The 115,343-nt window shown below is 40.5% G+C and carries 112 protein-coding genes (2 of these 112 running past the window's edge); 6 read left to right on the top strand and 106 right to left on the bottom strand.

Annotated features, from left to right (window positions below; genetic code table 11):
• From DET59_RS03050 to DET59_RS03060, 3 genes are all read left to right on the top strand, one after another.
• Positions 1-248 carry the final stretch of an FkbM family methyltransferase gene (locus DET59_RS03050; RefSeq protein ID WP_113968141.1) on the top strand. It extends 592 nt beyond the left edge of the window, so only the last 248 of its 840 coding nucleotides appear in the window; the start codon falls outside the window, past its left edge; the stop codon is at positions 246-248.
• Entirely contained in the window at positions 238-1,182 is a 945-nt protein-coding gene (locus DET59_RS03055) for a glycosyltransferase family protein (RefSeq protein WP_113968142.1), read from the top strand. Before DET59_RS03050 ends, DET59_RS03055 begins: the two co-directional genes overlap by 11 nt.
• A 186-nt stretch (positions 1,183-1,368) precedes the next feature.
• Positions 1,369-2,649 (top strand): DUF6395 domain-containing protein, encoded by a 1,281-nt coding sequence (locus tag DET59_RS03060; protein WP_113968143.1) that lies wholly within the window; start codon positions 1,369-1,371, stop codon positions 2,647-2,649.
• 138 nt (positions 2,650-2,787) lie between these two features.
• Here DET59_RS03060 and DET59_RS03065 read toward each other — a convergent pair whose 3' ends face one another.
• Positions 2,788-3,465 (bottom strand): acyltransferase, encoded by a 678-nt coding sequence (locus tag DET59_RS03065; protein ID WP_113968144.1) that lies wholly within the window; start codon positions 3,463-3,465, stop codon positions 2,788-2,790.
• A gap of 149 nt (positions 3,466-3,614) precedes the next feature.
• On the opposite strand from DET59_RS03065, the gene DET59_RS03070 reads away from it, so the two are divergent.
• Both DET59_RS03070 and DET59_RS03075 read left to right on the top strand, forming a co-directional pair.
• Entirely contained in the window at positions 3,615-4,565 is a 951-nt protein-coding gene (locus DET59_RS03070; RefSeq protein WP_113968145.1) for a Gfo/Idh/MocA family protein, read from the top strand.
• A 38-nt stretch (positions 4,566-4,603) separates the two neighbouring features.
• Complete coding sequence (locus DET59_RS03075) at positions 4,604-5,296, top strand: galactosyltransferase-related protein (protein WP_181778040.1); 693 nt, start codon at positions 4,604-4,606, stop codon at positions 5,294-5,296.
• A 117-nt stretch (positions 5,297-5,413) separates the two neighbouring features.
• Here the strand turns inward: DET59_RS03075 and DET59_RS03080 are convergent, their stop codons facing one another.
• The 3 genes from DET59_RS03080 to DET59_RS03090 all read right to left on the bottom strand — a co-directional run bounded on the left by DET59_RS03080 (position 5,414) and on the right by DET59_RS03090 (position 8,426).
• Positions 5,414-5,899, bottom strand: a complete 486-nt coding sequence (locus tag DET59_RS03080; RefSeq protein WP_181778041.1) for a M67 family metallopeptidase — start codon at positions 5,897-5,899, stop codon at positions 5,414-5,416.
• Positions 5,900-5,971: 72 nt separating this feature from the next.
• Positions 5,972-7,147, bottom strand: a complete 1,176-nt coding sequence (locus DET59_RS03085; RefSeq protein ID WP_113968148.1) for a hypothetical protein — start codon at positions 7,145-7,147, stop codon at positions 5,972-5,974.
• A gap of 94 nt (positions 7,148-7,241) precedes the next feature.
• Positions 7,242-8,426, bottom strand: coding sequence for a BMQ_0737 family morphogenetic spore coat protein (locus DET59_RS03090; RefSeq protein ID WP_113968149.1), 1,185 nt, complete (start codon positions 8,424-8,426; stop codon positions 7,242-7,244).
• A 513-nt stretch (positions 8,427-8,939) separates the two neighbouring features.
• Here DET59_RS03090 and DET59_RS03095 point away from each other — a divergent pair.
• A complete protein-coding gene (locus DET59_RS03095; protein WP_113968150.1) occupies positions 8,940-10,106 on the top strand; it encodes a coiled-coil domain-containing protein in 1,167 nt (388 codons plus the stop codon).
• A gap of 18 nt (positions 10,107-10,124) precedes the next feature.
• On the opposite strand, the gene DET59_RS03100 is transcribed toward DET59_RS03095, so the two are convergent.
• The 102 genes from DET59_RS03100 to trmD all read right to left on the bottom strand — a co-directional run.
• Positions 10,125-10,991, bottom strand: a complete 867-nt coding sequence (locus tag DET59_RS03100; protein WP_113968151.1) for a 2-oxoacid:ferredoxin oxidoreductase subunit beta — start codon at positions 10,989-10,991, stop codon at positions 10,125-10,127.
• A 3-nt stretch (positions 10,992-10,994) separates the two neighbouring features.
• Entirely contained in the window at positions 10,995-12,737 is a 1,743-nt protein-coding gene (locus DET59_RS03105; RefSeq protein ID WP_113968152.1) for a 2-oxoacid:acceptor oxidoreductase subunit alpha, read from the bottom strand.
• Between the two features lie 238 nt (positions 12,738-12,975).
• Positions 12,976-13,899, bottom strand: a complete 924-nt coding sequence (locus tag DET59_RS03110; protein WP_113968153.1) for a dipeptidase — start codon at positions 13,897-13,899, stop codon at positions 12,976-12,978.
• Between the two features lie 107 nt (positions 13,900-14,006).
• Positions 14,007-14,267, bottom strand: coding sequence for a stage V sporulation protein SpoVS (spoVS, locus tag DET59_RS03115; protein WP_034760060.1), 261 nt, complete (start codon positions 14,265-14,267; stop codon positions 14,007-14,009).
• Positions 14,268-14,404: 137 nt separating this feature from the next.
• A complete protein-coding gene (locus DET59_RS03120) occupies positions 14,405-15,208 on the bottom strand; it encodes a TIGR00282 family metallophosphoesterase (RefSeq protein ID WP_113968154.1) in 804 nt (267 codons plus the stop codon).
• Between the two features lie 140 nt (positions 15,209-15,348).
• Positions 15,349-16,908: a ribonuclease Y gene (rny, locus tag DET59_RS03125; protein WP_113968155.1), complete on the bottom strand. Its 1,560-nt coding sequence runs from the start codon at positions 16,906-16,908 to the stop codon at positions 15,349-15,351.
• Positions 16,909-17,356: 448 nt separating this feature from the next.
• Entirely contained in the window at positions 17,357-18,394 is a 1,038-nt protein-coding gene (recA, locus tag DET59_RS03130) for a recombinase RecA (RefSeq protein ID WP_113968156.1), read from the bottom strand.
• 212 nt (positions 18,395-18,606) lie between these two features.
• Complete coding sequence (locus tag DET59_RS03135) at positions 18,607-19,845, bottom strand: competence/damage-inducible protein A (RefSeq protein ID WP_113968157.1); 1,239 nt, start codon at positions 19,843-19,845, stop codon at positions 18,607-18,609.
• Between the two features lie 71 nt (positions 19,846-19,916).
• Complete coding sequence (pgsA, locus tag DET59_RS03140) at positions 19,917-20,495, bottom strand: CDP-diacylglycerol--glycerol-3-phosphate 3-phosphatidyltransferase (RefSeq protein WP_113968158.1); 579 nt, start codon at positions 20,493-20,495, stop codon at positions 19,917-19,919.
• A gap of 82 nt (positions 20,496-20,577) precedes the next feature.
• Positions 20,578-21,480: a helix-turn-helix domain-containing protein gene (locus tag DET59_RS03145; protein ID WP_258549558.1), complete on the bottom strand. Its 903-nt coding sequence runs from the start codon at positions 21,478-21,480 to the stop codon at positions 20,578-20,580.
• Positions 21,481-21,496: 16 nt separating this feature from the next.
• Positions 21,497-22,288: a DUF3388 domain-containing protein gene (locus DET59_RS03150; RefSeq protein WP_113968160.1), complete on the bottom strand. Its 792-nt coding sequence runs from the start codon at positions 22,286-22,288 to the stop codon at positions 21,497-21,499.
• Positions 22,289-22,528: 240 nt separating this feature from the next.
• A complete protein-coding gene (locus tag DET59_RS03155) occupies positions 22,529-22,786 on the bottom strand; it encodes a DUF3243 domain-containing protein (RefSeq protein ID WP_113968161.1) in 258 nt (85 codons plus the stop codon).
• A gap of 89 nt (positions 22,787-22,875) precedes the next feature.
• Entirely contained in the window at positions 22,876-23,592 is a 717-nt protein-coding gene (gene ymfI, locus DET59_RS03160) for an elongation factor P 5-aminopentanone reductase (RefSeq protein ID WP_258549559.1), read from the bottom strand.
• 61 nt (positions 23,593-23,653) lie between these two features.
• Complete coding sequence (yfmH, locus tag DET59_RS03165) at positions 23,654-24,943, bottom strand: EF-P 5-aminopentanol modification-associated protein YfmH (RefSeq protein WP_113968163.1); 1,290 nt, start codon at positions 24,941-24,943, stop codon at positions 23,654-23,656.
• 2 nt (positions 24,944-24,945) lie between these two features.
• Positions 24,946-26,220, bottom strand: coding sequence for an EF-P 5-aminopentanol modification-associated protein YfmF (yfmF, locus tag DET59_RS03170; protein WP_113968164.1), 1,275 nt, complete (start codon positions 26,218-26,220; stop codon positions 24,946-24,948).
• A gap of 277 nt (positions 26,221-26,497) precedes the next feature.
• Positions 26,498-27,457, bottom strand: coding sequence for an ABC transporter permease (locus DET59_RS03175; protein ID WP_113968165.1), 960 nt, complete (start codon positions 27,455-27,457; stop codon positions 26,498-26,500).
• Positions 27,458-28,507: an ABC transporter permease gene (locus DET59_RS03180; RefSeq protein WP_113968166.1), complete on the bottom strand. Its 1,050-nt coding sequence runs from the start codon at positions 28,505-28,507 to the stop codon at positions 27,458-27,460.
• Positions 28,500-30,035 (bottom strand): ABC transporter ATP-binding protein, encoded by a 1,536-nt coding sequence (locus DET59_RS03185; RefSeq protein WP_113968167.1) that lies wholly within the window; start codon positions 30,033-30,035, stop codon positions 28,500-28,502. The genes DET59_RS03180 and DET59_RS03185 overlap by 8 nt, the downstream gene beginning before the upstream one ends.
• A 215-nt stretch (positions 30,036-30,250) precedes the next feature.
• Positions 30,251-31,348 (bottom strand): BMP family lipoprotein, encoded by a 1,098-nt coding sequence (locus tag DET59_RS03190; protein ID WP_113968168.1) that lies wholly within the window; start codon positions 31,346-31,348, stop codon positions 30,251-30,253.
• A 50-nt stretch (positions 31,349-31,398) separates the two neighbouring features.
• Entirely contained in the window at positions 31,399-32,124 is a 726-nt protein-coding gene (locus tag DET59_RS03195) for a GntR family transcriptional regulator (protein ID WP_113968169.1), read from the bottom strand.
• A gap of 424 nt (positions 32,125-32,548) precedes the next feature.
• Complete coding sequence (locus tag DET59_RS03200) at positions 32,549-34,912, bottom strand: DNA translocase FtsK (protein ID WP_113968170.1); 2,364 nt, start codon at positions 34,910-34,912, stop codon at positions 32,549-32,551.
• A 190-nt stretch (positions 34,913-35,102) separates the two neighbouring features.
• The gene (locus tag DET59_RS03205; protein WP_113968171.1) at positions 35,103-35,309 is read right to left on the bottom strand and encodes a YlzJ-like family protein; all 207 of its coding nucleotides are present in this window, start codon (positions 35,307-35,309) and stop codon (positions 35,103-35,105) included.
• Positions 35,306-36,040, bottom strand: coding sequence for a ClpP family protease (locus DET59_RS03210; RefSeq protein WP_113968458.1), 735 nt, complete (start codon positions 36,038-36,040; stop codon positions 35,306-35,308). Before DET59_RS03210 ends, DET59_RS03205 begins: the two co-directional genes overlap by 4 nt.
• 145 nt (positions 36,041-36,185) lie before the next feature.
• Positions 36,186-37,853: a ribonuclease J gene (locus DET59_RS03215; protein ID WP_113968172.1), complete on the bottom strand. Its 1,668-nt coding sequence runs from the start codon at positions 37,851-37,853 to the stop codon at positions 36,186-36,188.
• A gap of 549 nt (positions 37,854-38,402) precedes the next feature.
• A complete protein-coding gene (dapA, locus tag DET59_RS03225; protein WP_258549569.1) occupies positions 38,403-39,275 on the bottom strand; it encodes a 4-hydroxy-tetrahydrodipicolinate synthase in 873 nt (290 codons plus the stop codon).
• Positions 39,276-39,297: 22 nt separating this feature from the next.
• On the bottom strand, positions 39,298-40,536 hold the full coding sequence (gene dapG / locus DET59_RS03230; protein WP_113968174.1) for an aspartate kinase: 1,239 nt from the start codon (positions 40,534-40,536) through the stop codon (positions 39,298-39,300).
• Between the two features lie 88 nt (positions 40,537-40,624).
• Entirely contained in the window at positions 40,625-41,662 is a 1,038-nt protein-coding gene (gene asd / locus DET59_RS03235) for an aspartate-semialdehyde dehydrogenase (protein ID WP_113968460.1), read from the bottom strand.
• Positions 41,663-41,876: 214 nt separating this feature from the next.
• Positions 41,877-42,470, bottom strand: coding sequence for a dipicolinate synthase subunit B (locus DET59_RS03240; RefSeq protein WP_113968175.1), 594 nt, complete (start codon positions 42,468-42,470; stop codon positions 41,877-41,879).
• The gene (gene dpaA, locus DET59_RS03245; RefSeq protein WP_113968176.1) at positions 42,467-43,369 is read right to left on the bottom strand and encodes a dipicolinic acid synthetase subunit A; all 903 of its coding nucleotides are present in this window, start codon (positions 43,367-43,369) and stop codon (positions 42,467-42,469) included. The genes DET59_RS03240 and dpaA overlap by 4 nt, the downstream gene beginning before the upstream one ends.
• A 315-nt stretch (positions 43,370-43,684) precedes the next feature.
• A complete protein-coding gene (locus tag DET59_RS03250) occupies positions 43,685-43,918 on the bottom strand; it encodes a YlmC/YmxH family sporulation protein (protein ID WP_113968177.1) in 234 nt (77 codons plus the stop codon).
• 426 nt (positions 43,919-44,344) lie between these two features.
• Complete coding sequence (locus DET59_RS03255) at positions 44,345-45,586, bottom strand: M16 family metallopeptidase (RefSeq protein ID WP_113968178.1); 1,242 nt, start codon at positions 45,584-45,586, stop codon at positions 44,345-44,347.
• Between the two features lie 28 nt (positions 45,587-45,614).
• Positions 45,615-46,619, bottom strand: a complete 1,005-nt coding sequence (locus DET59_RS03260) for a polysaccharide deacetylase family protein (RefSeq protein ID WP_113968179.1) — start codon at positions 46,617-46,619, stop codon at positions 45,615-45,617.
• 162 nt (positions 46,620-46,781) lie between these two features.
• Positions 46,782-48,905, bottom strand: coding sequence for a polyribonucleotide nucleotidyltransferase (gene pnp / locus DET59_RS03265; protein WP_113968180.1), 2,124 nt, complete (start codon positions 48,903-48,905; stop codon positions 46,782-46,784).
• A gap of 353 nt (positions 48,906-49,258) precedes the next feature.
• Entirely contained in the window at positions 49,259-49,528 is a 270-nt protein-coding gene (gene rpsO, locus DET59_RS03270) for a 30S ribosomal protein S15 (RefSeq protein ID WP_034760125.1), read from the bottom strand.
• 135 nt (positions 49,529-49,663) lie between these two features.
• Complete coding sequence (ribF, locus tag DET59_RS03275; protein WP_113968181.1) at positions 49,664-50,608, bottom strand: bifunctional riboflavin kinase/FAD synthetase; 945 nt, start codon at positions 50,606-50,608, stop codon at positions 49,664-49,666.
• Between the two features lie 19 nt (positions 50,609-50,627).
• Entirely contained in the window at positions 50,628-51,536 is a 909-nt protein-coding gene (gene truB, locus DET59_RS03280) for a tRNA pseudouridine(55) synthase TruB (RefSeq protein WP_113968182.1), read from the bottom strand.
• Positions 51,537-51,636: 100 nt separating this feature from the next.
• Positions 51,637-52,005, bottom strand: coding sequence for a 30S ribosome-binding factor RbfA (gene rbfA / locus DET59_RS03285; protein WP_113968183.1), 369 nt, complete (start codon positions 52,003-52,005; stop codon positions 51,637-51,639).
• Between the two features lie 55 nt (positions 52,006-52,060).
• Positions 52,061-52,339 carry a DUF503 domain-containing protein gene (locus tag DET59_RS03290; protein ID WP_113968184.1) on the bottom strand — a complete coding sequence of 93 codons (279 nt, stop codon included), beginning with the start codon at positions 52,337-52,339 and terminating at the stop codon, positions 52,061-52,063.
• On the bottom strand, positions 52,336-54,507 hold the full coding sequence (gene infB, locus DET59_RS03295; RefSeq protein ID WP_113968185.1) for a translation initiation factor IF-2: 2,172 nt from the start codon (positions 54,505-54,507) through the stop codon (positions 52,336-52,338). The genes DET59_RS03290 and infB overlap by 4 nt, the downstream gene beginning before the upstream one ends.
• 4 nt (positions 54,508-54,511) lie before the next feature.
• Positions 54,512-54,829, bottom strand: a complete 318-nt coding sequence (locus DET59_RS03300; RefSeq protein ID WP_113968186.1) for a YlxQ family RNA-binding protein — start codon at positions 54,827-54,829, stop codon at positions 54,512-54,514.
• A 10-nt stretch (positions 54,830-54,839) separates the two neighbouring features.
• Positions 54,840-55,109 (bottom strand): RNase P modulator RnpM, encoded by a 270-nt coding sequence (rnpM, locus tag DET59_RS03305; RefSeq protein ID WP_113968187.1) that lies wholly within the window; start codon positions 55,107-55,109, stop codon positions 54,840-54,842.
• A gap of 12 nt (positions 55,110-55,121) precedes the next feature.
• Complete coding sequence (nusA, locus tag DET59_RS03310) at positions 55,122-56,255, bottom strand: transcription termination factor NusA (protein ID WP_113968188.1); 1,134 nt, start codon at positions 56,253-56,255, stop codon at positions 55,122-55,124.
• Between the two features lie 35 nt (positions 56,256-56,290).
• Positions 56,291-56,761 (bottom strand): ribosome maturation factor RimP, encoded by a 471-nt coding sequence (gene rimP / locus DET59_RS03315; protein WP_113968189.1) that lies wholly within the window; start codon positions 56,759-56,761, stop codon positions 56,291-56,293.
• A gap of 186 nt (positions 56,762-56,947) precedes the next feature.
• Entirely contained in the window at positions 56,948-61,267 is a 4,320-nt protein-coding gene (locus DET59_RS03320) for a PolC-type DNA polymerase III (protein ID WP_113968190.1), read from the bottom strand.
• Between the two features lie 93 nt (positions 61,268-61,360).
• On the bottom strand, positions 61,361-63,070 hold the full coding sequence (locus tag DET59_RS03325) for a proline--tRNA ligase (RefSeq protein WP_113968191.1): 1,710 nt from the start codon (positions 63,068-63,070) through the stop codon (positions 61,361-61,363).
• 147 nt (positions 63,071-63,217) lie between these two features.
• Entirely contained in the window at positions 63,218-64,474 is a 1,257-nt protein-coding gene (rseP, locus tag DET59_RS03330; protein WP_113968192.1) for an RIP metalloprotease RseP, read from the bottom strand.
• A 117-nt stretch (positions 64,475-64,591) separates the two neighbouring features.
• On the bottom strand, positions 64,592-65,731 hold the full coding sequence (gene dxr / locus DET59_RS03335; protein ID WP_113968461.1) for a 1-deoxy-D-xylulose-5-phosphate reductoisomerase: 1,140 nt from the start codon (positions 65,729-65,731) through the stop codon (positions 64,592-64,594).
• A 34-nt stretch (positions 65,732-65,765) separates the two neighbouring features.
• Complete coding sequence (locus DET59_RS03340; protein WP_113968193.1) at positions 65,766-66,551, bottom strand: phosphatidate cytidylyltransferase; 786 nt, start codon at positions 66,549-66,551, stop codon at positions 65,766-65,768.
• Positions 66,551-67,342: an isoprenyl transferase gene (locus DET59_RS03345; protein ID WP_113968194.1), complete on the bottom strand. Its 792-nt coding sequence runs from the start codon at positions 67,340-67,342 to the stop codon at positions 66,551-66,553. Before DET59_RS03345 ends, DET59_RS03340 begins: the two co-directional genes overlap by 1 nt.
• 274 nt (positions 67,343-67,616) lie before the next feature.
• A complete protein-coding gene (frr, locus tag DET59_RS03350) occupies positions 67,617-68,174 on the bottom strand; it encodes a ribosome recycling factor (protein WP_113968195.1) in 558 nt (185 codons plus the stop codon).
• Positions 68,174-68,899, bottom strand: coding sequence for a UMP kinase (gene pyrH, locus DET59_RS03355; RefSeq protein WP_113968196.1), 726 nt, complete (start codon positions 68,897-68,899; stop codon positions 68,174-68,176). Before pyrH ends, frr begins: the two co-directional genes overlap by 1 nt.
• 82 nt (positions 68,900-68,981) lie before the next feature.
• On the bottom strand, positions 68,982-69,863 hold the full coding sequence (tsf, locus tag DET59_RS03360; RefSeq protein ID WP_113968197.1) for a translation elongation factor Ts: 882 nt from the start codon (positions 69,861-69,863) through the stop codon (positions 68,982-68,984).
• Positions 69,864-70,014: 151 nt separating this feature from the next.
• A complete protein-coding gene (rpsB, locus tag DET59_RS03365; protein WP_034760179.1) occupies positions 70,015-70,722 on the bottom strand; it encodes a 30S ribosomal protein S2 in 708 nt (235 codons plus the stop codon).
• A 158-nt stretch (positions 70,723-70,880) separates the two neighbouring features.
• Positions 70,881-71,405: a hypothetical protein gene (locus tag DET59_RS03370; RefSeq protein WP_113968198.1), complete on the bottom strand. Its 525-nt coding sequence runs from the start codon at positions 71,403-71,405 to the stop codon at positions 70,881-70,883.
• 139 nt (positions 71,406-71,544) lie between these two features.
• Positions 71,545-72,303 (bottom strand): FliA/WhiG family RNA polymerase sigma factor, encoded by a 759-nt coding sequence (locus tag DET59_RS03375; RefSeq protein ID WP_113968199.1) that lies wholly within the window; start codon positions 72,301-72,303, stop codon positions 71,545-71,547.
• 115 nt (positions 72,304-72,418) lie between these two features.
• On the bottom strand, positions 72,419-72,916 hold the full coding sequence (locus DET59_RS03380; protein ID WP_113968200.1) for a chemotaxis protein CheD: 498 nt from the start codon (positions 72,914-72,916) through the stop codon (positions 72,419-72,421).
• Entirely contained in the window at positions 72,913-73,548 is a 636-nt protein-coding gene (locus tag DET59_RS03385) for a chemotaxis protein CheC (RefSeq protein WP_113968201.1), read from the bottom strand. The genes DET59_RS03380 and DET59_RS03385 overlap by 4 nt, the downstream gene beginning before the upstream one ends.
• Positions 73,549-73,563: 15 nt before the next feature.
• Positions 73,564-74,010 carry a chemotaxis protein CheW gene (locus tag DET59_RS03390; RefSeq protein ID WP_113968202.1) on the bottom strand — a complete coding sequence of 149 codons (447 nt, stop codon included), beginning with the start codon at positions 74,008-74,010 and terminating at the stop codon, positions 73,564-73,566.
• 12 nt (positions 74,011-74,022) lie between these two features.
• On the bottom strand, positions 74,023-76,047 hold the full coding sequence (locus DET59_RS03395) for a chemotaxis protein CheA (RefSeq protein WP_113968203.1): 2,025 nt from the start codon (positions 76,045-76,047) through the stop codon (positions 74,023-74,025).
• Between the two features lie 15 nt (positions 76,048-76,062).
• Positions 76,063-77,145, bottom strand: coding sequence for a protein-glutamate methylesterase/protein-glutamine glutaminase (locus DET59_RS03400; protein ID WP_113968204.1), 1,083 nt, complete (start codon positions 77,143-77,145; stop codon positions 76,063-76,065).
• A gap of 9 nt (positions 77,146-77,154) precedes the next feature.
• Complete coding sequence (locus DET59_RS03405; protein WP_113968205.1) at positions 77,155-78,015, bottom strand: MinD/ParA family protein; 861 nt, start codon at positions 78,013-78,015, stop codon at positions 77,155-77,157.
• The gene (flhF, locus tag DET59_RS03410) at positions 77,996-79,153 is read right to left on the bottom strand and encodes a flagellar biosynthesis GTPase FlhF (protein ID WP_113968206.1); all 1,158 of its coding nucleotides are present in this window, start codon (positions 79,151-79,153) and stop codon (positions 77,996-77,998) included. The genes DET59_RS03405 and flhF overlap by 20 nt, the downstream gene beginning before the upstream one ends.
• Complete coding sequence (gene flhA / locus DET59_RS03415; RefSeq protein WP_113968207.1) at positions 79,150-81,186, bottom strand: flagellar biosynthesis protein FlhA; 2,037 nt, start codon at positions 81,184-81,186, stop codon at positions 79,150-79,152. Before flhA ends, flhF begins: the two co-directional genes overlap by 4 nt.
• Positions 81,187-81,204: 18 nt before the next feature.
• Complete coding sequence (gene flhB, locus DET59_RS03420) at positions 81,205-82,287, bottom strand: flagellar biosynthesis protein FlhB (protein WP_113968208.1); 1,083 nt, start codon at positions 82,285-82,287, stop codon at positions 81,205-81,207.
• A 1-nt stretch (position 82,288) separates the two neighbouring features.
• Entirely contained in the window at positions 82,289-83,065 is a 777-nt protein-coding gene (gene fliR, locus DET59_RS03425) for a flagellar biosynthetic protein FliR (RefSeq protein WP_113968209.1), read from the bottom strand.
• A gap of 4 nt (positions 83,066-83,069) precedes the next feature.
• Complete coding sequence (fliQ, locus tag DET59_RS03430; RefSeq protein WP_113968210.1) at positions 83,070-83,339, bottom strand: flagellar biosynthesis protein FliQ; 270 nt, start codon at positions 83,337-83,339, stop codon at positions 83,070-83,072.
• A gap of 14 nt (positions 83,340-83,353) precedes the next feature.
• Entirely contained in the window at positions 83,354-84,019 is a 666-nt protein-coding gene (fliP, locus tag DET59_RS03435; protein ID WP_113968211.1) for a flagellar type III secretion system pore protein FliP, read from the bottom strand.
• Positions 84,012-84,644, bottom strand: coding sequence for a flagellar biosynthetic protein FliO (locus tag DET59_RS03440; protein ID WP_113968212.1), 633 nt, complete (start codon positions 84,642-84,644; stop codon positions 84,012-84,014). The genes fliP and DET59_RS03440 overlap by 8 nt, the downstream gene beginning before the upstream one ends.
• A 24-nt stretch (positions 84,645-84,668) precedes the next feature.
• Positions 84,669-85,031 carry a response regulator gene (locus tag DET59_RS03445; protein ID WP_113968213.1) on the bottom strand — a complete coding sequence of 121 codons (363 nt, stop codon included), beginning with the start codon at positions 85,029-85,031 and terminating at the stop codon, positions 84,669-84,671.
• Positions 85,032-85,058: 27 nt separating this feature from the next.
• Positions 85,059-86,228 carry a flagellar motor switch phosphatase FliY gene (gene fliY / locus DET59_RS03450; RefSeq protein WP_113968214.1) on the bottom strand — a complete coding sequence of 390 codons (1,170 nt, stop codon included), beginning with the start codon at positions 86,226-86,228 and terminating at the stop codon, positions 85,059-85,061.
• Positions 86,218-87,216, bottom strand: coding sequence for a flagellar motor switch protein FliM (gene fliM, locus DET59_RS03455; protein ID WP_113968215.1), 999 nt, complete (start codon positions 87,214-87,216; stop codon positions 86,218-86,220). Before fliM ends, fliY begins: the two co-directional genes overlap by 11 nt.
• Before the next feature lie 32 nt (positions 87,217-87,248).
• Positions 87,249-87,674: a flagellar basal body-associated protein FliL gene (gene fliL, locus DET59_RS03460; protein WP_113968216.1), complete on the bottom strand. Its 426-nt coding sequence runs from the start codon at positions 87,672-87,674 to the stop codon at positions 87,249-87,251.
• On the bottom strand, positions 87,671-87,886 hold the full coding sequence (locus tag DET59_RS03465) for a flagellar FlbD family protein (protein ID WP_113968462.1): 216 nt from the start codon (positions 87,884-87,886) through the stop codon (positions 87,671-87,673). The genes fliL and DET59_RS03465 overlap by 4 nt, the downstream gene beginning before the upstream one ends.
• Positions 87,887-87,970: 84 nt before the next feature.
• The gene (flgG, locus tag DET59_RS03470) at positions 87,971-88,828 is read right to left on the bottom strand and encodes a flagellar basal body rod protein FlgG (RefSeq protein ID WP_113968463.1); all 858 of its coding nucleotides are present in this window, start codon (positions 88,826-88,828) and stop codon (positions 87,971-87,973) included.
• Between the two features lie 68 nt (positions 88,829-88,896).
• A complete protein-coding gene (locus DET59_RS03475) occupies positions 88,897-89,280 on the bottom strand; it encodes a TIGR02530 family flagellar biosynthesis protein (RefSeq protein WP_113968217.1) in 384 nt (127 codons plus the stop codon).
• Between the two features lie 11 nt (positions 89,281-89,291).
• The gene (flgD, locus tag DET59_RS03480; protein WP_113968218.1) at positions 89,292-89,924 is read right to left on the bottom strand and encodes a flagellar hook assembly protein FlgD; all 633 of its coding nucleotides are present in this window, start codon (positions 89,922-89,924) and stop codon (positions 89,292-89,294) included.
• Positions 89,925-89,932: 8 nt separating this feature from the next.
• Positions 89,933-91,177 carry a flagellar hook-length control protein FliK gene (locus tag DET59_RS03485; protein WP_113968219.1) on the bottom strand — a complete coding sequence of 415 codons (1,245 nt, stop codon included), beginning with the start codon at positions 91,175-91,177 and terminating at the stop codon, positions 89,933-89,935.
• 26 nt (positions 91,178-91,203) lie between these two features.
• Positions 91,204-91,797 (bottom strand): MotE family protein, encoded by a 594-nt coding sequence (locus tag DET59_RS03490; RefSeq protein ID WP_113968220.1) that lies wholly within the window; start codon positions 91,795-91,797, stop codon positions 91,204-91,206.
• Between the two features lie 4 nt (positions 91,798-91,801).
• Positions 91,802-92,248, bottom strand: a complete 447-nt coding sequence (gene fliJ / locus DET59_RS03495; protein WP_113968221.1) for a flagellar export protein FliJ — start codon at positions 92,246-92,248, stop codon at positions 91,802-91,804.
• Positions 92,249-92,253: 5 nt separating this feature from the next.
• Positions 92,254-93,573, bottom strand: a complete 1,320-nt coding sequence (gene fliI / locus DET59_RS03500; RefSeq protein ID WP_113968222.1) for a flagellar protein export ATPase FliI — start codon at positions 93,571-93,573, stop codon at positions 92,254-92,256.
• Positions 93,570-94,346, bottom strand: coding sequence for a flagellar assembly protein FliH (gene fliH, locus DET59_RS03505; protein ID WP_181778043.1), 777 nt, complete (start codon positions 94,344-94,346; stop codon positions 93,570-93,572). The genes fliI and fliH overlap by 4 nt, the downstream gene beginning before the upstream one ends.
• Complete coding sequence (fliG, locus tag DET59_RS03510) at positions 94,339-95,352, bottom strand: flagellar motor switch protein FliG (RefSeq protein WP_113968224.1); 1,014 nt, start codon at positions 95,350-95,352, stop codon at positions 94,339-94,341. Before fliG ends, fliH begins: the two co-directional genes overlap by 8 nt.
• A gap of 11 nt (positions 95,353-95,363) precedes the next feature.
• Entirely contained in the window at positions 95,364-96,962 is a 1,599-nt protein-coding gene (fliF, locus tag DET59_RS03515) for a flagellar basal-body MS-ring/collar protein FliF (protein ID WP_113968225.1), read from the bottom strand.
• A 33-nt stretch (positions 96,963-96,995) separates the two neighbouring features.
• Positions 96,996-97,301 (bottom strand): flagellar hook-basal body complex protein FliE, encoded by a 306-nt coding sequence (fliE, locus tag DET59_RS03520; RefSeq protein ID WP_113968226.1) that lies wholly within the window; start codon positions 97,299-97,301, stop codon positions 96,996-96,998.
• Between the two features lie 17 nt (positions 97,302-97,318).
• Positions 97,319-97,780: a flagellar basal body rod protein FlgC gene (gene flgC / locus DET59_RS03525; protein ID WP_113968227.1), complete on the bottom strand. Its 462-nt coding sequence runs from the start codon at positions 97,778-97,780 to the stop codon at positions 97,319-97,321.
• Positions 97,781-97,782: 2 nt separating this feature from the next.
• The gene (flgB, locus tag DET59_RS03530) at positions 97,783-98,172 is read right to left on the bottom strand and encodes a flagellar basal body rod protein FlgB (RefSeq protein ID WP_113968228.1); all 390 of its coding nucleotides are present in this window, start codon (positions 98,170-98,172) and stop codon (positions 97,783-97,785) included.
• Positions 98,173-98,849: 677 nt separating this feature from the next.
• The gene (gene codY / locus DET59_RS03535) at positions 98,850-99,629 is read right to left on the bottom strand and encodes a GTP-sensing pleiotropic transcriptional regulator CodY (protein WP_113968229.1); all 780 of its coding nucleotides are present in this window, start codon (positions 99,627-99,629) and stop codon (positions 98,850-98,852) included.
• A gap of 100 nt (positions 99,630-99,729) precedes the next feature.
• Complete coding sequence (hslU, locus tag DET59_RS03540) at positions 99,730-101,142, bottom strand: HslU--HslV peptidase ATPase subunit (protein ID WP_113968464.1); 1,413 nt, start codon at positions 101,140-101,142, stop codon at positions 99,730-99,732.
• A gap of 69 nt (positions 101,143-101,211) precedes the next feature.
• Positions 101,212-101,754 (bottom strand): ATP-dependent protease subunit HslV, encoded by a 543-nt coding sequence (gene hslV, locus DET59_RS03545; protein ID WP_113968230.1) that lies wholly within the window; start codon positions 101,752-101,754, stop codon positions 101,212-101,214.
• A 20-nt stretch (positions 101,755-101,774) separates the two neighbouring features.
• The gene (gene xerC / locus DET59_RS03550; protein WP_113968231.1) at positions 101,775-102,674 is read right to left on the bottom strand and encodes a tyrosine recombinase XerC; all 900 of its coding nucleotides are present in this window, start codon (positions 102,672-102,674) and stop codon (positions 101,775-101,777) included.
• Positions 102,675-102,735: 61 nt separating this feature from the next.
• Positions 102,736-104,034 (bottom strand): FADH(2)-oxidizing methylenetetrahydrofolate--tRNA-(uracil(54)-C(5))-methyltransferase TrmFO, encoded by a 1,299-nt coding sequence (trmFO, locus tag DET59_RS03555; protein ID WP_113968232.1) that lies wholly within the window; start codon positions 104,032-104,034, stop codon positions 102,736-102,738.
• Between the two features lie 243 nt (positions 104,035-104,277).
• Positions 104,278-106,353 (bottom strand): type I DNA topoisomerase, encoded by a 2,076-nt coding sequence (topA, locus tag DET59_RS03560; RefSeq protein WP_113968233.1) that lies wholly within the window; start codon positions 106,351-106,353, stop codon positions 104,278-104,280.
• A gap of 300 nt (positions 106,354-106,653) precedes the next feature.
• Entirely contained in the window at positions 106,654-107,529 is an 876-nt protein-coding gene (gene dprA / locus DET59_RS03565; protein ID WP_113968234.1) for a DNA-processing protein DprA, read from the bottom strand.
• A gap of 80 nt (positions 107,530-107,609) precedes the next feature.
• On the bottom strand, positions 107,610-108,512 hold the full coding sequence (gene sucD, locus DET59_RS03570) for a succinate--CoA ligase subunit alpha (RefSeq protein ID WP_044337414.1): 903 nt from the start codon (positions 108,510-108,512) through the stop codon (positions 107,610-107,612).
• Between the two features lie 16 nt (positions 108,513-108,528).
• A complete protein-coding gene (gene sucC / locus DET59_RS03575; protein ID WP_113968235.1) occupies positions 108,529-109,689 on the bottom strand; it encodes an ADP-forming succinate--CoA ligase subunit beta in 1,161 nt (386 codons plus the stop codon).
• 260 nt (positions 109,690-109,949) lie between these two features.
• The gene (locus tag DET59_RS03580; protein ID WP_113968236.1) at positions 109,950-110,231 is read right to left on the bottom strand and encodes an EscU/YscU/HrcU family type III secretion system export apparatus switch protein; all 282 of its coding nucleotides are present in this window, start codon (positions 110,229-110,231) and stop codon (positions 109,950-109,952) included.
• Complete coding sequence (locus DET59_RS03585) at positions 110,228-112,048, bottom strand: hypothetical protein (protein ID WP_113968237.1); 1,821 nt, start codon at positions 112,046-112,048, stop codon at positions 110,228-110,230. The genes DET59_RS03580 and DET59_RS03585 overlap by 4 nt, the downstream gene beginning before the upstream one ends.
• A 61-nt stretch (positions 112,049-112,109) precedes the next feature.
• Positions 112,110-112,865 (bottom strand): ribonuclease HII, encoded by a 756-nt coding sequence (locus DET59_RS03590; RefSeq protein WP_113968465.1) that lies wholly within the window; start codon positions 112,863-112,865, stop codon positions 112,110-112,112.
• 100 nt (positions 112,866-112,965) lie between these two features.
• Positions 112,966-113,832, bottom strand: a complete 867-nt coding sequence (ylqF, locus tag DET59_RS03595; RefSeq protein WP_113968238.1) for a ribosome biogenesis GTPase YlqF — start codon at positions 113,830-113,832, stop codon at positions 112,966-112,968.
• A gap of 28 nt (positions 113,833-113,860) precedes the next feature.
• Positions 113,861-114,400: a signal peptidase I gene (gene lepB / locus DET59_RS03600; protein ID WP_113968239.1), complete on the bottom strand. Its 540-nt coding sequence runs from the start codon at positions 114,398-114,400 to the stop codon at positions 113,861-113,863.
• A gap of 188 nt (positions 114,401-114,588) precedes the next feature.
• On the bottom strand, positions 114,589-114,933 hold the full coding sequence (rplS, locus tag DET59_RS03605) for a 50S ribosomal protein L19 (RefSeq protein WP_032088854.1): 345 nt from the start codon (positions 114,931-114,933) through the stop codon (positions 114,589-114,591).
• 136 nt (positions 114,934-115,069) lie between these two features.
• On the bottom strand, positions 115,070-115,343 hold the 3' portion of the coding sequence (gene trmD / locus DET59_RS03610; protein ID WP_181778051.1) for a tRNA (guanosine(37)-N1)-methyltransferase TrmD. The gene runs 461 nt beyond the window's last position; the window shows 274 of its 735 coding nt (coding positions 462-735); its start codon lies beyond the right edge, outside the window; the stop codon is at positions 115,070-115,072.

Raw genomic sequence — 115,343 nt, forward strand, 5'->3', positions numbered from 1 at the left:
ATTTCCTCAAAAAAGTCAATGTTAACGTGGAAGAATTCATTAACTATCTAAATGAGAACTTTAACATCTTCATTCCAGGTGAAGAAAACACTCTGATAAATATCCCTCAGCTAAACATTCATCTCCTAAGTGCCTACTACTCAATAGATACTAAATGCAATGACTTAATATTATTCCCTCTAAATTATCATCCTGATAATTTGAATTACTCTATTATTACTAAAGAGGTGTTAGCTGATGAAACCTAAGGTTTTAATATTAATTAGACCATTCTGGAAAAAATACGCTAAGCATAAGGCGAAGTTTGATATGATTAAAGCATTTGAAGAATTTGCTGATCTATCCTATTGGTATGAAGATGGGGATATTAGAGATATATTAGAAAAAATAATAGTCAAACCTGATTTTATTTTTCATTATGATGTCGGATATAATTATGCACTAGCACCGAATATCACTGGATTGCATTCCATTGACATACCTAAAGGTTGCTTTATTATTGATTCTCATTATAATCCTGCTTTCAGGAAAAACTATGTTCTTACTAATAAATTTGATGCTGTTTATTCTGTATCCAAAGAAAATTTTCTCAATTCCTATCCAGAACTTCAGCATAAATTCATATGGTTACCCTGGTCAGTAAACACAAAAATCTATAGAGATTGGAAACAAAACAAAGAATACGACTATCTTTTAATGGGACTAATCAACACTCCAACACATGGCCGGTACAAATTTAGAGAAGCAGTGTTAAATAAGTTTAATAATCTTCCTAATTTTACCCACATTGCACACCCGGGTCACTTAGTATCCTGGGATAAGGAACCGATTGTCGATATTAAATATGCCAAAGAAATCAACAAAGCTAAAATCTTTTTCACTTGTGGAAGTAATCTCAAATATCCCATTTTGAAGTTCTTTGAGGTACCTGCATGTAAAACTTTACTGATCGCTGAACCCAATAACGACATTCTTGAGTTAGGCTTCAAGGATGGTGAGAATTTTATCGCCTGCAATTTTACAAACTTTGAAGAAAAAGCGAAATATTATCTCAATAACAATCGATCAAGAGAAGAAATTATAAATAATGGATACCATTTCATTCAAAGAAATCACTCTAATCAAATACGGGCACACCAGTTTGTTAACTCCGTAAAAGACATTATCCTCAAAAAAACATAATATGGAAAATAAGTGGGATTCATAGCTTTATAAATCCAAAGAAATTTATAGCATATTGAATACAACTTCAAACACTATATCACCTTAATTATCCAACCCAAAACTATAATATCCCATTTATTTCTTTATTTCTTCAAGGGTTAGATATCATTAGTTTTATGAATTTTATAAAAAAGGATGAATGGAATGAAAATATATTACAAAAGCAAAAACGGGTTATTAACTCTCTCCTATTTTATTGACCCCTCGGATAAAACCAACTTTACTATTTTTAGAAACAGTTATAAAACATCGGGTGAAGTACACTTAAATAATAAACAATGTAATATTCACTTGCCAAACAACTGGAATATCGATTCAGTTCATCCAGATATGTTAGCTCTTGCTGCTATTTCTATTGTGTACCCCTTTTGTGGTCGTGTAATCTCTGTACCAATAGGGGTTAGTGTACATTTCCATAGGACTTTCTATAGACTCACTAATAAAAAAATTGTTCCTGTAAATTATAATCTTAAACCCAGAAAAGCTCCACTTAATGCTGTACCAGCCCTTTCATATAGTGGGGGAATAGATTCAACTTCTGCATTATTACTCCTCCCACCTTCAACTCACTTGTTCTATATAGATAGAATCCCTCCTAATACACTTAAACAGAGAAAAACGATGCTTAATCAAGAAGCTGCATATTTTGCTTGTGATTCTTTAAAAAAACTTGGATTTAATATTCATCGAATAAAGACAGATTTACAGTATGTGAGGAATCCTGTTGGCTTTAATACCATTTTGGCCGACGCAGCTCCTAGTTTACTTTTAGCTGATTACTATAGCTTCAATAGTTTAGCAAATGGTCATACGATCGAAGAGGGATACAGGGTTGGTTATGAGGGGTATACAGACTGGAAGCAAAATCCATTCATAGCCATCTGGTCAGAAATATTAGATAGCGTAGATATGCCCTTTACACTTCCATTAATAGGGTTAAGTGAAGTATCTACAACAAAGATGGTTATGAACTCCCGCTATAGAAATATTGCGCAAGCATGCAGCAGAGGCGGCGTTGGAAAGCCCTGTATGAACTGTTATAAGTGTTTCAGGAAAGATCTATTGGAAAAAACGATTAATAACGTACCTCTATCAGAACCTTATCTAAATAATCTGTTTAAAATCAATGATGCAAACAATATAATAAAACATCCTTATCCACACTTTGGAAACGTCCTTGCTTACATTACCTCCAAATATAATGGCAACCACCTTGAAATGAATAAATTAAAGGAAAAAGTTAGAGGGGATTCCATCAATACATCCTGGATGGAAAAATTTCACCCAGAAGCTTTAGATAATATCGCACCACCATATCGCCAATATATTAAAACGCAAATTGATAAATATGTAACTACAATGAAAGAGAATGAAATTAATACAATGAAAACTTTTTATAGTGTAGATACTATAAAAAAATTATAACAATATTTGAAAAGTTTCTTAACATAATCATTTATACAAGTAAAAAAGCCCTCATAAACTTTAAGAGTTTATGAGGGGCTTTCTTTTATTCAACTAATATTCACATGGGTTATCGTCACTGATTAGTAAGTGTATGAATTAAGTTTTCTTTAAAAATCTTGCGGGGTTTCCTAAAACAGTACTATTATTTTGTACATCTTTTGTTACTACAGAACCTGCACCAACTACCGAATCGTTATCAATAATAACGCCAGGAAGTAAAGTGGCATTATTTCCGATGGAAGCACCTTTCTTAATAACAGGACCTTTCAATTCATAAGGAGTTTTCCCCATGTATTTATCGTTGGACATAGAAACACAAGGACCAATAAAAACGTGATCTTCTATAATGGTATCACCTGTCACATACGCAAGCGTTTGAATAGTACATGCCTTACCAATCGTACTATTCAATTCAATGATAGCACCCCTACCAACTACAGTATCCTGATCAATTATTACGTTCTCCCTTATACTTGCATGATCTCCAATGAATACATGTTGACCAATAGTGGTACCTGAATAAATGCTGACCAGGTTACCTATTTTCACATTCTCTGAAATTAGTAATGTAGTAGAACTCTCGTTACCTCGCATTCTATTATTTCCCTGAGGTTTTATACCAATCACGCAATTATTTCCTATTTTTGAATTTTTCATGATATGCGTGCCTTTTAAGATCACGCTGTTATGACCGATCTCGACCCCTTCTTCTATCAAAACATCCTCTTCTACAACTACATTTCTCCCTAGTGTGACACCATTGAGATTCTTCACGTAGATCCCCCCTGCAAACGCTATTTATAATATAGTGTATGTACAAACCTCTATAAAAGTTTGGACTAATGTAAACATTTAAATGTTTGTCCAAGCAATTTCATTTATTTTGCATAGTATATTAAAAATAGGTATAAGAGGTGTTCAATTTGAAGATTGGAGTTATTGGTGTTGGTAAAATGGGAGAGAAGCACATTAATGCTTTATTGGAACTGAAGGATCAAGTGACACTACAAGGAATATTTGATAACGATATAAATAAGAGTCAAGTCATTTCAGAGAAATATAAAATTAAAAGTTTCCCTACAATGATCGATCTTGTGAGAAGTGTGGATGCAATAAGTCTTTGTGTGCCAACTAAATATCACTACGAACTTGCGAATCTATGTTTAGATGAACATGTTCATCTATTAATCGAAAAACCCATCACTGCTAATAGTTCTGATGCAGAAAAGATTGTTGAAAAAGCTCAGTCTAAAAACTTGATTGTACAAGTGGGGCACATAGAATTATACAACCCTACCTTTAGGTTATTAATGGAGCTATTAAAGCACGAGGATATTTACTCGATCAATTTTAATAGGTTAAATCCAGCTGCTGTCCGTATGGATTTCCCTGAAGTTGTCAGTGACTTAATGATTCATGATGTATACCTATTAGAAGAGATCACTAAAGGTGATACAATTAAAGAAATATATTCCATTAGATCCCCGAAGAATACTCCCCATGGGAATGATCATGTAACGTCCATTCTTACTCTTCAGTCCGGATTGATTTGTACATTAACAGCCAGCTATTTATCAAAATATAAAAAAAGACAAATCGAAATTATCACCAACCATTCATACTTTGATGTAGATTTGATTAACCATACGATTAAGACGATTCAGGTCTCCTCTCACTATCCTGAAATAGAAGATATTGTAAGTCAGAATAAAGTTTCTACAATCAATATCTCTGCTCCTGAGTATGATCCATTACAAATGCAGCTATTGGATTTCATTCAAAATGTAAAAATCCAAAAGCAGCCTAAGGTGACAGCTGAAGATGGAATGATTTCCCTTTCCATTATAGAAAGGATACTTGCATACTTGAATTAGTCCTATTATCTTTTCCTAACGAAAGGATGTGCTTAAAGATGATTACTTTTTCGATCATCATTCCATTTCAATCAAAGGATCCCTACAGAATAAAAGCCTTACAAGTAGTTATGAATTACTACAAAACATTGTTTCCTAACACAGATATCATAATTGCTTCCAATGGGAGTGATCATTACTCCAAATCGTCAGCAATAAATAAAGCTGTAAAAAAAACTAATACTGAATATATTGCCATAATAGATGCAGATATACTTTGCCCCAAAAATACTATGCTCTCAGGCTTGAAGCTTCTTGAATCTTTTCCCCTTATACTTCCATATAATAATGTGTGTGATTTGTACCGCCACATGTCTGAAGTGCTTTATGACAAACCGAATTATTCTCTGAGTACTTCCATGTTACATGGTAAAAACCGGCACAATAAAAAGTCGGTTCCTGTGGGTGGAATAAATTTAATCAAAAAAACATGCTTTATTAAGATTAAAGGTTTTGATGAACGTTTTATAGGCTGGGGTGGTGAGGACGATGCATTTGTTGCAGCTTGTGATACAATTTGTGGTCCTCATAAAAGATTAACCGGTGACATCTATCATTTATGGCACCCTCCAAAAAAAGCTAAAACAAACCCATTTTATTCAAATAACCATAGAATTGTTAGTGAATATTTTTTGGCATATTATAAAAAAGAAGAAATGATGAAAATCCTTTCAAAAAGGAAGGGTATTTAACGTTTTTACACTCGAAGAAGGAGACTGCCCTTCCTTCTTATTCTTTTTGTCAGTACAACATTTTTCAATATCAAAAGGGATCTGCTATATGGCAGATCCCTTTTATATTGAAATTTGTCACCCGATAATTTCGATATCGAATTCCCTTACATTACCATTAAATATTTTATAACACCTGATATCTGCTTCTCCCCTTCCTAGCGCAATGATGAAATAATAAATATGTTGGCTAGGGGCATACTTTATATCATCGTTCGAAGGTACTGCCTTACCAAAAGGATGAGAATGATAAACTCCAACTAATTCTTCATTATTTTTTTTCAGTTCACTCAATATTCTATCTTGATCCCCGATATCGATGGCAAATGTATAAGGTGACGGGTTTGTGTTTTTGGTCGGCCATACATTTTTACACACCTTAGTATGACCAGAAATGAATCCGCATGCCTCATTAGGAAGTTCTTTTTTACATTCCGCTATGAGTAATTGGTTTAATTTCTTTGAAATATAAACTTTATCTTTATGCGTTACACCCGCATCCCTTATATTTGAACTTTGTTCGTTTCGCTTCCATTTTCTTTTTTTGTTCTTTTCTAATCCCAATGGGTACGCTCTTTTGCTGCTTGTAAATCTTATTTAGATCCTTGGATTGCATCTTTTTCCCCCCTTTCAAATTCACCGAATGTATTTGTTCGGATTAAACATTGTTCGTTTCGCTTCAGGAGCCATCGGTATATTTCCGTACTCTTCAAATTGAGGATTCCCCTGGGGTGCCTGTTTACTTTGCTTTTTCATTTTATTATAGAGATCATTTTTCTTATTTGACTGAGATTTTAGATCCTGACGAAGTTTAGTCAATTCTTTCTCCAATTCCATTTCCCGCTGGCTTTTTCCCTTCTGATTACCTGAATCTTTTTCATTCATTAAAGTCATCTGTCTTTCAAGATCTTTTTCTCTTTGTTTAAATTCTTCAATTTGATTCCTTAATGCATGAAGTTCTTCCTCGTAATGCTCCTCAATTTTCTTTAGCTCTTCATGCAAGGCACTCATTTTCTGCAAGTAATTCTGAGTTGTTTCTTCTCTTTCATTGCTTTTATTCAATGTTTCCTTCACTTCATTGAATTTTCCAGAATATGATTCTAACTGTTCTTCAATCAAATTAAGCTTCTTAATTATTTCAGGATGATTATTTTCTTCTTTACCCCATAAAAATTTCCACATTTTAACATACCACCTTTTATTCTTTTCCTCCATGTATTGCTTCTGTTGCTTTCTTATCCATGCTAATTGCGTTATGAATGCATTCGCATATACCTCAACCTCAAAGGACCTTTTGCTCTCTGATAGGAAGTACTCATTGGCTTCCACCAACAAGGATATTGCCTCATTTTTAACACTTTCCAGCTGTGATTTCTTATGACTGACAGTGCTTTCATAAATAACCCTTATTTCCGGAATGGCTGTAGGAAGTAAAAGGTCATTATCTTCCCGGCTAACATTCTGATTCTCTGGTTCATTGGTTGCTTCATTGATTAATTCAGTTTCATCTGGAAATGGTCCTCTCTTTAATTCATGTTGCAGTTGAAGATAAATCTCATGTTTCAGTTCTATATCTTGTAGTAAGTAGTCAATTTGTTCTGTCAACATCTGAATGGTATGGTGATTCTCCGCGATTTCTAATTGATACACCTTATGTTTTGATCTTTCCCTGGACAATTCCTCTGACACATTTTTTATGCGCCTTGAATAATGATTATAGAGAGACTCAAGTTCTTCAGATATCAAATGAATATCATTCATGACTTCCGGGTGGCCTGTGCCATCTTTAGATTTATCCTCCTCCACTGTCATCACATTCACCTCCATTGATTTCTTTGTATTATCTTATGTATGGTTTGTTTACATGTTAAAAAAAGGGAGAGAGATCCCTCTCTCCCTCATTTAATTAGTCATCCAATCCGCCAAGCAGGTCAGCAAATGTGTCACACTCACCGAATTCTACCAATGCTTCAACTACTCCACTATCAAAGATTACAACATTAGCTGTATTTCTTAAGATTAAGCGGAAGCCTTCTGAAATTGGACCCAATAAACCTGTAAAGATCTGTAATTCGTAGAATAATTGTTCAGGTGCACCATCAAAGTAGCGAATACCTTCTCCTACAGCTGTCAATGCTTCCTCTCCACATGTTACGCTATCAATGGAAGATGGATCGAAAGTGAAGCTGAAGTCTGGTTGGAATCCAGTTCCAGTTGGAGCAGGTGTAGGACCTACTTCAGTATCAGTGAAGGAGTAAGACCATGTACTATCTGCAAGTGAACATTCTTGACAAATCTCTGCTCTAAGTGTTGATAGACCTGTTACAACGTCTGCGGTTGCACCGGAACCGAATGTTGCAAGTGTATCTTCATTTCTAGCAAGTGCAGTCGCCTGGCATTCACAGTTATCAACCGGGAATAATCCTGGGCATTGACGAGGGAATTCCAGTAAGCTCAAGTCACATTGAAGTCTTTCTTCAGGTACTGGAATATTGTTTGGACGTGGGAAACAGAATTTAGCCAATACTTCAAGTTTAACCGGATACTCTACTTGAACATCTTTACATAGTACGACTTTCAATGGAATCATTGGTCCAAATGGATCTGGTCCCATTAATACTCCACCAGAGGTCGCAATTACTTGAGTCGCTCTGATATTTAAGTTGTCATTCGTAATTCCTGTCGGTACGCAAAGCATAATTTCGTCGGTGAATTGAGTGCGGATAGTGAAAGAACATTCTGCTACCCCATCAATTAAGATCGTTACGTCTACAGGTACTGTCCAGACGATAAGAACTTTTCCAGGGTTACCATTCTCAATGATAGACCCTGATACACTGACGTCAGCCGGGTCTACTGGAGCCGTTTGCACCTCTACTCTCTGACCTGCCGCTAATGCTGCACTGACAGCTGCACGACAAGCTTCATCAGGAATAAAGTTCTTATTCTCATACTTGTTCGCAAAGAACACCCAGTCATACACTTTGTCTACTCGAATACATTCTGGTGCTAAGTCGTTTGTATCCAATGGGATACTGGTTGGCGTTGGCGTTGGAGTCTGGGAACCCCTAATTTGTTTACGCTTCTTCAAAAAAATCCTTCCTTTCTTTTAATGAATATTATATTTCTATCACACTATATCCTATGGACGAGAAAGAATTTGGTATAGAGAAAATACCTATTTTTTCAAAAAAAAATAATAGGCATACTAATAGTTTTTCTAAACTATGAAAAAATAGGCTGATTATATAGACATTTGACAGTGCTCCAACTTTGAACCCGGCATATCATATACCATAAGGAAAGGGGGAATGTATAACCTTTAACCACTCGCTCCATCTTTGATGTAAAATGATGAAAACGATAATAATAATGACCTTCATATATAGTTCTTCAAAAGCAAGCTTCTGATTGGTTACGCTTACTCTTTTAAATGAATATTACGAACGTAAACGCTTATCTTATCATTGCAATGATATTTATTATAAATATAAAAGCCATGTAAACACTGGGAAGTTTTCATGGCTTATTTTTATGGACAAATAGCGTTCACATAGTTGAAAACATATACATAATAAAAACGAAAAGAAAGGAGCCATCCTGGATGAAACAGCTTTCTTCTATACAATTGCAGCAGCAAATCATTCATTATAAATCCGAACTGGAAAAATACAAACAAAAATGTTCATTATTAGAAAGAACTTCTCTTGTCCAACGATACAAAACCTTAAAAAAGGAAAAGCAACTTTTAGAAGACACACTGGAAGAGTATCGAATGCAAATAAAAAAAACAGAAGCGGAAAAAGAGCAAATATCCTCAAAATACCAGACCTTCCTTAAGGCACAGGAAAAGGAAATGACAAAGCTTCGCTACACCATCAATCAGCTAAAGGATCAACTCCATAAAACAAACCAAATCCACTTAACGGAAAAAAACAAACAAACGGAACACCAAAATGAAACAAAGGATGCTTTCGAAAAAGAAGTCATGTCTTTACAAGTGACAAATTGCTATCTTACAAAAGAAATAGAACTTCTATTGATAAATAAACAAGAAATTGAAAAACAATTATATAGAAAAGAAAGTGAATTATTGGAACTGGGAGTGTTAGGAGAGGAATTACAAAGGGAGTGGAGTGCACATAAACAACAGTTACTCATACTGAATAGCTGTGAGGAACATAAAAACCACAATCTCCTAAATCAGAACGACTCCTTGAAAACTCAACTTTACTTAAGAGAAACAGAACTAATGGAGCTGGGAGAGCGGTTGGAGAAATTGAAAATCGAGTGGGCAGCAACGAAACAACATTTGCTCATACTGAATAGCTTTGAGGAACATGAAAACCACAATCTCATGGATGAGATCGCAGCCTTGAAAGCTCAACTTTACTTACGAGAAAAAGAATTGTATGAAGTTCAACAAACTTTTTCAGAATCTACATTCCATTACGAGGACTTACTTACCATTAAAGCGAATCAGCTTGAACAGGCATCCAAAATGCAAATCGAAAAATCAGCACATATCCAAAAGATAGAAACATCACTAAAAAAACAGCTGGACGAAAAAGAGTCCTATACCAATACCCTTCATGCACTTAGGAAGAACATTAAACTTATGAAAGAAGACGTGTTCAGTTTCCACGAGGAAGAATCAGCTGCAATTAAAAATAAAATGAAAAGCTATGAAAACACTATTCAGCACCTGCAATTCACAAATGCTCAATTAATTGAAGAAATCAATAAATTAAAAAACCGGACACCCAAGTGAGGTGCCCGGTTTATTCTATTACATGAATTCTTTGACTAACTCATCAAATTTATCTTCATCTAACCTTAAATCATGTGTGCTCAATGGCTCTTCAGAATACCCGGTCACCAGTTCCTGGTAGGAAGGCTGTTCTTTGTTTTGATAAATCAATCCAGTCACCAATCCATCCTTCTCCATAAGCATATTCATTGCTTGTTCACGATTTGATGGATCATAGCCTTCAACATCCGAGAGCTTTGTCAGGTTTTCTTTGAACCAGTCGTACGTATTGATCTTGTTATAGGTCACGCAAGGACTAAACACGTTGATCAATGAGAAGCCTTTGTGATTTAGCCCTGCTTCGATTATGGCCGTCAGCTCTTTCAAGTCAGAAGAGAAACTTTGGGCAACGAATGTTGCACCTGCTGTCAGTGCCATTTCCATCGGTGCCAGTGCCGGCTCAATGCTTCCTTGAGGTGTAGACTTTGTCTTAAAACCAGATGACGAGCGCGGAGAGGTTTGTCCTTTGGTCAGCCCATAGATCTGGTTATCCATAACGATGTATGTGACATCTACATTACGACGGATCGCATGGATGGTATGGCCAAGGCCGATGGCAAACCCATCTCCATCCCCACCAGAAGCGATAACGGTTAATTCCTTATTCGCCATCTTCAATCCTTGAGCGATCGGAAGGGAACGTCCGTGAATGCCATGAAAACCGTACGAGTTAATGTAACCTGATATACGTCCGGAGCAACCGATTCCGGATACGACAGCCAATTGTTCAGGATCGAGCCCTACATTTGCCGATGCCCGTTGAATCGCAGCTTGTACAGAGAAGTCTCCACACCCAGGACACCAGTTGGGTTTAACATTATTTCTAAAATCTTTAAAGGTAGCCATGGATCAGATCAACTCCTTACATCTTGAATGAATTTCATTTGGTAAGTAGGGTGTGCCATCATACTTTGTCATCTTCGTGATTTTATTTCCATACCCTACGTTCATTTTGATTATATTGGCTAATTGTCCAGTAGCATTATGTTCAATCACAACCACTTTCTTAGCTGATTGCATCAGTGGCTCGAGCTCATTTGCCGGAAACGGATGGATTAAGCGGATATGAGCATGATTCACTTTCAACCCATCCGCTTCAAGTCGTTCCATTGCTTCTTCAATTACTCCACGTGTCGAGTTGAAACCCACTAATAATAAATCGGCAGCTTCATGTGGTGCATGAGTGTGGATTGGATTGTTAAAGCGTATGTTTTCCACCTTGCGCATACGTTTATCCATCTGTGCCTGTCTGTTTACCGGAGATTCAGACGGCTTCCCTGTTTCATCATGTTCGACTCCTGTCACATGATGAATGCCGTTTTTCATTCCAGGGATGACACGTGGTGATACACCATCTTCAGTCACTTCAAAACGTTTAAAGTATTTCTTTGCCTCTAATTCATTTAACTCTGATTCATTGCCAACAAGCTTCCCTCTACGAATTTCCACTTTGCTGTAATCAAGTGGTTCTACCGTTTGCTTCCCTAATGAAAGCTGTAGATCAGAAAGAATGATGACTGGACATTGATACTCTTCAGCCAAGTTAAACGCCTCTACTGTATCATAGAATGCTTCCTGTACAGTACTTGGAGCCAGGACGATCTTAGGAATCTCTCCGTGGGTACCGTAAATCATGGCCATTAAATCGGACTGCTCCTGTTTCGTCGGAAGTCCAGTGGACGGTCCTCCACGTTGAGTATCCACCACTACTAAAGGCTGCTCTGTCATACCGGATAAGCCGATTGCTTCCATCATGAGTGAAAGACCAGGACCAGCCGATGCAGTGAATGAACGGATACCCCCGTAGTTCGCCCCGATTGCCATCGTTGCGGCTGCAATCTCATCCTCTGTCTGGATAACCGTTCCTCCCACCATCGGAAGCTTCTTAATAAGGTATTCCATGATTTCAGAAGCTGGAGTGATTGGATAAGCTGCCATCAGGCGAACCCCACCTGCCAGGGCACCGAGAGCTATCGCATCGTTCCCGATCATGAACATGCGCTTATTACCATCGGCTTCCTTCAGTTGTAATGAACCGACCTTGCTTCCAAGCTCATCTTTCATCGTTTGATATCCTTGCTTGATGGCTTCCATGTTTTTCTCTACTACCGTCTCACCTTTACGGCCGAAGATTTCTTCCACTACTTCCTTGAAAACGTTTGGATCCAGGTTGAGAACGGCACAGGTCGCTCCTACCGCTACCATGTTCTTCATTAACGACGTCCCAAGTTCCGTAGCCAACTGAGTGAAAGGAATGATATAGAGAGAAGCATCCGTATCTTCAGGCTTTTCTGGCTTGAACTTCGCATCAGCTATGATCACACCATTGCTATGTAATTCTTTATAATTCACATCAATCGTTTCCTGATCAAATGCAACTAAAATATCTAAGTCATCAGCAATCGCACGCACTTGTGTTGTGCTTACCCGAATCTTGTTATTTGTATGTCCTCCCTTAATACGAGAGGAGAAATGGCGGTAACCATATAAGAAATACCCAAGGCGATTGAGGGCCATAGAAAAGATTTCACCCGTACTCTCTATCCCTTCACCTTGCTGGCCACCAACTTTCCATGAAAGTTGTTCCTTCATTTATTACACCCCTTCAATCAATTTTTGCAACATCTATTAGAGAAGCATATTCTCATTTTTCGTTCAAACAATCTTTTACTACAAAGGATTGTTGCAACTTTTTTCTTTGTATTCACTCTATCAGTTTATCACTTTTCTATTTAAATCACTACTGTATTAAAGAGATTATGAATATGAACACTTTATTCCTGGTACAAAAAAACCATTAAAGGTATTTCTTTAATGTCTGGTTCAGTAATCAATCTGGTAATCTTCCAACAAAATTTTCGAACAAGAATTTTTTCACCTGTTTCTCGCTATAATATCGTTGAAGTGTGTTGATTAAGTTATTATATTGATCGAATGATGATAACCCCTGTACCGTTTCTGATATTCCGTCGAAATCCGATCCAAATCCAATGTGATCCTCTCCACCCAAACTGCAAACATGTTCGATGTGCCTGATGACATCTGAAATCGCCGCTGTACCTTTTTTGTTTAGAAATGGCGGTACAAACGTGATCCCCATGACACTGTCCTTTTTGATTAACGCTTCAATTTGTCCGTTTTTCAAATTTCGGGGATTGGGGCAAATGGAATAAGCATTCGAGTGAGAAGCGATGGGATATTCAGCAATTTCGATTGTATCCCAAAATGCTTTCTCACTTAAATGGGAAACATCTGTCCACATCCTGTTCTCGTTTAAGAATGAAACGACCTCATGGCCAAAATTGGTTAACCCTCCACCCCTCGGCTCCAGTGCTCCATCTGCTGCAGCATTGGCCCAATTCCACGTTAAACCTGCAGAACGGACCCCAAGCCGATAAAGAATTTCAAGCTTGGTAAGATCCTCTTCTATCGCTTCAATGCCCTCAAGTGTAAGCATTGTCCCGATTTCATCATGAGCTAATTTTTCTATATCTCTTTTCGAGGTGACAAATTTAAGCTTAGGATTGGGTTTCAGGATTTGATTATGAAATAAGTTCACCATTTCCAGGGCAGCTTGAAATCGTTGACCCGGCTTCAAATTGGAGGGGATATATATAGCAAATAATTGTATCTTACTTCTGCTATCCACCAGCTGTGGATAGGTAATATGTAAAGTATGCTTAGATTGAAATGCTTTCTTCTCCGGTTCTAAGTATAACTTCATCAATACATCACAGTGTGCATCAAATAACATGTCTCTTCATCCTTTCAAGTGCCTGACTTACCTTATAATAATACTATGGAAAAATAGAAAGGCTGTCCACTAAAGAATCCCCTCTTTAATGAACAGCCTATGGTATATTATCTTGGTTCCACTATTAACTTTATCGCCGTACGCTCTTCCCCATCGATCAGAATATCTGTAAATGCCGGGATACATATCAAATCTAAACCACTGGGAGCCACAAAGCCTCTGGCAATCGCAACTGCTTTAACGGCTTGATTTAAAGCCCCTGCACCAATCGCTTGTATCTCAGCTCCTCCTCTTTCACGAAGAACACCGGCGAGTGCACCAGCTACAGAATTAGGATTAGATTTTGCTGAAACTTTTAATATTTCCATTCCTTTTCCTCCTTGTCATTTCCCCCATACCGTATGTCCGTGGTAAAGAACAAACTTGGTATAAATGATTCCACTGATACTATATTCAGGAAATGGACAAATCATTCCGGTCTCACTGAAAAAAGGAACGAAAACATTTAATATTCTGCCATAAATGGATGATCTTCGTTAATTAAAATACGATCGATTTTTTTGGCTTTACCCGTCTTTTGATCAACATCTATTAAACAGGCACTCAAAATTTTACGTCCTGTCTTTGGAACTTCAAAACGAACGGGCAAACTGGTCTGAAATCTCTTCAGAACAGACTCCTTACTCATTCCCAGTACCTCATCATATGGGCCTGTCATACCGACATCACACATAAATGCTGTACCATTGGGCAGGATGCGGTTATCAGCTGTTTGTACATGTGTATGGGTGCCGATTACAGCAGATACCCGGCCATCCAATAACCAGCCAATCGCCTGCTTTTCACTAGTTGCTTCTGCATGAAAGTCAACGAAGATAATGGACGTTCTCTTCTTTGCTTCGTCTACAAGTTCATCCAGTGCCTTGAACGGGTCATCAAGGGGCGGCATAAACGTTCTCCCTTGTGCATTGATAACAGCAACCTCTTTTCCATACACTTCAGCATACACCAGACCGCTTCCAGGGGTTCCTTCCGGGAAATTCGCCGGTCTTACCATTTGTTTCGATGAGTCGATAAAATTGAAAATGTCTCTATTGTCCCAAGTATGATTACCGAGAGTTACCATATTGGCACCATCTTGCAAAAATTGTTTGTAAATCTTCTCCGTGATCCCTCTGCCTGAAGCAGCATTTTCCCCGTTCACGATGGTGAAATCCGGTGAATGCTTCTTTTTTAACTTCGGCAGGTATTCTGTGATCATTTCCCTGCCCATTGAACCGACAACGTCTCCAACAAATAAAATTTTCATGAAAATTCCCTTCTCTATATGTATTCAGTCTTGTAGTTATTGTATCACAAATAACCTGTCGTCTATTCATCCGTCCCGGGAGCATATAAACGATAAAAAAAGCTGACTCGAAAAGGGATATCCCTTTTCAAGTCAACCTCTTATTTCGCGTATTCGACAGCCCTTGTTTCACGGATGACCGTTACTTTAATATGACCTGGATAATCGAGCTCATCTTCGATCCGTTTACGGATATCCCTCGCTAATCGGTGAGATTCCAAATCGTCAATGGCTTCTGGTCTAACCATAATACGAACTTCACGTCCTGCCTGGATCGCGAAAGATTTCTCAACGCCTTCATATGACTCTGAGATTTCTTCCAGCTTCTCTAATCGGCGGATATAGTTCTCAAGCGTCTCACTTCTTGCGCCAGGTCTCGCAGCAGATAAAGCATCAGCTGCAGCAACCAGTACGGCAATGATGGACGTAGGCTCTGTATCTCCGTGGTGAGAGGCAATACTGTTAATGACAACAGGGTGTTCCTTGTACTTCGTTGCCAGTTCAACACCAATTTCTACGTGGCTTCCTTCTACTTCATGGTCGATCGCTTTTCCGATATCATGAAGTAATCCAGCACGTTTAGCGAGTCGTTCATCCTCACCAAGCTCTGCTGCTAGTAACCCGGATAGATACGCCACTTCCATTGAGTGTTTTAAAACGTTTTGACCGTAACTTGTACGATACTTTAAACGTCCCAAGATTTTAATTAAATCCGGGTGAAGACCGTGAACGCCAACTTCAAAGGTTGTCTGTTCACCAATTTCACGGATGTATTCATCCACTTCACGTCGAGATTTATCGACCATCTCTTCAATTCGCGCAGGGTGGATACGTCCATCCTGAACTAACTTCTCTAATGCAATTCGAGCCGTTTCTCTACGAATCGGATCAAAACCAGAAAGAATAACTGCTTCAGGAGTATCATCAATAATCAGATCAATTCCTGTTAAAGTTTCCAGCGTACGAATGTTACGTCCTTCTCGCCCAATAATTCGACCTTTCATCTCATCATTCGGTAGGTTCACAACACTAACCGTTGTTTCTGCCACATGTTCAGCAGCACAACGTTGAATAGCCAGTGAAAGGACTTCTTTCGCCTTCTTATCTGCATCTTCCTTCGCACGTGTTTCATGCTCTCTGACCATAATGGCGATATCATGGGAGAGTTCATTTTCAACGCGGTCAAGAATGATTCCTTTCGCTTCATCACGAGTTAAGCTCGAGATACGCTCTAGCTCTGTTTGCTGTGATCGTACCATCTCGTCCACTTTGCTTTCCATCTCTTCAATATGTTGTTGTCTCTCGTTAAGAGTCCCCTCTTTTCTCTCGAGTAAGGCTTCACGCTTATCCAGCGTTTCATCTTTCCGATCGAGGTTTTCCTCTTTTTGCATCAAACGATTTTCTTGTTTCTGCAATTCATTTCTTCGTTCACGAAGGTCATTTTCCATTTCTGTGCGAAGTTTATGATTTTCGTCCTTTGCTTCTAATAGTGCTTCTTTCTTCAGAGCATCTGCCTCGCGCTTCGCATCTTCTAAAATGTGCTCTGCTGAACCTTTAGCACCAGCAATCTTTGCTTCAGCAATGGACTTACGAATTAGGTATCCAACAACTACACCGACGATTAGGCCAAGCAAAATGGAGATGATTGTTATAGGTTGCATTATTTCACCTCCTCTTGCTATGAACTGTCATCATGTCTTTTACATGTCGGCTTGTACATTGCTCACTTGAACAAAATATACAGCGCTAGGCTTTCAAATATTCATTCGAAAAATTTGTAAAATATACATGTTAATTTTAAATCTCTGAAAATTTATTGTCAAGGGGTTGAGCCCTCTATCCCTAGATTTCTCAAGGGATTTTTTCCATTCGACATAAATTGACACTGTCACTCTGGGGTTAAGGATGATTTTTTGACACCATCCAACTATTTGAAAATTTTTTGTTGAATTTAGAAGTTATCATTAGAACACGATTATTCTCATGCTTTTCACAACTATAAGCGATTTGCGTTAGAGAAAAACACTATTACTATTTTCTACCAACTAATAGCTTATCATACATAATAAAGAGAAGCACACCGAAAATGGCTGCTTCTCTTATATTTGGTTAGTCTTCTAAAAGACTTAATTCACCTTTATCATCGGTTTCAGCCCGACCTGTATCCAATCCGTAATGTTCACGGATTTTCAGCATGATTTCGCTGCGGATTTCCGGATTTTCTTTCAGGAAAATCTTCGCGTTCTCACGACCTTGACCTAGGCGCTCTTCATTATAAGAATACCAGGCACCGCTCTTCTGAACAATATCAAGCTCAGATCCAAGATCGACGATTTCACCTTCTTTAGAAATCCCCTCACCGTACATGATATCTACTTCCGCTACACGGAACGGAGGAGCTACCTTATTTTTCACGACTTTAATCTTCGTTTTGTTCCCTACCATTTCATTTCCTTGCTTAAGTGTTTCAGCACGACGGACTTCCAAACGTACAGAAGAATAGAACTTCAGTGCGCGCCCACCGGGAGTCGTCTCAGGATTTCCAAACATGACTCCAACCTTTTCACGAATTTGGTTAATGAAAATTGCGATGGTTTTCGATTTATTGATGGCACCTGAAAGCTTACGAAGAGCCTGTGACATTAACCGGGCTTGAAGACCTACGTGAGCATCTCCCATCTCTCCTTCGATTTCTGCTTTCGGTACAAGGGCTGCAACAGAGTCGATAACGATAGCGTCCACTGCTCCACTACGTACAAGCGCTTCTGCAATTTCCAATGCCTGCTCACCTGTATCAGGTTGAGAAAGCAATAATTCATCTATGTTTACTCCAAGCTTTTGAGCATACTCAGGATCAAGTGCATGCTCTGCATCAATGAATGCAGCTTGACCTCCTTGAGCCTGAACCTCTGCAATCGCATGAAGTGCTACTGTTGTTTTACCGGATGATTCGGGACCATATACCTCAATGATTCTTCCACGTGGATATCCGCCTATTCCAAGAGCAGCGTCCAGTGCAAGTGAACCACTTGGACATGTTACAACGTTTCTATCCGTTTTCTCCCCAAGCTTCATGATTGAGCCTTTACCAAACTGCTTTTCTATTTGTTTTAACGCCATATCTAAGGCTGCTTTACGATCGCTCACAAATCTTCCTCCTTTGAATATAGAACTTGAAATTGACAACTTATAAGCTTGTCTCAAATCCAACCTATCTATACTATAAACGTTTTTATTATAGAAAACAAGAAAAAAATCGAACATTCATTCGGTTTTTTACTCTGGGTGTTTTGGATTGAATTTAGAGCGGTTTACCACAAAAAAACTGCCTTCCATATCAGAAGACAGCCTCAGTACAATTACTCACTCAATTCTTTGATCAAATAATACCAACCATACTTCGCCGTTCTTATCCTGTTAGCATTTCGTCCGCCGCCAAGATTCAAATGGAATGTTTTAGTTGGCTGATCTTTCATGGACAACCCAATCCAAACGGTTCCTGCAGGTTGCCCTTCATGTGATCCGGGACCTGCCACACCTGTAAAGCTGATCCCGATATCGGATGATAACAGTTCTCTTACGTTTTCAGCAAGCTCCTTGGCACACTTTTCGCTTACGGAGGTATGCTGTTCGAGCGTACTCTCTTTCACGGAGAGTATCTTCTTCTTGACCTCATCCTGGTAACAGATCACCCCACCCTTCAGGATGGAAGATGCACCTGGTAATGATGCTAATTGAGCTTGAAAGAGCCCCCCGGTTAAACTCTCTGCACAGGATAGTGTGAAACCCTTCTCTTTTAATAATTTGAATCCCACCTCGCCGAGAGAATCCTGATCGTAGCCGTAGAAGTATTCTCCTACAATATTCATAATCTCAATTTCCAGCTCATCCAATAGGGTGATGGCAACGTCTTTCGATTCGTGTTTGGCCGTCAGCCTCAGTGTAACTTCTCCGTCACCAGCTAGTGGGGCAATGGTTGGATTGGTTTGTTGATCAATCAGAGCTTCCAATTCTGTTTCCAACTGAGCTTCGCCAATACCGAAGAAGCGCAGGACCCGGGAATGGATGATTTCTTTCTTTTTCAATAAATGTTGGATGGCCTGTTTGCCGTAAGTACTGAACATCGGTTTCATTTCAGATGGAGGTCCTGGTAAAAGCATGTATGCTTTAGCATCCTTCTTCAATAGCATGCCGGGAGCCATACCGTTCTCATTCTTCAACACCTGAGATCCGGCTAATATGAGTGCCTGTTTTTCATTATTGGGGGTCATCTCCCGGTCGACTTTTTTAAAATAGCCTTTAATTGATTCCAATGCATCTTCGTCCAAGGTCAAAGTTGTACCTAATGACTTCGCAATGGTTTCTTTCGTCAAATCATCCTTCGTCGGTCCAAGTCCGCCAGTGAAAATCAACAAGTCTGCTCTTTCTTGGGCTACTGAAATCGCATGCTGCAACCTCTCTGGGTTGTCTCCAACACTAGTGTGGTAGTAGACATTCACCCCCATTTCAGCCAGCTGCTCTGAAATGAATTGAGCATTGGAATTGACGATTTGACCTAATAGTAATTCTGATCCCACCGCTATGATCTCTGCATTCATCCTTATTCCCCCTGTGATTGATGTAAAGAAGGGGATGATTCCAGTAGAATCAATCCCCTTGTTAAAGCGTTTTATTTCGAATTTACAAATGCTTTTTTGTTATGTTTGAAATAGTCCCACCCAGACCAAATCGTAAAGAACAAAGCTACCCAAAGAGCAATGGTCGCAAATGGCAGATTGATCAGTTCGAAGATGGCATTATGCAGAAGCAGCGCTGAAATAGCGATGATCTGTGCCCATGTTTTAATCTTTCCAAGTTGACCCGCAGCAACCACTTCCCCTTCACCGGCTAATACAAGGCGAAGGCCTGTTACCGCAAATTCACGGCTGATGATGATAATGACAATCCATGACGGGGCAAGGCCAAGCTCGACCAGAACAATTAATGCAGCGGACACAAGCAATTTATCCGCTAATGGGTCTAAGAATTTCCCAAGGTTCGTCACGAGGTCAAGCTTTCGTGCATAATAACCGTCTATCCAATCGGTTGTTGCCGCAATGATGAATATCAAAGCCCCTACAAAGTGCTTGACCGGCATTTCTGCCCCAAGAAACATCATGTCACCCCAGTTTAAAGGTGCAAGCATAATGATTAAAAATAATGGAATTAAAAATATCCTTGAAACTGTAATCTTATTAGGTAAGTTCACCTTTCTACCTCCAATACTAAAAAAACACGTTCTAACTATAGTATGTAAGAAAAAGGAGTTATTAAAACTCCTTTCGTCTCAATTATTGTGTCGCTTTAGGTTCATAGTTAATGATGATATCCTGTCTTACAACATCCGAAGAAGATATCTTGTACTCAAGCAGATTGCCGTTAACTGCAATATTTGTATTTGAAGCGTTACCGATTACAAGATAAGCAAGCTTATCGGAAGAAAAGTCAAAGTCCTTTTTATTCCCCTCTTTTAATAACCCTTCAAACAACAATTCATCCTTCGTGTTATATACACCGACCCAAGTATCACCCTTAGCAGATAATTCCAGCTTGAATTCATCTGCATTTTTTAGTTCATAGGTTGTTTTATAGCCTGAAGTATTAACAGCCACTAATGATTGTTCTGGTTTTTGTTCTTTATCTTCCTTGGCATTTTCATCTTCTGAAGATTTACTTTCAGTTTCATCTTTATCTTTGGTTTCTTCTTCAGGCTCTTCACTTTCAGCCGTTTGATTCTCATCTACATCCACTTGCTGCTGATTTTCTGAAGGTTGTGTCTCAGGGGCTTTATCCCCCACCTTCCCTTGCCAGAAGACCCATACGGCAATCAAGGCACCAATAACAAACAGGGCTATAAGCAGTTTGGGAACGAAGTCAAATACCCTTGTAGAGCTTTCTGAAACAGACTTTCTCGACTGAACCCTGGAAAGGGAGACAGGTATCTCATCTTCATATGTAGTCGGAATTTCTTCCTTATGCTCCTCAAAAATCACTTCAGGAGGAAGACCGACCGCTTCACAATACTGTTTAATAAATGCACGCACATAGAACTTCCCGGGCATCGCGTCATACGAGCCTTCTTCAATCCCAATCAAATAGCGTTTTTGGATTTTTGTTATTCTTTGTAAATCATCGAGGCTGTAACCTTTAGCTTCGCGGGCTTCCTTTAAACGATTTCCTAATTCCGTCACCACTTAACACCTTCCAATATTAAAAATCAAAACCTCCAAAATCGGAATTTTGAAATAAATTATTTTGTTCTACTAATTCATATGTAATTTCTTCATCAGGATCGTTTCTAAGTTCAATGATATAATCAAAATCTTCAAGTGAATATTCAGAGTTTTGAACGAATACATCAGGATGTTCGATTACTTTCACAGCAGGCAATCTCATGATTTCCCTTACTAGTTGCCAGTGCTTTTCACTTGCACGGCGAGTTGAAACGATTCCGTCAATAATAAATAGATTTTCAGATGAATACTCGTCTTCAATCAGTTTGCTTCTTATTGTCTGCTTTAACAAAGTAGAAGAGACAAAGAGCCATTTCTTATTTGCACATACGCTTGATGCCACAATGGATTCGGTTTTCCCTACCCGGGGCATTCCTCTGATCCCAACAAGCTTATGTCCCTCTTGCTTAAATAGCTCAGCCATAAAGTCTACTAATAAACCCAGCTCATCACGAACAAACCGAAACGTTTTCTTGTCATCGGCATCACGCTGAATATAACGGCCGTGACGAACGGCAAGGCGATCCCGTAATTTCGGCTCTCGGAGCTTCGTTACATTAATGGTATCCATCGTTTGTAAGATGGACTCAAGCCTCGTAATCTGTTCATCATTGTTTGCAAGAAGAAGCATTCCCCTCCTGCCTTCATCTACTCCATTTATCGTCACTATATTTATAGAAAGCATTCCTAATAACGAAGAAATATCACCTAAGAGGCCTGGACGATTTTTTTGAATTTCATATTCTAAATACCATTCTTTGCGTTCCATTGGTTCCCTCCTGAAAAAACTGTGACATTCCAATTCGATTAAAATAGACATAATTCGGAAAATTTATTTAAACATCTAGGTATTATAATAAATGATTTTCCGGTAATAGAAAAGCAAAACCTACATAAATATGTACAATTTCTCATTTTAGACCTCATAAGCTGTTTATAGTAAAGAAGTATAGACTTCTCAAGTGATTTTTTTGAAGCATATAAAAAAGAGAGGAAAAAATCCCTCTCCTTAACGAGTACCATTGTTATTAACAAGTTTAACCATCATGTTCGCAATGGCATGTTGTTCTTCAGGGGAAGCGACAGACCATAAATCCGCTAACACTTTTTCCTGATCGTTCTTAGCTTCGACTTGATTCGCTAAGTAGTCACCAATTTGGTAAGCTAAGTCAGAAACCGTTTCATTTTCCATTCCACCATGTTGAGCCTGGTTGAGACGCTCACCTAAGAAGTTTTTCCAATCAGACCAGTTATCTAATACAGACATTTGTCATGACCTCCTTTATTGAAATACAACCTTAGTTTGTATCCCGGAGGAAAAATTATTCGCCATAATCTTTTGACCAAAAAACTTTTTCATGTATGCCACCCACCATTGATGGAAATGGTTTGACCTGTGATATAAGAGGCTTTGGCAGAAGTGAGAAATTGAATCGAGTCGGCTATTTCATCCGACTGAGCGAGACGACCCATTGGAATCTCCTCCCTGATAGCTTCCAGTTCCCCTTCAGAAAACGAACTCATCATCGATGTATCAACTGCCCCTGGAGCGATTGCATTGATCCTTACCCCGCTAAGAGCAAGCTCCTTACTCAATGATTTCACAAATGCCAATTGCGCACCCTTAACAGTTGAATAAACGACCTCACACGCTGCGCCAATTTGTCCCCAAATGGAGCTTACCATTACAATACTCCCCTTACGTTCTATCAGCTTAGGCAATAACTTTTGAATAAGGAGTAAAGGACTTTTCACATGAACGTTAATCAAATAGTCCACCTCTTCTTCAGTCTGATCTTGAAACATTCCCCAGCTTGAATTCCCGCTACTATATATAATGGCATCAAGTTGGAAGATACTGTTCACGAGACTCCCGACTTCTCTCGGGAGGGCAAGATTTGCCCGAATGGGGATGGCCTCCACCCCAAACTTTTCAATCTTATGTAGCAACTCTGTTATAGCTTTTTCATTCGAATGATAATGTAAATATAAATTCCATCCCTCTTCTGCCAAGCTTAAAGCCGTACTGCTTCCGATTCCCCCAGAAGCCCCTGTTATTAAAGCATATTTCATCTGTTTCCACCTCAATGTCTCCATAAAGAGAGGAGCTACCCTCGGGCAGCTCCCTCCGATATTATGATTTCGGAACTACTTGACACACTGTAAAGCGCTCTTCACTAATAATGGTACTCGCAACGTTTTGAATATCATCATACTTTAATGATTCAAGTGTAGGTACGACCTCAAACAGATCCATTTCGTTAAAAGCATAGCGTGTGAATTGATTTGCAATAAACTCAGGAGAATTAATGGCACGTAAAAACGCACCAATTTTCTTTTTCTTCGTTCTTTCTAGTCCCTCTTCTGTAAAGAGAGATTCATGTTTGGCTTTAAGTAGCAGAGATTGTACCTTCTCGGCAAGGATATCCGGCTTTTCCGTATCCCCGCCGACAGTTAGGAATCCAAAGCCATTTTCTTGTGTATAGTCATAGTGGAATGTTTCATCGATCAAGCCATCATTGTATAGTTCAGAATAATACGTCGAGCTTTTACCGAATAACATATCCAGGAAAACGTTCATAGAAAGCTCTTGTCTAAGCATTTCCTTGCCTTGCTGATGTGGTTCAGGCGCTTTAAGACCTACCAGGCACTTAGGGCTTTGTACATTCATCTTAAGGACCTGCTTCTTCTCAGCAACCGTTTCCGGCTCTTCATCAAATCTCCGCTTGATCTCAGGCATTTTTTCATAATCCTTCTTTTCCTGGTTCGAACGAATCTGATTCATGATTTGATCCGGGTCTACAGCCCCCACTACAAAGAGAAGCATATTGCTTGGATGGTAGAATGTGTTATAGCACTGATACAACATATCTTTCGTGATTGGTGTGATGGACTCAATCGTTCCTGCAATATCAATCTTCACCGGGTGATTTTTGTACATATTCTGAATCACCCCAAAGTATAATCGCCAGTCAGGGTTATCATCATACATGGTGATTTCCTGACCGATGATGCCTTTTTCTTTTTCCACTGTCTTTTCTGTAAAATACGGGTCTTGAACAAAGTCTATAAGCGTTTCTAAATTTCGTTCTACATTGGTGGTACTTGAGAAAAGATAAGCCGTTCGTGTAAAGGATGTGAAAGCATTAGCCGACGCTCCCTGGCGGCTGAATTGCTGGAATACATCACCATCTTCCTTTTCAAACAATTTATGCTCCAAGAAGTGGGCGATTCCATCTGGAACCTTAACGAATCCTTCTTCGTCCAGAGGGGCAAAATGATTGTCGATGCTTCCGTACTTCGTCGTAAACGTAGCATACGTCTTATTGAATCCTTTTTTCGGGAGAATATAGACATCCAGTCCATTAGACATTTTTTCATAATATAAGTTTTCCTGTAGTTGATCGAAGGAAATTTTCTTCATCCTTATCCCTCCATTCCTGTTAAAAAGTAGATGGTATCAAGTTCGACTTTATTTGCTGCTTTTACGATGTCTTCTTTCGTCGTTTTCTCAATTTCATCAAGCCAGTGTTTTAGATCAATTTCTTCATGGGCGACAGCATTATGATAAAGGACCTCAACCAACCCACGGGACGTATCAATGGTTTCAAGCAGTTGATTGCGGATGACCGCTTTCGTCTGTTCGATCTCACCATCTGTAAAGTCTCCATCCTTCATGGCTTGCAGCTGATCATTGATGATTCCGACTGCTTGATCATATTTCTCAAATTCTATGCCGGACATAACCATCAATAGTCCTTTATGACTTTCCAGTCTACTTGCTGCATAGTAGGCTAAGCTCGCTTTTTCTCTCACATTTATGAACAATTTAGAATGAGAAAATCCACCGAATATGCCATTGAACACCTGAAGGGCAAAGTAATCATCATCGCCATATTGTGTATGTGTCCGGTAGCCCATATTCAGCTTACCTTGCTTCACATCCTGCTTTTCTTTCACGACGTTTTCCCTTTCTTTTTGTTCCACTTTGGATGAATCGACTTCGAGAGGGGTACGTTCGTTTAATTGAAGGAGTTGATCACACAGATTTTCAACTTCCGCAACATCTACATCGCCGATGACATAAAGATCGAATTGATCTTCATTCATGACTTTTTGATAATATTCATATAAACTCTTGGCCGTTATGGACTCTACTTCTTCACTAATGCCATTGACGTGAAGGGCAAAACGCTCTCCCTTACACATTTCCTCTACAAGCCGGGAATTAGCGTAGCGCATTTTATCGTCATATACTGCCTGTATCCTTACCTTCTGGTTTCGTTTTTCTTTCTCCACCGTTTTCTTATCGAATTCGTTATTTTCAATATGAGGATTTTGCAGGACGTCTGCTAAAAATTCTATTCCTTTTTGAAGTAAAGGCTCTGAGTCCCTTAAAAACTTTTCGTTGGCTATTTCAACTGACATGCTGACCACGTGGTACTCACCTTTTTTACCTAAATCCGTAAAAAAGTTCGCACCATATAATTCATCCAGGTAGGATCGTAATTCCGTTGTACTCGGATAGGTCTTTGTACTGCTTTGCATCACATGAGGGAGTAATCCGCGTAAGGTCACTGTTTCTTGGTCTAGTGGAGCTTTCATTTTCAAGATCAGACTGTTGGTTTTATACTTATCCGTTTGAACGATATGTAGCGTGTACCCCTGTTTCTTCTTTACTACTTCATTTATGGCTGTCATCGTACCGTCCTCCTTAGTTCAACATTTCCGTCATTTTTGATATCAAAAAAGTTATAAACACCTTTATTGTGCGGTATTTATGTATAACTATACATGTAGTGATATGTTGATTTCAAGCATCTTCCTCTATTGGAAAAATACCCATAGAGTAAACTAGTATATGCATGGATAATATTCATTTATGATCTTTCTTTTGTTTTTTTCAATAACCAAAAGAACCTCACAAAAAAGGTACCTCGAATGTCGAGATACCTTTGATTAGTCCTTATGTTATGGATTAACGATTTCCTTTAATATATGGTGTACCAAGTGCTTTAGGTGCATCTGCACGGCCGATGAATCCGGTAAGTGCAAGGATGGTCAATACATAAGGTGCGATTAGCAGATATACACTTGGAATATTCTCAAATAATGGGATACTCGATCCGATGATACTTAAACTTTGAGCGAATCCAAAGAATAATGCTGCACCCATTGCGCCAAGGGGATGCCACTTACCGAAGATCAAAGCAGCTAAGGCCATGAATCCCTGTCCGCTTATCGTTGCATGACTAAAGTCGGACGAAATCGACTGGGCATATACTCCTCCGCCTACTCCAGCAAAAGCCCCGGAAATGATGACGCCGATATAGCGCATTTTCGTTACGTTGATTCCCATAGTGTCGGCAGCCATTGGATGCTCACCTACGGAACGCAATCTGAGACCGAATGGAGTTTTAAACATAATGAACCAAACGATGACCGACACAAGAATGGCTACAAATGGTGGCCAGTAAGTGTTGGAGAAGAAAATATCTCCAATCACCGGAATTTTGTTCAGTAGCGGTACATCCACTTTTCCAAAGCCTTCAGAAATGATGTCTGTTTGACCTTTTCCATAAATACGTTTGACTAAGAAAAGAGTTAAACCAATGGCAAGCAGATTGATTGCCACTCCGGACACTACCTGATCGGCCCGGAATGTAATGGAAGCAACCGCATGGAGTACGGCAAGTAACGCCCCCATGGCCATGGCTATAAGCAGGGATACCCATGGTGTTGCCGCACCAAATGTGTCGGCAAACGCCAAGTTGAAAACGATACTTGAGAAAGCTCCAATGACCATTAACCCTTCAAGTCCGATGTTAACCACACCAGAACGTTCAGAGAACGCTCCGCCTAAAGCAGTGAAAATAAGTGGTGATGCCCACAATAATGTTGATGGAATAAGGATTGTTAAGATATCGATAAAGCCCACTTATTTCACCCCTTTCTTACTAAATCGTTGAATCAGATAGCGAATCATATAACCAGATGCTACAAAGAAAATAATAAGGGCAATGATAATGTCTACTAGTTCATTTGGAATGCCTGCTTCAAGAGGCATATTCAATGCACCTACTTTTAGCCCTCCAAATAATAGTGCTGCGAACACAACACCAATGGCAACATTTCCTCCCAATAAAGCTACAGCGATCCCGTCGAATCCGACCCCTGTAAATCCACCTTTGATCGAAGCGTATCCAAATGTCCCCAATCCTTCCATAGCACCTGCAAGTCCTGCAAATGCTCCAGAGATGACCATAGAAAGAATGATGTTTCCATTTACGTTCATTCCTGCGTATTGAGAAGCATGTTGGTTAAAGCCTACGGAACGCAGTTCATATCCACGAGTCGTTTTCTCTAAAAGGAACCACATAATAAAGACACACAGAAGAGCAATGAAGATCCCCCAATGCAGTCTTGAGTAATCCGTTAAGGCCTCAAAGAATGGAGACTTTAATGAAGCCGTCTCTGCGATATAATCCGTACGATCTTTACGCTCCGTCAATACATCACGGATGATCGCATTCGTTACGTGAAGGGCAATATAGTTCATCATGATCGTAACAATTACTTCGTGTACACGGTATCTTGCTTTCAGTAATCCTGGAATGAAGCCCCAGAATGCGCCAGCTAATGCCGCTGCGATTACAGCAAGCGGTAAGTGAATGATCTTGGGTAACTCATCGAAAGCGACCCCTACCCACACTGCAGCAAGCCAACCTACAATCAGTTGTCCTTCGACCCCGATATTGAATAATCCGGTTCTGAATGCAAAGGCAACAGCCAATCCAGCAAGAATGTATGGAGTCACTTGACGCACCGTTTCCCCTACATAGTAGATCTCTCCGAAAATACCTTGCCATAGTGCAGAATATCCTGCAATTGGGTCATACCCACTCACAAGCATAATAATGGTTCCGACAATAATTCCTAAAAGGACCGAAATAACCGGGATTAATATATTTGTTAATCGATTAGACATGTGCGTTCTCCCCCGCTTCCTTCCTCTTCGAACCAGCCATCAGTAGTCCAAGTTCTTGTTCGGTTGTTTCTTTCGGATTCACAACTGCTACAATTTGTCCTTCATAAATGACGGCGATACGGTCACTCACATTCATGATTTCATCCAATTCAAATGAAAGTAATAGTACGGCTTTCCCGTTATCCCGCTGCTCGATCAGGCGCTTGTGAATGAACTCGATCGCTCCTACATCCAGTCCCCGGGTAGGCTGGGCAGCAATCAACAGATCCGGGTCACGATCGATTTCCCGACCGATGATCGCTTTTTGCTGATTACCACCGGATAATGCCCTTGCAAGGGTATATTCAGAAGGTGTCCTTACATCAAACTCTGAAATTAGCTTTCTCGCTTGATTGTAAATATTCTTATAGCTTAATACCCCTTTATTTGAATAAGGCTTTTGGTAATAGGTTTGTAGAACCATATTTTCACCGATTGGAAAATCCAGGACTAAACCATGCTTGTGGCGATCCTGAGGAATATGACCTACACCTGTTTCATAAATCTTGCGCGGTTTCATATTGACTATTTCTTTTCCATTCAGCTTGATCGAGCCACTATTAACTTTGTATAACCCTGTAATCGCTTCAATTAGTTCACTTTGACCGTTCCCATCAACTCCCGCAATACCAAGGATTTCCCCGGCTTTCACTTCCAGGTTTAACCCCTTTACAACGGAAACGTTGCGGTGATCTTTTACGTTCAAATCTCGAATTTCGAGTACATTGTCAGTAGGAGTGGCTTCCTTCTTCTCCGTCTTAAAGGTTACTTCACGTCCTACCATCAGACTGGCAAGATGATTCGGATCGGTTTCCGATACTTGCACCGTCCCGATCCCTTTTCCTTTTCTGATAACGGTTACATTATCACACACTTCCATAATCTCTTTCAGCTTATGAGTGATAAGAATGATAGACTTTCCTTCTTTAATTAGAGTTTTCATGATTTGAATAAGCTCTTTGATCTCTTGCGGAGTCAGTACCGCTGTAGGCTCATCGAAAATCAGAATCTCTGCACCACGATAAAGTGTTTTCAAAATCTCAACACGCTGCTGCATTCCTACTGAAATTTCAGAAATTTTAGCGGAAGGATCCACTTTCAAACCGTATCTTTCTGAGATTTCCAGAATATCCTTCTCTGCCTTTTTAATATCCACTGTTGCACCGGACTTCGGCTCTCTTCCAAGAATAATATTCTCTGTTACTGTAAAGGTATCAACGAGCATAAAGTGCTGGTGAACCATTCCGATCCCTAAGTCATTGGCGATATTGGGATTGGTGATATTTACTCTCTGCCCCTTAACACGAATTTCTCCTTGTTCAGGCTGATAAAGTCCAAATAAAACATTCATCAGTGTAGACTTACCTGCTCCATTTTCACCTAGAAGCGCATGAATTTCACCTTTTTTGAGCTGGAGGGTAATATTATCGTTTGCTACGATGCCTGGAAATTCTTTACGAATATTCAGCATCTCAATTACATAATCCATTGCTAATCACTCCTTGCATAGGCTAGGGATATTTATCTAGTAGTTAGAGGTCAGACCTTAAGACTCTAGAAAAAAAAGGGTTGCCCCGATTAAAACTCTAAATGAAAGATAGAAAGAAGTTTCTATACTTCAATTAAAATTTTAATTACTATGAATAATCCTTCTAAAAAAGGGTTAAGAGGCCGGCTATCCTTGGCCCCCTTATCCCTGTTCAATTAGTTAGCTGAGAATGATTTTGCTGCATCTAAAGATTCAGGTACAGTAATTTCCCCACTCATGATCTTTTCTTTCCATTCATCAACTTTAGTCATAACTTCGTCTTTGTTAGAAAGCTCTTCGTTAAGTTCAGCTAATCCAACACCCTCTTCGTTAAGACCGTAAGAGATAACTTCTCCACCTGGGAAGTTTCCTTCTTTTGCTTTATTAGAAAGATCCAGAACCGCATTATCTACACGCTTTAAAGAAGAAGTTAAGATGATGTTATGATCTCCAACTTTACCCTCTGCTGATTGATCGGAGTCAACTCCGATTGCCCATAGCTCACGGGAAGGATCTTTTTCTTTTAAGTCACGTGCTTCTTTGAACAATCCATTACCCGTACCACCAGCTGCATGGAAGATAACGTCTACATCTTGTGAGTACATTTTAGACGCGATTGTTTGACCAAGTTCCGCTTTATCGAATGCTCCTGCATAGTCTGCAACGATCTCTGCTTCGGGATTGACTGATTTAACACCAGCAATGAAGCCTGAGTGGAAACGCTCGATTACTGGAATTTCCATTCCACCAAGGAAGCCGATTTTGTTCGTTTTCGTTGCTAGTCCAGCAGCAACTCCGGCAAGGAATGAACCTTCTTGCTCTTTGAATGTGATACTTGCAACGTTTGGCTGATCTACAACAGCATCAACGATTGCAAAGTGAGAATCTTTTTGTTGTTGTGCAATATCATTGATTGCACCTTCCATAAGGAAGCCGATACCATATACTAAGTCAAAGTCTTGACGAGCCAATGTGTTTAAGTTAGTAGCATAGTCAGCATCAGATTGTGATTGTAAGTAGTCATAACCTTTCTTACCTTTTTCTAAGTCGTGCTCTTCACCGAAAGCTTTTAAACCTTCCCAAGCAGATTGGTTGAAAGATTTGTCATCTACTCCACCAACATCCGTAACCATTGCTACTGTAAATTGATCTTCTTTTTTGTTACCTTCACCACTAGATGCACCTTCTTTGTCCTCGCTTGTTCCACAAGCACCTAATAATGTACCTGCAGCTAGAACAAATGACAACGCTAAACCCATTTTACGTTTTTTCACCTAGAGTACCCCCTAATATTGTAATAAATTAGTAGAAAGATGGATTGTTGTTATACACGCTTTCTTAATACGTGGAAGCTAAATTTGTCTGACCGAAAATAGTTTACTGAGTACAGAATCGGCTCATCGTTTTCATCAAAATGCATTTGCTTTAAAACGAGTAGTGCCGTTTCTGGTTCACAATTTAGAATAGGGGAGATTTTATCGTGATAGCCCATAGGTTCTATTTGTGCAACAGCATGAGTGATTCTCTTATTCTCGCGTTTTTCCAAAACGGTGAAAATCGAATTATCTTCATGGGTGAAATTCCTCGGCATAATCTTTTCAGGAATTTTGTCTACACAATACACAACCGGTTCCCCGTTTGCAGTACGAACCCGTTCAATCAGGATCACGTCGTCCTCTTCATTGCAAGTAAACCTCTTCACATCATCCTCAGTAGCTTCTTGAGTTGTTGAGCTTAAGAAAATGGTCCCTGGCTCCATACCAGCCTGCTTAATCATGTTCGTTACACTGTTCAGCTGCTCAATACCAGAAGTAAAGAGCGGTTTAGCGTTTACAAATGTACCTACACCATGACGTCGTACGATGACACTTTCTTCCTCAAGAATTCTGAGAGCTTCCCGGAGAGTAGCCCTACTCACACCTAGTTGTTTGGAGAGATCAAATTCAGACGGGAGTTTTTCTTTTTCTTTGTATACCCCCGCTTCGATATCTTTCTTCAAACGGTCTATCACTTGTAAGTATAAATGTCGATTGTCTGTCTTTATTGTCACTGGAACCACCACCAAATTTTCTCAAGACATCAGACCTCTGATGTATATCTTTCCTACTAATCGAAAATACTATAACACTTTTCTTTTCATAAATAAATAGCATTGTGTGATTTTGTCGAAAAAAATGACTAGAATGACAATTTAGAATCCTTATTTGTAAAAAAATAGAAAAAATAGAAAGATGAATAGGGTTTCATGGAGTTATTTTACAAATAATTTACAGTAAGGTTGTTATAGATTATCAATCTTTACAAAATTAAAACAACGCCATTACAATTGTAAACGCTTTTAATAGTATAACACATTAGTGGATAAACTAGAATAACATCATTTAAAACGGATACATTTTGAGATTTCCTCCTTGGATTTTACATAAAAAAGGTGTGTTAGCCCGTTCACTTTGAATAGGGTAACACACCTTTTGTTAAGAGCTCTGCTCTTCTGAAGGTTTACCGATCAAGACGGTTCGCGGCTTACTTCCTTCATATGGCCCAACGACTCCTCTTACTTCCATCTCATCAATCAATCGTGCTGCTCTTGTATAACCAATTCTAAATCTTCTTTGAAGCATGGACACGGAAGCGGTTTGCATTTCAGCGATTAACTGGACTGCATCGTTATAAAGTTCGTCTTCAGCTTCGCCCGTTTTCTCATCTTCTTGTATCTCATCCGGAATCATTTCTTCCTGATACTGTGCCTTTTGTTGAGAAATGACAAAGTCTACGATTTCTTCCACTTCTTCATCAGATAAAAAGGCGCCTTGTACCCTTGTAGGCTTTGAAGCCCCTACAGGCATAAAGAGCATGTCTCCTCTACCCAATAGTTTTTCTGCGCCCCCTGAGTCCAGGATGGTTCTGGAATCGATTTGAGATGATACGGCAAACGCAATCCTGGATGGTATATTCGCTTTGATGACCCCTGTAATAACATCAACAGAAGGACGCTGGGTCGCAATAATTAAATGGATCCCTGCGGCACGTGCCATCTGTGCGAGTCTGGTGATTGCGTCTTCTACATCGTTTGAAGCAACCATCATTAAATCAGCCAGCTCATCCACTATGACCACAATGTACGGAAGCAGCGGCTGCTTTTCTTCATTTTCGAGATTCTGTCTCTTAACGTAGTCGTTGTAGCCTTCAATATTCCTTGTCCCTGTGTGAGAGAACAATTCATATCTCCGCTCCATTTCACTTACAACCTTTTTTAATGCCTGTGAAGCTTTCTTCGCATCTGTTACAACGGGAGCCAATAGGTGCGGTACCCCGTTATATACATTCAATTCAACCATTTTCGGATCTATCATCATGAGTTTGACTTCATGTGGTTTAGCTCTCATGAGGATACTCGTAATGATACCATTAATACAGACACTCTTTCCGCTTCCTGTGGCCCCGGCTACAAGTAAGTGAGGCATTTTATTCAATTCTGCAAGTACGGCTTCTCCCGTAATATCCCGTCCTAAACCAATTTGGAGCTTGGCATCCGGTTTATTATGTTCCTTAGCTTCAAGCACCTCTCTTAAAGACACCATGGCCACCTCTGAGTTTGGAACTTCTATACCGATAGCCGATTTCCCTGGAATAGGAGCTTCGATTCGAATATCTTTAGCCGCAAGAGCCAACGCTAAATCATCACTAAGGTTTACGATGCGGCTTACTTTCACACCTACATCCGGGTGTACTTCATACTTGGTGACGGCTGGACCTAGGTGAACTTGTGTAACTTTCGCTTTCACTCCGAAACTTTGGAAGGTTCTTTCAAGTTTGGCTGCGTTGGCATGGATCAGTTGATATTCATTACTCTGATCTGTTTTTCTGGGACTCTTTAATAACGAAATAGAAGGTAGTTTATAATCCTTATTTTCTACCTCAGTAAACGTAATCGGTGGTGCAGAATCCGCTTCTCCTTCTGAACCGGACTTATCTTTAGCTGCAGCCTCATCATTTTCATCATTCATTCCCGCTCCTGTAGCGGATGGCTGTTCTTTAGTCTGGGCCCCTCCGTATGCACGTTCCGCGAAGTTGGAGATAATCGGTTCTCTCGTTTCCTCTTCCTGAGGCAGCTGTGTTTCAACCGCTTTCTCCTGTTTCACAGGAACTTCTTTCTTTTTCTTTTCTTTCACTTCTTTTTTCTTTGACTGATCTTCTTTCCAATCACTCATATCTTGTTTGAATGCAGACCATTGACCGCTTAAGAATGCCCCAAAGCGCTTACCCGCTCTTCCCAGCACATCCCCGATGGATTTACCTGTCACTAGTATGATTCCGATCAATATGAATGTGGCACTAACAATTCTTGCTCCTTGAGAGTCAAATAGAAAATAAGAAACGGCAAATAGAACGCTCCCTATTATTCCTCCGCCAAGATCCGATGAACTCGTCTCACCACTTACATCCATCCAATACAAATCCCACGTATTCATGATGACACTTGGATTATCGAAAGAACCATCATTTGAGAGCAAATCAAATAACTTCACATGACTCAATAGCAAGAAGCTCGCAATGATGATGTAAACCCCGATAAGTCTGCGACTAAATAACATAGGAATCTCTCGTTTAACCATGAGGTATCCTGCCACATACAGCATCCACAGGAGGGCAACCATATACCATTCACCCAGAAAGAATCGATAGAAGTACACCACTGCTTTCCCTACAGCTCCAAGCTCAATGATTGAAATCAAACTGAGGGCAGCGAGGATCATTCCTGTAATTTCATATTTAATGGTTTGTTTTAAGGTTGAACTCGTTGCAGATCGTTTTTTTCTTCTTTTTCGTTTTGCCAATCCAATTCACCTAAATTCTATTGAAGTCTTTCTTCATATGTACATAAAGATGAAGAAAGGGCTGATCCTTTGGGGCAATCCATGTGCCTAAGGTGTCAGACCCTTCCCGTTAACTTAAAGTATCATTATGTTTGTCTCTTCCAGTAATATTATAGCATAACCACTATTTCGGGAAAATCCTCTTTCGTCCTTAATTGTTGATAAATTCACCTGGGCAAATCTGATTATCGAGATAATGCGCAGGGTCACTACTCATGACCCTGACAATTCGATACCGGTTCTCCTCCTGCTGAACCAGGATAGGAACACCCTGATATTCCATCATCATTTGACCACTGAATTCATTTGCATCTGTTGGAAATACAAGATCATTGGGAACCACTGTATAAAGGATCATTGTACTAACCCCTCTTGTTGATCCGATTGCTTTTTCATCTCAATTAACTCGTTAATCTTTTTAATGGCTGTCCCAATGCCCCCGATTCCATCTATCAGGCCGTATTCGACGGCATCGTCACCGACTACATTCGTACCGATATCCCGTGTAAGGTTACCTTTTGCAAACATCAGGTCTTTAAATTGTTCTTCCGATATATTGCTGTGCTTCGTAACGAAACTCACTACCCGATCCTGCATTTTATCCAAGTACTCGAAAGTCTGTGGTACGCCGATCACCAATCCAGTCAACCGGACCGGGTGGATTGTCATTGTAGCGGTGCTCGCAATGTATGAAAAATCGCATGATACCGCAATCGGCACACCAATACTATGTCCTCCACCCAACACAACAGATACTGTAGGTTTAGAAAGTGAAGCAATCATCTCAGAAATGGCGAGTCCCGCTTCCACGTCTCCACCCACAGTATTTAATATGACCACCAAACCCTCTATCTTAGGATTTTGCTCAATGGCTACGAGCTGAGGAATAACATGTTCATACTTCGTTGTTTTATTTTGTGGAGGAAGCTGCATATGCCCTTCTATTTGTCCTACAATCGTCAAGCAATGGATATTGGAATCCTGAGAGAGTTGCGGGACATTCGTTTGCCCTAATTGCTGTATCTTTTCCATTAATCCTGATGGTTTATCTTTATTATCATCCTGGCCTTTATTTGGCTGATCCTGCATACGCCCATGATTTAGTTCCATGAAAACATCTCCTTTTCATTCCATTCTCTTGTTATTATTTAAATAAGGGAGAGTTTTCATACTTTATACTTTGGGATCAAATAAAAAACGGAGGCTATCTGTTAGAAACAAATAGCCTCACGCATTAAACTTCCATGATGATCGGTAAAATCATTGGTCTTCTTCGTGTTTTATTGAATAAATAGTAATTGAGCTGATCTCTGATATCTTGTTTAATGGTTGTCCATTCAAATGAACCTTTTTGCAGATAGGAATGTACTACATCCGTTACGATGCCTCCAGCTCCTTCAATCAATTCTTCTGATTCCCTCACGTAAACGAAGCCTCGTGATATAATTTCAGGACCTGACACAATCGATTTAGATCTGCGGTTAATCGTCACTACGACCGTAAAGACACCGTCTTCAGATAATAGTTTACGGTCGCGAAGGACGATATTCCCAACGTCCCCTACACCAATTCCATCGATTAACACATTCCCGGCCTGCACCCGGCCGCTCATTCTCATCTTACCGTCCTTGTATTGAAGCACATCACCTTTATCCAAAATGAAAATTTGCTTATACGGAAGACCGATGTCGTGAGCGATCTTGCTATGCGCCACCAGCATTTTATATTCCCCTTGAATAGGAATGAAATACTTCGGCTTCATGATATTCAACATAAACTTTAGATCTTCCTGACTCCCATGCCCTGATACATGAACCTTCTTATTAGCGGTCAAGACGTTCGCTCCTGCTCTATAAAGCATGTCGATTGTCTTTCCTGCAATGACTTCCATGCCAGGCGAAGGTGAAGCCGTAATAAGGACTGTATCCCCTTCTTCGATATTCACAAGACGATGGGAGCGTTTTGACATCCGCTGTAAGGCTTCAAACGGTTCTCCTTGTGTTCCGGTGGCGATGATGACGACTTCATCTTTAGGATAGTCACCAATCTCATCCATTCCGATGATCATCTCATCCCGGACGTGAAGATAGCCTAATTTCAATGCTATATCATATACTCTCTTCAAACTCTTACCCACTACGACCACTTTACGCTTATTTTGATCTGCAGCATCAAAAACTTGCTGTAGTCGAATTAGATTAGATGCAAAGCAAGCTACAATCACTCTACCGGATGCCTTTCGTAAAGCGTCTGTAATATGTTGTTCAATGACGGCCTCGGAGGTTGTGTAGCCGGGTCTCTCTGCTTCTTTGCTGTCAGACAACAAACATAGCACCCCTTTTTCACCGATTTGAGCCATTTTGCCTAAATCCGGTCGATAAAGGTGTTTAGCAGATTGATCAAATTTGAATTCCCCGGTATGTACGATGACACCTTCAGATGTATGTATACATACACCAACTGAATCCGGAATACTATGTGTTGTTTTAAAGAACGTTACATTCACTCCATCGAAAGTCAGATGGCTATCAGAGTGAATCGTATAGAATTTCACATCTTCCCTGACATTTTCATCCTTCAATCGTGCCTTTACAAGAGCATTCGTTAAACGGGTGCCGTAAACAGGAGCTTTAATCTTATTGAGTACGTATGAAATAGCCCCAATACTATCCTCATGTCCATGAGTCAAAAAGATCCCTTTCACACGTTCTTTATTTTCGATCAAGTATTGAATGTCAGGAATGACGATATCAATTCCGAGCATTTCATTTTCAGGGAACATCAGCCCCGCGTCAACCACGAAAATCTCATGATCCACTTCGATCACGTACATGTTCTTACCGATTTCTCCTACTCCTCCGAGCGGTATGATCTTTATACTTTCATTCTTTGTCTTACTCACATTATGTCCTCCTATGCTGTGCCTTTCCCGATCTTTAATCAGTTACGTTTATTATACTTGATAATTTTTTGGGAGTACAACCAATTTTATCCTACCTATAATAAAATTAGGAAAAAGACTGCATTCAATTTTACTACATTACTATTTCGATACTACATGACTAAATCCTTCTTCTTTAAAAATAAATTAATCTAGTACTGATTTTAGTGCCTTCTTTCCTGTCTATAATAAAAGAGGCAGGGACAAAACTAAAAAAACACGATATAATGACGAACAATAGGAGTGTAGGTTCTTAATACCGCTAATGATTTCCGTGCAAGACTACGCTTTCCGCGGGTAGCTCGTGAGCCTCCTCGGCAAGCCTGCGGGGTCTCACATAAGCTACTTTTCCCGCAGGAGTCTTCGTCTTGCACTCCAATCAACCGCTGGAAAGAGCTGAAATCAAATGTACTGTAAATAAATAAAAAACCCGAAAAAATCTGCCTACTAGAAAGCAGATTTTTTCGGGTTTTACTTAGACTAAAACACTTTTGTCCCAGCCTCATTTACTTAAGATAATACTTGTAATAATTGAGACAGCTTTGCTCTTTCCACTTCTGTGAGTGGAATTAATGGTAAGCGGACAGATCCAACGTCCAGACCCTTCATCTGCAGGGCAGTCTTAACCGGGGTTGGGTTCGGGCTGGCAAATAACCCTTTCATGATAGGAAGAAGCTTTTGATGCTGACCGGCTGCCTTTAAATAATTTCCACTTGTAAACGCAGCAACCATCTCTTGCATTTCGTTTCCGATGATATGAGAGGCAACAGACACGATTCCAGTTCCCCCTATTGACAACACAGGGAGAGTAAGTCCGTCATCACCACTGTATAGCATAAAATCGTCTGATGTATGTGAAATGATTTCAGTCATGCTATCCAAGTCACCGCTGGCTTCTTTAACAGCTACAATGTTTTCAATCTCTGATAATCGAATGATGGTATCCGGAGAAACATTGACGCTTGAACGTCCAGGGATATTATACAGCATGACTGGTAAGGCTGTTGATTCAGCAATCGCCTTGAAATGCTGGAATAGCCCTTCCTGACTCGGCTTATTATAGTATGGAGCCACCAGCATGATGGCATCTACGCCTGCCTCTGCCGCCTTTTTGGTAAGCTCGATTGAGGCGTGGGTGTTATTGCTTCCCGTCCCGGCAATAACAGGTACTCTTCCGTTTACTACTTTTACAACATGTCGAAATAAAGCAATCTTTTCTTCTTTTGTTAAAGTCGGAGACTCACCTGTGGTCCCGGCTACTACTAACGAATCTGATCCATTTTCAATCAGATATTGAATTAATTGGGTCGTCTTGGTGAAATCGATATTTCCTTTGCGGTCAAATGGGGTAACCATCGCCGTAGAAACGCGGCCAAAATTCAATCTTGTCACTCTCCTCTTAAGTTTATCCTATCCTGAATGTAGCGGTTCTCTCTTGTAGTTGAAACGTATCATGAAGTGCATTTATCGCATTAATCAGGTCCATCTCTTTCACCAGAACCCAAATAGTCGTATGACTATCTGCTGACTGGAGGATTCGAATCCCTTCGTTGGACAGAGAAGATACGATGGCTGAAGTCACACCTGGAACACCCGTCATCCCGGCTCCCACTACTGAAATCTTAGCACATTCTGACTCGACAATAGGTTTATGACCTATTTTATTCAGAACCGATATCGCACCTTCTGCCAGGGGTGATGCAACAGTGTAAACAACTCCCCGTGGCGAGATGTTAATGAAGTCAACACTGATACCTTCTTTAGCCATCGCCTTAAAGACTTCAGCTTGAAGATTGTATTGGTCTTCCTTCGCGAATACTTTTATTTGCGTAAGGTTCGGTACATGGGCTATTCCTGTTACGGGATGACTCCGGAATTCTTTGTGTGCTTTTGTATTTTCAAGTGTAGTCACAAGCGTCCCTTCACCATTTGAATAAGTAGAACGAATCCTTATTGGAACATTTGAATTCATCGCAATTTCAACTGCTCTTGGATGAATCACCTTTGCTCCCTGATATGCCATATTACATACTTCATTATAAGAAACAACCGTAATAGGCCTAGCTTTCGATGATATGCGGGGATCGGCAGTCATGACTCCTTCAACATCGGTGAAAATATCGATGAATTCAGCTTTTAATGCCACTCCTAATGCAGAAGCCGAAGTATCACTTCCCCCTCTGCCTATCGTGGTGACATCACCATCTTTCGTTGCACCTTGAAAGCCGGCTACCACCACTGCATCGTGTTCTTCAAGCTCTTTGACCAAACGGCTGCATCTCATCTCCAAAATTTTCGCATTGTTAAAATCATTATTCGTCCGGAATCCGGCTTGAGCCCCAGTTAAAGCGGTTGACCGGATTCCATGCTCAAGAAGCATGTTAGAGAAGACCAGGCTGGAAATGATTTCTCCACAAGATAATAATAAGTCTTGCTCTCGCTTACTTATTGAAGTATTCCTGCCACCGATAAGGGATAATAGGGAGTCAGTAGCGTAAGGTTCACCTTTTCTTCCCATAGCTGACACGACTACCACCACTTTATACCCCTTATCAATCGCTTGCTTTGTGTGGGCAAGCGCCTTTATGCGACTTGCCTCATCACGTACAGACGTTCCACCAAATTTTTGAACGATCACTTTCATGACTACACCTCATTGTCATATGTTCAAGAGGTATGTGAGAACGATTAGTGGAAATAAGTAGATCTATAGCTGAAATGGTCCCTCTTCGTTATTTAATTATACCAAGTTTCATTAGACTTTCTGCGATTTGAACTGAGTTCCAAGCCGCTCCCTTAAGTAAGTTGTCAGACACAACCCACATATGGAAGCCCTTGTCTTCATCAAGATCTTTACGCACCCTGCCGACAAATACATCCGGCTTTCCTACTGCATGTGCAGGCATCGGATAAATCTGTTCTTCCGGGACGTCTTCTAAAGTTACTCCAGGAGCATCTTTTAACAGTGAGTGGATATCATTCACTGTTACAGAACCCTTCTCAATTTCAATATATACACTTTCTGAGTGACCTGTTACAACTGGTAATCTTACGCATGTTGCCGATACCTTTAATGACGGCATATGCATAATTTTTTTTGTTTCATTGATCATTTTCATTTCTTCAAAAGTAAAGCCATTTTCCTGAAATTTATCAATTTGAGGAATGGCGTTATAAGCTATCTGATAATGCTTTTTATCCCCTTTTACAGGTAGCACACTTGGCTCAAACGATTCACCGGACAATATGGCTTGTGATTGTTCGTGAAGCTCATCGATGGCCACTGCACCTGCCCCTGAAACGGCTTGATAGGTTGACACGATTACTTTCAATAAACCATATTGTTTACGAATCGGTTCAAGAGCTGCCACCATCTGGATCGTAGAACAGTTAGGATTCGCAATGATTCCATTATGAAGTTTGATATCTTCTTCATTCACCTCTGGAACAACAAGAGGAACATCTGGATCCATTCGGTATGCACTTGTATTGTCGACGACGATAGCTCCACGTTTAACGGCTTCAGGAGCAAGAAGTTTGGATACACTACCCCCTGCACTAAATAAAGCAATGTCTACCCCTTCAAAACTTTCGGGCTTAGCTTCTTCAACCGTCCATTCTTTCCCTTTAAAGGTAACGGTGGACCCGGCTGAACGGGCCGAAGACAATAATGTCAATTGTTTTATTGGAAAGTCCCTTTTTTCTAGTGTTTGTAGCATCTGTTGTCCAACTGCACCTGTGGCACCGACAACCGCTACATGTAATCCCATTGTATTCAAAATCTTCTCTCCTTCCAACCATTCAGTATTCTCATAGTAGGTATACCTTTTAGTCTATTACTATAATAAAGAATATTTTAACATAAACAATTATTCGACAATAGGGAATTTTATATTTATGCCTTGATTATTTATAAAACTTTAAATATTTATACATGAAAAGAAGGCCATCTTAACAGTGCAAGTTGATAGCCTTCTCCATCTATTAATCTAAATATCTTTCGATTACAACAGGCTGAAGCTGTCTTCCTTCAATAGCCGCTTCTATCGTTTCCTGAATCAGCGTCATTCTGGCTACCATTGATTTCGGTTTGCTTTCAGGTGCATCCTGCCCAAATGGGATAAAATATATATCTTTGGTTGAAATTAATCTCATTAGGTTTACACCGTTTAAACCAAGAGCATCATTTGTCGATATCCCCAGTACTACAGGACGGTGATTACGAAGAGTCGCTTTAGCAGCCATCAACACTGGAGAATCTGTCATTGCATTTGCGAATTTGCTCATTGAATTCCCTGTAAGGGGAGCGATCACCATACAATCCAATGGAATTTTAGGACCGAGTGGTTCTGCCTTTACGATTGAATCGATCACCCTATGACCCGTAACGTCCTCAATTCGCTTAATCCAGTCTTCTCCTTTACCGAATCTCGTTTCCGTATTCATAACAGTTGAAGTCACAATCGGCATCACTTCTGCTCCGTTATTCACTAATCGTTCGATTTCCGGGAATACGGCATCATACGTACAATGAGAACCTGTCAGACCAAACCCGATTCGTTTTCCTTTCACACTCATGATGAACTCTCCTTTCCTAAATCAAGATCTTCCTCTAACAATTGACAAAGTACATTCGCGAGTATCTGGCCTGCTGTCTTAGGTGCCACGATCCCTGGCAATCCCGGGGCCAACAATGCTTTAATTCCCCGTTTTTCTGCATAACGAAAATCTGTACCTCCAGGCTTTGAAGCCAAATCGATGATTAATGTATGAGCCGGCATTTTGGCTATCACAGCAGCCTTCACTATATGCACTGGAATTGTGTTAATACATATATCACAATTCTCAACCTCTTTTTCTAAGTTATCTAAGTGGAATGGCTCTAAGCCCATCTCAGTCACCCTGGCCAGATGCTCACTTTTCCGTGCACCAACCTTGACCTTTCCGCCTAAATGATGAAACGTTCTAGCTACACTCATACCTACCCTACCCAGACCCAATATGACAATCGTAGATCCATGAATCGTAAAGTCTGTATGTTGAATAGCCATCATAATCGTTCCCTCTACTGTAGGAATAGAATTATAAATGGCAACATCGTCTCTCTCAAACAACTGAACAAGTTCCCGATTCGTTGAAGACATTATTTCATCCAAATACTTATTACTAATTCCTGAATAGATCGTACAGTGCTCTGGCGTCTGAGACACAACTTCTTCTGTTAAAACGATTTTCTCATTGGAAAAAATCGTATCAATTTCTCCTTGTAGATTCGTGCCGGGTACAGGTAAGATTATGGCATCAATAATTGAAAAGTCCACTTCACTCAGCTTTTCTTTCGTAGCCCCTGTAAAGGCATGATCTAGTTGTTCAAAACCTACGAGTGAGATTTTTGCATCCAACTCAGTAAGCTTCCGAATAATCTCAAGTTGACGAGCATCTCCGCCTAGAACTGCGATCTGCATTCCGGTCAGCATCACTGATTTCACCTACTTTTTACATAATCGCTATTCTAAATCCCTTTTCACTTCAACAGTGTATGTTGCACATACCTAATGGGTGAGAAGAAAAGCAGGAAGAGACTGTTTAGAATATGGGGTTGTTTTGGTAAGGGAGCGGATGTAAGAGGTCAGGACGGGATAATAGTCGTACACAAGTTTCATTCAGGTGGTACAATATGTATCTTCCTATTACACTGACTCCTTCTGGCGTTTTGGAGAGGAACATCTTATTTAATTGTAAGACCAAATAAAAAAACGGGGAGGCCCCGTTTCAGTAGATGATCTATTTCGTTATTCATTCGATACTTCCAGAATGATCATATCCGCTCCGATTGTTCTGATTTGATGCCAAGGTACCCGGATTTCCCCGCCTTGCTTTCGCAGCCATTTACCCGTCGGAATGATAAGCGCATTTATGCTTCCAGACTTATCATTGAATTCAAGATCGGTTTGCCCAAGAATTCCAAGACGTTCTGCTTTTTTATAATCGACTATTTCTTTTCCGCTTAACTCGCTTAATCTCATGAAGGTTTCCTCCCTAAAAAAGCTCTGTATTACAATGTATACACTGTCCACTTTTTTTAGAAGAAATTCTTCGTTATTTCCATCCAATGTGATGATTCATTCAAAAAAACTCTTTTCTTAAAGTTTGTTGTTATTTTAGAGAAGAAAGTAATAGTTGATTTCCGTTACAGGATGCTCGCTTTCCGCGGGGCTGGCGGTGAGCCTCCTCGGCTTCGCCTGTGGGGTCTCACCTGTCCAGCTATTCCCGCAGGAGTCGATCATCCTTCCACTCCAATCAACTTACTGAGCATGTATCCTTAATCCAAATCAATAAATACAAGAATATTTGAAAGAACCTTGCAGAGCTTATGTTAAATAGCAACAATCTTTGAGAATAGAGCGTTCAAAAAAAAAAAAAAGCAGACTTAAGCAGTCTGCTTTTTTCTGTTATTTCCTCATATTTTGAGGGAGATTCCCATCCGGACTGATGAGGGATATCGCATAATCATCTTTAAAGATGTCAAGGGCTAACTGATTTACCTTGTCCATTGTAACGCCGTCGATTTCTTCGACAATCTCATCCAGCGTACGGTGGCGTTTTAGTAACAGCTCATTTTTCCCGTTACGACTCATCCGGCTATTCGTACTTTCTAAACTCAGCATAAGGTTACCCTTTAATTGCTCTTTGCTGTTTAGTAATTCTTTAGACGTAATACCATCATCTTTCAGGGCTTGCAGGGTGCTGTCGATCGTATCAAATAATTGATCTAACTGATTGGCTCCTGTCCCTCCATAAATGGTAACCATTCCGCTATCTTCATATGCGGAATGATAAGAAAACACGGAATACGCAAGTCCTCTTTGTTCGCGAACCTCTTGAAACAGACGGGATGACATACTGCCACCTAACACGTTGTTTAATACGATCAGGTTATAGATGTCCGGATGCCCGATTTGCAGGCCGTCAAATCCTAAGCATAAATGAGCTTGTTCTGTATCTTTTTTCCGGGCAATCTTATTGTTGTGAAAGGCAGGCTTCACACGGTCCTCAGGTCCTTTACCACCTTCATAAGATCCGAATAGCTTCTCGACTTCTTTGATAAATGTTTCATCCACATTTCCTGCTACAGACACTACTACTTGATCCGGGGTGTACATGTCATGCATGTACTCTTTCAATTTAGCTTGATTGAATGAGTTCAGTGTTTCTTCCGTTCCTAGAATCGGATAGCCAAGTGGATGCTCTTCATAGATTGCCTTGCTTAGTAAGTCATGAACAATATCATCCGGGGTATCTTCATACATTTTAATCTCTTCATACACTACATTTTTTTCTTTATTCAATTCCTCTTCTACATAGGTAGAGTTAAAGAACATATCAGAAAGTGTATGTAATGCATAATCCGCATGATTGTCCAATACTTTTGCATAATAGCAGGTGTATTCCTTTGAAGTAAATGCATTGACCTGTCCGCCGATGCTGTCAAAGGACTCTGCTATTTCACGGGCCGTTTTCGTTTTTGTGCCTTTGAAAAACATATGTTCCAAAAAGTGGGATATCCCGTTGTTTTGTTCCGTTTCATTGCGTGATCCGGTTCCAATCCAGACCCCAATCGCTACAGAACGAACGTGAGGTATTTCCTCCAGCACGATTCTTAGTCCATTTTGGCATGTATATTTCTTTATCAAGAAATTTCCTCCTATTCATGATGCAAACTTACTGCTTCTTATTACTATTTCCCTGTTCTGACGAATTATCGACGTCTTCCACGATTCTCTCTTCTTTAACCAAGCTTGAGATCGTACCAAGCCTTAAATTTTTTTCTTTTATTTGAAGAATCAACATGTTTAACGAATTGGCCGTAGAAGCTGTCGGGTGCATCAGTACAATAGCTCCCTTGTGCATCTTTCTCATTACACGCTCGATTAACACGCTTGGTTGTGGCTTTTGCCAATCAATCGTATCCACACTCCACATGATCGTTCTCATGTGCATCTCGTCTGCAATATTTATGACTTCCTCCCGGTAGCTGCCGCTTGGTGGAGCAAACCACTTCACTTTATCCCCTGTGGTCACTTCAATTATTTCATTCGTCTTTTTCAATTCTTCTCTTACTTTGGCTGACTCCAATGATTTCATATCAGGATGAGAATATGAATGATTTCCCACTTCATGTCCTGCATCTACGATCATCTTCGCTAAGTCCGGGTTATTTTTCACCCATCTCCCCTCTAAAAAGAACGTAGCATATACTTGGTGTTTTTTCAAAGTTGCAAGCATATCCGGGATATATTCATTTCCCCATGCTACATTAATGATTAAGGACACCATTGGTTTATCCGGATTCCCTCGGTAAACAGGGGAAGCAGGTAAATCAGGTAAGTGCGTTTCAGGAGGGATTTGCTTGTAGATCAGTTTATCTTCATCAAAAGATTTTTGTTTTTTCATATTTTGAAGAGACGCTTCTACATCCACTTTCAACCCATTATATCCTGGTGTAGCTTTCCAAACTGTATCTATTACAGCATCTTGAGCTGGGACTTCCCTCAATTTTGCTTCTTCTTTTATTTTTCGGGTTAAGTCATAGGGTTCGCTTACTCCATTCACTTCTAGCGATTCTTGTTTTAGTCCTGTCACATACTGATCTGATAATGGATTTTCAACGACAACCAAAGTCAGAATAGCAATTAGACTAATTCCAATCAAGTATTTTCTATCCATACCTGTCCACCTTCCTTCTCCTAAAAACATATGTTAGGAAAGGAAAAGGTAGAACAAAAGCGGAGGCTACTCCTTCAGGGCAGAATGAAAATTCCACAGATAAAAAAAGCCGTCCCGGAGGAGAGTTTGCTCCTTACAGGACAGCCTGCCAATCTTAAAAGATTATGCCTGGTTTTGTTCTTCTTTTTCACGCTGCTCTTTAAGAACGGCTTTTCTAGACAAGTTGACTCTACCCTGGTTATCGATGTCAAGAACCTTAACAAGGATCTCATCGCCGATCGCTACCACATCTTCAACTTTGCGAATACGCTCTTCTGCAAGTTCAGAAATGTGGACCAGTCCATCTTTACCGCTGAAGATTTCTACAAATGCACCGAATTTTTCAATTCGTTTTACTTTCCCCAGGTACATTTGTCCAGCTTCAACTTCTCTTACTATATCTTCAATTGTTTTCTTAGCAACTTTGTTCATCTCTTCATCAGTAGAAGAAATGAAGATCGTTCCGTCTTGCTCAATATCAATCTTAACGCCTGTTTCGTCGATGATTTTATTGATTTGTTTACCACTTGGTCCAATAACATCACGGATCTTATCAGGGTTAATATGCATGGTTAAAATTTTCGGTGCATATTGAGAAAGGCTGGTTCTTGCTTCACCGATTGTTGCTAACATGCTATCAAGGATCTGCATTCTTCCTTTTTTCGCTTGTTGAAGTGCTTCTTCAAGAATTTCTCGGGATAGCCCATCAATTTTGATATCCATTTGAAGAGCGGTTACACCCTTAGAAGTCCCGGCTACTTTAAAGTCCATGTCTCCCAGGTGATCTTCCATCCCTTGAATATCCGTTAAGATGGAATAGTTTTCACCAGATTTGATCAGACCCATGGCGATTCCTGCTACAGGTGCTTTAATAGGAACACCGGCATCCATCATCGCTAATGTACTTGCACAGATACTTGCTTGGGAAGTTGAACCATTTGATTCAAGTACTTCGGAAACAAGGCGGATTGTATACGGGAAGTCTTTCTCGTTTGGAATAATCGGATCCAAGGCTTTTTCCCCTAGTGCTCCATGTCCGATTTCACGACGACCTGGTCCTCTGATCGGGCCCGTTTCCCCTACACTGAATTGAGGGAAATTATAATGATGCATGAATCGTTTTGATTCTTCAATTCCTAGACCATCAAGAACTTGGACATCTCCTAAAGCACCTAATGTACAAATGCTTAGTGCTTGAGTTTGTCCACGTGTGAACAGTCCAGAACCATGTGTTCTTGGTAATAAACCAACCTCGGAAGAAAGTGGACGGATCTCGTCGACTTTACGGCCATCAGGACGGACTTTATCTTCCGTGATCAAGCGACGAACTTCATTTTTCACAAGCTTGTCTAATACCTTTTTCACTTGCTTCAGTGTAGCTTCATCGGCTTCCTTCTCTTCTTCATAAACAGCCATCACTTTTTTCTTAACTGCTTTAATTGCTTCTTCACGAGCATGTTTTTCCTGAACTTGGATCGCAGGGATCAGTTCGGTTTCACATATTGAACGAACCTCTGCTTCAACGGCTTGATCAAGTTCAACAAGTTGAATTTCTGATTTTTCTTTACCGACTTTAGCAACAATTTCCTCTTGGAAAGCGACTAAGCGCTTTATTTCTTCATGACCAAACATGATTGCCTCAAGCATTGTCTCTTCCGGTACTTCATCTGCACCTGCTTCAACCATGTTGATGGCTTCTTTCGTACCGGCTACAGATAAATGAATCTCACTTTTCTCCAGCTGTTCCACTGATGGGTTAATAATAAATTCACCATCAATCAGACCAACTATAACTCCAGCAATCGGACCCTCAAATGGGATATCAGAAACAGAAAGTGCCAGTGAAGATCCGAACATAGCTGCCATTTCAGATGAACAGTTTTGGTCTACACTCATCACTATACTGATTACTTGTACTTCATTACGGAACCCATCTGCGAACAATGGACGGATAGGGCGGTCGATTAAACGGCTTGCCAGGATCGCTTTTTCACTTGGACGTCCTTCACGTTTAATAAATCCTCCTGGGATTTTACCAACAGCATATAATCTTTCTTCATAATTCACAGTCAGTGGGAAGAAATCCAATGGTTTTGGCTCTTTTGAAGCTGTTGCACTACTTAATACCGCAGTATCTCCGTAGCGTACCATTACCGCTCCATTGGCTTGTTTGGCAAATTGGCCTACTTCGACCGTTAATTCTCTTCCTGCCCATTCAATGGAAAAGATTTGTTTAGTTTGTTCCATAAAGTGTGCCCCTCTCTTTATATATCACTAAAGGGTTCGGCCTGTACCCAACCCGGATAAATATTGTAAATAAACTATTCTATATCATGCACATTTGTGCCGTTATATTCGTTTGGATGAATAACATAAGGAACTATGTAAATATAGCATGTTCCCTCAATGGAAAGTTCTATTTACTCGCATTAAGGACTCGAATTAACTCTTATGTACATATTATGTATTTTAGACAAAAACTATATAATTGAATACTTTTCGTGATGAATTTTTTTAAAAATAAGTGGGGGATCATACAAAGATTCCCACTTATCAAAACTAAAGAAAAAGCGGGACATAATCCCGCTTCCTTTGTCTGTTTATCGACGTAAACCTAATTTGTTGATTAACTCACGGTAGCGTTGTACATCTTTCTTACGTAGGTAAGATAATAGATTACGACGGTGACCTACCATTTTCAGAAGACCGCGACGAGAGTGGTGGTCTTTCTTGTGAACGCGTAAGTGATCGTTCAGGTTGTTAATTTCTTCAGTTAGGACAGCAATTTGAACTTCTGGAGATCCAGTATCGTTCTCATGTACTTTGTATTCACTGATAAGTTCGTTTTTACGCTCTTTAGTGATAGCCATCCTTTTCACCTCCTAATAATTTCTTTCAAATCCCCTGTTACTGAGCAGCCGTTGGTGAATCGTGATGCCAAGCAAAGGTTCATTTCATACGCTATTTAGAATACTACTCTTTTCAACAAAAATCAAGTATAAACCTCAAATTTCCGAAAAGTAGTGGATTGCTTTGTCTTTATCTTTCTGAATTTGCGAGATTAATTCCTCTATCCCCGAAAACTTCTGTTCATCTCTAATTCTTTCATACCATTCGATATACACTTCTTCGCCATATATAGATGCATGGAAATCAAAAATGTGAACTTCGATTGATAGAGAGTATTCGTCAGGATTTTTAAAAGTAGGCTTATAACCGATATTGCATACACCATCGAACCATTTATCATGAATTTTCATTCTAACAGCATACACTCCCACTTTAGGAGTAAGATAGTCGTAGGCCAACTCAATATTGGCAGTAGGAAAGCCGATTTTCCTGCCTCTCTTATCCCCGTGTATGACTGTCCCTTTCATCTTAAACGGCCTGCCCAGGAGCTCTCGAACCTTCTTTACGCCGCCTTCTTTAAGGCATTCTCTTATGAACGTCGAACTTACTTTGGAGTCATCGTCTGTAAGCTTCGAAATTGTAGTAGAAGTAAACATATCGCGTGAATGGAATGGAAGTGTTTCCATCGTCCCTTTCCCTAAACGTCCATATGAGTAATCGAAGCCTGCTACTACATGCAGTACATTGAGCCCTATGATGTATTGATCAACGAAGTCCTGAGGGATCAGACTTGCAAATTCTGATGTGAATCGGACAATAAATAAATAATCCACACCCAGTTCCTCTATAATTTCTTTCTTTTCTTCCAGAGGTGTTATGTAGTGTATATGCTTGTGCTTATGACCTAATACAACTGAAGGATGAGGATCAAATGTCATTACCGCACTACAAGCTTTGAGCTCCTTCGCTTTTTCTACTGCTGCCTTGATCACCCTCTGATGTCCTCTATGCACCCCATCGAAGTACCCTAGAGCCAAAACAAGGGATGGAAAATCATTCTTACTAATTGAATGTGGATGATGTACAGTTATCACTTTCACAGTATTTCACCTTTTTTCACTAGTCGTTGAAAAGCACTTTGACAGGCTTGATAACCCCTGGTTTGTCCGGGTGACGGCGATAAATGGCAATAACCTTGCCATGATACTCCATCACTACTTCACTCGTTTCCGGCCAATCCTCAGGCTCTTCCAAGCGTGCTCCATTCTTCACTTTCTCTGCTAATGTATCATTAATTGCCATTTTCGGCAAATGAGAAAGCCCCATTTCCAGTGGGAGAAGAAGCCCTTGTGGATTCCCATTATCAACGAACTCTTTCACATCTTCTAAGGTAAAACAGTCCTCTTTCCTAAAACAGGCTGATTGTGTACGGGTAAGGGCTGACATATGAGCAGGATATCCAAGTCTATTTCCCATTTCAACAGCAAGGGTCCTCACATAAGTACCTTTGCCACAAGCCACTTCGAAAGAGAAAGCGGGATTCTGGCTGTCTAACTCATCCCAATCCTCCAGTAATTGAAGCTTATCGATCCGAACGGTTCTTGATGGTCTATCAACTTCAATCCCTTGTCTTGCATACTCATATAACCGTTTACCGTTTACCTTTACCGCTGAATACATTGGAGGGGTTTGCGTAATATCGCCGGTTAAACTTCTGAGAATCTCTTCAACCTCTGCTCTGGTAATCGTACGGTCCAATGCCTTCTTTACAACAGGTTCACCCCAAGCATCTTCTGTCGTAGTCGAGAAACCAAGAGTGACTTCCCCTTCATAGGTTTTTCCCGATGCTGTAATATACTCTGCTATCTTCGTCGCTCTTCCGATGCAAATCGGAAGTACACCAGATACTTCCGGATCAAGCGTGCCTGTATGGCCCACCTTTTTCGTTCTAAGGAGCTTCCTTAATTTAAATACACAGTCATGTGACGTCATGCCACGGGGCTTCCATAGGGGCAGGATTCCATTCATGTTAATACCTCCACTATTATTTCTTCTTTAATCCAACAATTAGAAAACAAAAGGACTAATCCATTGGAATTGTCATTCCTTCCGGATCAGCCCTTTCTAGTTACTCATCTGTGTCTTTAGACTCTTCTGGTTCATCTTGAACTTTTCTTAATAAAGTTTCAATATGATTACCATAATCAATCGATTCATCAAACTCAAAAATAATTTCAGGTGTTTTGCGCAGACGGATTCGCTGTCCTACTTCAGAACGGATGAACCCTTTTGCCTTCGCCAGACCTTTAAGCGTGTTTTCTCTTTGGTCTTCTCCACCTAGAACGGTAATATACACTTTTGCCTGTTGTAAATCACCAGTTACCTGCACGTCTGTAACTGTCACAAAGCCAATGCGTGGGTCCTTTATTTTTCGTCCGATAATATCGCTGAGCTCTTTCTTCATTTGCTCGCTAACACGATTCGCACGATGGCTCATCAATATCACCTCTTATATATCGTTAATGGTTATATGTTGGAACATAAGCAACTCTCTATAACGACTCGATTTGGGTCTCCAGTCTCTCCCACTCCGGAAAAGAATCAATGAATTTCAATGCATGCTCCATTTCTCTTTCACTGGCTCCTTTGGAAGAAGCGACGGTGACGATGGCAATCCTGGTTCGTTGCCATACATCCTGGTGTCCGATTTCAGAGACAGATACATTAAATTTTTGTTTGAGGCGTGACAAGACCCTCTGCAGGACCGCCCGCTTTTCTTTTAAAGAGTGAGAATCATAAATCATGCACTCACATTCAACATATGTGATCATTTACGTGTAATTTCCTCCATGATGAAGGCTTCGATTACGTCGCCCTCTTTCACATCGTTAAAGTTCTTAATCGTAATACCACATTCGTAACCTTTGGCTACGTCTTTCGCGTCATCCTTAAAACGTTTAAGAGCATCCAGTTCACCTTCAAAGATAACAATTCCATCACGAATTAGACGAACGCCGCTGTCGCGAGAAATTTTACCTTCTGTTACATAGCTTCCCGCAATAGTACCAACTTTAGACACTTTAAATGTTTGACGAACTTCTGCTTGACCAATGATTTTTTCTTCAAATTCAGGGTCCAGCATCCCTTTCATAGCAGCTTCAATTTCCTCCATTACCTTATAGATAATACGGTGTAATCGAATTTCTACTCCTTCAGCATCAGCCGTACGTTTCGCATTTACATCAGGGCGAACATTAAAGCCTATAACAATGGCGTTGGACGCTGCTGCCAATGTAATATCTGATTCGTTAATCGCTCCCACACCAGTGTGGATGATACGAATATTTACACCTTCAACTTCAATTTTCAGTAATGAAGCGGCAAGAGCTTCTACTGAACCTTGAACGTCCGCTTTAAGAACAAGGTTGAGATCCTTCATTTCACCTTGTTTCATTTGTTCGAACAGGTTCTCAAGGCTTACTTTGGACTTCTCTCCCCTCTGAGCTTGCAGAGCTTGAGAAGCACGGGATTCACCAACGGAACGAGCCGTTTTCTCATCTTCAAATACAACGAAACGATCCCCTGCTTGAGGAACATCATTTAAACCTGTGATTTCAACAGGAGCAGATGGACCCGCTTCTTTCACACGGCGACCAAGGTCATTGACCATTGCACGAACACGTCCGAATGTATTTCCTACTACGATAGGGTCTCCAACTTTCAATGTCCCGTTTTGAACAAGTAAAGTCGCTACAGATCCCCGGCCTTTATCTAATTGTGCTTCAATTACCGTACCTTGAGCAAGGCGATTCGGATTTGCTTTAAGCTCTTCCACTTCACTGACAAGGACGATCATTTCAAGTAAATTATCGATCCCTTCTCCTGATAATGCAGATAGTGGTACGAAGATTGTGTCTCCACCCCACGCTTCAGGAACCAGTTCGTATTCCGTGAGTTCTTGCATTACACGATCCGGATTCGCAGCTTCTTTGTCCATTTTATTAACGGCAATGATAATTGGAACTTCAGCAGCTTTGGCATGGTTAATTGCTTCAACTGTTTGAGGCATGACCCCATCATCAGCAGCAACAACAATGATCGCAATGTCGGTTACTTGAGCACCGCGGGCACGCATCGTTGTGAAGGCAGCATGTCCAGGAGTATCAAGGAAGGTGATTTTCTTTTCATCCACTTCTACTTGATAAGCACCGATATGCTGAGTGATTCCTCCAGCTTCTCCTGCCGTTACTTTCGTGTTACGGATGGAATCAAGCAGAGTTGTTTTACCGTGGTCAACGTGACCCATGATTGTCACAACAGATGGACGCTCTACTACTTCTTCTTGTGTATCTTCAGTGAAGTATACTTCAAGATCAGTGGCATCTACCTTGATCTCTTCCTCTACTTCGACTCCATATTCCCCTGCAATGAGCTCAATTGATTCTTTATCTAGTTCTTGGTTTATTGTTGCCATGACACCAAGCATGAATAGTTTTTTAATGATTTCAGATGGCTCTTTGTGAAGCTTTTTCGCGAGCTCTGAAACCGTCAATGAATCTGAGAACGTAATTTTTGAAGGAAGTTCTTTTTTCTTGGCAGGCGGCTGTTGCTGTGGAGCCTGTTTGAAATTTTTATTTTGCCTGTTTTGTTTGTTATTTTTGTTTTTGTTGTTGTTATTATTATTATTGAAGACCTTCTTCTCCTTTGATTGGTGCTGTTGTTCGTGTTTTTTTCCTTCACGACTTTTCGGTGCTGATTTTACTTTTTCCTTGTTCGGAGCTTCTTCTGTCTTTGATGCATTTGCCTTGGAATCCTTTTGGCCAGGTTTCTGACTGCCTGAATCCCCTTTATACATCGCGTCTAATTTTGTTACTGCGTCGTCTTCTATAGTTGCCATATGGTTTGATACCTCAATATTCAGTTGCTTTAATTTTCCGATAACATCTTTGCTTGAAACATTGTATTTTTTTGCATATTCATAAACACGCATCTTGCTCATATGTTCACCCCCACTGAGATTCATCGAGCAGTTCGGATAATTTCCCGGCAAAGCCTGCATCCATTATAGCCACCACTACCCTGGCTTCTTTTCCAATGGCCTGACCTAAATCGTTTCTGCTTTCCACCAAGCTAACCGGAACATTGTAGGATTTACATTTGTCCGTGATTTTCTTGTATGTATTAGCAGAAGCATCTTTGGAAAGAATGACAAGTTTTGCTCGTCCACTACGAACTTCTTTAATAACAAGCTCTTCACCTGAAATAATCTTACGTGCCCGATTCGCCAATCCTAAAAGTGACATCCAACGATTTTGATTCATACGCTAAACGTTACTCCTTCTCCACAAGGCTAATCAATTCATCGTAAAGAGATTCATCTATTTTCGCTTGTAATTGATTGGCTAATGTATTTTTCTTTTTTGCTTGTAAAATGATGTCTTTATCCTTGGAAAGATAAGCTCCACGCCCTGACTTCTTACCTGTGGGATCGATGGAAACCTCCCCTTCTTTCGAGCGGACAATCCGTATCATTTCTTTCTTCGGTTTCATTTCACCCGTTGCCACACATTTGCGCAATGGGATCTTCTTATTTACACTCATCTGACTCACCTCTTAATCTTGATTATCAAAATCAATATTTAAAGGCTCGTTATCATACTCTTCCTCTTCATCTTGAGGTAGGAATGACTCTTCTCGAGGATATAATCCCTGGTCACGAGCGTCTGTTTCACTCTTGATATCAATCTTCCAGTTTGTCAATTTGGCTGCAAGACGGGCATTTTGGCCACGTTTACCTATTGCAAGTGAAAGTTGATAATCCGGAACAACTACTCTTGTCGCTTTATCAACTTCATTCACCTGTACATCCAGCACTTTCGATGGACTTAAAGCATTGGCTACGAATGTTACAGGATCTTCTGACCATTGAACGATGTCAATTTTTTCACCTTTTAATTCGTTTACAATTGCCTGTACACGTGCACCCTTGGTTCCCACGCAAGCTCCAACGGGATCTACCTCGGAATTTTCTGCATGAACAGAGATTTTAGAGCGATCTCCGGCTTCACGTGCAACCGATTTGATTTCTACCGTTCCATCAAAGATTTCAGGAACTTCGATTTCAAATAACCGCTTCAGTAATCCGGGGTGTGTTCTTGAAACAAAGATTTGAGGACCTTTTGTAGTCTTCTCAACCTTTGTAATAAACACTTTAATACGATCATGAGGTTTATATGTTTCATTTGGCATCTGCTCGCTCACCGGTAGAAGTGCCTCAATCTTGCCTAGTGCCACATAGATAAAGCGATTGTCCTGACGTTGAACGATACCTGTCATGATATCTTCTTCGCGATCCACAAATTCGGAATAGATAATTCCTCTTTCAGCTTCTCTTACTCGTTGGGTAACAACCTGTTTAGCTGTTTGTGCAGCGATACGGCCAAAGTCCTTTGGTGTTACCTCCAACTCAACAACGTCTCCAACTTCGTAGCTAGGGTTAATTTCCCCGGCGTCTTCGACAGAAATCTCAAGGCGGGAATCAAATACTTCGTCTACAACTTCTTTACGAGCGAAGACTCTCATCGTACCCGTTTCAAGGTTAAGGTCTACACGGACATTTTGTGCTTGGTTGAAATTTCGTTTGTAAGCCGACACAAGTGCAGCTTCAATTGCTTCAATGATGACATCTCTTGCAATGCCTTTCTCTTTCTCTAAAACAGTAAGAGCATCTAATAACTGAGTGCTCATGGTGGTTTCATCCCCCTTTATAGTGCGGTTAGTTCCTATGAAAATGTAACAGCTAATCGTGCGATCGCTATCTTATCTGTTGGAATTTCAACCTTCTTTTTTCGAGTCTTAATGGTTACTTCTAATGCTAATTGGTCTGAAGTATAGGAAAGAAGTGTGCCTTCGAAGGCCTTTTCACCGTTCAACGGCTCATATGTTTTCACATAAACGTTTTTGCCGATGGCTTTCTCAAAGTCCTTTTCTTTCTTTAAAGGACGTTCAGCTCCCGGTGAAGAAACTTCTAAAAAGTAATTATGAGGAATTGGGTCAATTTCATCTAACTTTTCACTAAGTCTTTCACTTACTATTCCGCATTCTTCAATGTCAACACCTGAATCTTTGTCGATAAATACACGAAGAAACCAATTGGATCCCTCTTTCACATATTCCATATCGATGAGTTCTAATGACATGTCGTCTAAGATTGGTGTAACAAGTTCTTCTACAAGTGTTGTTATTTTGCTCATACTTACCTCCTGGTCTATATGAAAATCTTGCACCAAGACTAGAAATGATAGTTCAAAAAATCTCCATGTAATAACGAAAGAGTGGGGTGCGACCCCACTCTTCTACCTTTAGAGCTATCTTTAGTATTTCCAATAAAAATATACCATAATCAACATGTTTATGCAAACAATTCCCATGGTATCAGCTTAGAACAGGGATAATTGGTTCTTATCCGGCAAGGCTTCCAAGCAGCCGTGATTGTCCAGGTACTCAATGATTGTCTTGGAGACGCGACCTCTTTGTTGAAGATCTTCTTTAGAGAGAAACTCCCCATTCTGTCTAGCATTCACAATATTGATGGCCGCATTCGTCCCAAGGCCGGGAATCGAGTTGAACGGTGGAATCAATGAATCTCCATCTATCACAAATTCAGCCGCGTGTGAACGATACAGATCTACCTTTTGGAACTTGTAACCCCGCTCACACATTTCAAGGGCCAACTCCAGTACTGTTAACGTGTTCTTTTCTTTCGGAGATGCATCCAGCCCTTTGCTGTTGATTTCTTCTATCTTAGCCCTGACTGCTTGAGATCCCCTCACCATGGCTTCAATATCGAAATCCTCTGCACGAACGGTGAAGTAAGCAGCATAGTAAAGAAGAGCATGATGCACTTTAAAGTATGCAATACGAACAGCCATTAATACATAGGCAGCGGCATGGGCTTTCGGGAACATATATTTGATCTTCAGACAAGAATCAATATACCAGTCCGGTACCCCATTCTTTTTCATCTCTTCTACCCATTCATCCTGCAGTCCCTTCCCTTTACGTACAAATTCCATGATTTTAAAGGCAAGTGAAGGCTCGAGTCCTTGATAGATGAGATAAACCATAATATCATCACGACAACCGATTACTTCGCTCAGATTACAAATGTTATTATGAATAAGCTCTTGAGCATTGCCAAGCCATACATCAGTACCATGTGAAAGACCTGAAATTTGAACAAGCTCAGAAAATGTCGTCGGCTTTGTATCCTCAAGCATTTGACGAACAAATCGTGTACCGAATTCCGGGATTCCGAGTGTACCGGTCTTACACATGATTTGTTCCGCTGTCACTCCGAGCGGTTCCGTTCCACTGAAGATTTTCATCACTTCAGGGTCATCTGTCGGAATGGTCTTCGGATCGACCCCTGATAAATCCTGAAGCATACGAATAACGGTTGGATCATCATGACCAAGAATATCAAGCTTCAGAAGATTATCATGGATGGAATGGAAATCAAAGTGTGTTGTTTTCCATTCCGAGCTTGAATCATCAGCAGGAAATTGAATGGGTGAGAAATCGTAGATATCCATATAATCAGGTACTACGATGATCCCTCCAGGATGCTGTCCGGTTGTTCTTTTCACTCCGGTACATCCACTTACCAATCGATCGATTTCTGCTCCGCGGATTTGCAGCTGATGATCATTGGCGTATCCTTTTACATACCCGTAGGCGGTCTTTTCCGCCACAGTACCGATCGTACCTGCCCGATATACATTATCTTCACCGAACAGAACCTTCGTATAGTTATGGGCGTTAGGCTGATATTCGCCCGAGAAGTTCAAATCGATATCAGGAACTTTGTCTCCTTTAAATCCAAGGAATGTTTCAAACGGAATATCATGACCATCCTTCTTGTATGGAATTCCACAATCAGGACAATCTTTATTGGGCAAATCAAACCCTGATCCCACCGATCCATCATCAAAGAACTCGGATTTCTTACAAGATGGACATACATAGTGGGGGGATAAAGGATTCACTTCCGTTATTTCTGTCATTGTTGCAACAAAAGAAGACCCTACTGATCCACGGGACCCTACCAGGTAACCATCATCCAATGACTTTTTCACGAGTTTATGTGAAATTAAATAGATGACTGCGAATCCATGACCGATAATACTCTTTAATTCCTTTTCGAGCCTTGCTTCTACAATTTCAGGAAGGTTCTCTCCGTAAATGCTTTTCGCCATGGCATAACTCATGCGACGCATTTCTTCATCAGCGCCTTCAATTTTAGGCGTATATAGATCATCTCTGATTGGTTTAATGACATCTACAAGATCGGCTATTTTGTTGGAGTTATCCACAACAATTTCTTTCGCTGTTTCTTTCCCTAAGAAAGAGAATGCATCCTGCATCTCATTCGTTGTTCTAAAATGAACATCAGGAAGTTCGTGTCGGTTCAACGGATTCGCCCCGCCTTGAGAGCCAACGAGAATCTTCCGGTATATCTTGTCGTTTTCATTTAAGTAATGCACGTTACCGGTAGCCACTACCGGTTTATCCAATTTCTTACCAAGATCCACAATGTTTTTTATGATATCTTCAAGGTTTTTCTGACTTTGCACCAAATCCAACTCGATTAAATGTTGATAGACTTCTTTTGGATGAACTTCCAGGTAATCATAAAATTGAGCCTTTTCCTCAACTTCTTCTTTCCCTTTCTGCATCATCCCTTCAAACACTTCTCCTTTGTCACAGCCTGAACCTACGAGAATTCCCGTTCGATACTTTTGAAGCTGGGAGCGGGGAATTCTCGGAACACGGAAAAAATAATTCATGTGAGAGATGGATACTAGTTTATAAAGGTTCTTTAAGCCTTCTTCCGTTTGGGCAATCAGCGTGCAGTGATAGGGTCTTGACCGTTTGTATGCATCACCTTTCCCCATGTAATCATTGAATTGATTATGATTGGTGATTCCTTTTTCAACGGCATCCTTCAGCATTTTCAATAACAAATATCCAGTTGTTTCCGCATCATAGATCGCTCGGTGATGCTGGGTCAGTTCAATATCAAATTTCTTGGCTAACGTATTTAAACGATGATTCTTGAATTGAGGATACAGTAGTCTGGCAAGCTCCAGCGTATCGATGACAGGATTAGTCGCTTTAGGCAGTCCTGCTTTTTGATACCCTGCATTCAAGAAACCCATATCAAAGGAAGCATTATGTGCAACTAATATATCCTCTCCTGCCCATTTATGATAGTCGTGAAGAACATCGTTTATTTCAGGCGCCGTTTGCACCATATCATCGGTAATACCCGTTAATTCAATGGTTGTAGCGGATAAAGGATGATGAGGATTGGCAAACGATTCAAATTTATCGATGACCTCACCATCTTTGATTTTCACCGCAGCGAGTTCAATGATGGTGTCGTAAACGGCCGACAGTCCGGTTGTTTCAACATCAAAGACAATAAAAGTACTATCTTCTAAAGGAAGATCCCGGTCATTATAGGCAATTGGAACCCCATCATCAACAAGATTGGCTTCCACACCATAGAGAAGTTTTATATCATTCTTCTTGCTTGCGCTATAGGCTTCCGGGAAGGATTGTGCAACGGCATGATCCGTTATCGCTACCGCTTTATGCCCCCATTTTTTTGCTTGGCCAACAAGACTTGCCACTGAAGAAACGGCGTCCATCTGACTCATTGGAGTATGCATGTGAAGCTCCACCCTTTTTTCATCAGCGGGAGCAGTATCCAACCTCAGAACCGGTTTGATTTCATTCACATCGTTGGCGATCATCACCAGGTCACGCACGAATGTATCATTTTGAATGCTTCCACGACAGCGGACCCACATACCTTTTTTCATATTGTTCATGATAGCAGCGTCCTCTTTGTCCCTCGAGAACATTTTGACGAGGATCGAACTTGAGTAGTCTGTTACTTTAAATGTTAATAAAGTACGACCGCTACGTAATTCACGCGTTTCACAATCGAAAACATATCCCTCAATGGCGATCCGTCGTTCTTCGTCATAAATCTCTTCAATCTTCCGGAAGTCAGCATCATCTTTAATCGTAAGACCAAGCATGAATGGACCGCTGGGTGCACCACTTGCTTCCTCTTTTTCAGCCTTTTCCATTTCAATAAGAGCTTGTTTGGCTCTCTCTTGATCTTCTTTAAGCTTTTCTTCTAAAAATTTCTCATACTCATTGCTTTGTTCCTCTACTTGACTTACCTCTGCATCCAATACTAGTTTAGGAAAGCCAAAGTTCTCGAAAGTAGAGGTGATCATTTCACCGTATTTTCTTTTTAACTGTGTTGCTTCTGTATCATTGGAAGCAACCACAATAATTTTATTTCCATTGATTTTCGGCTTTTGAGTATTTAATAATTTTAATAACGGCGGTGATATACCTTGAATTTCTTTCACACACTCCTGCCAATAGTCTAGAATGTGCTGATCTGATATCTGGGTATTCACCACTTTTATCGTAAATCCTACGTTTGCAATATGTTTAAAGGAGGTTTGCAGTGCGATTGAAAATTTACTCCACACGTTACAAGGAATGATTTCTTCGAATGTAAAGTAAAAATGCCATTTCTTCTCCTTGCGAAACACCGCTAGTTTTTCAATTTCAGCGTTTGGAAAGTACTTGACGAAGGCATCCTCTGTTAACCCTAATTGCTTGAGCAACAGCTGAAACCTCTCTCTTTTGCCCAGGGGCTTTTCTTCCATGATTCTTCTCCCCCATTTCTAATCGTGTTATTTACAGTAGAAAAAGGGCTGACAGCTAAGGATTGCCTCCTTTAAAGTCGAGCCCTTTTCTTTTTAAGAAAGAGTCTTGTATAGTTCTTGGAGTTTTGGTAGAAGGTCGTCCTTATGAACTTCCAGCATCTCACCTGTTCTTCTTACTTTCACTTCAACGATGCCTTCCCCTGCTTTCTTTCCGACCGTTATACGAATCGGAAGTCCAATCAGATCAGAGTCAGCGAATTTAACGCCTGGACGCTCAGCACGATCATCCATTAATACATCATAACGATTTTCTATAAATGTGTCATATAGTTCGTTAGCAAGTGTAGCCTGTGATTCATCCTTCATATTAATCGGTATTAAATGAAGGTCATATGGTGAAAGATTCGTTGGCCAAACCAGACCATTGTCATCATTAAATTGCTCTGCAACTGCTGCAAGGGTACGAGAGACACCTATTCCGTAACAACCCATGATGATCGACTGAGATCGGCCATTTTCATCCAAGAATGAGCTGCCTAATGCGTCTGAATATCTTGTCCCCAGTTTGAATACATGTCCGACTTCAATTCCTTTTGCGAAAACGATCGTACCATTTCCGTCAGGAGAGGGGTCACCTTCTTGAATGAAGCGAAGATCTGCGTACTGAGAAACCTCAAAATCACGTTCAGGGTTCACGTTTGTGAAATGGTAGCCTGCTTCGTTTGCTCCTGATACACCATTTCGAATGTATTTAACTGCTTGATCAGCAACGATTTTCACGTCTTTATCTAATGAACAAGGGCCAATTGATCCGATTTCACATCCGATGATCTCTTTCGTTTCTTCGGCTGATGCCAATTCAACTACACTTGCATTTAGAAGGTTCTTCACTTTGATATCGTTAATATCGTGATCACCACGGGATAATACCAGTACATAATCATCATCTACCTTAAATAGTAGCGACTTCACACATTGAGCTTTCTCGATAGATAGAAAAGAGGAAACTTCTTCAATCGATTTACTCTCTGGTGTTGATACCTTTTCTAATTCAAGCATATCTTCAGACGATTGAGTATAGGAATCCACTACCTCAGCCATTTCGATATTCGCTGCATAACCGGATTGATCGGAGTATGCAATCGTATCTTCGCCGACCTCAGATAACACCATGAATTCATGTGTATCCTTACCACCCATTGCTCCAGAGTCAGCGATAACTGCTCTGAAATTGAGCCCGCATCGGTTGAATATATTTGAATACGCCTCAAATAATGCATTGTATGTTTCGTCCAGGCTTTCAGAAGAAGAATGGAATGAATAGGCATCCTTCATAATGAATTCCCTTCCTCTGAGGAGCCCAAAACGCGGACGCTTTTCATCACGGTATTTCGTTTGAATTTGATACATCGTGAGGGGTAGACGTTTATATGATTTAATTTCGTCCCTTACTAAACTTGTAATCACTTCCTCGTGTGTTGCTCCAAGGGCAAATTCACGATCATGGCGATCATGCATTCTCATTAATTCAGGGCCATACGTTCCCCAGCGTCCCGATTCTTTCCAGAGCTCGGAAGGTTGCAGGGCAGGCATGAGCATTTCAACAGCACCTGCTGCATCTAATTCTTCACGAACTATCTCTTCCACTTTCTTTAATACTTTATTTCCTAATGGCAAAAAGCTATAAATACCACTTGCATTTTGTCTTATGAATCCTGCCCTCAAGAGAAGCTGATGACTCTTAATTTCTGCATCAGCTGGTGTTTCTCTTAAAGTAGGGATGAATGTATTACGCTGCTTCATCTATTAGCACCTCAGTTACCATATATATTATTTATGTAATGTGTGAATTTCCTTGTCACTATTTTATCTTAAATCAACAGGCAGTGACACCCTCATTTTTTGATTCTGGAGGGAGAAACTGCCTGTTCAAGATTGATACATCATATTTTATAAGAAAAATCGTTGAATGTCGTTCCATGTAACAACGAGCATGAGAACCATAAGAAGAGCAAACCCGACAAAATGGACCATTCCTTCCATTTGGCGATCCACCGGTTTTCCTCTTACCGCTTCAACTGCGAAGAACAGGAGTCTTCCTCCATCAAGGGCAGGAATTGGCAGAAGGTTCATAATTCCCAGGTTGATACTTAAGATGGCTGCCCATCTCATCAGGTAGAATATACCTGATTTAGCCACAACATCCGTTGACTGATAGATTCCGACTGGTCCTGATAAGGCATCGATCGAGAACTCACCGGACACAAGCTTCCCTAATAGAACAAAAATCATTTTGGTCCATTCATACGTTTGCTGTGCACTATTGGTCACGACTTTGAGAGGCGACTTTTCAACAGGACTATGAACACCAATGATCCCTATTTCTTCCCCTTCTATTTCTTGAGGTTTTGGGGTGACTGGAATCTCTGTGTTTGAGCCATTACGATCAACATTAAACCGCAGCTCATCCCCTGGGTGCTTCTGTATGATGGTGACAATATCATCCCAGGTCGAAATCTCTTTACCGTCTATACTTAAGATCACGTCATTTTTCTGAAGACCGGCTTCTTTTGCCGCTCCATCTTCTGTGAGTTCTCCAAGTACAGGATCATTCGTAGGAACCCCTTGTAATAAACCTACAAGGATGAAAATGAAGAAGGCTAATATAAAGTTAAATAGAGGTCCGGCAAAAATGGCCATCGCCCGTTGGGGTAGTGACTTAGATGCAAATTGTCGATCCCAGGGAGCGATTTGTGTCTCGACACCATCTTCAATGAATACAGCGTCCCTGGAGATCAAAAAGGTTTTCAGTTCCTCCCCGTCTTCTTCGTATCCACGAATATGCAGTCTGTGCTCTAAATCCGCTTCTTCTACCTCAATGACACGAATGTTCGGATAGCGATCTTTGTTATTTAAGACAATTTTTTTTATTTTTTCATCGTGATCGAGTACAAGACCAACCCGGTGCCCGGCCTTTAGCTCAACCATTTCCGGATCTTCCCCGGCCATTCGGACAAAGCCCCCAAGAGGCAATAAGCGAATCGTATAGGTTGTTTCATCCTTTTTGTATGAAAACACTTTAGGACCAAACCCTATTGCGAATTCACGGCATAAAATCCCTGCACGCTTCGCGAAAATTAAATGTCCAAGCTCATGAAAAAATACTAAAGCTCCAAAAATAACAACAAAGGCAATCACCGTTTGCAAATAAAAAACCACCTTTTTTATAACCTGTTGGTAACAGATCTAAATGTTTGAAGTAAGCGTAGGAAACATGTCCACTATCATACTACGTTATAGAACATGTAAACATGCCCAAGTACTCTACAACCAGCTTGAAACAAGTTGTCGAGTCTGTTGATCGATCTCATGTATGGTTTCAAGATCTGGTCTATGTATCACTTGATGAGTAGACATAGCCTTCTCAATATACGCTTCAATGTCCAGGAAAGATATCTTGTTTTCCAGGAACATGGAAACTGCCGCTTCATTTGCAGCATTAAGTACCGTCGTCATACTGCCGCCGATCCTTCCTGCTTCATAGGCAAAAGCAAGACAGCGGAAACGATTTAAATCCATCTCTTCAAAATGAAGCTTACCCATTTCGACTAAATCCAATCTCTTACCTGGTCTAATAAGTCTGTCGGGATAGGTTAAAGCATATTGAATCGGAACACGCATATCAGGCGTACCTAATTGAGCCATCACAGATGAATCATGGAATTGAATCATGGAGTGGATAATGCTCTCTCTATGCTGCACCACCTCAATTTGGTCATAAGGAATATCAAATAACCAATGTGCTTCGATGACCTCTAACCCTTTGTTCATCATTGAAGCAGAGTCGATGGTAATCTTTGCTCCCATTGACCAGTTAGGATGATTCAAGGCTTCTGTTACTGTGACACCCACTAAATCTTCTCTTGACCGGTCCCTGAAGCTGCCTCCGGATGCTGTAATGATCAGTTTTTCAATATTCTTTTCTTGTTCTCCCTGCAGCGCTTGGAAAATGGCAGAATGCTCACTATCAACCGGCAGTAAAGTAGTATTCTTTTTACGGGCAGCCTCCATCACCAGATGTCCAGCCGTTACAAGCGTTTCCTTATTGGCAATCGCAATCATTTTCCCTGCTTCGATGGCTTGTAATGTGGGGTGAAGCCCCACGCTTCCCAGCACTGCGTTGACGAGTACGTCCGCATCCTGATGGCAAGCCACTTCCACCAAGCCTTCTTCCCCATAAAGAACCTTTACGGAAGACCATTCTTTCTTTAGTAATTCAGCATCCTCTTTGCGTTGTACAGAAATCAATTGAGGACTGAATTCCATAATCATTTTTCTGGCTTCTTCTATATTTCTGCCAACAGACATAGCTGTCAGTTTGAATTCCTCAGGATTCTCACGGATTACATCAAGGGTTTGTGTCCCTATAGAACCGGTAGCTCCCAATAAGCTAATCTTTTTCAACAACTACACTCCTCCCGCTAGAAACCTTCTACCCCTATAAAAGAAAGTGAAGAAGGGGAAACACAAATAATAAACTATCAAAACGATCCAGCATTCCACCATGTCCAGGTAATAAGTGCCCGGAATCTTTTACTTTGTAATGTCTTTTCAAAGCTGATTCGACCAGGTCTCCAACTTGTCCAAAGACAGATAGAATAGCCGTCACGATCATAAGTTTAGGAATGGACATATCAAGGTCTGTGAAAAACGTCATGATAACTCCAACTACGATGGCACAAATGATCCCGCCAACAAAACCTTCGATGGTTTTGTTCGGACTGATTTGTGGCCATAGCTTCTTTTTCCCCATTGCTTTTCCGATGAAATAAGCTCCTGAGTCTGTGGCCCATATGATAAATAAAGCGTAGAAAACAAACTGTACTCCTTCATCCAAACGGATCTCCATGAAGTAATAGAAACCAATTCCTACATATAAAATGCTTAACAGAGCAAATGACACATCATCGAATGTATACCGATTCTTAGTTGCCACTGTATATGTTAAGAAGAGCAGCACGGCAAGAAAAGCCATTTCGATCTTGGAATAGCCAAAGTCTGCTAAGATCCCGATAGCATCGGTTGGGATCAAAAATACCCATAAAAGGGCCAAAGATAATAACCCGGGAATGGTAAAAATCCATTGCCCTCTCATCTTTAATGCTTCGTATAAACTGATGGAAGCAATAAGATACATTAAAATAATAAATGGAGTTTCACCAAAAATGATGATTGGCAAAAATATCGCTGCAGCTATTACTGCTGTAATAATTCTTTGTTTCATTAGGATTCCTCGCTTTGTAACCCACCAAATCTTCTTGAACGACCTTGATATGCTTCAATTGCTTCTATTAAATGTTCCTTGCCAAAATCAGGCCACAGTACGTCTGTAAAAAAGAACTCTGTATAAGCTAATTGCCAAAGCATAAAGTTACTCAAGCGGATTTCTCCACTCGTTCGAATAAGCAGGTCTGGATCTTTTAAATCTTTCGTCATCAAGTAACTTGAAAACACTTCTTCATTCAATTCGTTCTCATCTAGTATTCCATTCTGAACATCTTTTAAGACATGCTTCATAGAATCAATAATTTCAGAGCGGCTGCCATAATTTAAAGCAAAGTTTAATATCAGACCGTCATTATTCTCCGTCGCTTCCATCGCCTTAGTGACGGCTCTCTTAGTGTGTGTCGGCAAGGCATCCGGAGAACCCATCATTTTCACCTGAACGTTTTCTTCTACTAATTCAGGTAGAAAGGTACCTAAAAATTCTTCTGGCAACTTCATTAGAAACTCAACTTCCATTTTTGGACGTTTCCAATTCTCAGTTGAGAAAGCATATAGAGTTAAAGCTTCTACACCTAATTCGTTTGCCAATTTGGTTATTCTTCTCACACATTTCATGCCTTCATGATGTCCAGCGACTCTAGGCAAGGCTCTTTTTTTTGCCCACCGTCCATTACCATCCATAATTATAGCTATATGACCCGGAATCGGGTGTTTGACTAATTCTTGAAATCGATCATCCACTTCTTCCGAAGTTTGCTGTCTTTTCCATTGCTTAAGCTTGTTTAGCATAAAAATCCTCCACCAACAATCCAAAAAATATTTACCTATACTATCATATCAAAAAACAAGGAAGATATCTTCAAGAAAATAGATTATGTACATCTATATGTATTTTGAACGTTAAACGTTGTCTTCTCTCAATACGATAAAATCATGCAATCAGAGAAATGGAGAAGCCGGCTATCATCATAAACACTCTAAACAAGCATAAAACAAAGGGACCGGCCCATAAGGAATATGAGTTCACTTATAGGTCAGCCCCTTAGGATTAGAATATGATTAATTATACTTCTAACATTTCTTGTTCTTTGTCTTTTGCAATAGCATCAATCTTGACAATGCTTTCATCTGTTGCTTTCTGAACATCATCAGAGTATCCACGAAGGTCATCTTCTGTAATGTCCCCGCTTTTCTCTTTCTTCTTAAGTTCATCATTTGCATCACGACGAATATTGCGAATCGCCACTTTTGCATCTTCAGCTTCTCGTTTCACAAGCTTCACAAGTTCTTTACGACGTTCTTCCGTCAATGCTGGAACAACGATCCGGATAATGTTACCGTCACTTGTAGGTGTAATTCCCAAGTCTGATTTCAATATCGCCTTTTCAATATCGCCTAAAGCTGATTTATCATAAGGCTGGATGACTAACATACGAGCCTCCGGAATTGAAATACCTGCTAATTGGTTAACAGGTGTCGGTGCACCATAGTAATCAACGGTAATCTTATCAAGTAGAGATGCGTTTGCTCTTCCTGCACGGATGCTTGCTAACTCACGAGAAAATGTTTGAATAGCTTTTGTCATTCTTTCTTTTGCGTTTGTTATGATCGTATTTGGCATTATTCTCTCCCCCTAACGATTGTACCTATATTCTCACCTGTGATGGCTCTCTTAATATTCCCATCCTCCATAATAGAGAATACAATAAGTGGAATATCATTGTCCATACAAAGAGAAGAAGCTGTTGAATCCATTACAGCCAAACCTTCTTTCAGAACATCTAAATAGGAAAGTTCTTCATATTTAACAGCCGTCTCGTCCTTCTTAGGATCTGCTGAATATACACCATCTACGTTGTTTTTAGCCATCAGGATGACCTCTGCTTCGATTTCAGCTGCTCGAAGTGCCGCAGTAGTGTCAGTTGAGAAGTAAGGATTTCCCGTACCTGCTGCAAAAATCACAACACGTTTCTTCTCTAAGTGACGGATGGCTCTGCGTCTGATATATGGCTCTGCCACTTGACGCATATCAATTGAAGTTTGAACTCTGGTTTCGATGCCAATTTGCTCAAGGCTGTCTTGAAGAGCCAAAGAATTCATAACGGTAGCCAGCATCCCCATATAATCAGCAGATGCACGATCCATACCCATCTCACTACCTATCTTACCACGCCAGATATTACCTCCGCCAACGACAACTGCAACTTCAACATCAAGTTCAGCAATTTCTTTTACTTCTTCTGCTACATTTTTAATGACAGAAGGGTTTATTCCGAAGCCATCATCACCTGCTAATGCTTCTCCACTAAGTTTCAGAACGACACGTTTGTATTTTGGAACGCTCATGGGAACCTCCATAAAAATAGAATTTTTCTTGAAAAATAGGGAACACGCTAAGTGTTCCCTACTAAGAATTGTTTAGCTTTTATTATTTCTTAACTTGACTCATTACCTCTTCAGCAAAGTTGTCTTGACGTTTTTCAAGACCTTCCCCTACTTCGTAACGGGTGAAATCAGTTAAAGTAGCTTTATTCGCTTCAAGGTATTGACGTACCTTTTGATCTGGATTCTTAACGAATGTCTGATCCAGGATACAGATATCTTCGAAGTATTTCCCAAGGCGGCCTTCAACCATTTTTTCTACGATGTTTTCAGGCTTTCCTTCATTTAATGCTTGTTGCTTAAGTACTTCACGCTCACGTTCTACTTCTTCAGCAGAAACCTGGTCACGGGATACATACTTAGGATTTAATGCTGCAGCATGCATAGCAACGTCTTTCGCTACATTAGCATCAGTCGTACCTTCTACTACAGTCAGAACAGCAATACGGCCACCCATGTGCAGGTATTCACCGAATGCAGCGTTATCACCTTTAGTACGGATTTCAAAACGACGCAGAGTGATTTTTTCTCCGATTTTAGCGATAGCGGCATTGATGAATTCACTTACAGTTGAACCATTTGCCATTTTTTGATCTAGAGCTTCTTCAACAGAAGCCGGTTTGTTAGCTAGTAAGTGATCAGCTAGTTCTTTAACAAGGCTTTGGAAGTTTTCGTTTTTCGCAACGAAATCAGTTTCTGCATTCACTTCGAAAATGATAGCAGTATTCCCTTCGCTTGCAATGTAAGTAGTACCTTCAGCTGCAATACGATCAGCTTTCTTAGCTGCTTTCGCAATTCCTTTTTCACGTAGGAAGTCAATTGCTTTGTCCATATCTCCGTCAGTTTCTGTTAACGCTTTTTTACAATCCATCATTCCAGCGCCAGTTTTTTCACGAAGTTCTTTAACCATTTGTGCAGTAATTGCCATAGTGGGTTTCCTCCTTAGTTTGACTATGTAGACTTTTATCACCGTTTGGCGAAAGTCATAAAATGTACTGCCTCTATAGTAGAGTACAGTAGATGTGAATACTCTTTAAAAAAAGGTGATAAGGGTAAGCCCTCTTATCACCTTTCATTCATTACTCAGCTGCTACAGCTGCTTCTTCACCTTGCTTAGCTTCTAAAATAGCGTCAGCCATTTTACCTGTAAGAAGCTTAACCGCACGGATTGCATCGTCATTCGCAGGAATGACAACATCGATTTCATCCGGATCACAGTTAGTATCAACGATACCCACGATAGGGATATGAAGTTTACGTGCTTCTGCTACAGCGATACGCTCTTTACGAGGGTCGATGATGAATAATGCATCAGGTAGCGTGTTCATATCTTTGATTCCGCCTAGGAATTTAACTAAGCGTTCATGTTCTTTTTTAAGTTGTACTACTTCTTTCTTCGGAAGCACTTCAAACGTTCCGTCTTCTTCCATCTTCTCGATGTTTTTAAGACGAGTGATACGTTTTTGGATCGTTTCGAAGTTCGTTAGTGTTCCACCTAACCAACGTTGGTTGATGTAGTACATACCAGCACGTTCTGCTTCTTCTTTAACAGACTCTTGTGCTTGTTTTTTTGTTCCAACGAAAAGAACTTTACCGCCGTTACCAGCTAATTCTTTCACGAAGTTATAAGCTTCTTCAACCTTTTTAACTGTTTTTTGAAGGTCGATGATGTAGATGCCGTTACGCTCAGTGAAGATGTATCTCTTCATTTTTGGGTTCCAACGGCGTGTTTGGTGTCCGAAATGTACACCAGCTTCTAGCAATTGTTTCATAGAAATTACTGACATGTGTGTTTCCTCCTAAATGGTTTTTGTTTTCTCCTCCGTTTCCGTCATCTTGTAGTAGAAACTATTCGGTTGAATAGCACCATCCACCTCAATCGAGAAACGTGTGTAATAACACCATGAATACTATAGCATACCTATTCCAACCAATCAAGACATTCCTACATAATTTGACGGAATTTTAGCAGGAGCTCTATTTCCGTTTTCCCTTTTCCGACAGTTTGAGCTATTTCCTCGATGGTCTTCCCTTCTTTTTCAAGTGAGAGAACCTCTTGGATAAGGGGATCGTCGTTGGTTTTTACTGTTGGTTTCACTTCCAACTTATTTTCGACAGCTCCCCTTTGCGGTGTTGGTGTTTGCTGATAGGCCTTTGAAGCCTGCTTATATCCTGCTCCCGACCATTTGGGATTGGTTTGAAGCGGGGAACTGTTTCCATTTTCAACTTCCGTTTTGTCAGTAATACTTGTTTGACTTTTAGCATGATGATTAAAAGTCCTAATGAACTCTTCATTCTCTTCTTTCATTTCTATCAAATAAGTAGAAATGACTTCTTCGAGTTCCATGATCATTTTCTTTTGTTCTTTTTCCATGTTAAGAAAACGATTTTGCCTTGAGTATAAAAGGACGATCGCAAGCAAGGAGACGATATTAAGAAGAAAAGATATAAAAAGCAGGAATGTTACCATGTCATCACCTTAATTTAGTTTGATTTTAGTATTTCTTCATTTATAAAAGGACTGCTCCATTAACCGTATTTCTTGGGAACAGTCCATCAATATCTATGGTTTGGGCTTATTGTGTGCACCGATAATCAATAGCATTGGTTCATGAGCCTAATAAATTGCGCAGTTTAAAAATGGCCTTGGAATGTATTTGTGAAATTCGTGAGGTTGACAGTTTCATGACTTCCCCGATTTCCGTCAAAGTTAATTCCTCTTTATAAAATAAGCTTAACACAAGCTGTTCTTTATCAGAAAGCGTAAGAATCGTTTTCTCTAACTCTGTTACCCTTTCACCTTTCAGCACTTCTTCCTCAGGTGTGATCGTCTTAACATCTTTAATAGAATAGCTTTGAGAGTCATGATCTTCATCGGTTAGTTGCTCATCCATGGAAAGGACATTGGCAAAGAAATGTTCATTGGTGGTTTGATATACTTCCTCAGGAGCCATCTCTAATGAGGCTGCTACTTCCTCGGCGGTCACGTGGCGTAATAAAATTTGTTCCAGTTCTACTGTTTTGGCTTCGATTTTTTTCGCCCTGTCTCTTGTTGATCTTGGTAGCCAGTCTTCTTTTCTCAGTCCGTCGAGAATGGCTCCCCGGACTCTGAACGAAGCATATGTATCGAATTTCAGATCTCTTGTTGGATCAAACTTCTGAAGTGCATCCAGTAAACCCATCAACCCAAGACTCTTTATATCTTCTCTCGAGACGTTTCTTGGCAGCCCAACGGAAATTCTCTGAACATGATACGACACAAGGGGCATGTATTTCTTCACTAGCATGTCACCTGCCTGGGTATCACGACTGTTAATCCATTTCTCCCAATAAAGTTGTTCATCTGTTCGAGGGGGTTGCTGAGACATAAGAATCCTCCTTGCTTACTATTTTCTTCCTTGAAATTTGCATTAAGGTATAGAACTCCATGGTATGAGAAAACGAGTGGATCTTTCCTGTTACTCCTTGAAACTCTTCATTGACTCATAATTCTCTTGTTCCTTCATTTACCGTGCGAACATGAAGGATCCCGGTCGACGTGAAGAATTCGATGGTTCTCCCTTTATTACCACCCAAATCCTCTGCAACAATTGGAACTCGATGCTTCAAGAGTGCCTCTTTGACCGCTTCAGCATTCCTTGGGCCAATTCTCATCACATCGCTTTTTGATTTGAATTGAAACATTTGAGCACCGCCAGCCATTTTGCACTTAAGTCTCTCAACTTTCGCACCCCGTTCTCCCAGTTGTCGGATGAGTTCATCTATTCCAGTGTCTGCATATTTAGCTAATTTCATGGAAGGCTCTTTCCCTAACGATGAATGAGGGAGCATGACGTGGACCATACCAGCCAATTTGATAAGCTCATCGTATAATACCACCCCAATGCAAGAACCTAAGCCCGATGTACGAATTGAACTTCCCTTACTAACGATATTCATATCTGCAATCCCCACCCTTACCACTGTGTTCACTTCAATCATAGCTTCACACCGAGGGATTGGAAGATGATTTCAAATGAATCGGGATCCGGTAAGAGGAAGAAGTGACCTTTCACACTTTCCGATTCCTCAAATTCTTCTTCTTTTAAGGCTGTATCTATGACAATCGCATAATCACTTACCTGAGAAATTTCCAGTAAACCGAAACCGATAATGGCACCAGCCATATCTACAGATAAAGCGGGAACAGATGGTAACAGCTTAAGACTCGTAAAGTCGGATAAGGAAGACAAATAAGAACCTGAGAGAATATTCCCCAACTCTTGCATGGCAGATAAACCTAATTCCGAATACGGTGGTTCACTAAAGGAAAACGATCGATCCTGTATCATTGTTCGAATATAAGTAGAAGCTTGTTCAAGAGGCAATAAAAAAAACATACTTCCCGGTGCATCCCCTTCAATTCTTAAGAACACACTTACGACAATATTATCCGGTCCTCCTGCCATGTCCATCATTTCATCGAATGTAACAACCTGGACACTGGGTACCTTCATGTCAATTTTCTTATCCAGAAGAGTAGAGAGGGCAGTTGCTGCATGCCCCGCTCCAATATTCCCGATTTCTTTCAAAATATCTAAGTGCATTGACGATATTTTCTTCTCATAACCCATTCGTATCTGTTCTCCTTAGATGGATTGCAGTATTTTGTCTAAATGAAGTAGAATCAATAATCGTTTATTTTGCTTTACTACTCCACCAATGTACTCTGCTTCTACTACCCCGACAACCTCCGGTGAAGGTTCAATCGTTTCTCTCTCTACATCCAACACATCATTTGCCGCATCGACGATCAATCCTACTTCTTTATCATCTAAACCTACGATAATCACGCGGGTGCTCTCGGTTGGCACAGATGAGGGTAAATCGAACCGGCTTCTTAAATCGATGATGGGGGTTACGACACCACGTAAATTTATTACACCTTTAACATAGGAAGGCGTTCTAGGCACTCTCGTTATATGCTGCGGCTTCTCAATTGATCTGACCTGATCGACAGGAATGGCATATTCCTTATCCACCAATTGGAATACGATCAACTTTAGGTCTTCCGTCGTCTCTGACACTACACTCATTTCCCTTACCTCCTATTTAATCAATGCATTGCAATCAACAATCAGTGCTACCTGCCCATCACCCAATATGGTTGCACCTGAAATGGCAAATACATCATTAAGATAATTCCCTAAAGATTTCAGCACGATTTCCTGTTGACCAATGAATGAATCCACTACTAAACCTGCCATTTTTTCTCCTTTGCGGACAACTACGACAGAATAATGCTCTTCATCCTTTGAATCTTTAGGAACTTCGAATACATCCTCCAGGAATAACAAAGGAACCACCTTGCCTCTGAAATCTATCACTCTTTGATTATGTGCATTCATGATCTCTTCTTTTTTGACTATGGCCGTCTCGATAATGGAAGAAAGGGGGATTGCATATTTCTCAGCTTCAATTTCAACAAGCATGACAGAAATAATCGATAAGGTTAATGGCAATTGAATAGAAAACAATGATCCTTGGCCAGCACTGGAGTCGATTGTAATGGCACCACCTAATGACTCGATCGTCGCTTTAACTACATCCAATCCAACACCTCTACCAGAGATGTCTGAGATTTGGTCAGCTGTTGAAAAACCTGACGCCAGGATAAGTTCATAGATTTGTCGATCGGATAAGGTTTGCGCCACTTCTTCTGATACAATTCCTTTTTGAATCGCTTTCTCCATCACTCGCTGTTTATTAATACCTGCACCATCATCTTCAAGTTCAATAAATACATGATTTCCGCTATGATAGGCTTTCAGCTTGACTGTCCCTTGCTCAGGCTTACCATTTTTCGAGCGAATCTCAGGCATTTCAATTCCGTGATCCAGGGCATTACGAATTAAGTGGACGAGTGGATCTCCGATTTCATCGATCACCGTCCGATCAAGTTCTGTCTCTGCCCCTATGATTTCTAATTCAATTTTCTTATTTAAATCTCTTGCAAGCTGTCTTACCATGCGGGGAAAGCGGTTAAATACCGTTTCCACAGGAACCATCCGCATAGTGAGGATGATGCTTTGTAAGTCTCCGGAAATCCGTGTCATTCTTTCAACCGTTTCATTTAATTCCGGATTATTTAAATCTTTTGAGATTTGTTCCAATCTGCCTCTATCTATGACAAGTTCTTCAAAAAGGTTCATCAGTACATCCAGTCGCTCAATGTTTACACGTATCGTTTTGCTCGATGGATTCGATTGTTTCGAATTTTTATTTGTTTCTTTAGGTATCATGTCTTCCTGTTCGCTTACAACTGCTACTGGTGACTGTTCCTCCACTGCATTCAGTTCTTCATTATGAATATGTTGTGAGGTCAGTTCCATTAACGTGACTCCTTCAACCTCAGAGACGTTACGTATACTCTTTTCTATGTCACATGCATCCTCTTTTGACACAACAGCTATAACAAAGGATTGGTCGAACTGTTCTTCTTCCAGCTGATCGACAGTAGGGAAAGACTTAATGACTTCTCCTAGTTTTTCCAACACTTCAAAAACCATATAGACTCTTGCTGCTTTTAACAGACAGTCATCCCGCAAGGAAACGGTAATTTCAAAGCATCGGAAACCCTGCTCGTAGGATTGCTGAATAACGGTTTGTTCAAATGCCTCGTACTTCATGGACAATGTATGTATTTCAGGCGCTATGGTTGCGGCAGCTTCATTACTTGCCGATTGTAAACTTTCACCCTTTTCTATTGCTTGGAGGAGGGTGACTACTTCTGTCACGTCCCGTTTCCCATCTCCCCCGTCCGCGATAGAAAAGACCATTGCTTCCAGGTCATCAACGGATTTAAACACTACATCCAATATCTCTGGTGTCACTTTAATTTTTTCATTACGTATAGCATCCAGAACATTCTCCATTTTATGGGTAAGGTTTGCTAAATCTTCATACCCCATCGTTGCAGACATTCCTTTTAACGTGTGAGCTGAACGAAAAATTTCATTAACAATCGCCAGGTTTTCAGGGTTCTTCTCCAATTCCAGTAATTGCTCATTACAGGTTTGTAGATTTTCCTTACTCTCTTCTATAAAAACTTCTAAATATTGACTCAATTCCATGTGCTCCACACCTCTCTACAACATGTACTTCATAATAGATTGAGAAATATCCTCGATATGTTCCACGCTGTCCACTAAATTTGTAGCGATAGCCGATTTCGGCATTCCAAACACAATACAAGTCTCTTTTGATTCCGCAATGGCCCTCACTTCGCCTGTTTCTTTCAGCTTGATCAATCCTTCAGAGCCATCGGAGCCCATCCCTGTCATTATGACAGCTATTTTCCCATGATTCCGAAGCAGGCTTGCGGATTCGAACAATACGTCTACGGAAGGTCTGTGACCATTTCGTGGTGCTTCTTCCTTTGGTAATTCAAAGGCTAAATGTGCTCCATGCTCGACCACTTTTGTATGAAAACCACCCGGTGCGATATATGCTGTTCCTTTTTGAAGGATTTCTTCATGCTCCGCTTCCTTCACTTTAATGGCGGATTGACCATCTAACCGGTTGGCCAGTGAGTTGGTAAAGCCCGGTGGCATATGCTGAACCACTACCACTGGTGCATCCAGTTGAGGAGATAATTCTGTCAGCACCTGCTGTAAAGCACGCGGACCTCCTGTTGATGTTCCTATAAGGATCAATTTCGGTGAATCACTGGTCCATTTAAGGTCAGAGGGTAACGTTGGTACAGCTCCTTTAGCAGGTTCACCTGAATGTACCGACTCTGTCCTTTTTCGAAAAGCGCTGGTTATTTTCGTCATGTTCACCTTGCTTGCCGATATTACTTTCTCAACCATTTCATCTTGAACTTTATGAAGGTCCAAGGAAATGGTTCCTGAAGGTTTCGCGATAAAATCAACAGCTCCAAGCTCCATGGCTTTGACGGTCTCCTCCGCCCCCTCTTTGGTTGTAGATGAGAGCATCACAACAGGTAACGGACATTCCCCCATGATTCTCCTTAAGGCTTCTATTCCATTCATCTTTGGCATTTCCACGTCAAGGGTCACGACGTCGGGACGGAGTTTTTTAATTTTTGAAATCGCGTCTTCACCATTTCTGGCAATTCCTATCACTTCTAGCTGTTTGGAGGCTGTTAGAAAATCACCAATAAGTTTTCTCATAAATGCTGAATCATCTACAACTAGAACTTTTTTCATTCAGGAATTTTACCTCCCAAAAAATAAATTTCTCATACTCTTTAAAAAACCTGTCTCATTACTCACTGGTCGAAAAGGTCCCCCGACAATTTGATGCAACATCGTACGAAGACTTAAGGTCATGGCTGAAGCAGGGTATCCGACGACTATGGGCCTTTGATGAATGACCGCCTTCCTGACCGTTGAATCTTCAGGTAAGACCCCTAAAGAAACGATCTCCTTATGAAGGAATTTCCTCACCGTTTCTTGTAATCTCGTAATCGTTTCAAGACCTTCCTTCTTGAATTCAGCACGATTACATATTAGATAGAACGGTTTCTCTTGATCCCTCATATAAATATATTTGATCATGGAGTAAGCATCTGTAATCGAGGTAGGTTCAGGCGTCGTGACAACAATGATTTCATCCATCGCCAAGAGAAATTCCAATGTTTCTTTCGTAGCTCCTGCACCCATATCAAAAAGAATGTAATCATACTTTTGAACTATATGTTCCATCACTTCAAAGAACCGTTCTATCTGCTTCTCTTGCCACTCCACGATATTCTTAAGACCATTCCCCCCACTTATGTAAGAGATACCATGAACATTTTCACATATAATTGTGTCGATATCTAGTTCTTTTTCCTCAATATAATCCATGATTGAGTAAGAATGATGACTTCCTAGTAAAATATGAATATTTCCCATGCCGATATCCAGGTCAACTAATAATACTTTCTTATTTTCTTTACCAAGCAAAACAGAAAGGTTAGTGGAGATATTCGATTTTCCAACACCACCCTTTCCGCTTACTATTGCAATCGTTTTAGCGGGGGAAGAGTCGCCATTGACCATTTTCCGCCTTAGGTTATATGCTTGATCTCTCATATCGAAATCCTTTCATTAGTAAATGACCTATTTCTTCCACATTCACCTCGGTAATATCCTCCGGTACATCCTGACCGATCGTTACATAAGATGCACCGATTTTCACCTCTGTCATCATATTGATCATAGAACCGTAACTGGATGTTTCATCTAGTTTCGTGAAAATGAACCGATCAATGTCAATAGAAGAAAACTGTGAAATGATTTCCTCCATATCCCTCTCCTTACTCGTCAGGGATAGAACCAGAAACGTCTCCATCTGGTGGTCAAAGTCAATAATACCCCGCAAATCCTCTACATATTTCTTTTCTCTGAAATTCCTGCCTGCAGTATCAATGAAAACATGGTCGTAGTCCTGGAATTTATCGATTGCTTTTTTAAAATCTTCTATTTTATAGACTACTTCTACTGGAACATTCAACAAACCTGCATATGTCTTTAGTTGCTCGATCGCTGCAATACGATACGTATCCGTCGTGATGAAAGCTATTTTCATCCGTTTCTCTATGACTGCTTCAGCCGCCATTTTCGCTAGAGTAGTTGTTTTCCCCACACCCGTTGGACCTATCACGTTAATGTATTTCTTCTTGTAACTCATACCACCCAAAGCGATTCCTTTCAGAAGACCATCCAGAAAATGTTTGACTTCCTGTTTGGCCCATTCATTTCGATTGTTCCCTGGAAGAAATCCACTCTTGATTCTCTCTTCCAGATAGTCCCCCAACCGGAAGAGAGTAGTATCACTAATGTCATGATTTTTGAGAAATAGCAAGATTTCTTGAACATCGTCAGCGAATTTCTCGAATTGATTTTTTGATTTAATAGTAGAAATCATTTGTTTTAGTTCTTTTAATTCTGACTCTACCGATTTATCAGGAACTTCGTATTTTTTTTCGGGTGGAGAAGGATGAGGGATTGGTGCAGATTTCGCTTTCATTCTACTCATCTCTATCTTTTCACTTTCAACCTCTGGATCAATGGCTGCAATGACTTCAATCATTTTCTTTTTGAATAACCCCATGAAACCACCCGTATATGCTACTTTAGAGTTTAGTATGACGGCATCATCCCCTAATTCAGCTCTGACCTTTTTCATTGCCTCATTCATGGAAGGTGCTGCATATTTCTTTACTTTCATCCGAGATTCACCACCCCTAAACTTTGTACTTCTACATTTGCTTCCAATTCGTTATATGAAATGATCGGTACTTGTGGAAAATATCTTTCTGTTAATTGTCTTACGTACATTCTCACAGCAGGGGAACACAGAATAATCGGTGACTCCTCCATAAGGGACAACTGTTCCACTTGAGATGCGACTGCCTCCAGGATTCCTTGAGAATCATTTGGATCCATGGATAAATAATTTCCATGTTCCGTTTGTTGAATGGCGTCGGCAATCAATTTTTCAACCTTTCCTGCCATAGTCACAACCTTTAAGGAAGCATCTCCTTGAACATATTGACTGGTAATTTGTCTAGCCAATGATTGCCTGACATATTCAGCTAAAAGATCTGTATCTGAACTCATTTTGGCATAGTCAGCAAGTGTTTCAAAAATAATCGGCAAGTTTCTGATAGACACATTTTCCTTTAACAACTTGGCTAATACTTTTTGTACTTCACCTACTGTTAAAGGATTCGGTGTCACTTCTTCCACTAATATCGGGTAGGATTCCTGCAGGTGATCAATGAGCTGTTTCGTCTCCTGCCTGCCCAGTAGCTCATGAGCATTTGTTTTAATCATTTCGGTTATGTGGGTTGACACCACTGACGGCGGATCCACAACCGTATATCCGAATATTTCTGCCTGCTCTTTCATTTCTTCTGAAATCCATTTAGCCGGAAGACCGAATGATGGCTCGATTGTATCAATTCCCTCAATGGAATCATCCTCCACACCTGGACTCATGGCTAAATAATGATCAAGCAAAAGCTCTCCACGGGCCATCTCATTGCCTTTAATTTTCAATCGGTATTCATTCGGTTGAAGTTGTATATTGTCCCGGATCCTCACTACAGGTATGACCAGCCCCAGCTCTATCGCTAATTGACGTCGTATCATTACAATCCGGTCAAGGAGATCTCCTCCCTGATTCGTATCGGCAAGGGGAATCAGACCATATCCGAACTCAAATTCAATGGGATCGACATTCAGTAAGTTCACGACGCTCTCCGGACTTTTCATTTCGTCCTGCTCTACTTCTTCTTCCATTTCCATCATGTCAGATTCAGTTTCCTTAGGTGATCGTGAAAGCATGAAGGCTCCTATCCCCATAAGGGCTGCCACTGGAATAGTTAAGATATCATTAATAGGAGTTGCCACACCCAGCATGAAGATCGTGAAGGCAGCTACATACAGCATCGCAGGATAAGCCAGTAACTGATTCATGATATCCTGTCCCAGATTCCCTTCAGATGCGGCTCTGGTTACCACGATGCCCGTGGCTGTTGAAATCAATAGGGCAGGAATCTGGCTGACGATTCCGTCTCCGACTGTAAGTAAGGAATAACGGGTTGCCGCTTCGGCGATAGGCAGCCCTTGCTGTGTCATGCCGATAATAATACCGAAGATTAAATTAATCATGACAATGACAATTCCGGCTATGGCATCTCCCTTAACAAACTTAGATGCCCCGTCCATGGCACCATAGAAATCTGCTTCCCGACCTACTTTTTCCCGGCGATTTCTGGCATCATGCTCTGAAATCATCCCGGCATTCAAATCGGCATCTATACTCATCTGCTTACCGGGCATCGCGTCAAGTGTAAATCTTGCCGCAACCTCTGACACACGCTCAGACCCTTTTGTTATGACAATAAATTGGATCACGATGAGGATGATGAATACTACGAGACCGACGAGAATATTACCTCCTACAACGAATGTTCCAAAGGTTTCCACAACGTCCCCTGCTTCACCTTTACTAAGGATCGATCTCGTTGTGGAAACATTTAGACCTAATCGAAAAAGTGTTAACAATAATAATAGGGAAGGAAATATAGAAAACTGCAATGGTTCATTCATATTCATCGTGGTTAGGAGTACAAGGAGTGCAAGTGAAATATTAACGATGATCAATAAGCTTAATAACCAGGATGGGAACGGGATGATAAGCATGGCAACGATTAATATGACACTGGCTAGTACGGATAAATCTCTTGCTGACATTGTTTCTCTCCTAACTGCTTACATTTGATTTTTTATTCGGTAAACATAAGCTAAAATTTCTGCAACTGCTTTGAAAAATTCTTCCGGAACGGCATCGCCTATTTCAGCCGAGTCATATAGGGACCGGGCTAAAGGACGATTTTCCACCATCACCACGTCGTTTTCATTGGCGATATATTTAATCTTCTGTGCTAGATAATCAACGCCTTTCGCCACTACATAAGGCGCATCCATTTTATTCTCATCGTATTTAAGTGCAATGGCAAAGTGAGTAGGGTTTGTAATCACCACATCCGCTTCCGGAACTTCCTGCATCATGCGTCTCATGGCCATTTCACGCTGTCTCTGCTTAATTTTGGATTTAATCAGCGGATCACCCTCGATGTTTTTATGTTCATCTTTTAGATCCTGCTTTGACATTCGAATATTTTTTTCGAAATCATATTTCTGATAAAGAAAATCGAATAGTGATAAGAATAGTAGCGCCAGTGAAGCAGCGATTCCCATTTGTACAGTCAAGCTCGCCATCGTCGCTAATGAATCCCCCACTGATTTAAACGATAAGCTCAACACTTGATCAATATTCTTCCAGAGAATGACAAACGTGATCGCACCTACGAAGGAAATTTTCAGAATGGATTTTAATAGTTCAACGATTGCTCTTAAAGAGAAGATACGCTTAAACCCTTTAATAGGATCAATCTTTTCAAGCTTCGGCTCAAGCGGTTTAGTCGTAAACATGACCCCTACTTGTATATAATTCGAAACCAACCCGGCAAGTAAGGCCACTAACATAATCGGACCGAGAAGCAATGCAAGTTCTTTCATAATATCCATGGTTATGACTTGAACTGTATTCTCTGTCAGTTCCATCAGCATGTATTCCTGAAAGGTTTGATTAAAGAGATCGAACACAATATTCCCAATATAGGAAGCACTGAACGTAAGGAATAAAAAAACGGCAAGAAGGATGATGGCTGTATTCACATCCTGGCTTTTTGCTGTTTGTCCTTTTTTCCGCGCGTCATCCCTTTTTTTCGGTGTCGCTTTCTCCGTCTTTTCCCCACTGAAAAACTGTAGGTCTAATGATAGCCACTTCAAATTATGTGCCTCCAATAATTTTCATTAAATCTCTCATGGTCACGAACATCATTTCAAAAAGCTGCTGCATGACAGCAAACATCACTCCCATTACAATGAACAGCACGATAAATGCAACGGCAATCTTGATAGGAAACCCTACGACGAAGACGTTTAACTGCGGTACAGTACGAGCCACAATCCCCAAGGCCACATCTACAAGGAACAGCGTTGCGACAACAGGAATCGACATTTGAAAAGCAATGATGAACATTGAGTTAAAAGATGTCATAACATAGTCAATTAATCTCTCATCCCCAAAAGGTATCCACGGGCTATCGATCGGGATCAGCTGATAACTATAAAAAATCCCATCCAGGAGCAGGTGATGACCATCAAGAGCAAGCAATAAAAGAAGCGCAAATGTATATAGATATTGACCCATCAAAGGGCTTTGTGCTCCTGTTTGGGGATCGATCACATTGGCAATGGCAAACCCCATTTGAAAGTCTATAAACCCTCCGGCTATCTGGATGGCCGTCACAATCATATAGGCAACAAAACCGATGAGAAGTCCGATCATGGCTTCTTTCATGATCAATAAAAAATAGTGGCCGTTGATTTCAAATGCCGTGGATTCCATCGTATAATACATGATCCAGGAGAGAACAAACGAGAAAGCGACCCGATGTTGTGCAGGTATGTTACGGTATGAAAACAGGGGCATCGTAACAAAAAAAGCCGAAACCCTAACAAACACTAGTAAATAAACCGATAGAATGGGTACAAGCTCTTCCATTCTCTTACCCTACGAACCTTGTTAAATCTGAGAAGATCTGTGAGGTATACGTCACAAGCTTCGTTAACATCCAAGGTCCAAAGAAAACAATCCCGACCAAGACCGCCACGATTTTAGGAATAAACGCAAGAGTTTGTTCCTGTATTTGTGTTGTTGCTTGAAATATACTGACGATCAACCCTACTATAAGGGCTAACAGCAGTAATGGAGCGGAAACGATGAGGGTTACATATATTCCACGCTCCGCGATCGCGATAACAGATTCAGCATTCATTGAAACTCACCTACTTAAAAACTTTGTAAAAGAGATTTTATGACTAAATACCAGCCATCCACTAACACAAACAGTAAAATCTTGAAAGGCAATGAAATCATAACAGGAGGGAGCATCATCATCCCCATGGACATCAAGACACTCGCTACCACCATGTCGATGACTAAGAAAGGAATAAAAATCATAAATCCTATTTGAAAAGCCGTCTTAATTTCACTTAACGCGAATGCCGGTACCAAGGATGCAAGAGGAATGTCTTCCACAGATTCGGGTCGTTCAGCCCCGGAATATTGTAAGAACAACTCTAAATCCTTTTGTCTTGTTTGCTTACTCATAAATTCTTTAAACGGGATCGAAGCCTTGTCGTAAGCTTCTTCAAGATTTATCTCTTCATTAAAAAGAGGGGTCAATGCTTCATCGTTTACCTCTTGGAAAGTTGGAGCCATGATAAAAAATGTAAGAAATAAAGAAATTCCAATCAATACCTGATTCGGCGGCATTTGTTGTGTGGCAAGAGAAGTCCTGACAAAAGACAGGACAATCATGATCCGGGTAAAAGATGTCATTAAAATCAGAATACTGGGTGCCAGTGAAAGGACGGTAAATAGTAATAGCAGCTTAACACTTGTCGATACATTATCTGCAGAACTACTATTAAAAAACTCCATGAATTCATTCATCGGAATGATTCTCCTCTTTTTTTAGATCCTTGAACATCTTTTTTCTTCCCTTTTTCATTTCCTCCAATTGTGATTTCAATTGTGATTGAAATGAGCTTGTGTCAGAGGGTTGAGAAGGACCTTTTACCTTTGTTAACCAACTGGAAACGGCTGTTTTGGCATCAGGATATTGAGCGTCCTGATAAAAGGATAGTATATCTTCTTTTTCTTTTTCATCCTGAATCTCTTTCAATAGCTGAATATCTTCTCCTACACCAAGTACCAGTACTTGTTTGCCTACCTTAACAATTTGGACAGAACGATTCCCCCCGAGGGGCGTTCCACCTAAATGATTGATTATTTTCGTTTGTTGAAAGGATCTTCCTTTTTGATTGATGAATTTCAACAAAAAATATATGAGAGCAACTACAAAGATAAGAGCAACGATCATTTTAAAATAATCCAAAAAAGTAACCGAGGTAGCTGCGCCTGAGGTGTCAGCCTCATTATTTTGCTGCTCATTGCATTTCTCTTGATGTTCTATGCAGTCCTTGACATTATTCACCTCTGCAAATGCTGTTACATTCACAGCATTTGCAGTAATGATAAAAACAAAAAGACTCACTAGAATTCGAATCTTCTTCAATACATGCACCTTCTTACTAATCTTTTAGCTTAGAGCTTTCTGAATGGCTTCGATTACACGATCGGCCTGGAATGGTTTAACGATAAAATCCTTTGCACCCGCTTGTATGGCATCAATCACCATTGCTTGTTGACCCATTGCAGAGCACATTATGATTTTCGCACCGGCGTCGACTGCTTTGATTTCCTTCAGAGCTGCAATACCGTCTTTTTCCGGCATCGTAATATCCATGGTGACAAGGTCAGGTTTCAGTTCCTTGTATTTATCAACAGCTTGACTTCCATCGGCTGCCTCTCCTACTACATCAAACCCATTTTTCGTCAAAATATCTTTAATCATCATTCTCATAAAAGCCGCATCATCTACAATTAGAATTTTATTAGCCATTATCGTCATCCTCCATCATCGTCTATGTTATTTAAGTTTTTTAATACGATCACTTTGACTTACAATGTCCGTAATTCTGACACCAAAGTTCTCATCTATCACTACTACTTCCCCTTTAGCCATCAATTGACTGTTTACAAGGATATCAACCGGTTCTCCCGCTAATTTATCAAGCTCTATTATGGAACCGGACGATAACTCGAGTATGTCCCTGACTGATCGGTTCGTCCTTCCGAGCTCTACCGTAACCTGCAAGGGAATGTCTAGTAGCATATTCAAATTTTTTGTTTCCTGTTGTCCCAGTGTTGTCGGTTCAAAATGACTAAATGTAGCCGGTTGTACATTTACGGTTTCTCCATGCACCCCTTGCCCCCCCAAATGCTGAGGAGACGCGTGCGGATGGGAAACACGGACAGATTCCTCATACACACCGCTATTCGGCTCTGCTTGTGGAGCAGCAGGAGGTTCCACGGTCGGTGTAACCGTTGTTGCAACTTCGTCAGTAGCTCCACCATTCATTAATTCATCCACCAGACTCTTCGCAAAACTTAAGGGCAGGAGCTGCATGATGCTCGAATCAATGAGATCTCCGATTTTCAATGAAAATGATACTTTTACTAATAGATCTTGATCAGGAAGGTTTTCTTCTCCCTTTCCTTGAGGTATGTACATCAAATCGATGGAAGGTGGTGAAATATCCACTTTCTTACTGAAAACCGTAGACATGGAAGTTGCAGCAGAACCCATCATTTGATTCATTGCCTCTTGAACCGCACTAAGCTGGATTTCCCCCAAATCACCGGATGGGTTCCTTCCATCTCCACCAAGCATCAAGTCAGCGATGATGGATGCATCTGATTGTTTGATCACCAGCAGGTTCACTCCTGAAAATCCTTCAGTATATTGAACTTGAATGGCGACATACGGATGAGGAAATTCCTCTTCTAAATAATTTTTATCAATGATCGTTACTTTAGGGGTCGTGATCTCAACCTTCTGATTGAGCAACGTGGATAAAGCCGTTGCCGAACTCCCAAAGGAGATGTTCCCGATTTCACCTAGAGCATCCTCTTCCATAGAACTAATGTAATCATTGCTGTTTATCTCTTTGCGCTCTTCTGTTTCCTCTTCAGGCTCTGCAGACCCACGAAGCAACGCATCAATTTCATCTTGTGATAACATATCATCACTCATCATCGTCGTCTCCCCCCTTCAACGAATCTAAAATTTGTACGGCCAGTTTCTTATTTGACTTCCCTGGCTGAGCTGTAAATTTAGGAATTTCACCCACTCTGATCGTTAATGGATCATCGATTCGGGTGTTCATTTCGATTACATCACCAATATCCAGCATAAGGAACTCTTCAATTGAAATATCAGAACGTCCTAATTCAGCTACTATCGGCACTTGGGCTTTCTTGATTCTTCTTTCTAGATGTGCCGTTTCTTCCGGCTTGCTCTCTTTACGTTTGCTTTCCATCCAATAGCTTCCTGATAATTTCGGAAGGATCGGCTCCAGTACAACGTGTGGAATGCAGATGTTAATCATTCCACTTGTTTCACCAATCGTTGTGTTTAATGAAATTACCACAACCGTTTCATTTGGTGACACCATCTGAAGAAATTGCGGATTCACTTCAAATTCCGCAAAAAGCGGATCTACATCAGCCACAGTGCTCCAGGCTTCCCTTAAATTCTCAAAAGCCTTTTCAAAGAGCTGACTCATAATTCTCGTTTCAATTTCGGTTAAATTCTCTACTTTATTAACGCTGACTCCCCTTCCACCCATCACCCGATCCATCATCGAATAAGCAATATTGGGGTTGATTTCCATAAGGATCCTTCCATCCAATGGTGGTAATTCATATACGTTTAAGATGGTCATTTTCGGAACGGAACGGATAAATTCTTCGTATGGGATCTGGTCAGCAGAAGCAACATTTATTTGAACATAAGTTCTTAATTGAGCAGAGAAATATGTAGTCAAGATCCGGGCGAAGTTTTCATGTATTCTCGTTAAACTTCGGATTTGATCTTTAGAAAACCGTAAAGCTCTCTTAAAATCATACACTTTCACTTTTTTCTCTTCTTCTTCTTTTTTGAAATCATCTGCACTCATCTCTCCTGTATTGAGAGCTGACAAGAGAGCATCGATTTCACTTTGAGATAAAATTTCACTCGCCACCACTTCACCTCCAAACACTCATAATAGCTTTCTTATTGAATCATCATAGAGGTGATATAGACTTTTTCTACCATTCCTTCTTGCATAAGGGAGTTTACCTTGTCTTTAACCTTCGTTTCGATCATTTCTTTCCCTTTTTTCCCTTGCAGTTCTTCTGCTTTCAATTCTGAAAGCTCTTCTATGATGATGTTATTCACTTGAAAATCTCTCTTTTCCAACTCACTTTTTGCTATTTTACTATCCGTTTGAAACTTAAAGGAAATACGAATGAAATCATTACTCATTAAATTGGTTGTCGTCTCGGGTATGTCCACCGAGTTTTCAATCACTTCTTCTATGGAAGGCTCTTTCGCTTCTTCATCACCTGAAAACTTCAGAATGACAACTAACGCAATCACACCGACAAGTGTAATCGTAACCAACAGGATCATCATGATTGTCAGGGCTTTATTCTTCAACTGATACTCCCTCCCTCATGGGGCATGCTGAGTAAATTTGCTTTTTGAAAGAAAGAAAGTGTAAGGGAGTCAACCTCATCCATCGTTTCTTTCACAACATATCGTCTGCCATTTGTTAATAGAATCGTAGTGTCCGGAAACGCTTCTACTGTTTCTATGTATAAAGCATTCAACGTAAATGACTTTCCATTCAGTCTGGTTAACGTAATCATAAATTTCAGGACTGACATCCATCCCCCGATTCAACCTAAGGTAAAACCTGTTAGATGTCAGTCCCTTCCTCCCTTTTTAACGAATTAACGTTTTAAGTTTACAAGCTCTTGCAGGATTTCATCCGACGTTGTGATGATACGTGTATTTGCCTGGAAACCACGCTGAGCCGTGATCATTTCAGTGAATTCTTCGGATAGGTCCACGTTGGACATTTCGAGAGTACCCGACACTATTGAACCAGATCCCGATTCTCCAGGCTCATTAAGTTGAGGTGGAGCAAAAGTACCATCATTATCAGGATCTATATAGCCGGAATTATTCGTCTCTTGAAATAAATTATCCCCCACTTTTTGAAGACCACCAGGATTAGGAAATTTAGCAATCATAATTTGTCCTGCAAGTTTTAAATCTCCCACATTATTTATATATGAAACTCTGCCATCGCTACCAATACTAAAACTTTGAGCATCTGTTGGGATCTTCATTTCTCCAATATCAGTTGTAAGTGCATTGTTATCAGCATCTGCTTGTTTCCCTTGTAATTTAAGCCCGTTTGAGTTTACAAGTGTACCTTCATTATCAAGATACATATTTCCTGCACGTGTAAAAAGATTGGTTGTACCTTCTTGAACCATAAAAAATCCATCACCAGACAATGATAAATCTAATGGTCTACCAGTTGTTTGTAAGCTTCCTTGTGTATGAATTGTATCAATAGATGAGATTTGAGATCCCAATCCAACTTGTTTAGGATTAATTCCACCTTTATTGGCAGTTGCTGCACTAGCTCCTGAAATCTGTTGACTGACGATATCTTGAAATGTAACTCTACCTTTTTTATATCCAAAGGTATTAACATTCGCAATATTATTCCCGATTACATCGAGTTTTGTTTGAAAGTTTTTCATTCCGCTTATTCCTGAATACATTGAACGTAGCATTGTTTTTTCCCCTTTCGTGTTAGCTGTTTCGGTCATTCCACAGCTACAGGCTTCCTATTTGGTCCAGCCTATGAGTCTATTAGTATGGTTCCATTTATATTTGTAAATATTTGAGAACTTGCTTCCTCACGATCTATTGCTGTTATGACAGTTTTATTTTTTGCACTAACAATTAGTGCGGCATCTTTCAGAATCACCAGCGAATCCCCGACACCCTTCGATTTTGCTTCGTTTATTTTCGCCTCTATCTTCTCCCAAGTTTGTGGAGAAATAGAGATTCCCCGTTGCTCCATCCTTACCATTGCATGTTTGCTGATCTGTATATGGGATACATGTTGAATTGCCTTATCTAATTGGGAAGCAAATGATGATGCACTTGAAGGTTTAGTTAGAGCTTTCGTCTTATTTGGTACAATCGGTTGTGGTGAACGATGAAAGAATGTCTTTTCCATAGAACCACTCCCTAAGATTCGATTTTAATTAATTTATCACTGGAAATTTTGTCACCTGCTTCTGTATGAAACCATATAAGTGAATCTTTCTTTGAAACGGATTGAACGATTCCGCTCATCTCTCCATCTTCACTGTTCCATGTTACATTCTTTCCTATTAATAAAGATGCATTAACGAGAGAAGCTTCCGGGGTATCCGTCGTATTCACTTGTGAAATATTCCCGGGAGTCAGGATTGTTCCGTCCTCCATGATGAATTCAACAGAGTCACCTTTAAAGCGGACTCCTTTTACGAATCCCTGTCCTTCTTGTATTTCGGGTGCATCGCCCGCTTCTGATTCTATGATTTTATGCCATGTCACTTGTTTGCCAACAAACTGATTGTATGAGATCAATTGTGATTGACTTTGGTTATCCACAAATTTCTCCATTGTTTTCGTCAGGTTCGTCATCTGCTCTAATGATGAAAAGGTAGCCATTTGTGCGATGAAGTCTTTGTCCTGCATCGGATTCAATGGGTCCTGATTCTGTAATTGTGTCATCAGGATTTTCAGGAAGTCATCTTTTCCCATAATATCCTTACCGCCTTCACGCTGTTTTGTTTGGACGGTGGAATATAGTAAGCTCGGATCGATTTTCGTCATATTATCACCTATATTTCGGTATTTACGAGATAATCCTTAAAGGATTGAGTTCTTTCTTCTTCCCCGCTTCCTCCATCTGACTGATTCTGCTTTTGCTGCTGTGAGGACTGTTGCTGTGACTGTCCTTTTGATTGCCGCTCAGCATCTGTTAACGCCTGTGAGATTTCAATCTTCTCTACTTGGAGGTTCTGAGATGTAAATGCATGCTTTAATCCTTGAATTTGAGAATCGAGCATTTCTTTCGCAGTTGCCGTTGAAGCTAGTATTTTTGCGGTCATCACTCCGTTTTGTTGTAGAAGTTCAATCCTTAGTGAGCCCAGTTGTTCTGGATACAGCTTGATTAACAGCTTACTCATGTTCGGCTGTGACAGCATTTGGGATTTACTTAGGATATTCTGAAATTCTTTCACGAATTGTTCATATTGAACGGAGCGATTTCCTGATGAGAGACTCATGGAAACGGATTCTGTTTTCGGAAGAACAAAGTGTATGTTGCTTGCCTGAATCGGTTGAATACTTTTCTTCTCCACTGTGACCCCTTCTGTTGAGGACTGCTTTTCCGTTGTTTGCACAGGTGCTTGGCGTTGAAAAGCATCTTTTAATAACCGGGACCAATCCTTCGCCTGATTAAACTCCTTGGTCAGGGATTGATCTAAACCCGCTTGAACCATCTTCATCATCTCTTTCAGCTCGGACGCTTTGGATGCTTCCACCACAAGTAAGTCACGGTTAGCTGCCAAAAGTTCAATGACTTTTACAAGTCTGGTCACTTCTTCTACTGGCCCTTTTCCGCTTATGCCCCCCACCTCATTTTTTAATCCGGATTGCAGCAACTGCATCGTTCCCAGCAGGATTTCATGAAGATCCTCTCCACTATCACCTGATGAAGACGAAGATTGCTCAGTGCCAATAAGAGCGGATTGAAGCTCAGAGAAAAGTGTTTTGACCGCTTCTTTATCCACACCAACTATTTCAGCGATTTGGTCAAAGTCAAATTCCTTTAATCGCGATAAGTCTTCTATTTGCCCGCTTGACAGTCCAACTTCATCAAGTTCTGTTGCGCGTAAGATGCCTTGCAGGCTAACCAGAAGAGATAGTGTCTCGGGCTGTTTTACTTCTTCCCTTTCAACCACATGATTCGATACAAATCCTAAAAGTTTTGAAAACCCATCCATTTCTTTCTTAGAAAGCGTTGATTCCTTTCTCATCCCCATGGGAGAGTTGGGAGCTTGAGTACCTATTCCGATTTCCACTTTTTCACCTCCTCTCACGACCTGGCCTATCTTTCCACCGTCGAGAGCAGCTCCGTGTATCTGGCGGCATCTTCCGGGGGCATTTTTTCTAAAATATCTGCTAGCGTATCAGGTTTGATATTTGATAGAATCTTCATTGCCTCATCGTCATCCATTTTCATCAGAACAGGGGCAGCACTCTTTGCTGACATGGATTCAAATGTATTGACTACCTCTTTAAAGGCCCGTTTGTTTTCTTCACCAATCTGCCGTAACTCTTCAAGCTCTTCTTTTTGCTGCTGTATGGTTGCTTGCAGTTGTTCATTATCACTGTCTTTTTTATCTACTTCATTTTGAAGCTGAGCAATTTTCGCCTCTTGATCTTCGATTGAAGCTTGAAGAGAGACCATTCGCTCATGTAATTCGTCTGCTTCCCGGGCTTCGTTTGAAGGAAGGATATTAGCCAGAAAAGGGATATCCGAGCTGAATGATTGCGCTTTTTCAAATACATTGATTCCTGCAACTGTCATGATTACGAGAGCGAAGGTTATAGTAAACAAGAGAGGAATGAAGATGATAAACACAACTCTTTGGAAACGACTGGACTGCTCTTTGTTTTCCTCTTCGATCACCTTTGCCATGAAATCACCTAACTCCCCGTTTCATATATTGAACGACTGATACTTCATCTAATTGTTTATTTTCCACTTGTTGATTCGTTTGCAAAAAGCGATGGAGATCATTCTCCTTCATCTTTTCGTATTTCTTTACTTCTACATTCATATCTACAAGTTTTTCTTCACACCAGTTCATCCGGTTCCTTGCTTGTATCATCAGGTCCTGGTAATAAGAAATGGTTCTTTCAAGATTGGTGATGAACTGTTGATGATGACGAATATGTTGTACAGATAAACCATTTTGCAACTTGGTTTCTTGATACTGTTCGAGATTTTCTTTCTTTTTCAGAAACTCATAAAGCTTCTCGGCAACTTTTTCAAACTTTTCAATGGAACCCCTGTACATTTCCTGCACTTCATCTTTTTCTTTTTCCTTTAACGTTAAAATACGTTGAAATCTGTATTGATAACTCACTCGTTTCATCCACCTTTTTCCGATAGCTTTATAAGTTCATCAACACTTGCAGGGAGAGAAACCTGTTCGTATACACCCTGTTTCAAGAAGGAGATGATACCTGGATAGTATTGGATGGCTTCATCAACCTCACGGGAAGTACCCTTTTTATAAGCACCAATTTGGATAAGATCCTCAGAGTTCATATAAGTACTTAATAACTCTCTTATTCTCGTAGCGGCATGTAAATGTTCCTTAGATGCCAGATGATTCATTAACCTGCTCACACTTTTCAAAATATTGATAGCCGGATATTGACCTCTATTTGCGATTTGACGGTCAAGCACAATATGACCATCCAGTATCCCCCTGACCGTGTCAGAAATAGGCTCATTTAAATCATCACCATCTACCAACACGGTGTAAAATGCTGTAATGCTCCCGAGTACATTAGTTCCTGTTCTTTCTAATAGTTTCGGTAAAATAGCAAATACAGATGGCGTGTACCCTTTAGTGGTCGGTGGTTCCCCGACCGCCAATCCGATTTCCCTCTGAGCCATCGCTACACGTGTCGCGGAATCCATCATGAGCATGACGTTCATTCCTTTATCCCGGAAATATTCCGCAATGGCAGTAGCCGTAAAGGCTCCTTTAATCCTCATTAGTGCAGGTTGATCAGACGTGGCTGCCACTACAATCGTTCGCTTTAATCCTTCTTCTCCTAAATCTCTTTCAATAAATTCCCTTACTTCCCTGCCCCGCTCACCGATTAACGCAATTACATTTAAATCCGCTTTCGTGTTTCGGGCAATCATTCCAAGCAGTGTGCTTTTTCCTACCCCACTTCCAGCGAATATACCGACCCTTTGGCCTTTACCTACAGTCAGCATGCTGTCGATGGCTTTTACACCAACCTCCATTTTTTCGTTAATGGGCGGTCTGGATAAAGGATTGGGAGGATCTTGCTCTGTATATGTCGTACTTAAGCCATTCGGCAAGTGACTTCCATCAAGTGGATGTCCCAGGGAATCAATCACCTTCCCTATTAAGGATGGTCCAATTTTGATTTCTAATGACTTTGACGTCCCTTCGACTAAACTGCCGGGAGAAATATCCTGCATATTGGTATAAGGCATGAGGATCACTAAATCATCATTAAACCCTACCACTTCTGCCAGAATCACTTTTTGTTTGCCCCGGGAGAAAATATGAATGTGACAGACTTCACCGACAGAACTTTCGGGCCCTTGGGATTCGATCATTAACCCTACAACCCGTTTTACCTTTCCAAACTTTTTGAAAGTTGGAATCTGGGGGATATGGTGAACGAGATCTGCTGCTTTCATTCAACATCACCTTCCAGAAAATGAAGAAGCTTCTGTTTTAACTCTCTTAATTGGGAGTCCACACTCACAATGACACGTCCCTGATTGGTTTCTATATAACATTCTTCAGGTTCAAGATCATCATTGGCATAAATAAAGCATTGAACATCCGTTGGGAACATGACTTCAAGCTCATTTTTGTTTTCAACTAAAAGCTTATGCCTGGACGGATGAACATGAATTTGAATATGAGGCAGATCCCTTACCTCCTTTAATCCCCGTTCTACGATTGAAAAGAAATGATCGGGTTCTTCCTGAAGTTTTCGATTCATGATTTTCTCAGCACATGTAATCCCTAAGCTGACAATGACCTTCTCAGCATTTTGAATATAGTCTTGATACTGCTGCTTATTTCTCTCGGTCATTTCATTGGCTTCCATTAATCGCTGTTGATATTCTTGATAACCTTTGTTTCTACCCTCTTCTTCACCTTGAAGAAATCCGGCATTATAGGCTTCCTGCATGAGTTGCTCGCGCTCAACCAGCCATTTTTCTTTCTCGCGTTCAATTTGACTTTGAGCATGGAGGGTCATCTCTTTCGCTTCTTCGATAATTCGAGTTGCTTTCTCATTCGCTTCAATGATAATGTGATTTCCCTCGGCCGCTCTGGTCTTTTCAAAGTCGTTGGCTTCATGTTGCTTGAAGTCTTCCAGTGTTTTAACCCTTTTAAGGGATATCAGTTTTTTGTTTTCATCAATGGTTCGAGCAATGGAGGATTTAATGATTCTAGACAATAATATCGTCTCCTCCACCACGGGCTATGATGATTTCACCGGAATCCTCTAACCTTCTTATCACAGCTACTATCCGTGACTGTGCTTCTTCTACATCCCGTAATCGAACCGGCCCCATGAATTCCATTTCCTCTTTAAGGGTTTCCACCATGCGATTAGACATGTTTCTAAATACCACTTCTTTCACTTCATCACTTGATACTTTGAGGGACAGGAGCAGATCTTCGTTATCACAATCGCGAATGACACGTTGAATGGAACGTCCATCAAGGGTGACAATGTCTTCAAACACAAACATTCTCTTCTTGATTTCTTCAGCTAATTCAGGATCTTGTATTTCCAATGCATCCAGAATGGTCTTCTCCGTAGAACGATCTACCCCATTCAGCACTTCCACTACTGCCTCGACTCCACCCGTTTGCGTATAATCCTGGGTCACAGTAGCCGAAAGCTTTCTTTCAAGGATTGCTTCCACTTCACTTATCACTTCCGGAGAAGTTCCATCCATGATCGCGATTCTCCTGGCAATATCTGCTTGAACTTCTTGAGGAAGTTCAGAAAGAATTTGACCTGCTTGCTGTGGTTCAAGATAAGATAGAATTAATGCAATGGTTTGAGGATGTTCGTTTTGTATAAAGTTGAGAATTTGAGCAGCATCGGCTCTCCGTGCAAAGTCAAAAGGCTTTACTTGTAAAGATGAAGTTAATCGGTTAATGATCGCCAATGCTTGTTCTGATCCGAGTGCTTTTTCTAATACTGTTTTGGCATAGCCAATCCCGCCCTGGGAGATATAATCTTGAGCGATGGCGATATGGTGAAATTCTTCTAAGATATCCTCTTTCGCTTCAGTCTCCACCTTTTTGACTCCGGAAATCTCTAACGTTAACTTCTCGATTTCTTCTTCTGACAAATGCTTGTATACTGATGCGGATACATCAGGCCCAAGAGAGATCAGGAGGATGGCTGCTTTCTGTTTTCCCGTTAAGTCTTTCTCTCTTCTAACCACATTCATCCCTCCTAATCCTCTGATAACCAGGTCCGTAATAATTTTGCAAATTCTTCAGGCTTTTCTTTGGCCATTTTTTCAAGTTGTTTCCGGCGAATCGTTCCTTCTGTTTCCTCTTTAGGCTCAATATCCGGTATATGGACAGGTTCCCTTGATTCTTCGTACGCTATTTCTTCTATTATTTCTTTCTTTCTGGAGCGAATCAGGAAAAATAATAAAAGTAGAATGACAATAAGAAGTATTCCTCCAACCACATAGGTCCACCATGGAAGAACAGATTTTTCTTCAGGTGCCATATCGACTTTCCCTTTAAATGGTTGAACCGAGACGATCACTTTGTCTTCTATTGCTTCGTCTGTCAATTCAGGATTGGCTTCTTTATCAATGGAAGTTCGTACAATGGTCGATAATACTTGGCGGATATCATCCACCCTGTCTTGTGGCAGGGAATTTATCTCTTCAGGATTTGGCGGTTCCACCATAACCTGAATCCCAAGGTCCCTTATTTTATATGGGCTCTCAACTACTTCTTTACGGATACGATTGACTTCATTGTTAATCGTTTCCTCCATCCGTTCATAATCACCGTTTGATTCTGAACCGGAACCATAAGTATCCCCAGTATTTGTTGGCTCATTAGCATCACCGGCTCCAGGTGTCCCACCCGGGTTTGCTCCTTCTCCCGAGAAGGTTTCTGTAATTCGTTGTGCACTTACGGCTATTCCTTCCATGTTTTCTTCATCAACTGGTGTAACAAGGTTTTCTTCACGGTTTTCCTGGGTAAAGTCTATATCAGTTGTAACCGATACAACCACTTTGTTAAATCCAATCAATGTGCCTAACATATTCTGAACCTGACGTTGTATATCACGTTCAATTTCTTTCTTGACATCCATTTGTTGAGCAAAGTTGCCTCCACCCATTGAATTATTTTGAGATTCCAAGTCAAAATACTCAAAAAATTGATTCATGATGACGATATTCTCTGTAGGGAGATCAGGAACACTTTTGGAAACCAGATGGTATAGTGATTTAATCTGCTTTTGATCAAATGTGAAACCAGGATTTGTATTTAATACAATCGAAGCTGATGCTTGTTGTATTTCATCACTTAAGAACACCTGCTTTTCTGGGAGATTGATCATGACTTTAGCATCCTGTACTCCTTCGATTCCTTTCATGAGTTGAGCAAGTTCTGTTTGCATCGCATCCAGCTTCAACACATTAAATTCATTATCAGTCATACCAAACCCGGCATTTTGACTGAAAAAGGAGTAATCAATACTGCCCGAGTTAGGAATACCTTCTGCAGCCAATTCAACCTTCAATGTATCTACTTGTTCTTTAGGAACCATGATGGTTGAGCCACCATCGGAAATCTCCGAGGGGATTCCTCTACCATCAAGATTTTCTTTTATCGTGCCGGTTTCTGAAGGTGATAAATTACTGTATAGGGGAACAAGAGTCGTTCTTGTTGCAAAAAAGCTCACAACACTAATCAGAATGACTGTTATCAGAAAAGTTGCTCCCATACTTATTTTCTGTTTTTTTGTTCTGCTTGCCCAATAAGACTTTATCTGTTCTGTATATTTCTTAAACGAATCATTCATTACAATCCTCCGGTACATGACTGAATGAGTCTACTACATTGGCATTCTCATTATTTCTTGGTACGCTTCTACTACTTTGTTACGCACTTCCATAGTCGTTTGTAATGTGATGCTTGCCTTTTGTGAAGCGATCATCACTTGATGAAGATCAACCTTTTCTCCCCGTACAAGCTTCTCAGTCATTTGATCTGAATGAACTTGCATGGAATTCACTTCGTCAATGGACTGTTTAAGTAATTGACTGAAATTCTCCGTAGCTTCTGAAGGAGAGACATTTTTTTTTGCAATTGACGGACTAATAATTCCAGGATTAATCGAACCTATATTATGTATTGCCATAGATCTATAACCTCTTCCTACTTACCGATTTCCAATGATTTCATTAACATCGCTTTATTCGCATTAAACACAGTAACGTTCGCTTCATATGAACGAGTCGCCGATATGAGGTCAACCATTTCTCGTAATGGATCTACGTTGGGCAGCTGCACATATCCCTCGCCATTCGCATCAGGATGTTCTGGATCGTACACCATTTTAAATGGTGTTTCGTCATCTTCTTCAATTCTGGAAACCTTTACACCACTTCCAACAGTGTGAGTGTCCCTTGTATGCATGGCTTTATTTAAAAAGGAAGAAAATTGATTTTCCTTTGGGGCCATCACAACAGATTTTCTCTTATATGGCTGCCATTCTCCCCCCACCATTTCTCCTCTTGTTGTATCTGCATTCGCCATGTTTGATGAAATGACATCCATTCTTAAGCGTTGGGCAGTAAGGGCAGATGCTGTTGTATTCATACCTGTAAATATCGCCATAATTATTTACCTCCCCTTACAACCGTTTGAAGACTGTTAAACTTACCATTTATTCGATCGGTTAAGGCATTGAAATAGATTTGATTCGAAGCCATTTCTGACATTTCCTGATCTAAATCGACACCATTTCCATTGTGATTATATTGATAAGCTGTTTTGGTTTTAACCGCTGGATGTTGACTACTTGACTGAAAGCTGAAATGTCGTTGATCCGTTTTTTTGGCATCCATTTGTTGAACTGACTGGTCCAGCATTGTCTTAAATTCCACTTCTTTTGCTTTATAATTTGGAGTATCGACATTTGCGATATTTTGAGAAATCACTTTTTGATTTAACGAGGCGTAATTCAGTCCTCTTTCCAGAGTGGTGAAAGTGTTGGAAAATAATTTCACTTAAGGCACCTCTATCCGTTTTTTTGACAAGATACTACTATTTTTTACAAATTTAGCATGCAACAGTATTTATTGTAATGTTTAGCAAGATTAGTGTCTATGAATATTCCGTAAATTTTCAAGAATGAGGGCGTTATTCAAAGAATTCGTGACTTTTAATCTATATTTAACCCTTAAATTACCAAGGATTTTTTACCAATTTAATGTGAATTTTTCTAATTTTATTACATGTATGTTACATATACATGAATCTTTCCGATTGGCTATCATAAGAATAAAATCCGACTTTATGTGGGTTCATGATTGGGGGTTTCACCTATTATCATTCTTTTACACACGAAAATATCACCTTCCAAGAGGTGAATGTCATCATATTACTCATTCTGCCATCTTTATTGATCAAACTGTCGAAAATAGTCGTAACATTGTTGTAACTTTATTGTACTATTCGTGCCATATATGACAATACCTTATGAAAGATTACCAATAGTCCATTCGGCTTATTTTCCCTAAACAATCAGACATTTCCGTCTACAAAAGCGGAGGGGCTTCGCCCAGAGGCGACAAGCATAAGCCCCGGAGCTGGATGATTCAAAAGCGGAGCATGCCTTCAGAAGCGAGCATGAAGGTAACCAAAAAAGCTGTTCCCCATTTAACAGGGAACAGCTCTTTTTGGATTAATTTGTACGAAGTTTATCTAATTCAACTAAGAATTTATTGTTTAATACTTTAATGTAAGTACCTTTCATTCCCAGGGAACGAGACTCAATTACTCCCGCACTTTCTAATTTACGAAGGGCATTGACGATTACTGAACGGGTAATACCCACTCTATCGGCAATTTTAGAAGCAACCAGAAGGCCTTCATTACCATCTAACTCTTCAAAGATATGCTCAATCGCTTCAAGCTCACTGTATGATAAAGAACTGATCGCCATCTGCACGACAGCCTTGCTTCTAGCTTCCACTTCGATTTCTTCCGCTTTTTCACGAAGAATTTCCATTCCTACTACTGTTGCACCATATTCACCCATGATCAGATCATCATCTTCAAAGCTAGCTTCAAGACGGGCAAGAATCAATGTACCCAGTCTTTCTCCTCCACCAATAATAGGAACGATTGTCGTTAACCCATTTTTGAAGAATTCTCTATTTTCAACAGGGAAAGCAGTATATTCACTGTTAACATCCAGGTTTGGAGAAGTCTCTTGAACATTAAACAGGTTTTGAGTATACTCCTCAGGGAATTGACGATCGGCAAGCATTTGTTTCATTCGCTCATTTTCAATTTGCTGATTAATGGCGTAGCCAAGCAATTTCCCTCGGCGACTTACAACGAATACATTTGTTTCAATGACCTTGCTAAGCGTTTCTGACATTTCTTTAAAGTTAACTGGTTTACCCGCTGCTTTTTGCAGCATAGCGTTAATGGTTCTTGTTTTACCTAATAAATTCATTACATTTCCTCCTACTACAACTTAAGTGTATCTATTATTTAATTTTGTATTCTGATTGATTGATTCATCTATCTTTACCCAATAGAATGAATGTGAAAACTTATAGAATAAACTGACTAAGGTCCTTATTCTTAGCTATGGCGCCTAACTTATCATCCACGTACTTAGGTGTGATATTAATCGTTTCCAATGTAATATCAGGAGCTTCAAAGGAAAGATCCTCGAGAAGTTTTTCCATAATGGTATGAAGTCTTCTCGCTCCTATATTATCCGTGTTCTGGTTTACATCATAGGCAATTTCAGCAAGTCTACGAATAGCATCGTCAGAAAATTCAATTTGTATACCTTCTGTTTCCATTAAAGCGATATATTGTTTAATGATTGCGTTATCAGGTTCAATGAGTATACGCACAAAGTCTTCTGTAGATAGTTTCTGTAGTTCCACTCTGATTGGAAAACGTCCTTGTAATTCCGGTATAAGATCCGATGGTTTACTCATATGAAAGGCTCCTGCGGCAATGAAAAGCACGTGATCTGTTTTCACCGAACCATGTTTTGTGACAATCGTAGATCCCTCTACAATAGGAAGGATGTCACGCTGAACCCCTTCTCTCGAAACATCGGCTGAAGATTGGCCAGAGCTCTTGCTTGCTATTTTATCAATCTCATCGATAAAGATGATTCCTGATTGTTCTGCACGCACAATTGCCTCCTGGGTTACTTCATCCATATCAATAAGCTTTTGAGCTTCCTCATTTGTAAGAACGACTCTTGCTTCTTTCACCTTTAATTTACGTTTTTTCTTTTTCTTTGGCATAAAGTTGCTCATAGCATCCTGCATATTCATGCCCATTTGTTCCATACCGGAGCCTTGAAGCATATCAAACATGGATGGCTGCTGCTCTTCTACTTCAATTGTGATGAACTCCTCTTCAAGTTCACCATTTTGAAGTCTTGTTTCCACTATGCGCCTTTGCTCTTGAAGGGAAATCTCTTCCTGCTTTTCTTCCTCTTCATCCGAAGTGCCCTGTGACTGATTACCACCAAAGATCATTTCAAATGGGTTTTTATATGAGGTGGACTTTTTCTTAGATGGTACAACGAGTTCCACTAAGCGGCGGTTAGCATTTTCAGCTGCTCTTTCACGAACACCTACCATTTTCTCCTCTTTCACCAGGCGGACAGACGTTTCGACTAAATCTCTCACCATAGATTCCACATCACGTCCAACATAGCCGACTTCAGTAAACTTAGTAGCCTCTACCTTTACAAAAGGAGCCCTGACAAGCTTCGCAATCCTTCTGGCAATCTCTGTTTTCCCGACCCCGGTTGGTCCCATCATTAATATGTTCTTTGGAATCACTTCATCCTTTAATACATCAGAAAGAAGGCTACGGCGATATCGATTTCGCAAAGCGACAGCGACCGCTCTCTTTGCATCTTTTTGTCCTACAATATATTGATCGAGACGTTCAACAATTTGTCTTGGAGTTAAGTGATCAGTACTCTTCATCAAATGGCACACTCCTTACTTTCCCTATAATGTAAAAGTATATAAAAATTTCAACCTGATGAATAATGTTTATAGCTCTTCAACAATAATCTGGTTATTCGTATATACACATATATCAGCAGCGATTTGTAAGGAAGACCGGGCGATTTCCCTGGCAGATAAATGGTCACCTGCGTATTGTTTTAAAGCTCTTCCAGCAGATAGTGCATAATTACCACCTGATCCAATGGCTAAAATCCCATCATCCGGTTCAATGACTTCACCAGTCCCGGAAATTAGCAGCAAGTGATTTTCGTCCATCACAATCAACATCGCTTCAAGCTTTCTTAACACTTTGTCGCTCCTCCACTCTTTAGCTAACTCAACAGCAGCCCTAGGGAGATTCCCATTAAATTCCTGAAGTTTCCCTTCGAACTTTTCTGATAGTGTGAATGCATCGGCAACTGAACCGGCAAAACCTGCTAATACTTTGCCATTAAATAGCTTCCGTACTTTTTTTGCTGTATGCTTCATCACAACTGCATTGCCAAATGTCACCTGTCCGTCCCCGGACATCGCACATTTGCCTTTATGCTGAACGGCAAAAATAGTGGTTGCGTGGAATTGTTCCATATCCTGACCTCCAACTCTTCTTAAGCACGTGGATGATGTGCTAAATATGTCTTTCTCAACTGATCCTTCGATACATGAGTATATACTTGAGTTGATGATAACTGTGAGTGTCCAAGAAGTTCCTGAACCGTTCTTAAATCGGCACCATTATTAAGTAAATGCGTGGCGAACGTATGTCTTAACATATGGGGGTGGATTTTTCCGGTCAGGGAAGCCTTCTCGATAATCTTATTTAAGATAAGACGTATCCCTCTTTGGGTTAATGCTCCGCCACGATGATTGACCAACAATTGGGTATGGGTTTGATTCTTCATTAACTTAGGGCGGGACTCTGTTATGTATTGTTCTATAGCATCGTGAGCAAAGCTTCCAAATGGCACATATCTCTCTTTGTTACCCTTACCTTTAACAAGGATTGTAGAAAGCCCTAAATCGACGTCCTTCAGCTGTATGCTTGTGCATTCACTTACGCGGATACCCGTAGCATAAAGAAGTTCAAAGATGGCCCGGTTGCGAATGTCTAAAGGCTTGTCTCCTCCGCACACCTCTAACAATGCTTGTATTTCTTCCTCATAAAAAAATTTAGGCAACCGCTGTTCTTTTTTAGGAAGATTCACAAAGGAAAATGGATTATCGGTGAGCTGCTTTTCCCGATTTAAATAGCGGTAAAAACTTCTTAAACTGGATACCTTCCTGGAAATGGAAGATCTCATTAAACCATGATCATGCAGCTTAGTTAAAAAAAGTCTCGCATCAGAATACTCGACATCTTTTAATGAACTTAAACCTTGTTCTTTCATAAATACGTAGAACTCCTCAATATCATGACGATATTGTTCAAAAGTATGAGCAGAATAATGCTTTTCTATTTGTATATATTCAGTAAAGGATTGTAATTGTTCATATAATTGATTTCTCATTTTTAACACCTCACAAGGGCTACTAAATAGTAACACAACCCAGCTGCCCTTGCAATGAATTTTACACTTTTTTCACAAAGTTCTGAATTGTTTCTAATGCCCGGTTGGCATGTTGCTCATTGCGCTCTTTTTTGCCTTTTACCTTTTTGGGCAAATCAGGGAGTAGACCGAAATTAGCATTCATCGGTTGGAAGTTGTTCTTGTTGGCCGTCGTAATATATCTTGCCATACTTCCAATCGCTGTTTCATGGGGGAATACCACGGGTGATTCACCTGTAGCCAATTTCGCTGCATTGATTCCCGCGATCAGCCCGCTGGCAGCAGATTCCACATAACCTTCCACTCCAGTCATTTGCCCGGCAAAAAACAGGTTCTCATGGTCTTTAAGTTGATAGGTATCCTTTAGGACATTGGGAGAGTTGATGAAGGTATTTCTGTGCATCACCCCATAACGGACAATTTCCGCATTCTCAAGTCCAGGAATCAATTGAAGCACTTCTTTTTGCGGGCCCCACTTTAAATGTGTTTGAAAGCCGACAATATTGTAAAGAGTTCCCGCTGCATCATCTTGTCTTAATTGAACAACAGCATATGGTCGTTTACCTGTTTTAGGGTCTTCTAATCCCACCGGTTTTAAAGGGCCAAATAACATGGTTTTCCTTCCCCTGGATGCCATCACTTCTATCGGCATGCATCCTTCAAAGAAAATCTCTTTTTCAAACTCTTTTAAAGGCACCGTTTCAGCTGAAATAAGGGCTTCGTAGAAACGATTGAACTCACTTTCTGTCATCGGACAATTTAAGTATGCCGCTTCCCCTTTGTCATAGCGGGATTTCAAATACACTTTGTCCATATCAATGGAATCTTTCTCAATGATTGGTGCAGCTGCGTCGTAGAAATATAAATGTTCTTCTCCCGTTACTTTTCTGATTTGCTCTGAAAGACTCTCACTTGTAAGTGGTCCTGTTGCTATAATGGTGATCCCTTCAGGTAAATCCGTGACCTCTTCATTATATACCATGACATTCGGGTGATTCTTCACTTTATCAGTGACATGGGCTGCAAATTCGTGACGGTCCACGGCCAATGCTCCTCCTGCAGGAACAGCACAGGCATCGGCTGCTGACATGATGACGGAATCCAAATGCCGCATTTCCTCTTTTAATACACCAACAGCATTGGTTAATGTATTCGCTCTAAGCGAGTTGCTGCACACAAGCTCTGCAAATTTATCTGTATGATGGGCCGGTGTTTGACGTACCGGTCTCATTTCAAAGAGGTTAACCTTTATTCCCCTCTTAGCAATCTGCCAAGCGGCTTCACTACCCGCTAACCCTGCTCCAATAACATTTACTGGCATCTATATAAACCTCCTGGAAATCGATCATTCCTCTTAACCACATTGTATTGTACACCAATGCACAATGATAAAAAAGACAAAAGCACATGATGAATTGGTCTTTTCAACTAAATGCAAACAGAAAAGGGCTGACCCATCAGGTAATAGAGAAATCACCTGTTGGGACAGTCCCTTGTTATATTGTATAAGTTCATTGTTCAACAATCAATCTTTTTTATTGTTCAGACGAACAGGATACTCACACTACTTCTGAGTTTCTTCTTTATAATCACAACTAGTACATTGAATTTGATTACCTTTTTTAAGCTTTTTCTCAACGAGCAATTCTGAACACTTCGGACATTTCCGTTCGATCGGCTTATCCCATGATAAGAAGTCACATTCAGGATATTGGTCACAACCGAAGAAAATACGTTTTTTCTTGCTTTTGCGTTCGATGATATTTCCTTTTTCACATTTTGGACATTTCACACCGATTTCCTTGACGATTGGCTTAGTATTTCTGCAGTCGGGAAAATTACTGCAAGCCATGAACTTTCCATATCGACCCATTTTGAATACCATTGGATGTCCGCATTCTTCACAATCTTCACCGGCAGGTTCATCGCGGATTTCGATTTTTTCCATTTCATTTTCCGCTTTTTCCAAATGTTTTTCAAAATCCTGATAAAAGCGATCGATGATTCTTTCCCACTTCACATTGCCGTCTTCAATATCATCCAGGCTGCGCTCCATATTTGCCGTAAACTCGACGTCAATGATATCCGGGAAGAACTCTCTCACCAGTTCTAAAACGATTTCCCCCAGTTCAGTCGGAATGAAACGCTTATTATCCAATGTTACATAGCCTCTTCGTTGAATCGTATCAAGAGTCGGAGCATATGTGGAAGGACGGCCAATACCCAGTTCTTCCAGAGTCTTGACGAGCCTTGCTTCAGTATACCTTGGTGGTGGTTGAGTGAAATGCTGATTAGGATCAATGCTTTCACTTTTCACTTTATCGTTTTCTTCCAAGGCTGGTAGAAGATTGTCTTTTTCTTCTTTCTGATCATCCGACCCTTCAACATACACTTTCATAAAGCCTGGAAACTTCACTTTAGAGCCGGTTGCCCTAAACATAACGGAACCATTTACAATATCCACACTCATCGTATCCATAATGGCCGGTGACATTTCACTTGCGACAAATCGTTCCCAAATCAATTTATAAAGTCTGTATTGATCTCTTGAAAGATATTCTTTCACTGAAGCCGGATCCCTTAATGTACTCGTAGGACGGACGGCTTCGTGGGCATCTTGGGATTTTTGTTGTTTTTTCTCTTTACGCTCAGACTGCTTAACGAAGTCATTCCCATATTTATTAACGATGTATTCGTTCGCTTCTTTTTGAGCCACTTCAGAAATACGAGTCGAGTCAGTTCTCATATAAGTAATAAAACCAACCGTGCCTTCTTTCCCCATCTCAATTCCTTCATATAATTGTTGGGCAAGCATCATCGTTTTCTTTGCACGGAAGTTTAATTTTCTCGCTGCTTCCTGCTGTAGTGAAGAAGTTGTAAATGGCGGAGCGGGATTCCGTTTTCTTTCCTTTTTTGTTACTTTATTAATTTCAAAGGACTTCCCTTTTACTTTACCAAGCACTTCTTTCACATCTTCTTCGGTCTTCAATTCAACCTTCTTACCGTCCATTCCGTAAAACGATGCCTGGAATGTATCGTTCCCTTTTGTGAACTCAGCTTCTATTGACCAATACTCTTCTGGAGTAAAGCTTTTGATTTCATTTTCCCGGTCAATAATTAATCTTAGTGCGACAGATTGCACTCTCCCTGCACTTAGACCCTTTTTAACTTTCTTCCAAAGGAGCGGGCTGATGTTGTAACCCACTAATCGATCTAAAATCCTGCGTGCCTGTTGAGCATCGACTAAATCCATATTGATCGCGCGTGGATGCTTAAAGGACTCTTTAATCGCATCCTTCGTAATCTCATTAAATACCACACGACATTCGGAAGTGGTGTCCATGGCAAGGCTGTGAGCCAAATGCCAGGCAATTGCTTCCCCTTCCCTGTCGGGGTCAGCCGCGAGGAAGATTTTTTTGACTTTTTTGGCTGCTGTTTTCAATTCTTTTAATACAGGGCCTTTACCGCGTATCGTTATATACTTAGGCTCAAATTCGTTTTCTACATCAACGCCCATTTGACTTTTCGGTAAATCTCTGACGTGGCCCATTGAAGCCCTGACCTTATATTTTTTTCCTAAATAACGCTCAATTGTTTTCGCCTTTGCCGGCGACTCTACTATTACTAAATAATCTGCCATCCAATTAGCCTCCTTAAAGAGGGAAATAATCACTGTTTATAGCACCTTGGAATGTTTATGATCCAAGTGAAACGGAAACGTTTACACTTTCATTCACATAGGTATAAAATTGATATCAGTGTAGATAATCACTACTTTTAACGATTTATTTCTCTTATATATAGTTTTAGATACCTGTTGCAAAATGTATAACAGTTTCACAATAATTGCAACCATTTTGTATAAATAACTCGTTATTATTCAATCATTCATGGGAAAAACCCTACTTTATTAAAAGATTCTATATCATATTATCTTAATTTATACTCCCAGTTCTGAAAAAATATCTTCTATTGATAGGACCATTCTTGCACCTTCCTGGATTAGACTGTTGGTTCCTTCTGCTAACGGCTCATGTATGGATCCTGGTATACATAATACTTCTCTTCCCTCATTTAATGCATAATCAGCCGTGATGAATGTCCCGCTCTTTTTTCTTGCCTCCGTAACAAGCACTGCGTCGGTAAGACCGCTGATGATCCTATTTCTAAAAGGAAATTGCCATTTTTCCGGTTTAATATACGGGGGATATTCAGAGAGGAGAAGCTGATGCTTCATCATATGATGGGCTAACTCTTCATTTCGCTTCGGATAAATGTGGTTGAAACCTCCACCTAGGACTCCTATCGTTTGGCCGCCTGATTGAATCGTTTCGTTATGAGCCACCGTATCTGCACCTTGCGCTAGTCCACTTACAATGACTACTTCTTTCTTCACCAGCTGTGGAATCATATCGTGAAGAATTTTTTCCGTATAAGAGGTGGCATTTCTCGAACCAATAATGGCCAATTTCTTTCGTCCATGAAGGAGATTCCTGTTTCCTTTTAAAAAGAGAAGAAAGGGGGGATCATATACGTTTCTCAGTAGAGCAGGGTAATCTTCGTCCATAATCGTGATCCAGTCTATATCATGCTCTGAATAAAGCTTTTTGTATCGGTCTGAATTAAATGAATGAAGGTCTCTATAGAAGAGTTCTGAATTGACTGCGGTAGAAAGGGTTATTTGTTGGAGCGTGGAAGGGGATAAATCAAAGATAGAGTGTAATTCCTGGAGAGATTCTAGTATTCTTTTTGTTCCTTTCAATCCAATTCCCCGACAATGATGAATATGAAATAGAATATGACGACGGTCTTTCATTTATAACCTCCTGGATTTTCTTTAATAGAGAATATAAAACTGAGACTGATAGCATGAATGCCATCAGTCTCAATATATGATTAATGAGTTTTACATTTATCTAAGATTCCTTCTTCTTTAAGAACCTTTATTAATGTTTCGCCCATATCTGAAGGTGTAGGAGCAACTTGAATTCCGCATTCATTCATAACGCGAATCTTCTCATCAGCTGTTCCTTTACCGCCTGAAATGATCGCACCTGCATGGCCCATACGTTTTCCTGGAGGTGCTGTACGTCCTCCAATGAATCCTACTACAGGCTTAGTCATGTTGGCTTTAACCCATTCAGCAGCTTCTTCTTCAGCAGTACCGCCGATTTCACCAATCATGATGACGGCATACGTATCTTCATCTTCATTGAATGCTTTCAATACATCGATAAAGTCTGTTCCGTTTACAGGATCTCCACCGATACCCACTGCCGTTGACTGGCCGATTCCCGCTTGGGAAAGTTGGTGAACTGCTTCATACGTAAGTGTCCCAGAGCGTGAAACAACCCCTACATGACCTTTCGTATGGATGTAACCGGGCATGATCCCGATTTTACACTCTTCAGGAGTGATGACTCCTGGACAGTTCGGTCCTACAAGGCGTGTTTTCTTGCCTTCCATATAACGCTTAACCTTCACCATATCCAGTACCGGGATATGTTCTGTAATACAGATTGCCAAATCAAGCTCGGCATCTACCGCTTCCATGATTGCATCTGCTGCAAACGGAGCAGGAACATAAATGACGGATGCATTTACGCCAGTTGCTTTCTTTGCTTCTTCAACTGTATTGAAAACAGGTACGCCTTCAACCTCAGTTCCGCCTTTTCCAGGTGTGACACCCGCCACGATTTGTGTACCGTATTCAAGCATTTGCTTCGTATGGAAAAGAGCTGTTGATCCTGTAATCCCTTGTACAACAACCTTGGTATCTTTATTAATAAATACGCTCATTAGTCCCCCGCCTTTCTCAGCCTACTTGCTCAACGATTTTTTGTGCGCCGTCCGCCATAGATTCAGCTGCAATGATATTCAATCCTGATTTATTAAGGATTTCTTTCCCTAAGTCAACATTTGTACCTTCAAGACGAACCACAAGTGGAACTTGAAGACCGATTTGCTTAGCTGCTTCTACAACACCTGTTGCAATAACATCACATTTCATGATTCCGCCGAAGATATTGACGAAAATACCTTTAACGTTTTCATCAGAAAGAATGATTTTAAATGCTTCTGTTACCTTTTCCGCTGTAGCACCGCCCCCAACGTCAAGGAAGTTAGCGGGATCTCCGCCGTAATGCTTCACGATGTCCATCGTTGCCATGGCAAGACCAGCGCCATTTACCATGCAACCGATATTTCCGTCCAGGGAAATATAGCTTAGGTCATATTTAGAAGCTTCGATTTCTTTTGCATCTTCTTCTTCAAGATCGCGTAATTCAATCACATTTTTTTGACGGTATAATGCATTTGAATCGAAGTTGAACTTCGCATCCAATGCCATTACGTCTCCATCACCCGTTACAACCAAAGGATTGATTTCGACAATAGAAGCATCCTTTTGGACGTACACGTTGTAAAGACCCATCATGAACTTAGCTGCTTTTCCAACAAGTTTTTGAGGGATATTGATATTGAACGCAATACGTCTCGCTTGGAAACCTGTTAATCCAACAACTGGATCAATGTACTCTTTAAAGATTTTTTCCGGTGTTTTTTCTGCTACTTCTTCGATTTCCGTTCCGCCTTCTTCAGATGCCATCAGGACAACTTGGGAAGTCGCGCGGTCGAGTACCAGACCTACGTAATATTCTTTCTTAATATCACAGCCTTCTTCGATAAGTAAGCGCTTTACTTCCTTACCTTCAGGGCCTGTTTGGTGAGTTACTAAAGTTTTACCGATTAACTCATCTGCATATGTACGCACTTCGTCCAGGCTTTTAGCGATTTTCACTCCGCCAGCTTTACCTCGACCACCTGCATGGATTTGGGCTTTCACTACATACACGCTGGAATCTAATGTCTTCGCCGCTTCTACTGCTTCTTCAGCTGTAAAAGCCACTTTACCATTTGGTACGGATACCCCGTAATTTCTGAGGATTTCTTTACCTTGATATTCATGGATATTCATTTTCCATCCTCCTATCAAACTCTTCAAAAAATAGACTGCGCTTTCATTGTATAAAATGACAGTATATCTGTCTACCATTATGCTAAAAATATTATATTAATTTTAAAATTCCGAACTTAAGATAGTAGAATTGCTCCATATTTTCCATTGTTTTTGAAGGATTGATCCTTGAAATTATTATTCTTAAAAAATATAATCCGCTATTCTATTTCGTACTCATACCCCTTAGTGACATGAAGTATATTAGATTGGCAAAGAAATTATCCCTTCCCCGCTATATCCCGATCTAAGCGATAGATGAAAGCAAAAACCTCCGCTACAGCGCCATATAATTCTTCAGGTATTGATTCCCCTATATCCAGGTTTCCAAGAAGTGAGAGTAAGCTCTTGTCTTCTTGTACAGGTATTTGATGGTCTTTTGCTTGAGCCAAAATGTTTTCAGCAATGATTCCCTTCCCTTTAGCAAGGACCTTTGGAGCCGATTCACTACTTTGATTATAGCCTAAAGCAATCGCTTCTTTTCTTTCATGAGGGTTTTTCATATCTTTAAATCAACTCCCGAAAACGTTTTAAAGCGTTCTTCCATGATTTTATCAGAAAGCTCAACCTGCTTATCCGGAGCTTTCACCTTTACCATTGATAGTTGATAGTCCAGCTTCTCCAGACCTTCTTTTAATCCAGGAATAAATGATCTGGACATTCTCTCTGCGTTTGGGTGGTCATTCCAAACGGTCAAGGAGACCACTCGGTTTTGAACCTGCATATCGATTAATGTCTGTTTCATGATATCCAGTTCTAAATAAAATAAAACCCGGCAGTAGTCTCCATCAATCACACCTTTTTCTTTCTCTTTACCTGTCCATTGAAGGGTGATATCGGTGCTCTGTCCAAATAAAGAAAATGGGAATTGTTGTACGATTGTGAGAAAAGGAGAACTCTCCTGTGATTGAAGCACCTGGTGGTTCATCTTGAGAACAAGATCATCGGCTAGCATTCGAATATCTGCGAGTGGGTGATTTTGACTTAGCCCGATGAGATGCTGCTTAATTGTTGGATGATTTTGAAGCTCTTGGCCATTTTTTTGTAACTGGGCTTCCAAGTTAATCCCAAACGTTCCAATTACTTTTTTCAACACCCTTGCCAGTTCTTCTCCCCGGATCGTCTGAGTGAGTTCTTGTTCTATCTGAAGGTGCAGTTTTTGAAACAGCTGTTCCATGTTCGATGCAGGTGCGCCTCTTCCATAGGACTGCAAGAGCCTCATATAGTTCATCTCAATGGACCGCCACTTTCCCTCTCCAACCACTCCCATCAGCTCTTTAGCTGCCACAAAGGAAGGTTCGTCCCTTTCTCCATTTAGTACAGTCTCCATGCTCAATATAATATCCATCCATTTACCGATAAGAGTACCAGAAAGCCTTGGAATATCCCGACCCATGCCGGTAGTTGTAGATAGAAGCTGATCCAGGTCATTCCGAAGCTTTACGGGAGCTGGACCTGGATGATTGGCCAATTGGGTTCTTAGAAGATCTATCTTCCTTTCCCACTGCCCGTGTGAAGACTGTTTCAGTTCTTCTACAACCGTTGTCTTTAACCCTTTCCTCCATTGATTCATGGGGATTTCTTTCGGAAAGACTCCCAGTGATTTCAATAGATCGAAATGGCCTAATCGATTAGAGAAGGTTTGGGAAGTATCAACTAAACGGGATAATGCATTTATCACTAGTCTTTCTGACGCCAGCCTATTCAACGGTTTCTGGACCCCTGTAAGTAAATGGAGTGTGGCCATATCCCTTCCAGTCCCGCTTAACTTTGAAGCCAGCTCATTTAACTTGGATAATATGCCATCTGTTGAAGTTCCCGATTTCATGGAGAGAAAGACCCTGTCAGAAAGCGGCATGTTCCTCTTAGCCATTTCAACCAGGGTTTTCACACTTTCTGATGAATCTTTCCCTTTCAAATGTTTCTCTCCGAATACTAGCAGTTCTTTATGAATGGGAATGTTTTTTTTCATGAGCTCCATAACAAATTCGTTCATTTCTTTGCCATTTGTTGATATGGAAAAATGCTGTAATAGATTCGCTGCTGCATGCTTTCCATTTTCCACTCCAGTTTGTCCACGGTTTGGGATTAGATGTAGACTTACATTACTTTCAGATTGCTTCACTTCTACCCAATAACGTTCACCAGCTTCCATTGGTGCTTCAATTTTCGCAATAAACCGTTGTCCATTGGCTGACACCACTGCATTGCCCTCTCCTAACAGCTTATGGACACTGATATATAGAACTTTTCCACTTTGAATGGAAAAGGGCCTTTGGTCAAGGGGCTGTTTACTGTTAATACCATGAATATGGGTCATTTCCCTGTCTCCCGTTCATTGTGAATCATAGTCGTTTTATACAGTCCATCCGGCTGCTATTCTATAGCAGCTCCTTCACAGGTGCAAAGCTCTTTCGATGAATGGGGGTCACTCCTAATTTCTCCAGCCCTCCTAAATGATCCTTTGTGCCATATCCTGCATTCCTCTCAAACGCATATCCAGGATAGGTGCTGGCATACTCCTTCATCAGTCTGTCACGAGTTACCTTGGCAATGATGGAAGCTGCGGCAATGGATATACTTTTCGAGTCGCCTTTAATGATCGACTGACTCGGAAAGGGCGATTGAATTTTCATCGCATCGATCAGTAAATACTCTGGCTGAACCGGCAGGCTGACGATCGCTTCACTCATAGCCTTTTTTGTAGCCTCATAAATATTTATGAAATCAATTTCATCCGCATGTACCATTCCGACTCCAACAGATATTGCATGTTCCCTGATGTATTCATAGAAGTCTTCTCTTCTTGCTTCTGTTATCTTCTTGCTATCATTTAATCCCGCCAAATAGAAGTCATGAGGGAGTATGACGGCAGCCGCCACCACAGGACCTGCAAGAGGACCTCTACCTACTTCATCGATTCCTGCAATGAGGGTGAATCCCTGTTGGTAAAGTTCACGTTCATATTGAGTTAGGACGCCAAATTCTTCTCTTTCCTTCTCTCGTTTCATCTGCTCGCGTTCAATCTGTTTTAATAGTTTTTGGACCCCAATTCTTTCGTCCTTCTTCAACTCATCAAGAATCGGATCATGAGCAGAAGCAGACCTGATGATTTCCCTTATTTCTTTAATGGTCATATGTACTGTATTCACATTGCTCCTCCTTTTTATATCGGATGTACTTTACATAAATAAAGAGGCTGCGCAAAAGAGATTCCCCCTTTTTACAGCCTCTTTATTATTCGCTCTCCCGCTCAGTCTCACCAATGATATCAAACGTCATCGGTCCTAATTGTACATTTCGAATGTCACGGACGATAAGTTCAGATGTCTTGTCATAATTCACTTCTCCACCAGCCATCAGACAGCCTCTTTTAGTTCCGATTTCATTAAAGCTATCCACTACTTCTTCAGGTATTTCTTCAAGGCCGTAGCGCTCTTCTAATCGGTCTGGATAGTGCTCTTCAAGAAATCGCAAACCATAAACGGCGATATCCTGTAAATTCAGGATGGTATCTTTAATGGCACCGGTCAATGCCAGTTTATATCCAACTTGAGGATCTTCAAACTTAGGCCATAAAATACCCGGCGTGTCGAGTAGTTCAAGCTCTTTCCCCACTTTGATCCATTGCTGGGCTTTTGTCACTCCAGGAGTATTCCCTGTTTTCGCTATATTTTTCTTAGCCAGGCGATTGATTAATGTGGATTTCCCTACGTTAGGAATACCGACAATCATGGCTCTTATGGCACGAGGTCTCATTCCTCTTGATTTCATGCGGTCGAACTTTTCTTTTAATATTTCTTTAGCGGCTTGAACTATGACTTGAAGTCCTTTGCCAGCCTGTGCATTTACAGCAAGAGCTGTTATTCCTTGCTCTTTAAAATAAGAAATCCACTGATTCGTTCTATTTTTATCTGCCATATCTGCTTTATTTAACAAAACAAGTCGCGGCTTTTGTCCAATAATTTCTTCTATCATTGGATTTCTTGACGATAGCGGTATTCTCGCATCTACTAATTCAATCACAATGTCTACAAGTTTTAACTTCTCAGTAACTTGTCTACGAGCTTTAGCCATATGCCCTGGGAACCATTGTATTGTCATATGACCACCTCCAAACAACTTTTTTCTATTATTTCACGAAACCTATATCTTTAACAGGCCAATAGATCACTTTTGTATCACCAATCACTTCTTCCATTGGAACTGTACCGATGTGACGACTATCTTTACTGAAACGGCGATTGTCACCCATCACAAAAATTTCCCCTTCTGGAACAGTGCCTTTTTCAATGATATCATTCAAAGTGAAATCTTCTGTTAATACACCATCATTTAATTGATCTTTATACTCTTGTAAATATGGCTCAGTATACGCTTTTCCATTAATATATAATGTATCATTTTTGTACTCTACTTCATCCCCCGGGAGCCCGATGACACGTTTGATATAATCCTTTTGTTCAGGTGCATGGAAAACGACGATATCAAATCGCTCCGGCTCCCCTAATTTACTCACAATCATTCGATCTCCATTATGTAAAGTAGGCATCATTGATAATCCATCGACAACAATAGGTGCAAATAAAAAGAATCTGATAATTGCAGCTAAACCTACTGCGATCAACAGTGCCTTCATCCACTCCCACCACTCATTTTTCTCTTTAACCACATCTCCACCACCCAATGTATTTTTCTATCTTTTTCTATTCTACTAGAAATTCTTGTATTTCTCATTAAAAAAAAGGTGGCTTCATTAAAATAGGCAGTCCGTCTGTCCGACGTTTCGTTTATTACACAAGAAAAGGTCTTCTAGAATAAGGAAAAGGAGCTTGTCTCCAAGCTCCTTTTCTTACGTTCTTATCGAATTTCTTTAATACGAGCCGCTTTACCACGCAGATTACGCAGGTAATAAAGTTTCGCACGACGGACTTTACCGCGACGAATAACTTCTAATTTAGCGATTTTTGGTGTGTGTACTGGGAAAGTACGCTCAACACCTACACCGTAAGAAATTTTACGAACAGTAAATGTTTCGCTGATACCGCCACCGCGGCGTTTGATTACTACTCCTTCGTATACCTGAATACGTTCACGAGTACCCTCAACGATGTTAACGTGTACACGTACTGTATCACCAGGACGGAAAGATGGTAGATCAGAGCGAAGTTGTTCTTTCGTAATATCTTCGATTAATTTGTGCATCTTTTTCAACTCCTTCCAACAGATGCTCTTACAAAAGCGATAGATTGCAGCGGAACATCGGGATCAATGGCAACAGGGGATAACCCCTCAAGCCACAAAGAATATAATATCACACAGACAACCAGGATGCAATAGCCTATTTAGACTTTCTCCAATCCTCTATCCAGGCTTTTTGTCGATCTGTGAGTGTATAGCTTTCTAATAGATCCGGTCTTCTTTCAAAGGTTCTTCTCAGACTCTCCTTCTCTCTCCATTCATCTATCAGACGATGATTCCCTGAGATCAGCTCATCTGGTACCTTCATCCCCCTAAAGTCCGACGGCCGGGTATAATGGGGATGCTCAAGGAGTCCTGATGAGAACGAATCCTGAATGGGTGAATCCTCATTCCCAAGCACCCCAGGAAGCAGG

This window comes from Rossellomorea aquimaris (assembly GCF_003315075.1).
Classification (GTDB): Bacteria; Bacillota; Bacilli; order Bacillales; family Bacillaceae_B; genus Rossellomorea; species Rossellomorea aquimaris_C.

Excerpts from the sequence above, each read along its gene's own strand:
- DET59_RS03055 (WP_113968142.1), top strand. The coding sequence starts at position 238 with ATGAAACCTAAGGTTTTAATATTAATTAGACCATTCTGGAAAAAATAC.
- DET59_RS03060 (WP_113968143.1), top strand. The coding sequence starts at position 1,369 with ATGAAAATATATTACAAAAGCAAAAACGGGTTATTAACTCTCTCCTAT.
- DET59_RS03075 (WP_181778040.1), top strand. The coding sequence starts at position 4,604 with ATGATTACTTTTTCGATCATCATTCCATTTCAATCAAAGGATCCCTAC.
- DET59_RS03085 (WP_113968148.1), bottom strand. The coding sequence starts at position 7,147 with ATGACAGTGGAGGAGGATAAATCTAAAGATGGCACAGGCCACCCGGAA.
- DET59_RS03095 (WP_113968150.1), top strand. The coding sequence starts at position 8,940 with ATGAAACAGCTTTCTTCTATACAATTGCAGCAGCAAATCATTCATTAT.
- DET59_RS03100 (WP_113968151.1), bottom strand. The coding sequence starts at position 10,991 with ATGGCTACCTTTAAAGATTTTAGAAATAATGTTAAACCCAACTGGTGT.
- DET59_RS03105 (WP_113968152.1), bottom strand. The coding sequence starts at position 12,737 with ATGAAGGAACAACTTTCATGGAAAGTTGGTGGCCAGCAAGGTGAAGGG.
- DET59_RS03110 (WP_113968153.1), bottom strand. The coding sequence starts at position 13,899 with ATGTTATTTGATGCACACTGTGATGTATTGATGAAGTTATACTTAGAA.
- spoVS (WP_034760060.1), bottom strand. The coding sequence starts at position 14,267 with ATGGAAATATTAAAAGTTTCAGCAAAATCTAATCCTAATTCTGTAGCT.
- DET59_RS03120 (WP_113968154.1), bottom strand. The coding sequence starts at position 15,208 with ATGAAAATTTTATTTGTTGGAGACGTTGTCGGTTCAATGGGCAGGGAA.
- rny (WP_113968155.1), bottom strand. The coding sequence starts at position 16,908 with ATGCAACCTATAACAATCATCTCCATTTTGCTTGGCCTAATCGTCGGT.
- DET59_RS03135 (WP_113968157.1), bottom strand. The coding sequence starts at position 19,845 with ATGAATGCAGAGATCATAGCGGTGGGATCAGAATTACTATTAGGTCAA.
- DET59_RS03150 (WP_113968160.1), bottom strand. The coding sequence starts at position 22,288 with ATGGAACGCAAAGAATGGTATTTAGAATATGAAATTCAAAAAAATCGT.
- DET59_RS03155 (WP_113968161.1), bottom strand. The coding sequence starts at position 22,786 with ATGTCTGTATTAGATAACTGGTCTGATTGGAAAAACTTCTTAGGTGAG.
- ymfI (WP_258549559.1), bottom strand. The coding sequence starts at position 23,592 with ATGAAATATGCTTTAATAACAGGGGCTTCTGGGGGAATCGGAAGCAGT.
- yfmH (WP_113968163.1), bottom strand. The coding sequence starts at position 24,943 with ATGAAGAAAATTTCCTTCGATCAACTACAGGAAAACTTATATTATGAA.
- yfmF (WP_113968164.1), bottom strand. The coding sequence starts at position 26,220 with ATGACAGCCATAAATGAAGTAGTAAAGAAGAAACAGGGGTACACGCTA.
- DET59_RS03180 (WP_113968166.1), bottom strand. The coding sequence starts at position 28,507 with ATGTCTAATCGATTAACAAATATATTAATCCCGGTTATTTCGGTCCTT.
- DET59_RS03185 (WP_113968167.1), bottom strand. The coding sequence starts at position 30,035 with ATGGATTATGTAATTGAGATGCTGAATATTCGTAAAGAATTTCCAGGC.
- DET59_RS03205 (WP_113968171.1), bottom strand. The coding sequence starts at position 35,309 with ATGATCCTTTATACAGTGGTTCCCAATGATCTTGTATTTCCAACAGAT.
- DET59_RS03210 (WP_113968458.1), bottom strand. The coding sequence starts at position 36,040 with ATGCAGGATCAGCCAAATAAAGGCCAGGATGATAATAAAGATAAACCA.
- dapG (WP_113968174.1), bottom strand. The coding sequence starts at position 40,536 with ATGAAAGTGATCGTTCAAAAATTTGGTGGAACGTCTGTACGTGATGAG.
- asd (WP_113968460.1), bottom strand. The coding sequence starts at position 41,662 with ATGGGATTACATGTAGCGGTTGTCGGTGCCACAGGTGCAGTTGGACAA.
- DET59_RS03240 (WP_113968175.1), bottom strand. The coding sequence starts at position 42,470 with ATGAGTGTGAAAGGAAAACGAATCGGGTTTGGTCTGACAGGTTCTCAT.
- dpaA (WP_113968176.1), bottom strand. The coding sequence starts at position 43,369 with ATGCTGACCGGAATGCAGATCGCAGTTCTAGGCGGAGATGCTCGTCAA.
- DET59_RS03250 (WP_113968177.1), bottom strand. The coding sequence starts at position 43,918 with ATGAGATTAAGCGAGTTAAGCGGAAAAGAAATAGTCGATTATAAAAAA.
- DET59_RS03260 (WP_113968179.1), bottom strand. The coding sequence starts at position 46,619 with ATGGATAGAAAATACTTGATTGGAATTAGTCTAATTGCTATTCTGACT.
- pnp (WP_113968180.1), bottom strand. The coding sequence starts at position 48,905 with ATGGAACAAACTAAACAAATCTTTTCCATTGAATGGGCAGGAAGAGAA.
- rpsO (WP_034760125.1), bottom strand. The coding sequence starts at position 49,528 with ATGGCTATCACTAAAGAGCGTAAAAACGAACTTATCAGTGAATACAAA.
- truB (WP_113968182.1), bottom strand. The coding sequence starts at position 51,536 with ATGAATGGAATCCTGCCCCTATGGAAGCCCCGTGGCATGACGTCACAT.
- rbfA (WP_113968183.1), bottom strand. The coding sequence starts at position 52,005 with ATGAGCCATCGTGCGAATCGTGTTAGCGAGCAAATGAAGAAAGAGCTC.
- DET59_RS03290 (WP_113968184.1), bottom strand. The coding sequence starts at position 52,339 with ATGATCACATATGTTGAATGTGAGTGCATGATTTATGATTCTCACTCT.
- infB (WP_113968185.1), bottom strand. The coding sequence starts at position 54,507 with ATGAGCAAGATGCGTGTTTATGAATATGCAAAAAAATACAATGTTTCA.
- DET59_RS03300 (WP_113968186.1), bottom strand. The coding sequence starts at position 54,829 with ATGAATCAAAATCGTTGGATGTCACTTTTAGGATTGGCGAATCGGGCA.
- rnpM (WP_113968187.1), bottom strand. The coding sequence starts at position 55,109 with ATGAGTGTAAATAAGAAGATCCCATTGCGCAAATGTGTGGCAACGGGT.
- nusA (WP_113968188.1), bottom strand. The coding sequence starts at position 56,255 with ATGAGCACTCAGTTATTAGATGCTCTTACTGTTTTAGAGAAAGAGAAA.
- rimP (WP_113968189.1), bottom strand. The coding sequence starts at position 56,761 with ATGAGCAAAATAACAACACTTGTAGAAGAACTTGTTACACCAATCTTA.
- DET59_RS03320 (WP_113968190.1), bottom strand. The coding sequence starts at position 61,267 with ATGGAAGAAAAGCCCCTGGGCAAAAGAGAGAGGTTTCAGCTGTTGCTC.
- DET59_RS03325 (WP_113968191.1), bottom strand. The coding sequence starts at position 63,070 with ATGAAGCAGCGTAATACATTCATCCCTACTTTAAGAGAAACACCAGCT.
- DET59_RS03340 (WP_113968193.1), bottom strand. The coding sequence starts at position 66,551 with ATGAAACAAAGAATTATTACAGCAGTAATAGCTGCAGCGATATTTTTG.
- DET59_RS03345 (WP_113968194.1), bottom strand. The coding sequence starts at position 67,342 with ATGCTAAACAAGCTTAAGCAATGGAAAAGACAGCAAACTTCGGAAGAA.
- frr (WP_113968195.1), bottom strand. The coding sequence starts at position 68,174 with ATGCCAAATACGATCATAACAAACGCAAAAGAAAGAATGACAAAAGCT.
- pyrH (WP_113968196.1), bottom strand. The coding sequence starts at position 68,899 with ATGAGCGTTCCAAAATACAAACGTGTCGTTCTGAAACTTAGTGGAGAA.
- tsf (WP_113968197.1), bottom strand. The coding sequence starts at position 69,863 with ATGGCAATTACTGCACAAATGGTTAAAGAACTTCGTGAAAAAACTGGC.
- rpsB (WP_034760179.1), bottom strand. The coding sequence starts at position 70,722 with ATGTCAGTAATTTCTATGAAACAATTGCTAGAAGCTGGTGTACATTTC.
- DET59_RS03370 (WP_113968198.1), bottom strand. The coding sequence starts at position 71,405 with ATGGTAACATTCCTGCTTTTTATATCTTTTCTTCTTAATATCGTCTCC.
- DET59_RS03375 (WP_113968199.1), bottom strand. The coding sequence starts at position 72,303 with ATGTCTCAGCAACCCCCTCGAACAGATGAACAACTTTATTGGGAGAAA.
- DET59_RS03380 (WP_113968200.1), bottom strand. The coding sequence starts at position 72,916 with ATGATTGAAGTGAACACAGTGGTAAGGGTGGGGATTGCAGATATGAAT.
- DET59_RS03385 (WP_113968201.1), bottom strand. The coding sequence starts at position 73,548 with ATGGGTTATGAGAAGAAAATATCGTCAATGCACTTAGATATTTTGAAA.
- DET59_RS03390 (WP_113968202.1), bottom strand. The coding sequence starts at position 74,010 with ATGAGTGTAGTGTCAGAGACGACGGAAGACCTAAAGTTGATCGTATTC.
- DET59_RS03395 (WP_113968203.1), bottom strand. The coding sequence starts at position 76,047 with ATGGAATTGAGTCAATATTTAGAAGTTTTTATAGAAGAGAGTAAGGAA.
- DET59_RS03400 (WP_113968204.1), bottom strand. The coding sequence starts at position 77,145 with ATGAAAAAAGTTCTAGTTGTAGATGATTCAGCATTTATGAGAAAACTT.
- DET59_RS03405 (WP_113968205.1), bottom strand. The coding sequence starts at position 78,015 with ATGAGAGATCAAGCATATAACCTAAGGCGGAAAATGGTCAATGGCGAC.
- flhF (WP_113968206.1), bottom strand. The coding sequence starts at position 79,153 with ATGAAAGTAAAGAAATATGCAGCACCTTCCATGAATGAGGCAATGAAA.
- flhA (WP_113968207.1), bottom strand. The coding sequence starts at position 81,186 with ATGTCAGCAAGAGATTTATCCGTACTAGCCAGTGTCATATTAATCGTT.
- fliR (WP_113968209.1), bottom strand. The coding sequence starts at position 83,065 with ATGGAAGAGCTTGTACCCATTCTATCGGTTTATTTACTAGTGTTTGTT.
- fliQ (WP_113968210.1), bottom strand. The coding sequence starts at position 83,339 with ATGAATGCTGAATCTGTTATCGCGATCGCGGAGCGTGGAATATATGTA.
- fliP (WP_113968211.1), bottom strand. The coding sequence starts at position 84,019 with ATGAATGAATTCATGGAGTTTTTTAATAGTAGTTCTGCAGATAATGTA.
- DET59_RS03445 (WP_113968213.1), bottom strand. The coding sequence starts at position 85,031 with ATGGCTAATAAAATTCTAATTGTAGATGATGCGGCTTTTATGAGAATG.
- fliY (WP_113968214.1), bottom strand. The coding sequence starts at position 86,228 with ATGATGAGTGATGATATGTTATCACAAGATGAAATTGATGCGTTGCTT.
- DET59_RS03465 (WP_113968462.1), bottom strand. The coding sequence starts at position 87,886 with ATGATTACGTTAACCAGACTGAATGGAAAGTCATTTACGTTGAATGCT.
- flgG (WP_113968463.1), bottom strand. The coding sequence starts at position 88,828 with ATGCTACGTTCAATGTATTCAGGAATAAGCGGAATGAAAAACTTTCAA.
- DET59_RS03475 (WP_113968217.1), bottom strand. The coding sequence starts at position 89,280 with ATGGAAAAGACATTCTTTCATCGTTCACCACAACCGATTGTACCAAAT.
- flgD (WP_113968218.1), bottom strand. The coding sequence starts at position 89,924 with ATGACGAAAATCGATCCGAGCTTACTATATTCCACCGTCCAAACAAAA.
- DET59_RS03490 (WP_113968220.1), bottom strand. The coding sequence starts at position 91,797 with ATGGCAAAGGTGATCGAAGAGGAAAACAAAGAGCAGTCCAGTCGTTTC.
- fliI (WP_113968222.1), bottom strand. The coding sequence starts at position 93,573 with ATGAAAGCAGCAGATCTCGTTCACCATATCCCCCAGATTCCAACTTTC.
- fliF (WP_113968225.1), bottom strand. The coding sequence starts at position 96,962 with ATGAATGATTCGTTTAAGAAATATACAGAACAGATAAAGTCTTATTGG.
- fliE (WP_113968226.1), bottom strand. The coding sequence starts at position 97,301 with ATGGCAATACATAATATAGGTTCGATTAATCCTGGAATTATTAGTCCG.
- flgC (WP_113968227.1), bottom strand. The coding sequence starts at position 97,780 with ATGGCGATATTTACAGGTATGAATACAACAGCATCTGCCCTTACTGCC.
- codY (WP_113968229.1), bottom strand. The coding sequence starts at position 99,629 with ATGAATTTATTAGGTAAAACAAGAACCATTAACGCTATGCTGCAAAAA.
- hslU (WP_113968464.1), bottom strand. The coding sequence starts at position 101,142 with ATGAAGAGTACTGATCACTTAACTCCAAGACAAATTGTTGAACGTCTC.
- hslV (WP_113968230.1), bottom strand. The coding sequence starts at position 101,754 with ATGGAACAATTCCACGCAACCACTATTTTTGCCGTTCAGCATAAAGGC.
- xerC (WP_113968231.1), bottom strand. The coding sequence starts at position 102,674 with ATGAGAAATCAATTATATGAACAATTACAATCCTTTACTGAATATATA.
- trmFO (WP_113968232.1), bottom strand. The coding sequence starts at position 104,034 with ATGCCAGTAAATGTTATTGGAGCAGGGTTAGCGGGTAGTGAAGCCGCT.
- topA (WP_113968233.1), bottom strand. The coding sequence starts at position 106,353 with ATGGCAGATTATTTAGTAATAGTAGAGTCGCCGGCAAAGGCGAAAACA.
- dprA (WP_113968234.1), bottom strand. The coding sequence starts at position 107,529 with ATGAAAGACCGTCGTCATATTCTATTTCATATTCATCATTGTCGGGGA.
- sucD (WP_044337414.1), bottom strand. The coding sequence starts at position 108,512 with ATGAGCGTATTTATTAATAAAGATACCAAGGTTGTTGTACAAGGGATT.
- sucC (WP_113968235.1), bottom strand. The coding sequence starts at position 109,689 with ATGAATATCCATGAATATCAAGGTAAAGAAATCCTCAGAAATTACGGG.
- DET59_RS03580 (WP_113968236.1), bottom strand. The coding sequence starts at position 110,231 with ATGAAAAACCCTCATGAAAGAAAAGAAGCGATTGCTTTAGGCTATAAT.
- DET59_RS03585 (WP_113968237.1), bottom strand. The coding sequence starts at position 112,048 with ATGACCCATATTCATGGTATTAACAGTAAACAGCCCCTTGACCAAAGG.
- DET59_RS03590 (WP_113968465.1), bottom strand. The coding sequence starts at position 112,865 with ATGACCATTAAAGAAATAAGGGAAATCATCAGGTCTGCTTCTGCTCAT.
- ylqF (WP_113968238.1), bottom strand. The coding sequence starts at position 113,832 with ATGACAATACAATGGTTCCCAGGGCATATGGCTAAAGCTCGTAGACAA.
- rplS (WP_032088854.1), bottom strand. The coding sequence starts at position 114,933 with ATGCACAAATTAATCGAAGATATTACGAAAGAACAACTTCGCTCTGAT.